Annotated in this window: 136 protein-coding genes and 4 pseudogenes (1 of these 140 only partly in view); 118 read left to right on the top strand and 22 right to left on the bottom strand. The window is 36.2% G+C overall.

Annotated elements, in window-relative coordinates; genetic code table 11:
- The 15 genes and pseudogenes from ACIP9W_RS17790 to ACIP9W_RS17720 form a co-directional block, all read left to right on the top strand.
- Positions 1-179 carry the final stretch of a hypothetical protein gene (locus tag ACIP9W_RS17790; RefSeq protein WP_400792062.1) on the top strand. Its footprint begins 268 nt before the window's first position, so 179 of the gene's 447 nt are visible here — the last part of the coding sequence; the start codon falls outside the window, past its left edge; the stop codon is at positions 177-179.
- An 86-nt stretch (positions 180-265) separates the two neighbouring features.
- Entirely contained in the window at positions 266-574 is a 309-nt protein-coding gene (locus tag ACIP9W_RS17785; protein ID WP_400792059.1) for a hypothetical protein, read from the top strand.
- 104 nt (positions 575-678) lie between these two features.
- Positions 679-1,035 carry a hypothetical protein gene (locus ACIP9W_RS17780; RefSeq protein ID WP_400792056.1) on the top strand — a complete coding sequence of 119 codons (357 nt, stop codon included), beginning with the start codon at positions 679-681 and terminating at the stop codon, positions 1,033-1,035.
- A 127-nt stretch (positions 1,036-1,162) separates the two neighbouring features.
- Positions 1,163-1,324: a tRNA U-34 5-methylaminomethyl-2-thiouridine biosynthesis protein gene (locus ACIP9W_RS17775; protein ID WP_282244068.1), complete on the top strand. Its 162-nt coding sequence runs from the start codon at positions 1,163-1,165 to the stop codon at positions 1,322-1,324.
- A 94-nt stretch (positions 1,325-1,418) separates the two neighbouring features.
- Positions 1,419-1,787, top strand: a complete 369-nt coding sequence (locus tag ACIP9W_RS17770) for a DUF2750 domain-containing protein (protein WP_400792053.1) — start codon at positions 1,419-1,421, stop codon at positions 1,785-1,787.
- A gap of 81 nt (positions 1,788-1,868) precedes the next feature.
- Positions 1,869-2,141, top strand: coding sequence for a CC/Se motif family (seleno)protein (locus ACIP9W_RS17765; protein WP_400792050.1), 273 nt, complete (start codon positions 1,869-1,871; stop codon positions 2,139-2,141).
- 146 nt (positions 2,142-2,287) lie between these two features.
- Entirely contained in the window at positions 2,288-2,773 is a 486-nt protein-coding gene (locus ACIP9W_RS17760) for a peptide ABC transporter substrate-binding protein (protein WP_400792047.1), read from the top strand.
- Positions 2,774-3,286: 513 nt separating this feature from the next.
- Positions 3,287-3,724 (top strand): DUF4279 domain-containing protein, encoded by a 438-nt coding sequence (locus ACIP9W_RS17755; protein ID WP_400792044.1) that lies wholly within the window; start codon positions 3,287-3,289, stop codon positions 3,722-3,724.
- A 465-nt stretch (positions 3,725-4,189) separates the two neighbouring features.
- Positions 4,190-4,702: a zinc ribbon domain-containing protein gene (locus ACIP9W_RS17750; protein WP_400792041.1), complete on the top strand. Its 513-nt coding sequence runs from the start codon at positions 4,190-4,192 to the stop codon at positions 4,700-4,702.
- A gap of 109 nt (positions 4,703-4,811) precedes the next feature.
- A pseudogene (locus ACIP9W_RS17745) lies at positions 4,812-5,418 on the top strand (zinc dependent phospholipase C family protein).
- Between the two features lie 123 nt (positions 5,419-5,541).
- Positions 5,542-5,967 (top strand): hypothetical protein, encoded by a 426-nt coding sequence (locus ACIP9W_RS17740; protein ID WP_400792038.1) that lies wholly within the window; start codon positions 5,542-5,544, stop codon positions 5,965-5,967.
- Positions 5,968-6,024: 57 nt separating this feature from the next.
- Positions 6,025-6,468, top strand: coding sequence for a hypothetical protein (locus ACIP9W_RS17735; protein WP_400792035.1), 444 nt, complete (start codon positions 6,025-6,027; stop codon positions 6,466-6,468).
- A gap of 133 nt (positions 6,469-6,601) precedes the next feature.
- The gene (locus ACIP9W_RS17730) at positions 6,602-6,949 is read left to right on the top strand and encodes a VOC family protein (RefSeq protein ID WP_400792032.1); all 348 of its coding nucleotides are present in this window, start codon (positions 6,602-6,604) and stop codon (positions 6,947-6,949) included.
- A gap of 335 nt (positions 6,950-7,284) precedes the next feature.
- Positions 7,285-7,497: a hypothetical protein gene (locus ACIP9W_RS17725; protein WP_400792029.1), complete on the top strand. Its 213-nt coding sequence runs from the start codon at positions 7,285-7,287 to the stop codon at positions 7,495-7,497.
- A gap of 64 nt (positions 7,498-7,561) precedes the next feature.
- On the top strand, positions 7,562-7,888 hold the full coding sequence (locus ACIP9W_RS17720; RefSeq protein ID WP_400792026.1) for an AAA family ATPase: 327 nt from the start codon (positions 7,562-7,564) through the stop codon (positions 7,886-7,888).
- A 368-nt stretch (positions 7,889-8,256) separates the two neighbouring features.
- On the opposite strand, the gene cyoE is transcribed toward ACIP9W_RS17720, so the two are convergent.
- On the bottom strand, positions 8,257-9,153 hold the full coding sequence (cyoE, locus tag ACIP9W_RS17715; protein WP_400792023.1) for a heme o synthase: 897 nt from the start codon (positions 9,151-9,153) through the stop codon (positions 8,257-8,259).
- Between the two features lie 276 nt (positions 9,154-9,429).
- Here cyoE and ACIP9W_RS17710 point away from each other — a divergent pair, with 276 nt between their 5' ends.
- From ACIP9W_RS17710 to ACIP9W_RS17690, 5 genes and pseudogenes are all read left to right on the top strand, one after another.
- Positions 9,430-9,636, top strand: a complete 207-nt coding sequence (locus tag ACIP9W_RS17710; protein WP_400792020.1) for a hypothetical protein — start codon at positions 9,430-9,432, stop codon at positions 9,634-9,636.
- 91 nt (positions 9,637-9,727) lie between these two features.
- Positions 9,728-9,901 carry a hypothetical protein gene (locus ACIP9W_RS17705; RefSeq protein WP_400792017.1) on the top strand — a complete coding sequence of 58 codons (174 nt, stop codon included), beginning with the start codon at positions 9,728-9,730 and terminating at the stop codon, positions 9,899-9,901.
- Between the two features lie 80 nt (positions 9,902-9,981).
- A pseudogene (locus ACIP9W_RS17700) lies at positions 9,982-10,155 on the top strand (stage II sporulation protein P); the annotation flags it as partial.
- A 160-nt stretch (positions 10,156-10,315) separates the two neighbouring features.
- Positions 10,316-10,819, top strand: a complete 504-nt coding sequence (locus ACIP9W_RS17695; RefSeq protein WP_400792014.1) for a DUF2798 domain-containing protein — start codon at positions 10,316-10,318, stop codon at positions 10,817-10,819.
- 182 nt (positions 10,820-11,001) lie between these two features.
- The gene (locus tag ACIP9W_RS17690; RefSeq protein WP_400792011.1) at positions 11,002-11,940 is read left to right on the top strand and encodes an alpha/beta fold hydrolase; all 939 of its coding nucleotides are present in this window, start codon (positions 11,002-11,004) and stop codon (positions 11,938-11,940) included.
- A gap of 661 nt (positions 11,941-12,601) precedes the next feature.
- Here the strand turns inward: ACIP9W_RS17690 and ACIP9W_RS17685 are convergent.
- Positions 12,602-13,018: an RDD family protein gene (locus ACIP9W_RS17685; RefSeq protein WP_400792008.1), complete on the bottom strand. Its 417-nt coding sequence runs from the start codon at positions 13,016-13,018 to the stop codon at positions 12,602-12,604.
- Positions 13,019-13,156: 138 nt separating this feature from the next.
- Here ACIP9W_RS17685 and ACIP9W_RS17680 point away from each other — a divergent pair, with 138 nt between their 5' ends.
- From ACIP9W_RS17680 to ACIP9W_RS17665, 4 genes are all read left to right on the top strand, one after another.
- The gene (locus tag ACIP9W_RS17680) at positions 13,157-13,432 is read left to right on the top strand and encodes a YjdJ family protein (protein ID WP_400792006.1); all 276 of its coding nucleotides are present in this window, start codon (positions 13,157-13,159) and stop codon (positions 13,430-13,432) included.
- 243 nt (positions 13,433-13,675) lie between these two features.
- Positions 13,676-14,281 carry a hypothetical protein gene (locus ACIP9W_RS17675; RefSeq protein ID WP_400792004.1) on the top strand — a complete coding sequence of 202 codons (606 nt, stop codon included), beginning with the start codon at positions 13,676-13,678 and terminating at the stop codon, positions 14,279-14,281.
- A 154-nt stretch (positions 14,282-14,435) separates the two neighbouring features.
- Complete coding sequence (locus ACIP9W_RS17670; protein WP_400792002.1) at positions 14,436-16,244, top strand: M3 family oligoendopeptidase; 1,809 nt, start codon at positions 14,436-14,438, stop codon at positions 16,242-16,244.
- A 137-nt stretch (positions 16,245-16,381) separates the two neighbouring features.
- Entirely contained in the window at positions 16,382-16,717 is a 336-nt protein-coding gene (locus tag ACIP9W_RS17665) for a hypothetical protein (RefSeq protein WP_400791999.1), read from the top strand.
- A 270-nt stretch (positions 16,718-16,987) separates the two neighbouring features.
- On the opposite strand, the gene ACIP9W_RS17660 is transcribed toward ACIP9W_RS17665, so the two are convergent.
- Positions 16,988-17,170 carry a hypothetical protein gene (locus tag ACIP9W_RS17660; protein ID WP_400791996.1) on the bottom strand — a complete coding sequence of 61 codons (183 nt, stop codon included), beginning with the start codon at positions 17,168-17,170 and terminating at the stop codon, positions 16,988-16,990.
- A 295-nt stretch (positions 17,171-17,465) separates the two neighbouring features.
- Between ACIP9W_RS17660 and ACIP9W_RS17655 the strand changes: the two genes are divergently transcribed.
- The 5 genes from ACIP9W_RS17655 (at position 17,466) to ACIP9W_RS17635 (ending at position 19,916) form a co-directional block, all read left to right on the top strand.
- Positions 17,466-17,768, top strand: coding sequence for a hypothetical protein (locus tag ACIP9W_RS17655; protein WP_400791993.1), 303 nt, complete (start codon positions 17,466-17,468; stop codon positions 17,766-17,768).
- A 410-nt stretch (positions 17,769-18,178) separates the two neighbouring features.
- Positions 18,179-18,799: a histidine phosphatase family protein gene (locus ACIP9W_RS17650; protein WP_400791990.1), complete on the top strand. Its 621-nt coding sequence runs from the start codon at positions 18,179-18,181 to the stop codon at positions 18,797-18,799.
- A gap of 2 nt (positions 18,800-18,801) precedes the next feature.
- Positions 18,802-19,245, top strand: a complete 444-nt coding sequence (locus ACIP9W_RS17645) for an NUDIX domain-containing protein (protein ID WP_400792120.1) — start codon at positions 18,802-18,804, stop codon at positions 19,243-19,245.
- 26 nt (positions 19,246-19,271) lie between these two features.
- Positions 19,272-19,571 carry a hypothetical protein gene (locus ACIP9W_RS17640; RefSeq protein WP_400791988.1) on the top strand — a complete coding sequence of 100 codons (300 nt, stop codon included), beginning with the start codon at positions 19,272-19,274 and terminating at the stop codon, positions 19,569-19,571.
- A gap of 165 nt (positions 19,572-19,736) precedes the next feature.
- Entirely contained in the window at positions 19,737-19,916 is a 180-nt protein-coding gene (locus tag ACIP9W_RS17635) for a hypothetical protein (protein WP_400791985.1), read from the top strand.
- Positions 19,917-20,113: 197 nt separating this feature from the next.
- Here ACIP9W_RS17635 and ACIP9W_RS17630 read toward each other — a convergent pair whose 3' ends face one another.
- Positions 20,114-20,371 (bottom strand): hypothetical protein, encoded by a 258-nt coding sequence (locus ACIP9W_RS17630; RefSeq protein ID WP_400791982.1) that lies wholly within the window; start codon positions 20,369-20,371, stop codon positions 20,114-20,116.
- Positions 20,372-20,583: 212 nt separating this feature from the next.
- On the opposite strand from ACIP9W_RS17630, the gene ACIP9W_RS17625 reads away from it, so the two are divergent.
- Complete coding sequence (locus ACIP9W_RS17625; RefSeq protein WP_400791979.1) at positions 20,584-21,051, top strand: hypothetical protein; 468 nt, start codon at positions 20,584-20,586, stop codon at positions 21,049-21,051.
- A 170-nt stretch (positions 21,052-21,221) separates the two neighbouring features.
- Here the strand turns inward: ACIP9W_RS17625 and ACIP9W_RS17620 are convergent, their stop codons facing one another.
- Positions 21,222-21,851 (bottom strand): LysE family translocator, encoded by a 630-nt coding sequence (locus ACIP9W_RS17620; protein WP_400791977.1) that lies wholly within the window; start codon positions 21,849-21,851, stop codon positions 21,222-21,224.
- 172 nt (positions 21,852-22,023) lie between these two features.
- Here ACIP9W_RS17620 and ACIP9W_RS17615 point away from each other — a divergent pair, with 172 nt between their 5' ends.
- The 4 genes from ACIP9W_RS17615 (at position 22,024) to ACIP9W_RS17600 (ending at position 24,836) form a co-directional block, all read left to right on the top strand.
- Complete coding sequence (locus ACIP9W_RS17615; RefSeq protein ID WP_282244039.1) at positions 22,024-22,155, top strand: hypothetical protein; 132 nt, start codon at positions 22,024-22,026, stop codon at positions 22,153-22,155.
- A gap of 709 nt (positions 22,156-22,864) precedes the next feature.
- Positions 22,865-23,347, top strand: a complete 483-nt coding sequence (locus ACIP9W_RS17610; RefSeq protein WP_400791975.1) for a DUF2975 domain-containing protein — start codon at positions 22,865-22,867, stop codon at positions 23,345-23,347.
- An 11-nt stretch (positions 23,348-23,358) separates the two neighbouring features.
- Positions 23,359-23,574 (top strand): helix-turn-helix domain-containing protein, encoded by a 216-nt coding sequence (locus ACIP9W_RS17605; protein ID WP_400791973.1) that lies wholly within the window; start codon positions 23,359-23,361, stop codon positions 23,572-23,574.
- A gap of 17 nt (positions 23,575-23,591) precedes the next feature.
- Positions 23,592-24,836: a DUF4153 domain-containing protein gene (locus ACIP9W_RS17600; protein ID WP_400791971.1), complete on the top strand. Its 1,245-nt coding sequence runs from the start codon at positions 23,592-23,594 to the stop codon at positions 24,834-24,836.
- Between the two features lie 223 nt (positions 24,837-25,059).
- On the opposite strand, the gene ACIP9W_RS17595 is transcribed toward ACIP9W_RS17600, so the two are convergent.
- Positions 25,060-26,061 carry a DUF2268 domain-containing putative Zn-dependent protease gene (locus ACIP9W_RS17595; protein WP_400791969.1) on the bottom strand — a complete coding sequence of 334 codons (1,002 nt, stop codon included), beginning with the start codon at positions 26,059-26,061 and terminating at the stop codon, positions 25,060-25,062.
- A 242-nt stretch (positions 26,062-26,303) separates the two neighbouring features.
- On the opposite strand from ACIP9W_RS17595, the gene ACIP9W_RS17590 reads away from it, so the two are divergent.
- The 7 genes from ACIP9W_RS17590 (at position 26,304) to ACIP9W_RS17560 (ending at position 30,095) form a co-directional block, all read left to right on the top strand.
- Positions 26,304-26,588 (top strand): hypothetical protein, encoded by a 285-nt coding sequence (locus ACIP9W_RS17590; RefSeq protein ID WP_400791967.1) that lies wholly within the window; start codon positions 26,304-26,306, stop codon positions 26,586-26,588.
- A gap of 144 nt (positions 26,589-26,732) precedes the next feature.
- The gene (locus ACIP9W_RS17585) at positions 26,733-26,960 is read left to right on the top strand and encodes a hypothetical protein (RefSeq protein ID WP_400791964.1); all 228 of its coding nucleotides are present in this window, start codon (positions 26,733-26,735) and stop codon (positions 26,958-26,960) included.
- A gap of 156 nt (positions 26,961-27,116) precedes the next feature.
- On the top strand, positions 27,117-27,866 hold the full coding sequence (locus ACIP9W_RS17580) for a hypothetical protein (RefSeq protein ID WP_400791962.1): 750 nt from the start codon (positions 27,117-27,119) through the stop codon (positions 27,864-27,866).
- A 77-nt stretch (positions 27,867-27,943) separates the two neighbouring features.
- Positions 27,944-28,300, top strand: coding sequence for a hypothetical protein (locus ACIP9W_RS17575; RefSeq protein ID WP_400791960.1), 357 nt, complete (start codon positions 27,944-27,946; stop codon positions 28,298-28,300).
- A 184-nt stretch (positions 28,301-28,484) separates the two neighbouring features.
- On the top strand, positions 28,485-28,925 hold the full coding sequence (locus ACIP9W_RS17570) for an SRPBCC family protein (RefSeq protein WP_400791958.1): 441 nt from the start codon (positions 28,485-28,487) through the stop codon (positions 28,923-28,925).
- 190 nt (positions 28,926-29,115) lie between these two features.
- A complete protein-coding gene (locus ACIP9W_RS17565) occupies positions 29,116-29,592 on the top strand; it encodes a hypothetical protein (RefSeq protein ID WP_400791956.1) in 477 nt (158 codons plus the stop codon).
- Between the two features lie 86 nt (positions 29,593-29,678).
- Positions 29,679-30,095: a DUF4304 domain-containing protein gene (locus ACIP9W_RS17560; RefSeq protein ID WP_400791954.1), complete on the top strand. Its 417-nt coding sequence runs from the start codon at positions 29,679-29,681 to the stop codon at positions 30,093-30,095.
- Between the two features lie 92 nt (positions 30,096-30,187).
- On the opposite strand, the gene ACIP9W_RS17555 is transcribed toward ACIP9W_RS17560, so the two are convergent.
- Positions 30,188-31,618 carry an aldehyde dehydrogenase family protein gene (locus ACIP9W_RS17555; RefSeq protein WP_400791952.1) on the bottom strand — a complete coding sequence of 477 codons (1,431 nt, stop codon included), beginning with the start codon at positions 31,616-31,618 and terminating at the stop codon, positions 30,188-30,190.
- Positions 31,619-31,806: 188 nt separating this feature from the next.
- Between ACIP9W_RS17555 and ACIP9W_RS17550 the strand changes: the two genes are divergently transcribed.
- From ACIP9W_RS17550 to ACIP9W_RS17535, 4 genes are all read left to right on the top strand, one after another.
- Positions 31,807-32,373 carry a DUF4256 domain-containing protein gene (locus ACIP9W_RS17550; RefSeq protein WP_400791950.1) on the top strand — a complete coding sequence of 189 codons (567 nt, stop codon included), beginning with the start codon at positions 31,807-31,809 and terminating at the stop codon, positions 32,371-32,373.
- A gap of 302 nt (positions 32,374-32,675) precedes the next feature.
- Positions 32,676-33,881: a cytochrome c biogenesis protein CcsA gene (gene ccsA / locus ACIP9W_RS17545; RefSeq protein WP_400791949.1), complete on the top strand. Its 1,206-nt coding sequence runs from the start codon at positions 32,676-32,678 to the stop codon at positions 33,879-33,881.
- A gap of 78 nt (positions 33,882-33,959) precedes the next feature.
- Positions 33,960-34,589: a CPBP family intramembrane glutamic endopeptidase gene (locus tag ACIP9W_RS17540; RefSeq protein ID WP_400791947.1), complete on the top strand. Its 630-nt coding sequence runs from the start codon at positions 33,960-33,962 to the stop codon at positions 34,587-34,589.
- Between the two features lie 192 nt (positions 34,590-34,781).
- Complete coding sequence (locus tag ACIP9W_RS17535; protein WP_400791945.1) at positions 34,782-35,258, top strand: GNAT family N-acetyltransferase; 477 nt, start codon at positions 34,782-34,784, stop codon at positions 35,256-35,258.
- A gap of 867 nt (positions 35,259-36,125) precedes the next feature.
- Here the strand turns inward: ACIP9W_RS17535 and ACIP9W_RS17530 are convergent.
- Entirely contained in the window at positions 36,126-36,443 is a 318-nt protein-coding gene (locus ACIP9W_RS17530; protein ID WP_400791943.1) for a hypothetical protein, read from the bottom strand.
- A gap of 140 nt (positions 36,444-36,583) precedes the next feature.
- On the opposite strand from ACIP9W_RS17530, the gene ACIP9W_RS17525 reads away from it, so the two are divergent.
- The gene (locus ACIP9W_RS17525; RefSeq protein ID WP_400791941.1) at positions 36,584-37,969 is read left to right on the top strand and encodes a DHA2 family efflux MFS transporter permease subunit; all 1,386 of its coding nucleotides are present in this window, start codon (positions 36,584-36,586) and stop codon (positions 37,967-37,969) included.
- A 164-nt stretch (positions 37,970-38,133) separates the two neighbouring features.
- Here the strand turns inward: ACIP9W_RS17525 and ACIP9W_RS17520 are convergent, their stop codons facing one another.
- A complete protein-coding gene (locus ACIP9W_RS17520; protein WP_400791939.1) occupies positions 38,134-38,538 on the bottom strand; it encodes a hypothetical protein in 405 nt (134 codons plus the stop codon).
- A 225-nt stretch (positions 38,539-38,763) separates the two neighbouring features.
- On the opposite strand from ACIP9W_RS17520, the gene ACIP9W_RS17515 reads away from it, so the two are divergent.
- The 5 genes from ACIP9W_RS17515 (at position 38,764) to ACIP9W_RS17495 (ending at position 43,875) form a co-directional block, all read left to right on the top strand.
- Positions 38,764-39,393: a lysozyme inhibitor LprI family protein gene (locus tag ACIP9W_RS17515; RefSeq protein ID WP_400791937.1), complete on the top strand. Its 630-nt coding sequence runs from the start codon at positions 38,764-38,766 to the stop codon at positions 39,391-39,393.
- 108 nt (positions 39,394-39,501) lie between these two features.
- Positions 39,502-39,942 carry a cell wall hydrolase gene (locus ACIP9W_RS17510; RefSeq protein WP_400791936.1) on the top strand — a complete coding sequence of 147 codons (441 nt, stop codon included), beginning with the start codon at positions 39,502-39,504 and terminating at the stop codon, positions 39,940-39,942.
- A gap of 201 nt (positions 39,943-40,143) precedes the next feature.
- Positions 40,144-40,368, top strand: coding sequence for a hypothetical protein (locus ACIP9W_RS17505; protein WP_400791935.1), 225 nt, complete (start codon positions 40,144-40,146; stop codon positions 40,366-40,368).
- 236 nt (positions 40,369-40,604) lie between these two features.
- On the top strand, positions 40,605-42,929 hold the full coding sequence (gene helD, locus ACIP9W_RS17500) for an RNA polymerase recycling motor HelD (RefSeq protein ID WP_400791934.1): 2,325 nt from the start codon (positions 40,605-40,607) through the stop codon (positions 42,927-42,929).
- Positions 42,930-43,281: 352 nt separating this feature from the next.
- The gene (locus ACIP9W_RS17495) at positions 43,282-43,875 is read left to right on the top strand and encodes a YdeI/OmpD-associated family protein (protein ID WP_400791931.1); all 594 of its coding nucleotides are present in this window, start codon (positions 43,282-43,284) and stop codon (positions 43,873-43,875) included.
- A gap of 36 nt (positions 43,876-43,911) precedes the next feature.
- Here the strand turns inward: ACIP9W_RS17495 and ACIP9W_RS17490 are convergent, their stop codons facing one another.
- Entirely contained in the window at positions 43,912-44,328 is a 417-nt protein-coding gene (locus ACIP9W_RS17490; RefSeq protein WP_400791929.1) for a DUF1284 domain-containing protein, read from the bottom strand.
- 199 nt (positions 44,329-44,527) lie between these two features.
- Between ACIP9W_RS17490 and ACIP9W_RS17485 the strand changes: the two genes are divergently transcribed.
- The 5 genes from ACIP9W_RS17485 (at position 44,528) to ACIP9W_RS17465 (ending at position 48,692) form a co-directional block, all read left to right on the top strand.
- Positions 44,528-45,505, top strand: coding sequence for a M23 family metallopeptidase (locus ACIP9W_RS17485; protein ID WP_400791928.1), 978 nt, complete (start codon positions 44,528-44,530; stop codon positions 45,503-45,505).
- A 34-nt stretch (positions 45,506-45,539) separates the two neighbouring features.
- Positions 45,540-46,112: a hypothetical protein gene (locus ACIP9W_RS17480; protein WP_400791926.1), complete on the top strand. Its 573-nt coding sequence runs from the start codon at positions 45,540-45,542 to the stop codon at positions 46,110-46,112.
- 97 nt (positions 46,113-46,209) lie between these two features.
- A complete protein-coding gene (locus tag ACIP9W_RS17475; protein ID WP_400791924.1) occupies positions 46,210-47,073 on the top strand; it encodes a S16 family serine protease in 864 nt (287 codons plus the stop codon).
- Between the two features lie 34 nt (positions 47,074-47,107).
- Positions 47,108-47,521 carry a VOC family protein gene (locus tag ACIP9W_RS17470; protein ID WP_400791922.1) on the top strand — a complete coding sequence of 138 codons (414 nt, stop codon included), beginning with the start codon at positions 47,108-47,110 and terminating at the stop codon, positions 47,519-47,521.
- 115 nt (positions 47,522-47,636) lie between these two features.
- The gene (locus ACIP9W_RS17465; protein WP_400791920.1) at positions 47,637-48,692 is read left to right on the top strand and encodes a nitric oxide synthase oxygenase; all 1,056 of its coding nucleotides are present in this window, start codon (positions 47,637-47,639) and stop codon (positions 48,690-48,692) included.
- A gap of 40 nt (positions 48,693-48,732) precedes the next feature.
- On the opposite strand, the gene ACIP9W_RS17460 is transcribed toward ACIP9W_RS17465, so the two are convergent.
- Positions 48,733-49,935 (bottom strand): CynX/NimT family MFS transporter, encoded by a 1,203-nt coding sequence (locus tag ACIP9W_RS17460; RefSeq protein ID WP_400791918.1) that lies wholly within the window; start codon positions 49,933-49,935, stop codon positions 48,733-48,735.
- Between the two features lie 189 nt (positions 49,936-50,124).
- On the opposite strand from ACIP9W_RS17460, the gene ACIP9W_RS17455 reads away from it, so the two are divergent.
- From ACIP9W_RS17455 to ACIP9W_RS17440, 4 genes are read left to right on the top strand one after another with little or no spacing between them, the layout of a single operon-like run.
- Positions 50,125-50,919 (top strand): ABC transporter ATP-binding protein, encoded by a 795-nt coding sequence (locus ACIP9W_RS17455; protein ID WP_400791916.1) that lies wholly within the window; start codon positions 50,125-50,127, stop codon positions 50,917-50,919.
- Positions 50,912-52,555 (top strand): hypothetical protein, encoded by a 1,644-nt coding sequence (locus ACIP9W_RS17450; RefSeq protein ID WP_400791913.1) that lies wholly within the window; start codon positions 50,912-50,914, stop codon positions 52,553-52,555. Before ACIP9W_RS17455 ends, ACIP9W_RS17450 begins: the two co-directional genes overlap by 8 nt.
- Complete coding sequence (locus ACIP9W_RS17445; RefSeq protein WP_400791910.1) at positions 52,552-53,121, top strand: nucleotidyltransferase family protein; 570 nt, start codon at positions 52,552-52,554, stop codon at positions 53,119-53,121. Before ACIP9W_RS17450 ends, ACIP9W_RS17445 begins: the two co-directional genes overlap by 4 nt.
- Positions 53,122-53,131: 10 nt before the next feature.
- The gene (locus ACIP9W_RS17440) at positions 53,132-53,719 is read left to right on the top strand and encodes a hypothetical protein (RefSeq protein WP_400791908.1); all 588 of its coding nucleotides are present in this window, start codon (positions 53,132-53,134) and stop codon (positions 53,717-53,719) included.
- A 46-nt stretch (positions 53,720-53,765) separates the two neighbouring features.
- Here ACIP9W_RS17440 and ACIP9W_RS17435 read toward each other — a convergent pair whose 3' ends face one another.
- Positions 53,766-54,464, bottom strand: a complete 699-nt coding sequence (locus ACIP9W_RS17435) for a glucosamine-6-phosphate deaminase (protein ID WP_400791906.1) — start codon at positions 54,462-54,464, stop codon at positions 53,766-53,768.
- A gap of 139 nt (positions 54,465-54,603) precedes the next feature.
- On the opposite strand from ACIP9W_RS17435, the gene cotE reads away from it, so the two are divergent.
- From cotE to glnA, 18 genes and pseudogenes are all read left to right on the top strand, one after another.
- Positions 54,604-55,146 carry an outer spore coat protein CotE gene (gene cotE / locus ACIP9W_RS17430; RefSeq protein ID WP_400791904.1) on the top strand — a complete coding sequence of 181 codons (543 nt, stop codon included), beginning with the start codon at positions 54,604-54,606 and terminating at the stop codon, positions 55,144-55,146.
- Between the two features lie 514 nt (positions 55,147-55,660).
- Positions 55,661-58,225, top strand: coding sequence for a DNA mismatch repair protein MutS (mutS, locus tag ACIP9W_RS17425; protein ID WP_400791901.1), 2,565 nt, complete (start codon positions 55,661-55,663; stop codon positions 58,223-58,225).
- Positions 58,226-58,242: 17 nt separating this feature from the next.
- Positions 58,243-60,048, top strand: coding sequence for a DNA mismatch repair endonuclease MutL (gene mutL, locus ACIP9W_RS17420; protein WP_400791898.1), 1,806 nt, complete (start codon positions 58,243-58,245; stop codon positions 60,046-60,048).
- Positions 60,049-60,059: 11 nt separating this feature from the next.
- Positions 60,060-61,571, top strand: coding sequence for a glycerol kinase GlpK (gene glpK / locus ACIP9W_RS17415; RefSeq protein WP_400791895.1), 1,512 nt, complete (start codon positions 60,060-60,062; stop codon positions 61,569-61,571).
- Positions 61,572-63,224 (top strand): glycerol-3-phosphate dehydrogenase/oxidase, encoded by a 1,653-nt coding sequence (locus tag ACIP9W_RS17410; RefSeq protein ID WP_400791893.1) that lies wholly within the window; start codon positions 61,572-61,574, stop codon positions 63,222-63,224.
- A 20-nt stretch (positions 63,225-63,244) separates the two neighbouring features.
- Positions 63,245-64,141, top strand: a complete 897-nt coding sequence (locus tag ACIP9W_RS17405) for an alpha/beta fold hydrolase (RefSeq protein ID WP_400791891.1) — start codon at positions 63,245-63,247, stop codon at positions 64,139-64,141.
- The gene (miaA, locus tag ACIP9W_RS17400; protein ID WP_400791889.1) at positions 64,134-65,051 is read left to right on the top strand and encodes a tRNA (adenosine(37)-N6)-dimethylallyltransferase MiaA; all 918 of its coding nucleotides are present in this window, start codon (positions 64,134-64,136) and stop codon (positions 65,049-65,051) included. The genes ACIP9W_RS17405 and miaA overlap by 8 nt, the downstream gene beginning before the upstream one ends.
- A gap of 66 nt (positions 65,052-65,117) precedes the next feature.
- Positions 65,118-65,339, top strand: coding sequence for an RNA chaperone Hfq (hfq, locus tag ACIP9W_RS17395; protein ID WP_142537315.1), 222 nt, complete (start codon positions 65,118-65,120; stop codon positions 65,337-65,339).
- Between the two features lie 76 nt (positions 65,340-65,415).
- Positions 65,416-65,715 (top strand): rhodanese-like domain-containing protein, encoded by a 300-nt coding sequence (locus tag ACIP9W_RS17390; RefSeq protein WP_400791886.1) that lies wholly within the window; start codon positions 65,416-65,418, stop codon positions 65,713-65,715.
- 83 nt (positions 65,716-65,798) lie between these two features.
- The gene (locus ACIP9W_RS17385) at positions 65,799-67,046 is read left to right on the top strand and encodes a methionine gamma-lyase family protein (RefSeq protein ID WP_400791884.1); all 1,248 of its coding nucleotides are present in this window, start codon (positions 65,799-65,801) and stop codon (positions 67,044-67,046) included.
- A 411-nt stretch (positions 67,047-67,457) separates the two neighbouring features.
- A complete protein-coding gene (locus tag ACIP9W_RS17380; protein ID WP_400791882.1) occupies positions 67,458-68,030 on the top strand; it encodes a TetR/AcrR family transcriptional regulator in 573 nt (190 codons plus the stop codon).
- Between the two features lie 20 nt (positions 68,031-68,050).
- Positions 68,051-69,145 carry an S-methyl thiohydantoin desulfurase family protein gene (locus ACIP9W_RS17375; protein ID WP_400791879.1) on the top strand — a complete coding sequence of 365 codons (1,095 nt, stop codon included), beginning with the start codon at positions 68,051-68,053 and terminating at the stop codon, positions 69,143-69,145.
- A gap of 2 nt (positions 69,146-69,147) precedes the next feature.
- Positions 69,148-70,704 carry a hydantoinase/oxoprolinase N-terminal domain-containing protein gene (locus tag ACIP9W_RS17370; protein WP_400791877.1) on the top strand — a complete coding sequence of 519 codons (1,557 nt, stop codon included), beginning with the start codon at positions 69,148-69,150 and terminating at the stop codon, positions 70,702-70,704.
- 17 nt (positions 70,705-70,721) lie between these two features.
- Positions 70,722-71,441 (top strand): aspartate/glutamate racemase family protein, encoded by a 720-nt coding sequence (locus ACIP9W_RS17365; RefSeq protein WP_400791875.1) that lies wholly within the window; start codon positions 70,722-70,724, stop codon positions 71,439-71,441.
- A gap of 17 nt (positions 71,442-71,458) precedes the next feature.
- Positions 71,459-72,760 carry a purine-cytosine permease family protein gene (locus tag ACIP9W_RS17360; protein ID WP_400791873.1) on the top strand — a complete coding sequence of 434 codons (1,302 nt, stop codon included), beginning with the start codon at positions 71,459-71,461 and terminating at the stop codon, positions 72,758-72,760.
- Between the two features lie 144 nt (positions 72,761-72,904).
- Positions 72,905-73,159, top strand: a pseudogene (locus tag ACIP9W_RS17355) (methionine gamma-lyase family protein); the annotation flags it as partial.
- Positions 73,160-73,756: 597 nt separating this feature from the next.
- A complete protein-coding gene (locus tag ACIP9W_RS17350; RefSeq protein ID WP_282243985.1) occupies positions 73,757-74,140 on the top strand; it encodes a MerR family transcriptional regulator in 384 nt (127 codons plus the stop codon).
- Positions 74,141-74,180: 40 nt separating this feature from the next.
- Positions 74,181-75,515: a type I glutamate--ammonia ligase gene (glnA, locus tag ACIP9W_RS17345; RefSeq protein ID WP_400791870.1), complete on the top strand. Its 1,335-nt coding sequence runs from the start codon at positions 74,181-74,183 to the stop codon at positions 75,513-75,515.
- 120 nt (positions 75,516-75,635) lie between these two features.
- On the opposite strand, the gene ACIP9W_RS17340 is transcribed toward glnA, so the two are convergent.
- Complete coding sequence (locus ACIP9W_RS17340; protein WP_400791868.1) at positions 75,636-75,899, bottom strand: excalibur calcium-binding domain-containing protein; 264 nt, start codon at positions 75,897-75,899, stop codon at positions 75,636-75,638.
- Between the two features lie 466 nt (positions 75,900-76,365).
- Between ACIP9W_RS17340 and ACIP9W_RS17335 the strand changes: the two genes are divergently transcribed.
- The 9 genes from ACIP9W_RS17335 (at position 76,366) to ACIP9W_RS17295 (ending at position 81,872) form a co-directional block, all read left to right on the top strand.
- The gene (locus ACIP9W_RS17335) at positions 76,366-76,611 is read left to right on the top strand and encodes a hypothetical protein (protein ID WP_400791866.1); all 246 of its coding nucleotides are present in this window, start codon (positions 76,366-76,368) and stop codon (positions 76,609-76,611) included.
- On the top strand, positions 76,569-77,153 hold the full coding sequence (locus ACIP9W_RS17330; protein ID WP_400791864.1) for a conserved phage C-terminal domain-containing protein: 585 nt from the start codon (positions 76,569-76,571) through the stop codon (positions 77,151-77,153). The genes ACIP9W_RS17335 and ACIP9W_RS17330 overlap by 43 nt, the downstream gene beginning before the upstream one ends.
- Entirely contained in the window at positions 77,095-77,922 is an 828-nt protein-coding gene (locus tag ACIP9W_RS17325) for a P-loop NTPase family protein (protein ID WP_400791861.1), read from the top strand. The genes ACIP9W_RS17330 and ACIP9W_RS17325 overlap by 59 nt, the downstream gene beginning before the upstream one ends.
- Positions 77,923-77,942: 20 nt before the next feature.
- Positions 77,943-78,122 carry a hypothetical protein gene (locus ACIP9W_RS17320; protein WP_400791859.1) on the top strand — a complete coding sequence of 60 codons (180 nt, stop codon included), beginning with the start codon at positions 77,943-77,945 and terminating at the stop codon, positions 78,120-78,122.
- Positions 78,123-78,193: 71 nt separating this feature from the next.
- Positions 78,194-78,994: a peptidoglycan DD-metalloendopeptidase family protein gene (locus ACIP9W_RS17315; RefSeq protein ID WP_400791857.1), complete on the top strand. Its 801-nt coding sequence runs from the start codon at positions 78,194-78,196 to the stop codon at positions 78,992-78,994.
- Positions 78,995-79,187: 193 nt separating this feature from the next.
- The gene (locus tag ACIP9W_RS17310) at positions 79,188-80,000 is read left to right on the top strand and encodes a substrate-binding periplasmic protein (protein WP_400791854.1); all 813 of its coding nucleotides are present in this window, start codon (positions 79,188-79,190) and stop codon (positions 79,998-80,000) included.
- Between the two features lie 17 nt (positions 80,001-80,017).
- Positions 80,018-80,659, top strand: a complete 642-nt coding sequence (locus ACIP9W_RS17305; protein WP_400791852.1) for an amino acid ABC transporter permease — start codon at positions 80,018-80,020, stop codon at positions 80,657-80,659.
- Between the two features lie 12 nt (positions 80,660-80,671).
- Positions 80,672-81,418, top strand: a complete 747-nt coding sequence (locus tag ACIP9W_RS17300; protein ID WP_400791850.1) for an amino acid ABC transporter ATP-binding protein — start codon at positions 80,672-80,674, stop codon at positions 81,416-81,418.
- A gap of 19 nt (positions 81,419-81,437) precedes the next feature.
- The gene (locus ACIP9W_RS17295) at positions 81,438-81,872 is read left to right on the top strand and encodes an OsmC family protein (RefSeq protein WP_400791848.1); all 435 of its coding nucleotides are present in this window, start codon (positions 81,438-81,440) and stop codon (positions 81,870-81,872) included.
- 146 nt (positions 81,873-82,018) lie between these two features.
- On the opposite strand, the gene lexA is transcribed toward ACIP9W_RS17295, so the two are convergent.
- Positions 82,019-82,630 (bottom strand): transcriptional repressor LexA, encoded by a 612-nt coding sequence (gene lexA / locus ACIP9W_RS17290; protein WP_282243972.1) that lies wholly within the window; start codon positions 82,628-82,630, stop codon positions 82,019-82,021.
- A gap of 173 nt (positions 82,631-82,803) precedes the next feature.
- Between lexA and yneA the strand changes: the two genes are divergently transcribed.
- From yneA to ACIP9W_RS17265, 5 genes are all read left to right on the top strand, one after another.
- On the top strand, positions 82,804-83,121 hold the full coding sequence (gene yneA, locus ACIP9W_RS17285; protein WP_142537271.1) for a cell division suppressor protein YneA: 318 nt from the start codon (positions 82,804-82,806) through the stop codon (positions 83,119-83,121).
- Complete coding sequence (locus ACIP9W_RS17280) at positions 83,118-83,765, top strand: YneB family resolvase-like protein (RefSeq protein ID WP_400791841.1); 648 nt, start codon at positions 83,118-83,120, stop codon at positions 83,763-83,765. The genes yneA and ACIP9W_RS17280 overlap by 4 nt, the downstream gene beginning before the upstream one ends.
- Positions 83,766-83,830: 65 nt before the next feature.
- Positions 83,831-84,064, top strand: a complete 234-nt coding sequence (locus ACIP9W_RS17275) for a DUF896 domain-containing protein (protein ID WP_400791838.1) — start codon at positions 83,831-83,833, stop codon at positions 84,062-84,064.
- A gap of 88 nt (positions 84,065-84,152) precedes the next feature.
- Positions 84,153-86,153 (top strand): transketolase, encoded by a 2,001-nt coding sequence (gene tkt, locus ACIP9W_RS17270; protein WP_400791836.1) that lies wholly within the window; start codon positions 84,153-84,155, stop codon positions 86,151-86,153.
- Between the two features lie 228 nt (positions 86,154-86,381).
- On the top strand, positions 86,382-86,603 hold the full coding sequence (locus ACIP9W_RS17265) for a YneF family protein (protein ID WP_142537267.1): 222 nt from the start codon (positions 86,382-86,384) through the stop codon (positions 86,601-86,603).
- A 23-nt stretch (positions 86,604-86,626) separates the two neighbouring features.
- Here ACIP9W_RS17265 and ACIP9W_RS17260 read toward each other — a convergent pair whose 3' ends face one another.
- Positions 86,627-87,556 carry an alpha/beta hydrolase gene (locus ACIP9W_RS17260; RefSeq protein WP_400791834.1) on the bottom strand — a complete coding sequence of 310 codons (930 nt, stop codon included), beginning with the start codon at positions 87,554-87,556 and terminating at the stop codon, positions 86,627-86,629.
- Between the two features lie 396 nt (positions 87,557-87,952).
- Here ACIP9W_RS17260 and ACIP9W_RS17255 point away from each other — a divergent pair, with 396 nt between their 5' ends.
- Positions 87,953-89,134 carry an acetyl-CoA C-acetyltransferase gene (locus tag ACIP9W_RS17255; protein WP_400791831.1) on the top strand — a complete coding sequence of 394 codons (1,182 nt, stop codon included), beginning with the start codon at positions 87,953-87,955 and terminating at the stop codon, positions 89,132-89,134.
- A gap of 18 nt (positions 89,135-89,152) precedes the next feature.
- Positions 89,153-89,404: a YqkE family protein gene (locus ACIP9W_RS17250; RefSeq protein ID WP_400791829.1), complete on the top strand. Its 252-nt coding sequence runs from the start codon at positions 89,153-89,155 to the stop codon at positions 89,402-89,404.
- Between the two features lie 77 nt (positions 89,405-89,481).
- On the opposite strand, the gene ACIP9W_RS17245 is transcribed toward ACIP9W_RS17250, so the two are convergent.
- Positions 89,482-89,799, bottom strand: coding sequence for a hypothetical protein (locus ACIP9W_RS17245; protein WP_400791827.1), 318 nt, complete (start codon positions 89,797-89,799; stop codon positions 89,482-89,484).
- On the bottom strand, positions 89,787-90,173 hold the full coding sequence (locus ACIP9W_RS17240) for a hypothetical protein (RefSeq protein ID WP_400791825.1): 387 nt from the start codon (positions 90,171-90,173) through the stop codon (positions 89,787-89,789). The genes ACIP9W_RS17245 and ACIP9W_RS17240 overlap by 13 nt, the downstream gene beginning before the upstream one ends.
- A gap of 135 nt (positions 90,174-90,308) precedes the next feature.
- Between ACIP9W_RS17240 and ACIP9W_RS17235 the strand changes: the two are divergent.
- Both ACIP9W_RS17235 and ACIP9W_RS17230 read left to right on the top strand, forming a co-directional pair.
- Positions 90,309-90,428: pseudogene (locus ACIP9W_RS17235) on the top strand (YqkE family protein); the annotation flags it as partial.
- Between the two features lie 189 nt (positions 90,429-90,617).
- The gene (locus ACIP9W_RS17230) at positions 90,618-92,741 is read left to right on the top strand and encodes an ATP-dependent Clp protease ATP-binding subunit (protein WP_400791822.1); all 2,124 of its coding nucleotides are present in this window, start codon (positions 90,618-90,620) and stop codon (positions 92,739-92,741) included.
- Positions 92,742-92,777: 36 nt separating this feature from the next.
- Here ACIP9W_RS17230 and ACIP9W_RS17225 read toward each other — a convergent pair whose 3' ends face one another.
- Positions 92,778-93,125 (bottom strand): type II toxin-antitoxin system PemK/MazF family toxin, encoded by a 348-nt coding sequence (locus ACIP9W_RS17225; protein ID WP_400791820.1) that lies wholly within the window; start codon positions 93,123-93,125, stop codon positions 92,778-92,780.
- A complete protein-coding gene (locus tag ACIP9W_RS17220) occupies positions 93,122-93,361 on the bottom strand; it encodes an AbrB/MazE/SpoVT family DNA-binding domain-containing protein (protein WP_400791818.1) in 240 nt (79 codons plus the stop codon). Before ACIP9W_RS17220 ends, ACIP9W_RS17225 begins: the two co-directional genes overlap by 4 nt.
- Before the next feature lie 161 nt (positions 93,362-93,522).
- On the opposite strand from ACIP9W_RS17220, the gene ACIP9W_RS17215 reads away from it, so the two are divergent.
- Genes ACIP9W_RS17215 through ACIP9W_RS17205 form a run of 3 tightly spaced genes read left to right on the top strand, consistent with a single transcriptional unit; the run spans position 93,523 to position 95,107 of the window.
- Positions 93,523-93,921 carry a DUF4181 domain-containing protein gene (locus ACIP9W_RS17215; protein ID WP_400791816.1) on the top strand — a complete coding sequence of 133 codons (399 nt, stop codon included), beginning with the start codon at positions 93,523-93,525 and terminating at the stop codon, positions 93,919-93,921.
- Positions 93,922-93,945: 24 nt separating this feature from the next.
- The gene (locus ACIP9W_RS17210; RefSeq protein ID WP_400791814.1) at positions 93,946-94,620 is read left to right on the top strand and encodes an HAD family hydrolase; all 675 of its coding nucleotides are present in this window, start codon (positions 93,946-93,948) and stop codon (positions 94,618-94,620) included.
- Between the two features lie 55 nt (positions 94,621-94,675).
- A complete protein-coding gene (locus ACIP9W_RS17205) occupies positions 94,676-95,107 on the top strand; it encodes a hypothetical protein (protein ID WP_400791811.1) in 432 nt (143 codons plus the stop codon).
- Positions 95,108-95,278: 171 nt separating this feature from the next.
- Here the strand turns inward: ACIP9W_RS17205 and ACIP9W_RS17200 are convergent, their stop codons facing one another.
- Positions 95,279-96,181, bottom strand: coding sequence for an aldo/keto reductase (locus tag ACIP9W_RS17200; protein ID WP_400791809.1), 903 nt, complete (start codon positions 96,179-96,181; stop codon positions 95,279-95,281).
- A 69-nt stretch (positions 96,182-96,250) separates the two neighbouring features.
- On the opposite strand from ACIP9W_RS17200, the gene ACIP9W_RS17195 reads away from it, so the two are divergent.
- From ACIP9W_RS17195 to xerD, 4 genes are all read left to right on the top strand, one after another.
- Complete coding sequence (locus ACIP9W_RS17195) at positions 96,251-96,793, top strand: NUDIX hydrolase (RefSeq protein WP_400791807.1); 543 nt, start codon at positions 96,251-96,253, stop codon at positions 96,791-96,793.
- Positions 96,794-96,849: 56 nt separating this feature from the next.
- Entirely contained in the window at positions 96,850-97,317 is a 468-nt protein-coding gene (locus ACIP9W_RS17190; protein WP_142537258.1) for a hypothetical protein, read from the top strand.
- An 86-nt stretch (positions 97,318-97,403) separates the two neighbouring features.
- On the top strand, positions 97,404-97,844 hold the full coding sequence (fur, locus tag ACIP9W_RS17185) for a ferric iron uptake transcriptional regulator (protein WP_142537257.1): 441 nt from the start codon (positions 97,404-97,406) through the stop codon (positions 97,842-97,844).
- Positions 97,845-97,895: 51 nt separating this feature from the next.
- Complete coding sequence (gene xerD, locus ACIP9W_RS17180) at positions 97,896-98,798, top strand: site-specific tyrosine recombinase XerD (protein ID WP_282243951.1); 903 nt, start codon at positions 97,896-97,898, stop codon at positions 98,796-98,798.
- 36 nt (positions 98,799-98,834) lie between these two features.
- Here xerD and ACIP9W_RS17175 read toward each other — a convergent pair whose 3' ends face one another.
- Positions 98,835-99,452 (bottom strand): transmembrane-type terpene cyclase, encoded by a 618-nt coding sequence (locus ACIP9W_RS17175; protein WP_400791803.1) that lies wholly within the window; start codon positions 99,450-99,452, stop codon positions 98,835-98,837.
- A 443-nt stretch (positions 99,453-99,895) separates the two neighbouring features.
- On the opposite strand from ACIP9W_RS17175, the gene ACIP9W_RS17170 reads away from it, so the two are divergent.
- The 12 genes from ACIP9W_RS17170 (at position 99,896) to ACIP9W_RS17115 (ending at position 111,300) form a co-directional block, all read left to right on the top strand.
- Positions 99,896-100,513 carry a TVP38/TMEM64 family protein gene (locus tag ACIP9W_RS17170; protein WP_400791801.1) on the top strand — a complete coding sequence of 206 codons (618 nt, stop codon included), beginning with the start codon at positions 99,896-99,898 and terminating at the stop codon, positions 100,511-100,513.
- Between the two features lie 23 nt (positions 100,514-100,536).
- A complete protein-coding gene (locus tag ACIP9W_RS17165; protein WP_400791798.1) occupies positions 100,537-101,538 on the top strand; it encodes an LTA glycolipid anchor biosynthesis glycosyltransferase, IagA/BgsA family in 1,002 nt (333 codons plus the stop codon).
- A 97-nt stretch (positions 101,539-101,635) separates the two neighbouring features.
- A complete protein-coding gene (locus tag ACIP9W_RS17160; protein ID WP_400791796.1) occupies positions 101,636-102,814 on the top strand; it encodes a glycosyltransferase family 4 protein in 1,179 nt (392 codons plus the stop codon).
- A 221-nt stretch (positions 102,815-103,035) separates the two neighbouring features.
- Positions 103,036-104,214, top strand: coding sequence for a phosphopentomutase (gene deoB / locus ACIP9W_RS17155; protein WP_400791793.1), 1,179 nt, complete (start codon positions 103,036-103,038; stop codon positions 104,212-104,214).
- Positions 104,215-104,234: 20 nt separating this feature from the next.
- On the top strand, positions 104,235-105,524 hold the full coding sequence (locus tag ACIP9W_RS17150) for a thymidine phosphorylase (RefSeq protein WP_400791790.1): 1,290 nt from the start codon (positions 104,235-104,237) through the stop codon (positions 105,522-105,524).
- Between the two features lie 219 nt (positions 105,525-105,743).
- Positions 105,744-105,965 (top strand): hypothetical protein, encoded by a 222-nt coding sequence (locus tag ACIP9W_RS17145; protein WP_400791788.1) that lies wholly within the window; start codon positions 105,744-105,746, stop codon positions 105,963-105,965.
- Between the two features lie 352 nt (positions 105,966-106,317).
- On the top strand, positions 106,318-106,674 hold the full coding sequence (locus tag ACIP9W_RS17140) for an STAS domain-containing protein (protein ID WP_142537252.1): 357 nt from the start codon (positions 106,318-106,320) through the stop codon (positions 106,672-106,674).
- Positions 106,664-107,110, top strand: coding sequence for an anti-sigma F factor (gene spoIIAB / locus ACIP9W_RS17135; protein WP_142537251.1), 447 nt, complete (start codon positions 106,664-106,666; stop codon positions 107,108-107,110). Before ACIP9W_RS17140 ends, spoIIAB begins: the two co-directional genes overlap by 11 nt.
- Complete coding sequence (locus ACIP9W_RS17130; RefSeq protein WP_373287579.1) at positions 107,110-107,898, top strand: SigF/SigG family RNA polymerase sporulation sigma factor; 789 nt, start codon at positions 107,110-107,112, stop codon at positions 107,896-107,898. The genes spoIIAB and ACIP9W_RS17130 overlap by 1 nt, the downstream gene beginning before the upstream one ends.
- A gap of 26 nt (positions 107,899-107,924) precedes the next feature.
- A complete protein-coding gene (locus tag ACIP9W_RS17125) occupies positions 107,925-109,343 on the top strand; it encodes a spore germination protein (RefSeq protein WP_400792118.1) in 1,419 nt (472 codons plus the stop codon).
- Between the two features lie 69 nt (positions 109,344-109,412).
- Entirely contained in the window at positions 109,413-110,729 is a 1,317-nt protein-coding gene (lysA, locus tag ACIP9W_RS17120) for a diaminopimelate decarboxylase (protein WP_400791784.1), read from the top strand.
- A 211-nt stretch (positions 110,730-110,940) separates the two neighbouring features.
- A complete protein-coding gene (locus ACIP9W_RS17115; RefSeq protein WP_142537249.1) occupies positions 110,941-111,300 on the top strand; it encodes a GNAT family N-acetyltransferase in 360 nt (119 codons plus the stop codon).
- Positions 111,301-111,403: 103 nt separating this feature from the next.
- Here the strand turns inward: ACIP9W_RS17115 and ACIP9W_RS17110 are convergent, their stop codons facing one another.
- A complete protein-coding gene (locus tag ACIP9W_RS17110) occupies positions 111,404-111,943 on the bottom strand; it encodes a DUF309 domain-containing protein (RefSeq protein WP_400791781.1) in 540 nt (179 codons plus the stop codon).
- 45 nt (positions 111,944-111,988) lie between these two features.
- Between ACIP9W_RS17110 and ACIP9W_RS17105 the strand changes: the two genes are divergently transcribed.
- From ACIP9W_RS17105 to ACIP9W_RS17095, 3 genes are read left to right on the top strand one after another with little or no spacing between them, the layout of a single operon-like run.
- Positions 111,989-112,768, top strand: a complete 780-nt coding sequence (locus ACIP9W_RS17105) for a segregation/condensation protein A (RefSeq protein WP_400791778.1) — start codon at positions 111,989-111,991, stop codon at positions 112,766-112,768.
- The gene (scpB, locus tag ACIP9W_RS17100) at positions 112,740-113,327 is read left to right on the top strand and encodes an SMC-Scp complex subunit ScpB (RefSeq protein WP_400791776.1); all 588 of its coding nucleotides are present in this window, start codon (positions 112,740-112,742) and stop codon (positions 113,325-113,327) included. Before ACIP9W_RS17105 ends, scpB begins: the two co-directional genes overlap by 29 nt.
- On the top strand, positions 113,317-114,339 hold the full coding sequence (locus ACIP9W_RS17095; protein ID WP_400791774.1) for a D-alanyl-D-alanine carboxypeptidase family protein: 1,023 nt from the start codon (positions 113,317-113,319) through the stop codon (positions 114,337-114,339). Before scpB ends, ACIP9W_RS17095 begins: the two co-directional genes overlap by 11 nt.
- The last annotated feature ends 198 nt before the right edge of the window (positions 114,340-114,537 follow it).

Genomic DNA, 114,537 nt, shown 5'->3' with positions numbered 1-114,537 from the left:
TCTATGGCTTTATATTTTTATCAAGTGACCTATTTTCTAACTATGAGAACTATTGGCTAGGAGAAGGGAAAATAAATTTCATTGCTGGAATTATGACTTCATTCTTCTTTTGGGCAGTGGATGAGGTTCTAAGACGTAATCGACCAAAAAAAAAACATCTCCTAAATAAATATAAGTAAAGGAAATGACAGTGTAAAAAAATACTTTTTAAATCGGGTTCGCTGTATTACTAACTGCGTGTTGATCAGATGATGCTTCAAACGAAGTGGAAGCGATTACAGATACCAATACTAAACTAGAAGTTGAATTGGTAGAACCTGATGAAAAGTCATTTTTATTGGAATGGCGTTCGGATGCCATGGACAGAGGAAGTCATGATTATGATACCTCGGCTCATAGTGAATTGGTCGTGAACCTTGCTTATCGGGATATAGATCGCGGAGATGTGATTTTCTATAAAACACCTGCTGCTGTCTATGAGCGTTACCCTGAATCGCCTGAAGACTATAATATGGATCCCGTAGAGTTAAAAGAAAATACAATTTTTGTTTTAGTGGGGGAGAGGGACGGATAGTAGAGATTTTGGAGTGTGGCCAATGGAAGAAGTTGAAAGTGAAGTTTTAGGTTATAAAAAATAGTACAAAACCAACAAACAAGCTCATTTTTGGAGGTATCCATGTGAATATGCTTGACCGAAAACTATTTGCAGCATTTTTCTCTTCCATAATTGGTTATTTCATTGTGCCAATATTTTTTCATAATGTTTCTGATTCATATTTTATTAAAGGATTGGCAGTGAGCATTATAACAGTTCCTGTTCTTTTTATAATTGGTGTTCTTTCTTCGTTAGCAATTGAATTATTTAGCTCAAATAAGAATATCGGTTTGTCTTATTTAAAGCATCTAGGATGTGCCTTAGTTTGTGCTTTCATTTTCTCTTTAACAGCTTTTGATCTTTTAGTCACCGCATTACTTATTTCATTTGCTTATGCAACCATCTTCTTCATAATAGATAGACTATTCATTAGGTTTTAGGAGGAGAGTAAGCAGAAATAAGCTCTTCTTTCTAGCTAGCAAAGCTTTTTATTGGCAAGACGGACTGGTTTTGAATGTTTGCCGGATTCAGCAATTTATCCTTTTAGCAAATTGAGGAGGTAGGAAAGTGAAATATCTATTTTATTTAATATTGGGTTCTTTGGTGGGCTGGTTTATATGGGGAATTTTTACGAAGGATTTTTCTGCAGATGGATATAGCTTGCTTTTAACAGGACTTATTTTAGGATTTTTAATCGGCAGACGCAACCCAAAAGAAGAAACAGAATAACTCCATGACCTCTACAAGTAATGGTGTGTTTTATAGAATAAGAACAATGAATGCTAATGCAGTAGACAAAAATAATTGTTTATGAGGTATTTAAATGAGTCAATCATCAGCCCAATATCATGCTTTTATAAGGGAAGTATTAGACTATCGAAAAGTATGGACAATAAAAGATGAGCAAGGCTTTCCCTCTTTCACAAATTATAATGGCGAAACGGTAATGCCGTTCTGGTCATTAAAAACTAGAGCCGAAAAAATTCTAAGAAATGTACCTGAATATCGTAATTTTCAAGGACATGAAATCACATTAAATGATTTTCTTAACAAATGGTTAATTGGTCTCGAAGCAGATAGATTATATGCTGGAGTTAATTGGAGTGGAAAAACAGCAACAGGTTACGATATTACACCAAAAGACCTGAGGAAACGTATTATATCTGAAGGAGAAAAAGACGCAACTTATTAAGCTAACGGATACTTTAATTCAAGAAGGAGTTTAGTCTTTTTTCTAATTGAAATAAAAAATAGGTGAAAGAGAGTGATCTTGATGCATGTAGAGTTAGATACAAAAGTGAAAAATTGGCTTCAGTCAAAAGGTGATCATATTACAGTAAAATCTATTCAAGTTAATGGTTGCTGTGCTCCTCCTATCCAAGATTTAATGACTCATCTAGGCAAGCCAAAAGATTCGCATAAATATCAAGAAATTAAGGTGGACAATTTATCTGTTTTTGTTGAAAAACATCTTTCAACAAATGAAAAAATGACATTGAAACTTACGGGAATCGGCATATTTAAAACGATTACGGCCAAGGTTTAATTGTTCTTCAGCTAACGAATGCTTTACTTTCAGAAGGAGTAAAGCTTTTTTTATTAATGAAATAATGGGGCAGTTTATTACAAGAACAAGTTTATATGAAACGGAATAATAATTAAAACCGTCTATTCAGTAAAGGAGGGGGAATTTTGAAGACTAACCATTTTAGTATTCTTCTTGTTCTAGCGCTAATGCTTTCTGCTTGTAATATCGGAATTGAGCCAAGGGAGAATTTAGGGGAAATATATAGTGTTGCACTGGACTCCATAATGGAGCAGGATGAAGCATTAAGCAGTGATATGGAATATATAGCTATTGATATGAGTAATTTCGAAAACTCTAATGAAAATGATAAAGAAGAAATCTTAAGTTACTTTAAGGAAAAATATAAAGTGGAAGTAATGGCCGCTACACTTGAACAAATAAAAGAAAAAGGACTATATAATTCAGATACGATGAGTTTGGATGGCGTGCTTCTTAGAATAGAAAAATTTGATATTAAGTTCAACAAGGAAATCTTTTTTGAGGGTTCCAAGTACCGTTCGGGTTTAGGAGCAGTTGGAGTAAAAGGGAAAGTTCATTATAAGGACAATAAATGGGAAACCAATAAAGTGAAAATGACTTGGATTAGTTAATTGTAGTTGTGCTAACTGTTGCTTAACTTCATTGCTTGGCGAGTATCCCGCCCTTGGCTAGGAACTTACATCATCGTATTAGAAAGAAATGAGTTATTGTTTATTTATAAATATAAATTTCTATAAAATGGTATTGTGGAGGGGTGTTTCAAATAAAAACTAAGTTTTTATGGGATGGTCAGGGAAATGGTAAAGTTCTTTCGTGGCACGATGGTAAAGAGGATGTGGTCATCGATTTAATGATACCATTTACTAATGGGAGAGGAGAATGACTATACCATCAAAGAATTGCGTTCACAGTGAATAATGTTTCGAGCAGATCTGTATTCAAACATCTCGTGCTTGATTTAGTGAGGGTCATCATTTAGATGTGCTATTTTATTAACTTAAACTTCTTAATCTTCCACTTAACTGGGCTCTTCGAATGATTAACGACTTGATATTACTGCATTATTGGCTGTGTTTATAATACTTTAAATAATAAGATAATACTCAAAATTGCAGGAGGTATACATGGAGAGAACATCGCTATATGCATATATAATATTTACAGGAAATGATGATTTTCCATTAGATGTCGTCACGGAAAGGCTTGGTGTGCAACCTACAAAAACTTGGAAAGTAGGAGAACGCGCAGTACCTAACCATCCAATAAATCATTTTTTACGTTCATATACTGCTTGGCATTTTGAAATAGAAACCAAAGAGACACCTAATACTGATGAAGTACTACGTCCCCTTTTGGAAGTATTCGAATCAAAGACAGATATCATCAATCAATTAAAAGAAGAACTTAATCTAAACGTACATCTAGAATTAGTTATACAGATTTACAACGGATTTACTCCCGGATTAGTGATTTATCCAGAATTTAGCAGGTTTGCTGCAGAAATAAATGCGTTTTTAGACGTTGATATGTATGTTTATCCTTTTAATGAAACAGATGAGTAACTAGAGAATTTGAATTGTAATGCTAAGTAAGGAACCCTTTATTGTAAACAATCAAAGTAAGCAGGAATTTTAAAAAAGCTTGAGTATGCTTGTTCTTATGCAAAGGAAGGTAATAAAGCAATTTATTTAGATTGTTGGGCAGGAAATGAAAAGTTAAAAAGTTTCTATCGGCATAATGGTTTTGAGTATCAAGGTGATTTTCCTGAAGAAAATTATTTCATTAGCATTTTTAAATACAAATAAAGGATTCTTAGCATTTACAAGAATAGTTAAGGGAGCGGAGTGGTTGAAGAAGTACATAAAAAAAGACCAATAAACGAAAAAATCTTAATTTTTATGTGGTATCAATTTCTATAACAATATTTTAATAGGTTAAGTTAAGATGATACAAAAATTCCTACTTGAAACTTAAAGAATCATATAAACATATGCAATTAAGAGTTATTAAAAAGGAGGATAGTAATAATGGGCCAAGAAAAGTTTATAACTGAGCAACACAGAAAAACACGTTCAATCTTCCGTTTTCTGGGACCTTTAATTCTAATGGTAGGGGTATCTATGATGCTTGTGGCTTTCATAGATTTTTTTACATTAGAAGGATTTGAGGAACCTAAATATTTTTGGCTATTTTTTGTAGCTATCCCGCTTCTATTTATAGGATTTGTACTATCGGGTTTAGGTTTTGGTGGTTCTATTGCGAAGTATCAAAGCAGAGAATATGCTCCGGTAGCAAAGGATACATTTAACTATTTGGCCAAAGAAACTACTTCCCGAATGAAAGAAATTTCTAATGCACTACAGTTGAAAAGTGCCTCGACAGATACTTTTGCATGTCCGCACTGTAATCAGCAAAACGCTGTTAACGCAAAGTTTTGTAATGAATGTGGAGAAAAAATAGGTCGGATTTGTAGTAGTTGCAAACAAGTAAATTCAAATGATGCTAATTTTTGTGATGAATGTGGCACTTCATTAACATAGTATTTTGCACATACTAATTGTATTTAGAATCAATTTTCTTTTACAAAAAGGCAGATGAATTACGAAGGACAGACAAATAGCACAGTAATTACAAAAGGGTGAGTGGGTATTGGGTTCAAGGATAATGCACTTAGTTATAGCTAATAGAATTGCAGAGAGTCTAAATATAGAAGATCGTCCAACTTTTTTACTTGGCGGCATTGCAGCAGATGCTGTTAACACTAAAGACATATCCCATTTTTTTAAAGGTGAGGCACATGATTATTCAAGAAGCGTGGATTATAAGATTTTTGCATAAATATAGTTCTCATGTAGAAAATCCATATATTTTAGGATATTTTTCGCATTTAATTGCTGATGATATATGGCTGAAAGGTTTCTATCTACCTTGGTTGAAAAACAGGATGGAAGAAAATAAAGAAATACTGAATCTTTACCATAATGATTTCCGATTACTGAACGGAAAATTGTTGGAATATTACGGTTTCAAGAATGATTTGAAAGTAGCACTAAGTAATTTACCTGCAATCTTGGACTTGGAAGAGGTTAAGTCGGAAGATGTTGATAAGTTTATCCCTTATGTATTAGGCGATATGGAATATGACAAGGAAGTAGTGAATGAAAAACTTGATGTTTTTACTTTAGATCAAATAATTGGTTACGTAGAGACATCTGTTGATATGGGGTTATTACATATTAAACCTTTACTGACTTAATACCTTTTAAAAGTGTTTTTAAGATTAACTGGTGGCTGGTTTGATTGTAAAAAATACTTGTTTAGGTTTTATTCTATGAAATAGTTTTTCTTCAATAAATGGATGACCAACGAGGGGAGAAGCATGAAAAAATCTAAAAAAGTATTCGTTATTGGAACAGCATTACTATTAATTCTGATAGCGATAATAAGTATTCAACTATCAAATAACTTACAAATAGAAGATGCCTTGTCCGGTGAGTTTTTTAGCGGTGTAACAAAACTAAGAATAGAGAAAATCGATCATTTAAATTTTACAGAGTTACATACGACGAAAGAAGATCAAAAAGAAATTCAAGTATTAATAAAAGAATTGAATTTAAAAAGAACAGGTGAATCTTATTCTCCACTTGATGCACAATATAGGATTGTATCAACATCGAATAAAGAAGACGAAATGTATCTGTTCGTTGAAGAACATGTAATTGTATTTCCACAAAGAAGTAGTAAAGGATATAAAATTAAGCATGATGGTGATTTAATGAAAGCAATGGATATGATTTTGCGTTAAATGGAGGTAGGGGAAATATGCTAAGACAGTAATTGTTGCATAAATAAAGCTAGAAAGGTGATTTTATTGATACTCCCCAAAGGCATTACAGGATTTATAGATAATATGGAGGAAAAGATAGACGGACACCAATTCCAAAAAATTTGTTATGAAGTAATGAGAGAGGCTAAAGGAGAAATTCTTAAGTTTGAGGGTCCTCTCTATCCGCATAATTACTTTAAAGTTCATATTCGGCTGAAGGGAGATTTATTTTATATCCTTATAAATGAATACTACCCCTATCTTGCCTTCACTAATAAATGGGAAAATATTATGATAGATTTTACGGATTTGCCAGCATTAACGAAAGGCTTCGGAGAATATTATACTGTCCTTACAAAAAAGGAATTAGATTTACCATTCTCCAATAAAGGGCATGATTTAGAGGAAGTTGAGTTGAGACAAGCAGCCTATTGGAAACCCCGTACAATCGGTGGAGTAATTTTCAACTGTTGGGATTAAGAATCACATCTTACATTCAGTTCTGCAACTTGAGCATTGTACGTTACAAGACAGTGCAATAAGGAGGATATTAGGAACTGATATCGAATTAATAGTTGAATAAAAAATTATAGATAGACAGGAGCTTGAGACGATGATAAAAGGTTTCGGAGGAATATTTTGGAGAACGAGAAATCTTGAAGCTGTGAAAAAATGGTATAGTGAAGTGTTGCAAATTGAAATAGATAATTGGAATGGAACTATTATAAAACCTGAACCAGGAAACGAAACAATCTTTTCTTTTTTTACCGAAGATGATGCTTATTTTCCAGCAGAACAGCAAGTGATGTTGAATTTTGAAGTACAGAATATAGACGAGGCTATTGAGCATCTTGAAAAAATTGGTGTACCTCTTGAAAAGGAAAAAGAGATTAGTGAATATGGAAAATTTGTTTGGATTAAAGATCCTGAAGGACGACTGATTGAACTTTGGGAGAGATAACGGACTGTAAACAAAGGAAAATGCTCAGAGAAAAATTCTGAGCATTTTTTATATCATATTTTTAATTCGACAATAGAGGAATTCCTCTGATGATTATCCTCCAAAATTACATCCTCTTGTTACTTCCTGTGCAGTATCTCTGAAAAAAATTAGCATTCATAAATGAATGTAAAGTTCGGTTGATATTTGATTACTCAGTTTCGCTTGGTAAGGTGTTTAAAAACAGTATATAAAGTTATTAGTTTTAATTTTTATCTGAATATTGGAACTTATAGCAAATTGAAACGTATTAAAGTTATATAAGGTGTTTGGTATTTATAATCGAGGTGTTATCTATGAGTGAACGATTTGATTTAAGTTTTAAAAATAAAGAAGTAAGAGTCTATCTTTATTTGGCTATTCCAACGTTTATCTTAGGAAGTATCTTAATATTTTATAGTGAAAAAAATTATCAATTTATCCCTTTATTAGTGTTTTGGACGATTTTTAATATATGGCGTTTTGTTCACCGGAGGAAACAGAAAAAAGAAAGAAAAAACTCCTCATAAGCTTAAGAAGGGCTTCGTGGTTACAACATTGCAATAAATTATTACATATAAAAAGGTGGAAACAATGAATAAAATTTATATTATCTCGGGACCTGCAGGAGTTGGAAAGTCAACAACTGCAAAGAGTCTTGCTGAACAGTTTGTTCAAAGTGCATATATTGAAGGGGATTCAATTAATCATATGGTTGTGGGTGGATACCTTCCACCTTGGAAAAGTGAAGAATCCCTTGCGTTAGTTTGGGAAAATATAGCTGATTTAAGTATCAATTTTGTAAAGGCGAATAAGAATGTAATCATTGATTACGTTGCTTTTCCAGAGGAAGTAGAAAAACTTTCTCAAAGGATTATTGCTGAGGTTCAAAATGTAGAAATTCGATATGTTATTTTATAGGTTGATAAAGAGGAACTGTTAAGAAGGGATACTTTAAGGATAAAAGAACATCAGATGGGTGAGAGATGTTTGGAATTGGTGCATGAATTTGAAAGTAAAAGAATAGATAAGTGCTTTTTCTATGATACAAACTCCTTACATCCAGTGGATTTAGGGGAAATCCTTCTTCATATCAAAGAAAACCCTTCATTCAAATATTGATCAATTATTCAAAAAAGGTTCGACGACCTATATTTGCCCAAAACTTTAAGAGGATTTAGGGGTTTCAGTGAGAGGGGAGGAACACAATCTACCCCAAGGTAGAGAGGTTCTCTTCTTCTCAACTAGTTAAACAAACTCACCACTTCGTTCATCTATTTTACCTGTCATTAAAATGCTTGTAAAATTAGGCCGATTGTGGAGTAAATAATTACCGTAAAGTAAATAACCATCATATGCACTAAGGAAAATATAAACATTTTATTGGACCAGTCTTTCATATCCATTTTCCGCGTGCCGAATAAGCTTAAGCCCAACCAAAATAGACCCAAAACGAGCGAAACCAAAGTGAGACCTAAACTTAACGGCAAAAATAAAAAGCTAGATAGCACTAATAAAATTAAATAGAAATTAGTTTGGATATAGGTCCGTTTTCGATCTTTTACAACAGGAAGCATCGGAATTTTTGCTGCAGCATAATCATCTTTCTTACGAATAGCAATCGCATAAAAGTGAGGCATCTGCCAAATGACCATTATTAAAAATAATGCCCAGCACGCAGGATGCCAAATATCTGGAGCAACTGCTGCCCAACCGATTAAAGGCGGCATTGCACCGGAGATACTTCCAACTTCCGTATTCCAAACGGTATGACGTTTTGTCCACATGGTATAAGGGACTACGTAGAAAAATACCCCTAAAAATCCAAGGAAAGAAGCTAACGGAGAAGCTAGATACAATAATATTAAACCAACTACTAATAACAAGATTGCGACTATTAAAACTTTCTTAATCGATATGGCACCTGTAACAGTCGGGCGAACTTTTGTACGGGCCATTATGGCATCAATATCCCGATCGTAAATGTTATTGAACGAACCAGCCGCTGCAATAACCGCTGCAGTCCCTAAAAATGCAAAAATTATATTCCAAATATTATCTACAAAACTGTATTGATACGTATACAAAGCAAGCATTAATCCTGCGACCATCGGAATTAGATTTGACTTAATGATCCCTGTTTTAACTACTTGCGCCCATAATGTCTTTTGCGATTGCTTATTCATTATATTTTATAGCTCCTTATTAATACACTTAAACTAATATAACCTAATTGATTATCGAAATTCCATTATATCATTCTTATATGACAATCACTTTTGAACATTTTAAGTCTATTGCTGCATAAGTAATAAAATGGCAGCCTTCCAACATTTAAAATTTCATAAGTGAGCACTCAAACAAGGATAAGGCAACACATTTAAAAGAGAATATATTGAGGTATTTACACCATTCTAACTAGACAGTTATTATGTCATTTTAGTTATAGGACGGTGCTCCTTTTGAATTTCTTCAAAAAAATTTCTTGTTTGTTCGTTATTTTTTTGGCTATTGTCAATTTGAATAGTTATGAAATACACGCTGCAGATAATGAAACAACACTTAAAGAAGCAATAAATAGCGGATTTCAACTTGCCCAAGAATGGAATGTAAATGCAGCACTTACAAGCGTAAATAGTGTAGATGAAACGATGGGTGGCTCAAGGTGAGAAGCAGGGAAACGCTTTAATTGGTTTGTACAATTTATGGCTTAAGGTATAGATGAGCATTTACTAATTGATATCTCAAAAGAAAGTTAACGTGTTTAAATCGTTCAAGCAATCTCCGGTTCCTACAATTCAATACGATGAGATCAAATTGGATAGCTTGGATGTTCTCCAACTAGCTAAAGATAAAAATGGGCTTAAACAAGGAAAAGGTTGGGCAACAGTATATCATTTTACATTGGATAACATTGATGGCACAACTATGTAAGCCTCGAAAAGATAGTACGATTATGCTTAATGGAAAAGAGCATACGAAGGTAGCTATGTCCCGTTTCAAGTAAAAACCATAAAGCAAATCTAGCATTTGCTGAACTAATCCATAACAAGATGGAACAAAAATATCCCGGTTTATCAGAGGGAATTATTCTTAAAAATAGTGGAATAAAAAATACATTAGAAGAAGAGTATAGAACAGCAGATATTCTATCGGAAATTATTAAGGAGGTAATGGAAGAAAAGTAAGCTTTCCAGTTTCCAATATATTAGAATCTTTTCTTTGTTTTAGAATTTGTTATAATAATTAAATCAGTATGTAGAGATATTGGTATTAGTTTTACTGAACCAAAAATATATGTCGCATGATACGTCTACCATCTGAAATTTTAATTTCGGAGGGAAAAATATGTATAAAGAAGATCGACTGCCACAAAATGCAAAAGAAGGTTTAGTGTTTTTATTGCTGATTTCCATCATTTCAGTAAATACGATTGCACCGATTATTATGGGCATGGAACGTGGTTTCAGTAAAGAAAATTATTTAGAAACACTCAAGATTATTCCCTTTATGTGGATAGTTGTTGTATTGTTAGTAAGATTGGTTGCCAGACCGATAGTGGGTAAAGTGATGCCAAGATTCGTAGGACATTCTGATGGTTTTAATGCCAGAATATTATTGAATACTTTACTGAATGTTACAGTCTTATCTATCTTCCTTACAATTATTGGAACTTGGGTTGGTACGAGACAAATAGGTCTAGAACCATTTCAGAACTTCTTTTTCAGCTGGTTTAGAAATTTTGGTATAGCATTTTGGATTGAGTTGTTGATTGCGCAGCCAATAGCAAGATTTGCCATGAAAAAAATACATGCAAGACAAACTGCACGAGCAAATAGTGTCGAACTGTAAAACAATGATTGTGTTTTGAGAATATAAAGTGTTTTTTTAGTCGATTGGTTTGGATAAAATCAATCGGCTTTTTAGTACCCACATCAAACCAACACATTGATAGTTATAGATACTTAAGCTAATTTGCTTGAAGAATGTACAATTTCTCTTAAAGAAGTAGTTTAGTTAAATACAAGTAAAGGGTGAGTAATATTCGTGAAATTTTAACAATTAATCATAAGAAGATGGAGATTCTTCAAAAGGGGAAAAATGGTACACCTATAATTATCCTCACGGGGATGGGGTGTTCATTTGATGAGTGGTATGATGTGATAGAGCCGTTAAGCAATTCTAATCGTGTTGTATTGTTTCATAGACCTGGACTTGGTGAGAGTGAAATTCTAAACGAAGACCGTAATACACAGGCGATCGTAAACGAATTAAATGAGTTGTTATTTCAACTCGAAATATATGAATCTGTATTAATAGTTGGTCATTCATATGGCGGTTTATGCGTTCAGCACTTTGTGAAAGAACATCCTAAAAAGGTAGCAGGAGTAGTATTAGTAGATTCAACTTCTGTGAATTTAAAGGTTTTAGACAAGTTGGATACACCAGTATTAAATGAAGACTCGAGTGACGAAATTTGGATGGAAAATTGTCGTGCTTATTCTCAAATGAATGAAGAAAAATTACGCGAAATAATTAAACCTACTCTTACAAATAAGCAAAAATTACTTCCATTTGATATTCAACAACGATTATTAGATTTTCAGGTAAACCCTTCATTATATAAAGCAATGCATTCTGAAATTAGCAATTGGAAAAAGGATGCAGATACTATAAAGAACTTAGGAGAATTTCCTAATGTACCTTTAATTGTAATAGGTCGTGATAAAGAACATAGTATTATGCTGGGAATAGAAGATGGTTTACCAGAATCGGAGATAAAGATTTTTGAAGAAAAATGGCAAGAATTAATTATGAGCCAAGGGAAACTTTCTGAAAACAGTAGATTAATAATAGCACACGGGGCAAGTCATTCTATTCATATTGATAGACCGGACATTATTATTGAATCAATAACTTGCTTGATTAAAAATGATTCCTCATTGGACTATAGAAGCTGTTTAGATCAATAAGCAACTTTAATGATTTTTTGAAAATTTTTTCTTAAAAGGGAAAAAGTTCACTTAAACTAATAAAGTATATTATTCAACAAGCAAGAAATTAAGGATAGTTCTAGAATTAAATAATGAAAGTAATAAATAGGCGGTGAAGAGATGAAAGCGCTATTGATACAGGTAAATATATTATTTTTTTTAGAATGATAGTGAGGAGAGATTTCAAACGGTATAAACCGAGAGGTATAGTTTATTACACCACAGCTGAGTGTCTACTAATGATCCTTTCAGAGCGGATGAAATTCAAGCTGTAGGCAGTTTTAGCTTTACTAGAGAAAATGACGCGACTACATTATTAAGTGTCATCTCTAATAATGAGGAAGTTGTTTACATAGAGGCTGGTGTAGTTCCTTATGGGGAAAGAAAACCAGTGATAAAAAGGGGGGAGTATCTCTTTTTTATTTTCATATAGCGAACTTAAATGCAACTGCCTTTAATCAAGATGGAAAAGCCTATTATTATTACGGTCTTCTCCAAAACGTCAGTCAGATCCATATACCTTAAGATTGAAAGTGGCATAAGATTCAGTTAAGAATGCTGAACGGCTTAGGCATCTAATTTAGCATTAAAACGCGTATGATAAGTTAGTTGAAGAAGAAAAGATAATGAAATTATAAAATTATTTTTTCTCCACATAGGTACCGCCAATGATATCATGAATTGCTCTCTTATCTTTTAGAAGTACAACCATAAATATACTTGCAATTCCTGACATTCCAAAAGTAGCCAAGGCAAGGATATGTTTACCTATTACTTCTCTTAAAAACATATTAAAAATAGTTACGTTTTTATCATTTTTATAACGCTTAATTTTAATGTTACATATCCTTTTTCCGATAACATATCCGCTCCAAAGTACAGGTGTCATCGTTAAGTAAGAAATATAAAGTAATCTCCAAGTCAATTCACTGGTCGGATTAATAGGGTATACCTTGTAGATGAAGTAAATAAATACTCCACAAATTGTAGATATAAAGAAATAATCTATAATAAAAGCAGCTACCCTTATAAAAAAGCCCGCTGGATCTCTACTCATTTATTATTCCCCCTAGTTTAATTAATTGGACAAGAACTTTATTCCCACGAAACTTAAAAAAATATTTAATTTGGTTGTTTCAATTCAATATTGTATGTTTACTAAGAAAATGTAAGAACTGCTTGAGGAGGAAGAAAGTTGTTTAAATATGTATTGCAACTCATCGTTGGAATCTTTACTTTATTGTTGTCAACATTAATAGCCAGGTATGAAGGTAGTGCTATAAGCTATGATTCTTTGGAATGGGGGTATTCAACACCATTTACCAAATTATTTAATATTGAAATTACAAGAGGTAGTGATATTAGTCAACTAGATTATTTTGTTTATGCAGCGAAATTTCAACCACTTTTTCCTACTATTATGATGGTTAGCGTACTCTACATATTGAGTATAGTTGGTTTTTATCTCTAATAAGAAATAAACCAAAATTGTCAATTGGTTTTTGGGGATTAATCGGTTGTATCATACTATTACTTAGTGGCTTTATTAATAATTCTTCAACAATAGGTGGCAGAATTTTTTTCTGGATTGCAATAGTGAGTGGTCTTATAAATATTGCTGTCGCGTTTATCGTGTGTTTTAGAAGATTCAAAGATAGGGTTATTGTACACACAAACTAAATTTTAATATTACGCAAAGCAAGGATTTGATTGAATGTTTAAAGAAGGATTTCCAAATTATTTAAGAGATGATGTGTCTATAACAGTTGGCATGATTCTCCATGAAAATTTTGATCATACCAAGATTGATGTGTCAGAGGAAAATATTCAATATTATCAAGATAATACTTTAATTAGGTTTCCTTATCGCATCTACTATAGTGAGATTTCAGATGAGGCTATCGACAATTTAAGTACCCGGCAAAAAATGATTTTGCATTGTATTTATTCCAGAAGTTGTGATGGATTTGTTCGTCAAAAGCATATGCATTACTTGCTACAGATGGATTATGAGGATTGGGCTATTCCTTATATTGTGAAAATTTGTGATGAATATGTTGTAGAAATAGTAGAAATGACTTATGACTTGTTAAAAGTACAGGATATAGAACGGATTAAGAGATTTTGTCTTGAAAATATTGAATCGTTTTGCAAAAGTTATAACAGAATGATTAGCTATTGGAAGGAGTATTACCAAGACAGATATCATAATTTCCATAAGTATATAGGTAGGAAGTTATTTAGAGAGTGTTTTGGCTATTCTAAATCATTGGAAAACAGTAAGGATGAGATTGTGAAACAAGTTAACAAATTTCTTTAGTCAAGTATTGTGATGTAAGTTAACGCGGTACAACCTTTGTTTTCGAAAATACTTTCTGAATATTCTTTCTGAGTGCCCCCTAATATTCAACTATATGGTATAGTGGGAATGTATGTTCTGTGAAAGTGTTATATATAACTCAGGGAGGTAAAAGATGGAGAAAACGGGGTATCAAAAAAATTGGAATTTGGATGAGATTTTTCAGGGGGGAAGCAAATCTGATGAATTTTTAATTCATTTAAAGCGATTAGAAATACTTGTACAAGATTTACAACGATGTGTTAACTCATTCACTACACCATTAGCAACAAATGAAGCAGCTAACTTGTTAAAAATAGTAGAAGATATTGGAGAATTTCGTATCCACTTGTCACAGGCAAATTCATTTATCACTTGTCTTTTTGCAGAAAATACAAAAGATCAAGAAGTTGCATCACTACGAGGTAAAGTAGCTCAATTAGTTTCTCGTTTTGAGAAAGAAATATCTAAAGTGAAAAAGGTACTAGCAAATACAAAGCAGGATATATGGGAAGGTTTAATAGAAGCCAAAGAATTAGAGGATTATAGATTTATATTAAATGAGTGGCGTGAAAATACAGTTATGCATTTAGCAGATGAAGAGCAAAATCTAATAGCTGATTTAATGGCTGATGGATATCATGCTTGGGGTCATTTTTACACTGCATTAGTTGGTAGTATTAACGTAAAAGTTCAAGTGGAAGGAGAAGAAAAAAATCTGTCAGTAGGACAAGCAATTAACTTACGTTCTCACCCTAATGAAGAAGTACGAAAGGAATCTCATCATGCTTTAGAATCTATATGGAAAGAAAAAGAAGAGTTATTTGCGAAAATATTAAATCATATTGCTGGCTTCCGTTTACAAGTATATAAAAAGTCTGGAGTAAAAAGCGTTTTAGAAGTGCCTTTAAAAGAGAACAGATTGAAGGAAGAAACAATGAATGCTATGTGGTCAGTGGTTAGTAAATACAAAAAGCCCTTCTCCAATTACTTGAATCGAAAAGCAGAAATGATGGGTAATTCGAGCATGAAAGCTTATAACTTTTGGGCACCCATTAATAATAGTGTGAAAAAGATAGGATATGACGAAGCGGCTGAACTAATTATAAACCATTTTACTCAGTTTGGACCTGAATTAGAAGCTTTCGTTAAGCAGGCTTTTCACGAAGCTTGGATCGAAGCTGAAGACCGCGCTAATAAATCCGCAGTTCCGTTTTGTGCTGGTTTTCCACTTACAGGAGAATCAAGAGTTTTTATGACATTTGGGGGTACTTTATTAAATGTGTTAACGCTTGTTCATGAATTGGGTCATGCTTTCCATAACTATGCGATGAAGTCTGTTAATGGGTTGAATAAAAGTTATCCCATGAGTATGGCTGAAACTGCTTCAACCTTTTCAGAAATGATTATTTTTGATGCCGCACTGAAAAAGGCAAAGTCGAAAGAAGAGAAATTGATTATATTAGATGAAAAATTAAAACGTAGTGTCATGAACTTTATGAACATTCATTCGAGATTTTTATTTGAGCAGAGGTTTTATGAAGAACGTAAAGAAGGCATTGTCTCATCAAGTCGTCTAAATCAGTTAATGGAAGATGCAATATATGAATCATATAATGGATCACTAGAGCAACCTTCCAATTACTCTTGGGTGTGGACCCCTCATTATTATATGACGAAATCTCCTTTTTATAATTTTCCATATACTTTTGGGTACTTATTTGCTTTAAGTATCTTTGCGAAGGCAAAGGAGAAAGGAAAAGAGTTTGAAAAAGATTATCTGAACTTACTTCGAGACTCAGGAAGCATGATTGCAGAGGATTTAGTGATGAAACATTTAGGGGAAGACATTACTTCAGAGGAATTCTGGGAAAAAGGTATGGCATTATGTGTGAAAGATGCGGAGGAATATATGAAATTGACTTCTTCCAATGCTACTGAATAAGATAGGGGTGCTTTACTTCAAGAGGGGGTAAAGCTTTTTATCTTTTTGGATTTAAGCAGCAAGCTAATGCATTAAACAAATTATGTGAAAAGGGGATTTCTTGTTGATTTATCGCGTAAGAAAGGAGAGGTAAAGGGATGAAAAAAAGAAGGAGTCCTATAAAGTGGATTACGTTTATTGGCATAGGAATAGTACTTCTCGTTGTGGCAGGGTTTTGTATCTGGGACTCGAATGAAAAATCTAAGGAAATTCAGCAAATCGAGTTGAAATTAGGTTTTGAGGTTAAAGTACTGGATAGACAATCACATGGCACATTGAAGGCGCCAACAAGAACGTATCTCGTGAAACGGTTAGATGATAAGCAAAGCGATTTACAATACCGATTATACTTGAATGAAGAGGACAAGATTGAACAATGGGCTAAGGTTAAAAACGGCAAGACAATTAGAATATATAGAGAGGAAGAGGAATAATAAATTAAGAAATTGTTAAGCAGGGCTATCGTGCCGTCTTAGTAAAACAGAATAGCTTGGGGACAACTTTTCTAAACTAATGCGGCAAGTAGTTTAATAAAGTACTTTATTATATTAAAAGTAGTTAGAAAATACCCTTTGAAAACCTGCATTGGATATGAATTGTAGCAATCATTTTTCATTCAATGGACTACTGATCTGTTGTGGATTGAGGATATAACTTACTGTGATTTTATTTCTAGGACAAAAAAAGTGTGACGTTTGCGTCATCTACTGTGGCATGTTCATCGTATTTACAGCTTGGTTTGTTGCTACATCAACCTTTACTCGTCCGTCGTTTTGATTGGCAGGACCTCTTTTTGCCTCAGTGAAGCTTTTGCGAACCAAATAATCGTATACTACTCCGAAAACGGTTACTAATATTGATATTCCGAGAATAATGAGAACGAACAAAACATCCACCGCCTTTTAGATTGTTTCTTGCTTTCATTGTATACTACTTTGCTGAATATTCAAATATTAGAAACAAATATCTTTTTGTTCCTAAATAGAATAAGAGAAATCAATTTCTTCCAAATCGCGATATAATTCCTAGAACAACTTTCACACTCAAAGAAGAGTGAATTAAAAGTAGCTCTATTTTTTTATGGTTCTGTGCTGAATATTGGAACTTTTTTTCTCTTGGGAACGTATTAAAGAGATGTATAAGGAAGTTTTTTATTGGGAGTGAAGGGTAGGAGGAGTAAATATGGCATTTGCTGATTTTGTTTTCAATTTTTTGCAGTTATTTACACTCTTAGCAGTATTAACATTGTTATTTGCATTCCTATTTAAAGACAAAAAGATACTAGTTTATTTAGTTTTTAATTTGATTTTACTAATAATGATAAACTATTTTGTAATTACTCAGAAAGATTTTATGTTTGAGCATTTCCCTAAACAGGCATATGGCATGCTGCTACTGCTTTTACTTATGTACATCAACTTTTTTAGAAGTGTGTATTCATTTATAAAAATAAAGAAATCCGAAAGACCTATGGCAGGTAAATGAGATGAACTGGTATGAAATTTGAAACGGAGTAATTTTTGAATAAATTCGCAAGAGAACAATTGCAACAACAGAATTACCTGATTCTAAAAAGTCATTTGAATTTTACTCAACAAATGGTGGAGCAGCTACTTCTATTAGTATAGTTGGAAAAGTAATTGGTCCACATTAGTTTCATATTACTTTCTACTTTGATGAACCTGTGCACAAGGTAGAAGTGGTTTGAGTAAATAACCACATTGTTACAATCAACAAGCACACATTGAACTTGAATAAAGGGGGAGACTTTTTCGAATTGAAACTCTTTTTACTAAGGGTGCTTTGCCGGCCGAACTACCCATCAAGAAACTATTCGACATTGATATGCATTTGCTCTACTAGGGTTAAAAATAACATGAAAGTGGGGTAATTAGTTGTTAACTTTATATATTACTAGACATGGTGAGACTGTATGGAATACGCAAAAGAAAATGCAAGGATGGTGCGATTCGCAACTGACTGAGAATGGGATAAGTAATGCTTTATCTTTAGGAGGCAGGCTTAAAGAAATACACTTTGATGCAATTTATACAAGTCCAAGTAGAAGAACTGTATCAACGGCTTACTTGATTAAAGGAGAAAGAGAGATTCCTATCATATCCGAAGATAATTTAAGAGAAATTAATATGGGGGAGTGGGAGGGTCAAACTTTTTCTGCCCTAGAAGATAAGTATCCCGAAGAATTTTACTCATTTTGGCATACTCCCCATCTATATAAATCAATAAATGGTGAAAGTTTTGATGAGCTTAAAAAGAGAGTATTGCAAGCTATTAATTCTATTCAAGAGAAAAATAGGGAAGGAAATGTTCTCATCGTTTCTCATTCTATTGTTATCAAAACATTATTGGCTTTCTTCAAAGACTATCCTTTAGAAAAGCTATGGGAACCACCTTATATCAAAGATACAAGTCTAACGATCGTCGAGGTAAACGGTAAAGAAAGTAACATCGTCCTAGAGGGTGATTTATCCCATCGACAAATAGGAGAGTGCTAGAAATGCTCAGACGGGCTGTCGGTGCAGTTGTTTTTCAGGGGAATAAATTTTTAATTGTACATAAGTCGAATATAAATACCTTAGAGGGAAAACGGAATATCAAAGGGGAGTGGGACTTCATAAAAGGTGGAGTAGAAGAAACAGATAAGGGGCTATATCACGCACTGTTGCGGGAATTGCAAGAAGAGACGGGATCAACAGACTATAAAATCATAAAAGAATTTCCTGAAAAAATCCGCTTTGAATTTCCGGATGAACTTAAAGTCAAACTCGGATACGCTAAACAGGAAACAACTATGTTTCTAGTTGAATTTTTAGGAGATATAGACTCGCTTAATCCAAAGGATGATGAAATTAGCAGCATAAAATTTATGGATAAAGATGATGTATTAGATATACTTACTCACCAGGATACGAAGGATTTTTTTAGGCGCTTGTTTGTTTAGTACAGCTGGGAAGGGGAGGAGATTTAATGAATAACCATTATTATAATATTGTCGTGCATGTTGTCAATTTGATCCTATTGGGTGCTATCGGTATTTTAGCGTTTTTCTCTGTAGTAAATATTAGCCCCCCAGTCCATGACCCCATCTCTGACATATTTAAATTCGGTCTTTTTGGTTTTCTGCTCGTCATGTGGGCAGTTAATTACTGGTTCCAATACAAGAAGCAAAAATGGATTCTACCAATAGGTGGAACCATCCTTTACATCGCCATCGCTTTGTTTGTCATGGGGGTTATTATGCCATTCCTACGCGAATTTGTTGAATAAGTTGTGCTCATTGGCTATCCTTGTATTATCGCATTTATAATATTATTAATGTTTCATTTCTCTTCTGAATTTAAGACGAAAAATAGTATTTATCGATGAATACAAGTCATTTTTTCAAATCGAACTAACGCAGCAATTTAGTGAAATAAAAGGTGGTTTTAAACAATGAATAAAAAAAACATTTTATTAAATATTACAGGTTCACTAGTATGTTTTATCCTATTTTGTGTAGGTATGTTGTATGCGGAACAAGTGCCTTTATTAATTTTAGTAGGAATTGTAGGTCTAAGTGGCTTTTCTTACTTTGTTTCTCGAATTGTAACGGTAATGATTGCTAATCCATAAGTAATATTCTTAATCGAGTAACGAGGGCTTGTACAATGTGATTAAGTGTGGTATTAAAGTGTAATGATATTAAACTAAAGGGAAAAAAGAGTGGAGCATATGCTTATTTCAGCATGTCGAAAATCAAATTAATGGACCGTTCACATGTTAAGAAGAGCATAAAAAAGAGTCGCAAAAATTTGCGACCTTTAATTAATCTATTCTTTTATGGTATCCACAAGTTGTTTTGCATCTAACATTGACATACCCTTTTCTTCTCTCAGATACTTTATAGTTTTTATATCACCTAAAGATTTCAATTTTTCACTTGCGACGGCAATTAATTCATCATTGTTTTCATTAGGAAGCGATTTTTGGTTCTCTTCCCTTAAAACGTTGATTTCCTTGTATTGACCAAAAATTACAATTAGAAATGCCACGTTTAAAATCAAGGATGCAATTAAACCCAAATCCATTTTACAAAAACCTCCTATCACTATGCTGAATATTTCATGGTACTTTGCATTTACAAATTCTCCTATATATTTTATCAGAAATTCATTAAGGTTTCAAAAGTAATAAAAGCAACAAAGTTTACAAAAACAACCTTTCTTAATGAATTAAAGTCACAGTTTGGTTCAACAAGAAGTGGTAAAATAACTAAAAATTATGTATGGGAATTGATTGTATGAAGAGGTACAGTACTAATGAGGTTTTGGATAAAGTATTTTTCAATGATGGAAGTCTAAGGGATATTTATGTTCTAAATGTGGATTTAGGCGATTGGCAAATGTTTTATGAGTGGATTTATTTATCTGGTTGGGGAATCAAGTTATATAAAGATGGATTAGAAACAGTGAATGAAATAAAAAATGTCGACAAATTGTTTGAAGGTAAAGAGTTCCATAGCATCTTATTATCTATCGATATTAAAGGTGCTGCTTTGATAAATTGCCATTTCTTTTCAAAAGATGAAATGGAATTTGATGTTAATCCAATAGAAATTAAAGGCTTATATGAAGCTAATGCTGTATTTGAATTTATGAGTAAGCTATCAAGCATTCTTGGTAAAGAAATCTTTCTAACTGAAGAGAACAAACCTGAACATCCTCTGGTCACGATAAAATCAGATGGTACGCTGACTATCCATATTTAATAAATATGCTTGTTCAACTAACGGTACAGGTTAGTGGAGTAAACATTTTTAGCTTTGTTTAACAATCGGATAGATTGTTTAGTAGAGCCAATAGATAACATCGTTTTTAATTTTATAGAAGAAGTTATTTTTCTATAACAAAAAAGACGCCTGTTTTGACGTCTCTTTCTTTATTGCTGTTTCGCAGACATTAACTTAAAACCTAAACCTATGAATACAAGACCAGAAACTTTATTCATAATTGTGTGGAGTAGCTTGCTGTCTTTGACACTCTTGGTTGCAAATGAAGTAAAGTAAGACACGCTAATATACCAAATTAAGACAACTAAAGAGAAGGTTGTCCCTAAAATAAGGAATGGTAATGCACTTTGATTGCTGTTGGCAGAAACAAACTGAGGTAAAAATGATAGGTAGAACAAGATATTTTTAGGATTTGATACATTTGTAATCACACCTTGCCAGTAATCCTTTTTCCGTGATCCTTTAGATACTTGTTTTAATTCTAGTCCCTTGCTTTTTTGGAATAGTGCCTTTCCACCTATATAAATTAGGTATAGACCACCGACTATTTTAAGCGCAGTAAATAAGACTATAGATTGTGATAATAATAGAGACAAACCAATAGTTGATAAAATTGTGTGTACAAAAGCACCTGTTGCAATACCTGCTGAAGAAGCAATGCCACTTGCACGTCCATTTGAAATGCTTCTACTCAACACAAACATTGCATCAATTCCTGGAACAACAATGAAAATTAATGTTGTAATGAGAAATAAACCAAAATCATGTATTCCGAACAAAATTGAACATCTCCTCTAGAAAGCGTAGAGAAATTATAACAGACGAAAAATTATATGTAAATTTGTTAAACAATAATTAAAGTTTTACACTTAATGAACTTAAGCAACAGTTTAGTTGAACAAGAGTATTGGTTTTTATGCTGTATTTTAGAGGGAGTGAGGGGAATAAAAAATGGAGTTTATTATAACAGTGGGTGTTATTGTAATAGCTATAACTTGCTTATCTATTGAAGTGAAGATAAGAAAAACAAGTGAGCAAAATAAACAAATAATTGAATTGTTAAAAAGATTGAACGAAAAGTAAAATACTACTTATTCCTTGTTAAACTAAGGGGTGCTTTACGTAGGGCTGCCGAGACAGTTCGTTTTTCTTATTTCATTAACGAAGTGAAGGGGATTTAAATGGTATTTGGAATATCGGTGATGATTATAGGGTTTAGCCACCTGATGAAAAGTGAATTTTTTTTGTCTCGAAAAACAAGAGTTCTTTTAGGCGAGATAAAGTTTCAATCTTATCAGAAAGGTTTAGTTTTTCCTTATTTGTTTTTAGGAACGTTAATGATTTGTATGAGTATAGTGGAGAACTTGAAAATTCTCCAAACATCGATATTCATCACTATATATATTATTTTAGGCATTATTCCTTTTATACTGTTGATTGCAAATAATAAAAAAAACACTGGTCGATATTGGTTTTGGGTAAACGAATTTAAGTAAAGTAGTTATGTACTAGGTCCTTTAGTAATTTAGACGATCATTTCCGATGGTCTATTTTTTGTCCAAAATTTCGAGTAGAACTATCATAGAAATTCATTGCAAATGTTACAGGTTAGTTGTACAAGTTATAAAATTTAATGCTTTAAAGTTATCGAGTATTTCTTTGAATGAGGAATACTTTTTATTTTGCTTAAAAAATATACAATAAAAATATTATATAAATGAATAAAAAGATATTGTAAAACGATAAATTTTGTATTAAAATCAAATAAGAAAAAATAAGTGAGGTGCTTTTTATGGAAAAGGTAACAACGTTGTTTTTAAAAATAGCTGTTATTCTTTTAGGACTCCCAGTTCTTGCTCTGTGCATCTTTTTGGTGCCTGAGATGGCTAATCTTGCAGCAAAATTGCTTCCAGAGTTTGCTTTTATAAAATATCTCGTTTACATCGTTTTTGATATGTCGGCTATACCTTTTTACATTGCTTTGTATCAGGCCTTTAAACTCTTACGCTATATTGACCAAAATAAAGCTTTCTCCGATTTATCTGTAAATGCTTTAAAGAAAATCAAATACTGTGCCATCACAATTAGTATTTTGCATGTGCTGGTTTGGCCGCTCTTCTATATCTTTGCGGAAGTAGACGATGCACCAGGAGTTGTCTTTGTCGGATTGGTTGTTCCTTTTGCATCGATGGTTATCGCAGTATTTGCGGCTGTTCTCCAAAAACTTTTACTAGAAGCAATCAATATGAAATCAGAAAATGATTTAACGGTCTGAGGTGATTAACAATGGCAATTATTATCAATATTGATGTAATGATAGCAAAAAGGAAAATGAGCGTAACGGAACTTTCGGAGAAGGTTGGAATAACAATGGCGAACCTTTCTATATTGAAAAACGGAAAGGCAAAAGCGATTCGATTATCTACTTTAGAGGCAATTTGTAAGGCTTTAGAATGCCAGCCAGGAGATATTTTAGAATACAAAAGTGACGAAGACAGTTAAAAAGGGGAGGTATAACTATGGACATTAACAATTTGATAATTGAAAATATTGCTAATCCTCAGGAGCTGGAGAGAATGTATAGAACAGATCCAAAAACTTTTAAAAAGTCATTCTCACAGGCATGGGAACTAAATCCTGATTCCCAGGTTCTTGGTGTTTGGTATCAAAGATTGCATTTCAAGGAGATGGTAAATAACGAAAAATCCTCCATGCTTCAAAAAGGATTCCTATTCATGGGCATTTTAGCCATTCTCGCTGGGATTAGCACTCGAATCATTTTCCATTTTGTAGAACAGGAAGCAATTGCTCCAATTAACCTGGCTTTTGGTATAATTCCCTTTATCGCTGCCTACTTTGTTTACAATAACGCTCCGAAAAAAAGTGTTATTTATTCCCTTGTAGCTTTGTTCCTAATTTCCGGGATTTATCTTAATATGTTGCCATTGAATTATAAAGACAGTATTATCCTTGCTTATTTGCACCTTCCTATATTCCTATGGGTATTGGTAGGGCTTGCATTTACAGGAAATGAATATGCAAAAGGCAGTGCAAGGTTAGCCTATATTAAATTTAATTTGGAATATGGTATTCTCTACGCCAGCATGGCAGTTAGCGGAATGGTACTAGCAGCTTTAACCATGCAGTTATTTAGCTTTGTTGGGTTGGATATTGAAGACTTCTATTTTAGCAACGTCGTTTTATTTGGTGCTGCCGCTCTCGCAATTGTGGCTGCATACCTAGTATCCATGAATCTTAAACTTGCTAAGAATATTACACCATATATAGCTAAAATTTTTAGTCCTCTTGTCCTCGTCACATTGTTGGTCTATCTTATAACTGTTATATGGGTCGGAAAAAATCCATTCTTGGACCGTAATTTCCTGATAGCCTTCAACGGAATACTCCTTGGTGTATTGGCTGTTACTATATTTTCCATCATCGAGAAAGACTCAGACAAGAAAAAGAGCATTTCAGATTATATAAATGTAGCCTTAATTGTTCTTGCGCTTATCATTGACAGTGTGGCTTTGTCAGCCATCGTGTTCAGGCTATCTTCTTATGGGATTACGCCTAATAGAATTGCTGTTTTAGGAGTAAACATACTAATATGGGCAAATCTAATCTGGATTATGCTCTCCTATATCCGTTTTCTTCAAAACAAATCTGGACCTTCCACTATCCAAAACGCTATCACTAAGTATTTGCCGATCTACGGACTTTGGGCAGCTTTCGTAATATTTACTTTTCCTATCATTTTTTAAACGGATAGGCTTTGTTAATGTAACCAAGGCCGATATTATGCAACTTTTTATACAGAGTTGCATAATATCGGTTTTTTTATACGCGATTATTGAATAAGCTTCACGTTTCTTCTTCAACTATAGGGGCAGTTTAGTGGAAGAAGGGTATCAGAAATAAACAAAAGAATCCACTTCTAACATGTAGAAAGAAATCATAAATCATTGGAGAACATTGATAGAGAATCTATTGGTAATTAGCTAAATAATTTCCTTCTTCAAATATTTCCTTTGGACTTTTGGAAGTCCATTCTTCCACTGTCAAATTGGGATGCAAATTTAAATAAGATCTAATCATTTTATAACCTTCACTATAACCATAGTAGTCAGGTAAACCCTTAGTGCCGCCTAGTATAAACTCATTTGTACCACTACTTTCAAGATATGTTTCAATTTGTCTCCAATGTTCTTGGTTAAAACTTTCGTCAAGCACAACTTCAACACTATTTGTATCAGGATACATTAATGTTTCAAACATCACGGCCTGCCCTTCCATGATTAAATTGTCTAAAACGGTAAAAAAATAATCCTCTGAATAATGCATTTCAGTCCAAACACTATGATGATATTCATGTGAAATACCTGATTTAGTATAATTATCGAACTCACTTGATTTAAAGAAATTATTTAGCTCACTGAGAAAGACTGTAATTTTCCCAGTACCTAATGTGATCATGTCAGATGGAAATCTTTTATTTTCAGGAAACACACATACTGTCGTTTTTTTATCTGAGGAAAGCATATCTGAGGATTTAACAAGAGATTCCTCAAATAACTTATTCATATGATCTATTTCCAGTGATTCAATTTTTTCCTTGATATGATTAAAATCATTTTCTGACGGTGTCCATTCAAAGACACTAAATTTATCATATTCGGCATCTTTAAAACAAGCATCATATATAGGCTCGATAACCACCTGTTTATATAATTGATGTGGTGATTCATTTGGATTATCCTTTTTAGTTTCAAAATATTTTTCATATAACATGTAAGCATGAATTATATTAAATTCTTGGCCTGTATTGGGATTTTTAAAAGTATAGGAGATATTTTGTTTTTCATTTTGAGATGGTTCATTCTCTATAATTATGTTCTCGTCAGTTTGTTTAGTTTGCTTACAGGCTGATAAAATAAGTATTAATAGAAGCATACAAAATGAAATTAAAACTTTATTAGCGATATTCATTAACTTCAACTCCCTTTTCCATATGTTCCTATTTCTTATACATTTCATTTTGTCTGAAAGTTTCATTAATTTAATTTTTATTTTTAGACTAACACGGCAGATTTGTTCAATATGAAATCACAAAAGGAAGAGCATTTACTATACAATAAGATTTAACGTATTAAAGTCTTATTAGAGTAATGAATTGAGTTGATGCACATTAGAATTACACGATATAAATTAAAATATATGGAGGCATAGTTATGTGGATAATATTTGGGGTTATCGCAATAGTAGCAACTATTATAAATCTCTACATGTATAAAGTAGGAAAGGATTATAAGCTTGCTATGGCGATAGGATTATCTTTTACAGCATTAACACTTTGTTCAGAATACAGTCTTGTATCTGGGTGGGTAACAGTGGAAGATTGGTCAGCTTTAATGGATGTAGTACCTGGTATGGAAAGGGCATTATGGTTTTTGACAATTGTTTCTATCTTACTAAATATAGCACCTATACTTTTAGAGCTTAAAGGTAAGAAATAAATATCTATAGTCACATCATTTATATAATATGCAATTATTCTATAAGTCTTTATTTCTTACTAAAGAGCAGGTAAATGGAAGAGTAATAGGACTAGATTGTTGTATTCACAAATGAGAGAAAATAAACAAAAAGGATGATTATTTATGCTTTGGATTGCAACACAAGATGATAAAAGTTTGATAAACGCAAAAGAGATTACAGTAAATGGAAAGAAAATAGAAGGAGTAATTGGTAGTGCTGCAGTTCACTGGAGTAAAATTTTAGGGAAGTACGAATCAAATGAGAGAGCATTAGAAATTCTAAGTGAAATTTTTACAAAGATTGAAGAAAGCAATGGTTTTTCTGTGACATACACTATGCCTAAAAAGTAAGTAGCAACCTGAATAATAATCGATTGCGATTGTGGAGTAAACGTCGCTTTTTCTCTTAAACTGACAGGCACTTCACTTCAAGAAGGGGTAAAATTTTTAAAAAATTGTATTAACGCGGCGGGTTATTTCATTTTTAAACGAAGGGGAGATAACTTAATGAGACAAGTATATGCTTTTGAAAAGAAAGAGGAATATGAGAAGTATCAAGATATTATATATAGATTTGGTAAGAAGCTAAATGCGTACCAAAAAATACTTGAGGATCATTATTCTTTGACAGAACTACCAAAAGGTATTTTATGGACTACCGAAGAATTAGCAACTAAGGTTTTTTCCGATATACCAATACCAGCTTACACTAATAAAGATTTAATTTATATGTCACCAGATCTAGAAACTTGGCGGAAAATTCTTGTAAGACAATTGGACGGAAAAGCACTTCCTAATGTACAAAAATTTTATGAAAGCTACTCTGAAAATCAGGTATTTATAATATTAGCACACGAACTTACTCACCATTCTGATTTATTTTTAGATGAATTTGATGATGAAAGAGAAGATAGTATATGGTTCGAGGAAGGAATGTGTTTTTATCTACCTCGAAAGATATTATTAAGTGAGAAGGAATTCAATGAAATAACAAATGCAGAAGCCGAGTTGTTTGAAGCTTTCAAGAACAAATATGGAAATCATTCTTTAGATAACTTTGGCAGCAGTTCATACCTGGGTAGCTTATCAAGTATTATGTTTGATTATTGGCGAAGTTATCTTTCTATAAAGTATTTAGTAGAAGTACGGGCGAATAATAATGTGAAGGAGGTTTTTGATACCTATCATAGATGGCATAAAGAAGGTAGAAAAGTGCCATTAACGGAGTACTTTGAATTGGATCCCTTATTAAACTAACGGATGTTTTAGATGAAGAGGAACAGAAATTTAGTATTGACTGGAACTATATTCATGTAAAAGGAGGTAACGACAAGTTGAAACTAATTTGTAAAGCATGTAATTTAGAGATTTCTGAACCATTATCGGAATTGAAGGACCTGAACTTGATTAATGAAAAGGATGGTCAAGATTATATTCCGAGAGGATTTTATCTAATTCAGGAGGAGACAGCTTACAATCTATTAAAAGGTTCGATCATTATAAACATCAAAGATTTAATCAATTCAAATCGCCATTCAGATATAAGTAGATTAAATGGTTGTTGTGGACTTGACGGCTGTGATGGAATGAACAGGGTCTGCCTCCATGATCACGAAATTGGTACAGAATACTCTGATTGTTGGACGTATCATAAGGTTATATTAAATCCTGAAATAGTAAGCCTTGTTTAAGTTTTAGATTTTTATTCGTTATTCTTCAACAGATTCTTATAGTGCAATTTTTAATAGGAATTATATTTTTTATGCTTTTTACCGAAGATCAATCCTGTATAATGAGAGATGTAAGCTTATGCTTACTAATTATTTCATAGAAATGTATAATTACAATTTTGACGTAGTGAAAGTGGGGATCATCATGGCAACAGGAACACATACAGTAGAAATTCCAGTAGATGTACAAGCAGTTTGGGATTATGTCAGTGATCTTGAAAAATGGGCAACGACAGTACCAGCCTATAAAGAACATGAAATTATTAATGATAAGCAATCTATTTGGACATTTGAAGGTAACGTGAAAGGTATTAAGAAAACCATACAGGCACAGGTTGACATCACTGAATGGAATGAACCTTCCAATATTATGTTTGAACTAAAAGGATTAACAGACAACTTTAAAGGAAGCGGTCACTTTACTGCTACTGATCTTAACGGAAAAACTGAAATGACTTGTACAGTGGAAGTTCATGCAGGCGGATTATCTGGCGCAATGTTAACGCCAATTATTAAATGGGCTGTTCCAAAAGTAGCATCTCGTTTAACTGAATCAATCGCACGTAAAATTGCAGTATTCTCCTAAGTTAAGGAGGGTGGGTTCTTTATTTTGGTGATACCGCCGAAGGAACCAATGTAATAATCAAGAGATTATCTAGAAGGTTAATAATTAACGGAAAAAGAGGCTGTTTTAAATGAACGGTCTCTTTTTCGTCTTTTCATTCACATACTTAAAAATCAGATGTAGTAAAGGACATATGTGAAAGGGTAGTCATATGAAAAAGAAAACAAAAATTTGGATTTTCATTCCGCTTTTCTTGGTAGGTCTTGTTATTGTTAACCGCGATTATATTTCTCAATCTATTGAGTGGAAATTGAACTGGGGATTTGAGGTCCCTAGACCAAGTAAGATGGAGACAGTATTTACTAATAGAAATGGGTTTCCAAGTGAGGGAGAAACTTTTTTGGTTCTTCATTATAGGTCTCTGGAAAATAAATTAAAGGAAAAAGACGGTTGGACAGCCATTAATGAAAAATCCCATGATACAGTTTTAACTCTCCTTCAAAGCTTTCAAAAAAATGTGACTGAAATAAACAATACGCAGAATTATGAAAGTTTATTTCAAGAGTATCCAGTCAGTTATAATAAAAATGATAAATACTTTTATCATTTAGAGGAAGATAATAGCTACATACTTGCAATTTCAAATACAAAAGAACGAAAACTGTATGTTATGGAGTGGATTCAATAGTTGAACTAAAAAATCTTAAGAAGAGTTGCATTTTTGCAAACCTGACAGTTGAATTTAATTAATATTAACAAAGGAAGAATAAATGAATGTCAATAAATAAACGAAAAATGATGGATAATGCCTTGAAAAAAATCTTGGTACCTGTTTTAAGAAAACTGGAATTTAAAGGATCATTCCCTCACTTTAGACGATTGAATGAAAACAATATTGATTTAATTACTTTTCAATTCAACAGATGGGGAGGTTCATTCATAGTTGAATTGGCGACTTGTTCGACAGATGGGGTAACAATGTATTTTGGTGAACAAGTCCCTCCTAACAAAGTTACAGCACATTGTATAAACAAACGATTTAGGTTAGGGGCACAATCGGAAGAGGTGGATGGGATATGGTTTGATTTTGAGAATGCAAAAACAGAAGAGGATTTTGAAAAAGTTGCTTTTAGAGTTTTAGCTTTATTGAATGTAACAGACCGATTATGGATTTCTAATTTATTTAGTTAACAGATGCTAAGCTTTACAAGAATCCTTTCATTCTTAGTCAGAACACACTAGAAAAAGCTGCCCAAACACTTCTTGGACAGCTTAACTTCTATTTATTTAGAAGGCATTCCCATAATCGCTTTTGGTTCCAGAAATTCTTCGATTCCATAATTTCCCCATTCTCGACCAATCCCAGATTGCTTAAAGCCGCCAAAGGGAGCGGATATATCTGATTTACTATTATTGATTCTTATTTGTCCTGCTCGAATGCTGGAAGCAACTTTTTTCAGTTCTTCTTTATTATTTCCAACTATATATCCGGCAAGGCCGTAAACGGTATCGTTGGCAATTTCAATTGCTTCATCCAGATCTTTATATGTGATAACAGACATGACAGGTCCAAAGATTTCCTCCTGTGCAATCGTCATATCATTTTGCACATTCGTGAAAACGGTTATTTTGGAAAAGAATCCTTTATCGATTCCATCTGGTCTACCAGGACCGCCGATAGCAAGGGTGGCTCCTTCTTCTTCTCCTTTTTGGATGTAGGATTGAACGGTTTTCCACTGATCTTCGGATACTTGAGGACCGGTAAATGTATTTTTGTCCTGTGGATCTCCAACAGGGAACTCGGCCACTAATTCTTTCATTGCTTGGATGAATTCATCATGCATTTCTTCCGGTACGATTACTCGTGTAGCAGCTGCGCAAACTTGACCGGTATTTGTTGCGATTTGAGTTAAAGCTGTTCTTGCTGCTTCTTTCACCTCTGCATCCTTTAAAATAACTAAAGGAGATTTTCCTCCAAGTTCTAGTGAAACGTTTTTAATATCCTCTGCAGCATTTTTCATTATACTGCTTCCGACTGCTCCTGAACCAGTAAAGGATACAAAATCGATATCTGGATGAGAGCTAATGGCCTCTCCAACGACGGAACCTGAACCATTGACAAGATTAAAGACACCTTTAGGGACGCCAACCTTGTCAAAAATCTCCGCGATGATCATAGCTGCAAATGGTGTTTGAGATGCAGGTTTCACCACTAAGGTGCTGCCAGCTGCCAATGCGCTCGCTAGCTTCGTAGAAATCTGATTGGTAGGGAAATTCCATGGCGTGATCAGTCCAGAGACGCCAATTGGTTCCTTTACAATATAAGAGTTGTCCCTTTCCTCTGTGAACTGGAAAGTTTTTAATTCCTCTGCAGCCTGCTTAAAGTGGGCAAGTCCCATTTGATAATGAATTTGCTCCGACTTTGTTATGGGGGCTCCTAGCTCTTCAGTCATTATCTTGACCAAATCATCTTTGCGATTTTCATATTCTTTCGCAATATCCTCTAGAAGTTTTACCCGATCGTCCACTGACATTTGAGAAAAGGAAGGAAAAGCCTCTTTTGCTGCTTGAACCGCCCGATTGACATCTTCTTCCGTTCCACTGCTAATCTTTCCAATCACTTCTTCTGTTGCCGGGTTTATCACTTCTATTGTGTCCGAACCTGTAGAATCCACCCACTGACCATTAATATAGTGTTTTGTATGATTAAGCATATGCAAACTCCTTTTCATTTGACTTATATGAAAATATTCCCTTTTAGAATATGGCTAAACATATGGATAACAAGAATTTTAAGGATTATGAGATTTAGATTGATGGACACAAGCTGAATTAGTTATTAAAATTGAACTAACGAGAGGATTTCTATATATGGAGTCGCAATACCAAGGAGGAAACGAATATGTCAAACGGAAACAAAGTGTTATCACTAGAACAACGTGAAGAACTTCTCAGTTCATTAAAATTACGTTTTGAAAAAAACATGCACCGTCATCAAGACCTAGAATGGAATGATGTACAAGCTAAGCTCGAAGCTAATCCTGAAAAATTATGGTCCCTTCATGAAATGGAAGTGACTGAAGGCGAACCGGATGTTGTTGGCTATGATGAAAAAACGGGAGAATACCTTTTTTATGATTGTTCCGCGGAGAGTCCAAAAGGTCGCAGAAGTATTTGTTATGACCGAGAGGCACTGGAGTCAAGGAAAAAACACAAACCAGAAAACAGCGCTATTGATATGGCAAATGAAATGGGCATCGAAATGTTAACGGAAGAGCAGTATCGAGAGCTACAGGAACTGGAAAGCTTCGATAAGAAAACGTCAAGCTGGGTGCAAATGCCTGCTAACATTAGAAAACTCGGCGGGGCAATCTTTTGTGATTGGCGCTATGATACAGTTTTTGTTTATCATAATGGAGCAGATTCCTATTATGCTGCAAGGGGTTTCCGTGGTTCGTTAAGGGTGTAAGTTTTGTATAGTTAATGGAGAGTTTTATTTTATTCTTCTATAATAGAGCGCAATCGTAATAGGCCATTTCGATGGTCTATTTTTATGCTTAAAACCTCACGAGAGTTTGGTGTTACAAGATGTAATGTTTTTTTGAAAAAAGTGTCTTATATTAAAAGTATAAATTTAAATTGTCACAATTTTGACCAAATTAATCTATTCATCTATCCAATTCATAGAAAATAATGGTTGGATAAGATATATTATACACAACAGGTTTGATTAATTTGAAAATATAAAATTTTAAAAAGAGGAGAGTATAGATGACTTTTAATTCTTTCATATCAATTAGTAGCATGTCTTTATATTTTTCATTTGTTATTTACTTAATTGCCATTATTCCTTTTGGTTTAGCAGTAAAATCTACGAAAAAGGGAGCTTTAAGGCTAGCTTTGACATTAACAGGCATTGGTTTTGTAGCACAATTAAACTATTTTATATTAAGATGGATTGCTTCAGGACATGCTCCCGTTAGTAATCTTTATGAGTTTTTAACCTTTTTTGGAATGATGTTAATCGGGATTTTTTTTGTTATTTTTTTTATTTATCGTCAGGCAGTTGTGGGTTTGTTTTTATTGCCAATTTCAATACTAATCATTGCTTATGCAAGTATGTTTTCAAAGGAAGTTACTCCCTTAATACCTGCATTACAAAGTAATTGGCTCACTATCCATGTATTAACTGTTGCTATTGCAAGTGCAATACTTTCCCTTTCATTTGTAACAGGATTAATTTATCTATTAAAAAAAATAGATCCCAATTCAAATAATATAAGGGTATTCTTTTTAGAATTTGTATTATATCTACTGGTTGTGGTTATTGGTTTTATTGCTATTACTACTACTTTTAGAACAATTGACTATAGTGTAAGTTATGAGTACGAAAATAAAGATGGACAAATACAATTATATCATTATCATATTCCTGCTATTGTCGTTCCTGCAAACTCAACCACAGTTAGACCGATTGACAAAGGTCGAAACAGTTATGAAGAGGCTGATCTGTACCCTGGACTACTGGAGATTCCGGTTAAGATTGAGGCGTCAAAGTTGAATACAATTATTTGGTCATTCTTAACAGGAACAACTTTATATGTATTGTTGCGTATAGTTACACGAAAAAAAGTGGCTCAACTATTAAGACCGTTAACCAATAAGGTAAATCTTTCCTTGATGGATGAGATTTCGTATAGAGTAATTCTCATAGGTTTTCCTTTATTTGCACTAGGTGGTCTTTTCTTTGCTATGATTTGGGCACATCTTGCATGGGGGCGTTTTTGGGGTTGGGATCCAAAAGAGGTTTGGGCTCTCATAACATTCCTATTCTATACAGCTTTTCTCCACTTTCGAATTAGTAAGGGGTGGGAGGGAGAGAGGACTGCTTGGTTAGCTATTGTTGGTTTTGGAACAATTGTTTTTAATCAAGTTTTTGTTAATTTAGTTATTGCTGGATTACATTCATATGCTTGATAACTATGAAAGCTTTGTTTAACTTAAGTTGAGGCTTATTTCAAAAAAAATCTTCAATTACTAAAGATGAGGCGATTTATGAAAAAAAATTACAGATATGCATTATTGATTTACTTTTGCCCACTGCTCTTTTTAGATTTAATGGTTCATTTTTTCAATATCAGTTACCGATTACTTGAGATTTTAAGTTACATAATCTTTCCTCTACTATTAATTACAATTTCTTATCTTTTGAAAGAAGATTTAAAAATAAAAGTATTTGAAAAAGATAAGTATACAGTAAAAAAAACTATATCAGTGATTTGTCTTAGTTATTTTATGGCCCTTGCTGGGATAATTATTATCACACTTGTAAAATCTTTGGTTGTCACTGCAAATGGAAATATTACGACTAGTGATATAAATACTTCTCCTTTTATGATTATTCCAATAGTTATTTTCGGACCTTTAGTAGAAGAACTGGTTTTCAGAAGGATTATATTTCACGTTTTATCGGTAAAATTTAATTTATTTATGAGTATAATATTAACGTCCTTACTTTTCTCTAGTTGGCATTTGTCTCTAATTAGTTTTCCCGAACTGTTTTGGCTATCAATTGTTTTATCTTATAGTTATTATCTTACCAATAGATTATTAGCACCAATTATTCTTCATATTGTTTGGAATTTATCACCTTTTATTTTCCAATGCATTGGGAGTTTTTTATAGGATTTTCCATTCTACTTAAAAAAGTTTAAATTCAATAGCTTCAGGTGATGATAACTCATTATTGTTCAATAGTCGTGTTTGCCTCAGTATTTGTAACATTAGCTGGTTGTGTAAATGTGCTTATGGAGCATTACTACCACACTGTTAAAAACACGTAACCAGTAATCTAGATAATTAAGGGAGAGGCTCTGCTTGATTAGTCTCAGAAAAATTACATTGGAAAACCGCCGTGCCATTTTTAACCTGGAAGTTTCAGAAGAGCAAAGACGCTTTGTCGCGTCTAATCTGTCAAGTGTGGCTTCGTGTTATGTGCTTGAAACAAACGGGGGATATCCATTTCCGTTTGCCATTTATGCGGATGAGCAGCCGGTCGGTTTCGTTATGATAACTTATGGAATCACCGGATACGAACTTCCGTCAATCGCAGATGACAGCTATTGTATCTTGCGACTGATGATTGACAAGCGGTACCAGAACCGGGGTTGCGGTAGGGAAGCCATGATAAAAATCTTGGAATTTATACGCACCTTTCCAGCCGGACCTGCACGTTACTGTTGGATCCCATATAGTACCGATAACTTTGCTGCCAAAAAGCTTTATGATAGCTTCGGTTTTTGTGACAACGGAGAGATCTGCGATAACGAGCCGATAACCGTATTGCGACTATAGTTTATTGCTCCCTAAGAAAGGGGAACCGTTGGACACAAGCTAAAAAGTTATACTTAAATTAACAAACAGTTAAAACAAGAAGAAAACAGGTTAAATAGAGTGTAATTTATCAGAGATTGGATAATGGTATGGGAAAGAAAATATGAATATTTATTAGTTTAGTTCTGACGGTATGTCTTGTGTGGTGGATAAGCAAACCAAACAATAACACTACCGTTATTTATCATTTTCCTGAAGGTTTCAAATGAAATAAACATTGCAGAATTTCCTATAGGTAGGTACACTTCGAATGGTAATTCGTTATCTGAAAGTATGACAAGAACGCTTGATCCGAATTAAGAACATTATTATTGACGTAGTTGTGTAATTCAAGTAACTCTCTCTTTACTTCAAAAAGAGTTTTCTTTTCACTGAACTGTATTTAAGGATATGCGAATAGTAAAAAAGAGGAGGTAGAAAAAGCCAAATTTCTCGATATTAAATGAGAAGTTAGGCTTTTTTTTACGGCGATATAACCAAGTTCGATGAATCTGGGGATAATACAAGATTAGCTATTCTTCTGTAATTGTATTCGACCAAATGGTAGCATGCCATGGTATAAATAGTAAGAAGGAATGATAATCAATGCCAGAACTTTTAGCGAAAAAAATTAAGCTCGATACATAAGGTTAATTTGCTCTGCGATATAGACGGAATCTAAGTGTAAGCCATCTTTTAACCACCACATAATAATGCCGATAATTGAGGCAGTTTTAATGTCTGGATCTACGATAGCTTTTCTTCCTATATTATTTGATTGACTTCTTCTGGTTACGATTAAATCCTTCATCAACATTAGTAAATGTTTTTCGACCTCTTCAAACTGGACTAAAGTAGGTGATTTCTTTGTTCTAGGAGATAATCCAATAGCTGTATCAAGTGCTCTTTTCTATTCCTATCAAAAATGGAAGTTAAATTTTCTATTTTGTCTGTTAGCCCTTGTAAGATGTCATGAGTTAAATGTTCCTTTAACTCATTAATATTTTGATAGTGTAAATAGAAGGTGGTACGGTTCAATTTAGCCCTTTGCGTTAATTTATGAATAGAGATTTGATGTAGCGAGTTACCCTCTTGCAATAGTGTTAGTAAAGCTTCTTTAAGCATTTCCTGTGTGCGAATGGCGCGAGGATCTTCTTTAATAGTCATGAAAATCATCCCTTTATCGTATGGATTTGTCTCTTAATCGACAGAAATGACCCGATTGTAGATGGTTGTTTTTATACTTCTGCTATTATATTTTCTAGACAGTTTGTCGACAATCTATATTATAGGGGAAGGAATTTTATATGCAAAATGAAATAGCGAGTAGTACCAAAAAGTTGCTGCTCATCATCATGATAACGGGAACCTTTTTTTCTACATTAAATCAAACATTGTTAAACGTGGCATTTAGTGATTTAATGATAGTTTTTCATGTAAATACGGCAACGATTCAATGGTTAGCTACAGGCTTTATGCTTGTAAATGGTGTGTTAGTACCTATTACTGCTTTCTTAATGAAACGTTTTTCGACAAGGCAGTTATTTATCAGCTCCATGTTATTTTTACTAATCGGTTCTTTAATTGCCGCATGTGCAAATAATTTCGGCGTACTATTAACAGGTAGAATGATTCAAGCAGTAGGTGCTGGAATCATCATTCCGTTAATGATGACTGTAATTGTTTATCTATATCCTGCGGAAAAACGCGGCGCGATTATGGGGAACATTGGCTTTGCTATTATATTTGCACCAGCCATTGCACCAACATTAGCAGGATTTATATTAGAGTATTTATCCTGGCGATGGTTATTTATCATCATGATCCCATTCATCGCAGCAATTATCATGCTAGCAAGTAAATATCTAGTTAATGCCTCGGAAACGTCCAAAGTAAAGCTCGATATAGTCAGTGTGATCTATTCTACTGTTGGCTTTGGATTTCTTCTTTTTGGCTTTAGTAGTGCAGGCAGCCGAGGATGGGATGATTTATTTGTCCTAACATCCATTGTTGTCGGTTTGCTTGTAACCATCATGTTCTGTCATAGACAAATGAAGTCTACTGAACCTTTATTGAATTTAAATGTTTTCAAATTTAACACATTTACAATGACCACGGTAGTTAATATCGCCATTACCATTCTAATGTATGCCGACTTAATATTACTGCCGATTTATTTGCAGGATGGAAGAGGGTTTACAGCGCTAGAAGCGGGATTGTTATTATTACCAGGTGCTATTATCAATGCCATGCTGTCCCCGGTAACTGGTAAGCTTTTCGATAAATTTGGTGCAAAACCATTATTCATACTAGGCACAAGTTTAATCGCGATATCGATGCTTGCAGTAATTGACTTGTCACCAGAAACAACAACAATATATATTTTGGTTCGTACAATTTTATTGCGTATAGGCTTGGCATTTATAACAATGCCGTTAAACACAGCTGCTTTAAATGCACTACCAAGGGAATTAGCCTCTCATGGCTCGTCTATTAACAACACAATTCGCCAACTAGCTGGCGCAATTGGTACAGCCGTTATCATGACGATATATACGATCCAATTATCGAATGTTTCTTTAGAGTCTAAGATAGGTTATATTAGTGGCGCGAGTAACACGTATTTCTATATGTTTGTTATCTCTGTAATAGCATTCATCATTACATGGTTCACGCCAAAAAAGACAAGTTAGAGTAGGTACGATAGTAGTGAATGTTTTATAGGGATAAATAAAAGACTTAAATCCTTTTATAATTGGATTTAAGTCTTTTTATTTATCTTGAAAAAAATTAAAGGTACAAGTAAGAAGCATACTCTGTAAAAGAAGTGCTTTGAATCTAATGTCATAGATGGATTTTATTTGGGATTTTCTTGTGTGAAGTATTCTACACCTTGTAAATCTTTGATTATACGCTTTCCTATTTTTTCGAACTCTAAAGAAATAGTATCATCAAGAGTTACATAGTATTTTGAACCTTTTGTTTCAATCTTTCCTTCCTTATAAACTTTATTTAAATATTTGTCAGCTTTGGTATTCTCTTTAATAAGGACATTATCAATACTGCTTTTTTTAGTCTTTTCATCCAATCGAAGAGTACCGCTAACCATTATTCCTTCTTCGACTAAAACGATAATCTGGCCTTTATTATTTTTGAATCCGGAATCTTCAAAGTCTAATACATTTGCTTTTAGTGTATCCTCATTATTTATACAAGCTGTCAAAAGGAAAGTTGTTAAAAGTAATAAAATTATTTTTTTCATTTCATCCCTCCTCTATAAAAATGTTTGAATTTTCAATTACCTTGTATACGTATGAATACTTAAATGGTTTCAAACAGTTGTTGGGATTGTTATAAGTAGAATCATAGTCAGTTATAAAAGATATGATCGGATGGAAAAATTTTCTGAAATATGGAACCTCCATTCATCTCGAACGTTTTAAAGTTTGGGAGCAGGTAAAACAGAAAATAAAAGGGAGGCTTTAAATTGAAGAATAATAGAAAAATATTAATAGTAATGTTTACTTTAGTATTCACACTATTAGCTGGTTGTGTTAATGCTTCTGATGAATCAAGTGACGAATCGAACGAGAACTCTACTCCGAGTACTGAAGAGAATTCGGCAACCAAGGATTCAACAGATAAAACAGAAAGTTCTTCTGAGGGAGCTGGCAACACGGAACTAAATAATCAAGCAGATACATCTACAAAGACAAATGATGGACAACCTTTAGAATCCAGTAATAGTGACAGCGAAATCACTATAAGTAATAAGGATGACTATCTTAAGAAGCTTAATGAGATGGAAGAAGCGGATAGATATTCAGAAGCTGGAACAACCACGATAGAGTTGGTAGAACAAGAGGCGGAGAGATATAAAAAATGGGATGCGGAATTGAACAAAATTTACGGGGTGTTGAAAGAACAACTAAGTGCCGAACAGATGGATAAATTAAGAGATGATCAACGGGACTGGATTAAATATAGAGATGAGGCTGCTAAAGAAGCATCATTAAAGTATGAGGGTGGTTCCATGGAAGGATTGGAATATGTGGCTACGCAAGCGGGTCTTACAAGAGAAAGATGTTATCTGTTAGTTGCTAAATATATGAAGTAATGATTCAAAGCTTTGGCAGTTCCCTTGTCTGCCGGTAAATGGGGTCTTATTTATTAACGATGACAACAATCGCCGCTCTTTATCATACTATATGCTTGAGGTGATTAAATGCCAAGAATAAAATACAAAAGTTCAGACGTTGACTTAGTGGCACGGATGATGAGAGCGGAAGCCGAAGGGGAAGGGCAGCAAGGCATGTTATATGTTGGAAATGTAATTGTTAATCGCGTTTTAGCCGAATGTATAGACTTTAGTGATTTAAGATCCATCGAAGATGTTATTTATCATGTGCAGGGCGGAAATTATTCTTTTGAAGCTGTGCAGAAAGGTAATTTGTTTTATGAAAGAGCTAGAGGTGTCGAAAAAAAATTAGCTAAACAGGTTTTAGATTATTGGAGAGATCACCCAGCAAAATATGCTCTATGGTATTTTAATCCCTATGGCCCTTGCCCTCCAACCTGGTACGATCAACCTTTTACTGGTCAATTTAAGCAACATTGTTTTTATGAACCAGCACCAGGAACATGTGATAGTGTTTATAGAGGCTAGTGAGTTTAACAAATACGGTGATTTTAGGATTTTTGTGGTGGAACTTTTACCATTACGAATGAACTAAAAAGGGAACTCCTGTTTTAGCGGGTGTGCCCTTTTTGTCATACCACCATTTAAGATAAATAGTAAGGCTGTATACTGGAACTATTTGAAAATTCAAACGTAAATTAATTACTGATTTTTGAGGAGATGCTGATAATGGCGGATATAATTATGGGTTTTATTTTAATGATTCCCATTTATGGGGTGTTGATCTGGAGTTATTTTTGTCCGAAAGAAAGTATGCTATGGGGAAAACGGTGGATGTATAAAGAAGAGCCGGAAATTTCGACAGGTGCTATTCGATATGTAAAATTTGCTTCATTAGCCAGCATTATTATTATGACATTTATTTTTATAATATTAATATTTACCCAAACATAACCGGTTGTGCCAAATGAGTAAAAAAACAACAAATAGAAAGGTGGCAAATTCTCCATTAGAAAAGAATCTGCCACCTTATATATTTGTAAATATAGATTGATAATAATAAAAAAACATGGTAAAGTTGAATAGAAACACATTTTTTGTTCGTTACTTTATATTTTCCCTACTATAAGTATAACGCATAATTTTTTTCTCGTCAACCCCTAATTTTATTGGATAAAGGAGTGCTTGATATGAATACGAAACTTAGCCAAGAGCAAGATCGATTAGACAGCGTAATGGAGGTCATTACGGAACAAATGGAGAAGCTGCAAGAAGAAACTGACACGCACCGTAAAGAAGTGGTTAGTTTTCGCAAGCATTTTTGGGATGACGTCAAGGTTAATGTGGATACGTTCGATGATTATTTGGAGACGATTATTAGCTTAAGACAGCAGGCTCAGAACCTTTCCGTCAGCCAAAGCACACATAGGCAAGCGTCCAATAAACTGTCCGCACTTCAGCGTATACAGAAGATACCTTATTTTGGCCGTATCGATTTCACAGAGGATGGGACTTCCGAAGCTGAAAGAATTTATATAGGTACTGCTACCCTAATGGATTCAAGTGGAGAGGACTTTCTGATCTATGACTGGCGCGCTCCCATATCGAGCATTTATTATAATTACTCACCAGGACCAGCTGAATACACTACGCCCGGAGGACTCATCGGCGGTATGTTGGAGCAAAAATGGCAATATATTATCCGTGGTGGTGTTGTGGAATCCATGTTCGATACGAGTCTTACAATCGGGGACGAGATTTTACAGCAGGTACTTGGTAAAAGCACGGATAAACATATGCATATTATAGTCTCTACTATTCAACAGGAGCAAAACCGGATCATCCGGCATGATCATGGTCGACTGCTCATCGTTCAAGGCTCGGCAGGCAGTGGCAAGACATCAGCTGCTCTTCAGCGGATTGCTTATTTACTATATAAATATCGAGATAAATTGAAAGCGGATCAAATCATTTTATTTTCACCTAATTCGATGTTTAACAGCTATGTCTCCAATGTATTGCCGGAACTTGGGGAGGAGAATATGCAGCAGGTCACATTCCAAGAATACTTGAATCACCGGTTAAGCGATAAATTTCAAGTAGAGGGTCCTTATAAACAATTGGAATATGTGTTGACTGCAACCGATCAGCCTTTATACCAAGTTAGAACAGCGAGCATCCGTTTCAAAGCTTCCGTTCGTTTTTTTGAGGCAATCAAAACATACCGAGAATCACTTGAGGCAGCTGGATTGCTATTCAAAGGGATTACATTTAGAGGGGAATCGATTGTCACTGCCAAGCAAATCAATGAACGGTTTTACAGAAAGGACACCTCTCTTCGTTTTCATAACAGAATCGAAAAGTTAACGGAATGGCTAAATAGACAGGTCGAAGAAGCGATGAGGCGCGAGCGAAATAAGGCTTGGGTGCAGGAAGAAATTGAGTTACTCAGTGAAGATGACTACCAAAAGGCTTATAACTACTTACGGAAGAAACGTGGTTTTAGAGGAGAATCCGCTGACGATTACGAGATGGAACCGGAAGCCCTAGCCCAATTGATCGTTCGACAGAAATTTAAATCGATACGAAAAGGGATTCAAATGCTCCACTTCATAGACATCAAGGGAATATACAAACAGCTGTTCACCAACTTGACGTGGATGAAGGGAGAAACACCGGAAGAATGGGATGGTATTTGCCAACTGACTTTGAATATGCTAGATGAGGGTAAGCTGTTGTACGAGGATGCTACTCCATTTTTACTTTTAAAAGAGTTGATACAAGGCTTTCAAACGAATACCACCATTAAACATGTCCTTATAGACGAAGCGCAAGACTATTCTCCGTTTCAATTTGAATTTTTGAAACGATTATTTCCTTCTGCAAAAATGACGGTACTTGGTGACTTTAACCAGGCGATATTCGCTCATGCAAGTGAAACGATAGATTTTGAGACACTCACGAACTTATACGGACCGAATGAAACGAATACAATTAATCTGACACGCAGTTACAGATCCACTCGACCAATCGTTGAAATAACACGACGACTTGTGCCTAACGGGCAACAGATTGTCGCTTTCGATCGCGAAGGCGAAGTACCTGTATTGACTCAATTGACTAATAGGGAAGAGCTACATCGTCAGATCGTTTCTAAAGTATCCAGTTTGCAAAATCAAGAGTTTAGTACAATCGCTATTATATGTAAATCCGCTGAGGAAAGCGCCGCTGCATACAAGGCTTTACGTGATATCGATGAAATAAAACTTGTGAAAAGTAACTCCATGGAGTATGAACAAGGAGTTGTAGTGATACCTGCCTATTTAGCCAAAGGGATTGAATTCGATGCCGTTATCATCTATGACGCTTCAGCTGAAGTGTACGACAATGAGAGCTTACGCAGATTGTTTTACACAGCCTGCACCCGTGCGATGCATTACTTGCAGCTATACAGTGTGGGAGAGCCAAGTCCGTTACTGCTAGATATTGATTCGGAGTATTTGGTTCGAAGCTAGGGATCGCTAGTTGCTCTTTAGTGATGCTTAGAAAAGATGATCTTTGGTGATTTTCTTTTCTAGGCGTATATTTTATAGTGGATAAGCAAAATGGAGGTACGGAATTATATGGAATTTATATATTTACTAGCAGTACCATTTTTTTCGGTATTATGGTTTCTGAATTTAGTCCAGCTTTTAGAAAAACTAAAACAGGGAAAAGATATACATAACCAAAAAGTGCTAGGATGTGTATGGAGCGTTGGATTAACTTTTTCGATGATCGTTGTAATAATCTCTTTTATATAGGCGCTTCTTATGTTACTAGTTAACTTATAGTGAAAATCGTAAAATTACTAGAGGGTGGTCCTGAATGTCAAATAGTACAATGAATCCTAAAGTAGATGAATTCATAGGTAAATCAAATAAGTGGAAGAAAGAATATGAACAGTTAAGAAGTATTGTCCTAGACTGTGGGCTGACAGAGGAATTTAAGTGGATGCATCCTTGTTACACATTGGAGAATAAAAATATCCTGTTAATACATGGGTTTAAAGAATATTGTGCAGTCCTGTTTCATAAAGGGGCATTATTAAAGGACACCCAAGGAATTTTAATTCAGCAAACGGAGAATGTACAAGCGGCCCGTCAGATTCGATTTACGAATATGGAAGAAATAATTGAAATGGATGCCATCTTGAAGAAATATATTAAGGAAGCTATTGAAGTGGAACAAGCTGGTTTGGAGGTGAACTTAAAGAAACATACAGAATTTATCATTCCAGATGAGCTTCAACATAAATTCGAGGAAATTGGAGACTTAAAATCAGCTTTCGAAGCTTTGACACCAGGTCGGCAAAGAGCCTACATTCTTTATTTTTCAGAAGCGAAACAATCTAAAACTCGAACTGCAAGGGTTGAAAAATACACAAAGAAAATTCTAGATGGAAAAGGTTTAAAGGATTAGTCCATTTTAAATTAGGCTGAATAGAAAGGGGAGGGGTTAATTTATTTTTCTTAACCCTTTCCCTTCTTTAATTGCTTTGATTCCTTCTTCACAAACTCCATATGAACGCCAGGAACATGTTTCGCATACAATCTGTATGTCGGCGGGAACGATGTAGTTGCGAATATGTGATTCAATATCCTCCCATCTCAGAACTTGTCCTGTTGTAAGCCCTATTTTTTCTAAAATAGCAGTATCTCTTTTGTAAATATCATCGTTTTGGCAGTGGTATTCCGCTGATTTTGGGTATTTTTCACACAAGTAATCGGGACCATTTACAATATTGATCATTGTTTTCGGATTGTCTCTCAATGTTTCATGAAGAGCTGTCATATTTTCCACATATTCTTTGGAATACCCCATTCCACGATAACCCAAAAGGCAAAAAAGATGATGACCTCTTAGTGTATACATAACTTCCCCCCTAATCATATAGATACAATCGATGAAATATATATGTTAACCACGGTAGTATATTAAGTTAACTTATATTATATTACTCATCATATCATATTACTTCTGATCAATTAGATTTTTTCTTTGAAACTTTCCAACTATAATTTCGTATTAATCGTTAAGAAGGTTTTTGTGGATTTCTTAGGAGGTTTTTCAAATGTATGGTAGTTTAGCCGATCCCGAGGATTTTGGAACTATATTTCTAAACGAAGACTATGAGAATATTTATTATTGCACTTCAATTGATTTTCAAAAACTAATTTCTTTAGAACAATTTGTTGAACTAGCCTCTACGTTTAATGGAGGAGTTAATTATTATCAAATTGAATTTAATCTCCCTTTCCAAGATATGACCCATTACATTTGGGTAGATGATCAAAAAGAAAAGGCGATATCTGTATTTTTTGATGAGAAAAAGAGGATTCAACGCTTATATTTAAAACCATTTATTACATATGAACAGAGTGATAATCGATTTACAGTCAACTTGTACACAATGCCGGTAAAAGGCGAATGGTTTGTGTTTTGGGGTGGAGCAAATGAATTTATTAATTATCATTATCCATACGAAAGTCAGCGTTATGCTTATGACCTTGTCAAAGTGCAGGATGGTTTGTCTTACAGAAATACACAAACTGGGAATAATAACTTCTATGCGTTTGGTGAAGATATAGTAGCCCCGGGAGATGGGAAAATTGTAAAAGTAGTGGATGGACTAAAAGATAATATCCCCGGTGAAATGGATACGAATAATCCAGCAGGTAACTATGTGGTGATAGAGCACGCCAATAAAGAATTTAGTATGATTGCCCATTTCAAACAGAATTCTATTTTAGTGAAAGTGGGAGTGGTCGTGACAGAGGGGCAGCTGATTGGGAAATGCGGTAACTCAGGTAATTCATCTGAACCTCATATTCATTTTCAAGTAATGGATTCACCTGATTTTGAAAATGGTAACTCGATTCGTATCCGGTTTAAAGATGGAAATGAGCCAATCCAAGGGGATACAGTAGTAAATCCACTAGATTATAAAGATCCCTTTGATGAGAAATTGAATAAAATGGATAACTCATTGACGATGATCGATTTCATTCTTTTGATTCCGAGAACGATCGCACAGTTTTTTAAGAATTAAGGGCTAGCATTAATAATTAGCTGGAGGTGAAAAATTGATTAAGAAAGATTGGGCACTAGGTATATTAGCCATCAGTGGCTTTGTGTATATATCGGTTTTTTTGGGACTTGCTTTATTCATCACTTTCTTTTATTCCACCTATAGCTTATTAAGTCTTTCGGCAGTTCTATTGCCATTAATTTTACTTCTAGTAGTATTATTTGTTCTTTGGAAACGTAGTTATTTGTCGAATGAGCGAAAAGGTAATTTTCTTTTACTTGTTACTGCAATTCTGTGTTTTATTCCAGCTCTTATTTTAGTAGGTATGTTAGGGAAAAATGAAGAAAAGTTAAACTTTACGATAGAAAAATGGGTGAATCAACCGGATGACCGAGTGTATTTTGTCTATGATTTTTTAGATGAATATGAAATGGTGGGTAAGTCAAAAGAAGACATTCAAAAACTTTTAGGAGCACCAGATGAAGATTATTTTTACACTACAACTGAAAGTGTGATTTCTTATTTTCTTGGACCTGAGGTAGGGTGGATTAGTATGGATGGCACGTACTTAGTCATTTGGTTTGATGATGAAAACAAAGCGGTAGATTATCAGGTAGAAACACATTGATTTTGAGCGATTAAATTGAAAAGATAGCTAGATAATAGTTTTACAAAAAGAAAGGGGAGAAGAAATCATTATTAATAGAAGCAGTATAGCTTACGTTGTGACTGGTTTGTTTTCATTTCTTTATTACTCTCTATTATTAATCCTACATCTCCAAGATTTAATCGGTGGAGTTACATTTCTATTTTTCCTATTGCTGAGCTTACTTATCTTATTAATCACTCGCATTGTGCTTCGGAAAAAAAGTTATAAACGAAAAATTACTGTTGCTGCTTGGATGATTCTTTTGTTGTTTTGTTTTGAATTTCTGCTTATTTTTTATGAGGGTTATACGCATCGGGTTTCCTTTTATGTCGAGCCGGAAACTGTGTACGTAAATTCAGGAATATATTTGATAGGTGTAAATAAGATAGATTTTGAGAATATGGAGAGTAAAAAATCAGTAGAGGAACTTTTAAATAAACAAAATGCGGAATATTTGGATATTCACGAAATTACGAATCGAGAACTTTATGGAAGTAAAAATCGAAAATTATTAGAGTTGCTAAATCTCAGAAAGAATAGTGGAGAACGATTACGAGAAAATGTATATCAATACTTAGGACATGAAGATCCATATTTAAACAAGTTTATCAATCGGGATCATACAGATTCGAATAGTGCAGAGTTAGGTCTAGCGCTAACTGGACTCTTTATCGAAGGGGACTTTCAAAATAATTTAAATTTTGCGGTTACTGGGTCAATTAACAAAACAGGAGATGTACTGAAGGTAAGTGGCATCAAAGAAAAAATACACATCGCTGAAATTTCGGGTTTTTCCTATATGATCATACCGAGCGAAAATGCGGAGGAAGCAGCAAAAATTCAACAGGAGCATCACAAGGAAATTCAAATTTTTGATGTTTCTCATATAGATGAAGCAATTCAACTGATTAATGAGTTGAACGATAAATATATTCAATAACAACATTACTTTTATTTTGGAAAGAGGGATAGCAATGGGTGAGAATTTATTAAGAGTAGGAACTATTTATATTCCAGTAACTAATGTTAAAAGTGCGTCAGAATGGTATGTGAACAAATTAGGAGCAGAGTTGAGCTATCAAGACGAGGACAAAGCCATTCTGAACTTCGCCAATCAAAGTTTTTTTCTGGTGAAGTCAAATGATAATCAAAGCTCTAATTTTGTTGATATGAACGGAGAGGAACGATTCTCCATGACGTTTGAAGTGAATGGATTGCTTGCATTAGAGAATATACACAAAGACTTTATAGATAAACAGATTCAAGTTGGAGAAATAGAAAACAGAGGACATGCAGGTAGGAATTTTGTTTTCTATGATTTAGATGGAAACAAATTTGATGTGTGGAGTGAACTAAGCCCCATATTCAAAGAAAAATATCTTACTTGAGAAACAAGTAAACCTAGTCCTGTCATAAATCCCTCACAACTTCCGATGGATTGGCACTTGTATGTGGCGCATCGTTTCTTCTATGATGGAGGAAGACAGCAGGAGGGATTTTGACATGCTCAATGAAGCGAAAAATTTTATCCAAACGTATTATGAGGAAACGGGTCGATCGGAGCAAGAACTGGAGGCTCGTTTAATAGAAGTAGAACAACAAATTTTAACACAGGGTTCCTATGAACAAACACTAGATGAGCTCTCATACGGAGCTAAAATGGCTTGGCGCAATAGCAATAAATGCATTGGTCGACTCTTTTGGCAAAGCTTGCATGTGCTAGATAAAAGAGATTTACATACAGAGGAGTCCATTTTTGAAGCGCTTCTTGCGCATATAGAATACGCAACGAACAATGGCAGAATTCGTCCAACTATTACGGTATTTTCTGCTCATGATATTCGCATATGGAATCATCAATTAATCCGTTATGCAGGTTACGAAACAGAGAATGGCATAATTGGAGATCCTGATTCCGTAAAGTTTACAAGAGTTTGTGAGAATCTCGGGTGGAGAGGAAATAATGGACCATTTGATGTGCTGCCTCTTATTATTCAACTAAAAGACAATCCACCAAAACTATTTGAGATACCAAAAACATCTGTTCTAGAAGTTCCTATTCGACATCCAGAATTCAACTGGTTTGCGGATTTGGGGCTGAAATGGTATGCCGTTCCGATGATTTCAAGTATGAAGCTGGAAGTAGGCGGAATTACTTATGTGGCCGCTCCCTTTAACGGTTGGTATATGGGAACTGAAATTGGGGCACGTAATCTAGCGGATGACAATCGCTATAATATGCTGCCGACCATTGCGGAATCTATGGGATTGAATACGAGATCCAACGCATCTTTATGGAAAGACCGAGCATTAGTAGAATTGAATGCAGCTGTTTTATATTCGTATAAAGAAGATGGGGTGAGTATCGTTGATCACCATACTGCAGCACAGCAATTTAAGCGCTTTGAGGCAAATGAAATCGAAGCAGGACGGGATGTAACAGGTAACTGGAGCTGGCTAATTCCTCCGTTATCTCCCGCTACGACTCATATTTTTCATAAACCTTATCCAAATGAAAAGAAAACGCCCAATTATTTTTACCAAAAAGACCCTTATTAAAAAAGAGGAATCAGCTAACGCAAAAGCTGATTCCTCTTTTTTATTCAACTCTTGAAACAAATCCTTCTTTTCCAGCATGCATCCCAGAAACAAATAACAATATCGTAGCCACCATAAACAAAATAATAGGCACAGACCAACTTGCCGTCACATCGTGTAAATAACCGAATAGTACGGGACCAATTGCTGCGAGCAGATAGCCGAACGATTGCGCTGTTCCTGATAGTTCTGCTGCTTCCATCGGGGTATGTGTGCGAAGGGAGAACAACATCATCGCCAAACTAAAGGAGGAGCCTCCAGCTAAACCAAGGAATATCATCCATAAGACGGTAAAAGAAGCATTTCCATATAGAAGCCCTCCAAAACCGATCAAATAGAGCACTGTAAATAATGCCACTAATAATCGTTGATCCTTCATACGTCCCGCAAGAATTGGTGTGATAAACGTTAGCGGTAATTGTGCAAATTGCATGAGCGATAACATCCAACCGGCCTTATCCGCACTTATTCCTTGGGATTGAAGGATTTCAGGAAGCCACGCTGCAGTCGTATAAAAAATAAGCGATTGCAGTCCCATACAAAGCGTAACCGTCCATGTTATTGGATTGTATAAAATAGATTTTGACCTAGAAGAGGCAAGGGACTCCGTTTTCTCCGCTATTCTTTTGGAATTTTTTATTTGTGGCAACCAAATGAGCGCAGCGATAACGGATAATATTGCCCAACAGCCAAGAGCCCCTTGCCAACCAAGTGTTGTATTCTCAGCTATTGGGTAACTAATACCTGCTCCAATGCTCGCAGAGAAGTTCATCGATAATGTAAAAGTCGCTGTCATTAAACCCACTTGTAATGGAAACTTTAGCTTGATCAGACTCGGTAATAATACATTGCCAAATGCAATGGAAGTGCCTATTAAAGCTGTACCGATTAGCAGTAAAGGCGTGTTTCCTAAAGACCGGACGATAATTCCGAAAGCTAATAAAAGGATGGAGAAGAATAAAGTTAACTCAATCCCGAAACGTCTAGCTATCTTAGGGGCAACCGGTGAAATAATCGCAAACGCAATCAGTGGGATTGTTGTGATAAAACCTGCTAATACATTGGAAATAGCTAGCCCGTCTTTAATATAAGCAATAATAGGTCCTACGGAAGTAAGCGGAGACCGAAGTGTTGTTGCGATGAAAATAATACCTAATATAAGCAATAGAATGGCCGTTTTATTCTTTTCATTCCTCGTTTGCAAATGTATTAGCTCCTTCTTTCGTATTTTTCTTTAGCCTATCACTTTCAGAAAGCAAGATTCAATAACCGGGAGAATATAATTTTAGTAGTTTGAATATTCTTTTCCTTTATCTAATATTTTAGTAGTATAATTAACAGTATATAGGAAAAATGGTAAGTATATAACGAATGAAATGATGGGAGTTTTTAGATGAATAAAGAAAAGGTTTTATCCTTAAGTAATGTAACCATGCGTTTTGGTGCTAAACAAGTATTAAACGGAATCAATCTAGAAGTGTATCAGGGTCAAATCATCGGATATATTGGACCAAATGGTGCGGGAAAAAGCACCACCGTTAAAATTATGCTTGGATTAATAGAGGGTTACCAGGGGAAAATTGAAATCTTCGGGGAAGATATTGGGAAAGGAGACGTTGCATATAAACGGAAAATCGGCTATGTTCCAGAAACTGCGGAGCTTTATGATAATCTTTCAGCAAGCGAGTATTTAACCTTTACGGGGGAGCTATATGGTTTAACTACAAAAGAAGCGGAAAGTAAAGCCTATCAATTGATGAAAGAATTTGGTTTAGAGCAGGTATTCCATCAGCGACTGTCTTCTTTTTCGAAAGGAATGAGGCAAAAAGTTCTGATCATTTCTAGCTTATTGCATGATCCAGATCTATTATTTTTTGATGAACCGCTGAGCGGCTTGGATGCAAATAGTGTCATGATTATTAAAGAAATTCTCGATCAGCTAGCAGCGCGTGGAAAGACGATTTTTTATTCCTCTCATATTATGGACGTCGTCGAGAAAATAAGTAACCGAATTATTTTGCTTGTAGAAGGAAGAGTAGTGGCAGATGGTACATTTGAGGAATTACAAGCACAAAGCAAAGAAGGAACATTAGAAGCTATTTTCAACCAAATCACAGGATTCTCAGAGCATAAAGAGATTGCAGAAAATTTTGTGGAAATTGTAAGTGGAGGAAATGGTCATGGATGATTTTACCTCGCTTCGTGTTTTGGATCGCTTTAAATGGCTATTTCAAAAATTACATATAGACTATGCAGTAATGCGTAAAATTTTGCAGTTAAAGCTAACGATGGATGGCAGACGTATGCCTACTGTTTTTAATGGTTCTCGGGTGAAAAAGGAAGGAAATCAGTTCAAAAAATCTTTGTGGATGTACGGTTTTTATGGCTTATTATTATTGACTCCGTTTTTATTTTTCAGTGATCAATTTATTTTCTTTATGAGTATTTTGTTTAGTGTTTTGATGTTTATTGTGATGACGTCCATGGTGTCTGACTTTTCTGCTGTCCTGCTTGATATTCGAGATAAGAGCATTCTTCACTCGAAACCGATCAGCCCTCGGACATTGAATGCTGCAAAAGTGGTACATATACTCATCTACATGTTTATGTTAACGGGTTCGTTTGTCGTGATTCCACTCATCGTGAGTATTTTTAAGCATGGAATTGTATTTGCCATTCTATTTCTCTTGGATATTATACTGATTAGTTGTTTAGTAGTTGTGTTGACTGCATTTGTTTATTTATTCATCTTACGTTTTTTTAGTGGAGAAAAGCTAAAGGACATGATTAATTATGTCCAAATTATTTTGTCTGTAGCAATCATGGTTAGCTATCAGCTGGTTGCTCGAGTGTTTGAAATCGTCAATTTTGATATTACCTACACTTTTGCCTGGTGGCATTTTTTCTTACCGCCATTATGGTATAGTGCGACATTTGAATTAATTTTAAATAGCAATTTTTCGAGTCCTATCATTATTTTTTCAGGGTTGGCTATATTAGGACCATTTGTATCCATCCTGTTATATATTCGCCTAATGCCCGCTTTTGAACGAAATTTAGCCAAATTATTAAGTGATTCTAAAAGAAATAGGAAGAAATGGCTTGGGGTCCATCGGTTTTGGGCAAGGGTATTATGTAGGTCCAAAGAGGAGCGTACGTTTTACTTGTTTGCTTCTTTAATGATGAAGCAAGAACGTGAGCTTAAGCTGAAAGTCTATCCACAGATTGGTTTTGCGCTCATTATTCCGTTTGTATTTATTTATAATAATTTTCGCAGTAGTTCCTTTGAGGAAATGAGTAATGGAAATATGTTTTTGGTCATTTATTTTGCATTATCGATGCTTCCAACCATCGTTCCTATGCTCAAATTTTCTGAGAAATATAAAGCACAGTGGATTTATGGGGTTGCGCCTATCCACAGTAAGTTTTCCATTTATAGTGGAACGTTGAAAGCTTGTCTGATCCAGTATTTTATACCAGTCTATTTATTGCTAAGTGTCTTGTTTATATGGATTTTCTCTATTCGTATTATAGATGATTTAATCGTAGTACTACTTACAGCGATTGCGGTGACCCTTATTTCCTATCGATTATTTGATGCAGAAGATTATCCGTTTTCTCAATCCCATGAATTTATGCAGGAAATGAGCACATTTAAAGTATTGGCTGGCGTATTAGTCGTTGGGGTGTTTGTGCTTGTTCATCTAATTTTTACGAAAATTCCGTTTGGTTTACTTATCTATATAGTACTGTTAGCTATTGGTATTTTAATAGGTTGGAAAAAAGTATTCCCAAGAAGGATGAAAGTAGGGTCTAGCAGTTGAATATTCCGAATGAAGAAGAGTTGATTAGAATAATTGAAGAAGACGAGTGGATGATGTCCTTATTAAGAGCTACGAAAGTATTAAACCTACCGGATTGGTGGATTTGTGCTGGCTTTGTAAGATCTAAAATATGGGATATACTGCATGGTTTTGAAGAACGGACTCCACTAACAGATATAGATGTTATCTATTTTGATCCAACCAATAGTAACGAGGATGAAGAAAAAAAGCTAGAAGAACATTTAAGGAATCTGGTGCCAAATATCCCTTGGTCTGTAAAAAATCAAGCAAGGATGCATGTGATAAATGGATTTCCACCTTATACAACTGCGACAGAAGGTATAGCCAATTTTCCGGAGACGGCAACGGCTTTAGGGCTGAAATTAGACGATCAAGATAAAGTGATCTTAACCGCTCCGCACGGGATAACGGACGTTGTTCATCTACAAGTAAAACCTACGCCGCTTTTTTTGACTACTGAGGAGTTAAATGCTGTATATAAAGGACGCGTGCAGAAAAAGGATTGGAAGAAGACTTGGTCTATGTTGGAAATTTTTCGAAGTTAGGGGAGACTATATGAAGAAAGTGTTGTTAGGTTTTGTTGTTTTGCTTTTACTATTTCTAGGAGCCTGTACCAATAAAACAACCTTAAACAATGCTTTAACTGAGGTTCAGCTAACAGATAGAGAAAAATTTTTGCCTTCCTCAACCAGTGAACAGTCATTTGTATTCGATTTTCAGGCAGATAAAAAATACAAACAAATATCCGTATGGGTGGATCAGTATGCATTAGGAAAATTAGTAGGAGAAAAGATCAATCGGTTAACGATGGATATCGAAGAAAAAGGGAAACTTATTTTTACTGCTGCGCAAAATGTGGGAGAAGAAAAGGTGAAATTCAATATAGGTGTTCAGTCAAAGAGTGCTAGTGGAAGTAATAGCATAACCCTGCTAGAGAAAATGACTAGCCAAAGCACATGGGGCAGCAACCCATCAGAAGAAATACCGATTGACGGGATTATAGTTTTAGCATCTATTAGTAGCTCGAATGGACATAGCATGAGCTCGCTTTCTCCAGCGTTTTATACGGATTTCGATAATCACTTAGGTGAGATTGCCGATTATGATGTAGTGTATGTATTGAAAACTGAATTTCTAGAGTAGTAGACACAAATAAAGGACTTCCTGCTGACATAGGAAGTCCTTTCGTTTATTTAATATCCGTAATAATCGTCACATGCGGATGTTTTTTCAAAATCGTGATTGGCCATTCTTCCGTAATGGTATCCCCGAGTAAGGCTTCGATCGCAGGGCGTTTCTTTTCTCCAAATGCCAATAAAATGATTTTTTTCGCCTTCATAATAGAAGCAATCCCCATCGTAAAAGCAGTGTTTGGAATTTCCTCTTCATCCCCAAAGTATTGACTGTTAACGCCAAGCGTTGAATCTGTCAAATTCGCAACATGCGTTATCGAATCAAAAGAAGTACCTGGTTCATTAAATGCAATATGTCCATTTTCTCCGACACCTAAAAACTGAATATCTAATGGGTGCTCATTTAATTGGTTTTCATAACGGGCGCATTCTGCCTCTAAATCAAGCGCTTTTCCGTTTGGAATATTCGTTTCTTTAAATGGTTTGTGCCCAAATAAATGCTCTTGCATAAAATAAGCATAGCTATTGATATTTGTTGGCTCTAAACCTATATATTCATCTAAATTAAACGCAATAACTTCGGAAAAGTCCAAAGATGATTCTGTTAGTCTCTTATAAATAGGAATCATTGTGCTCCCAGTTGCTAAGCCTAATACGTGCAAAGTGTTCGCTTTTAAATCTTTTTCAAGCTTTTCTTGCACGATTGTAGCAGCCTCTTGTTGATCGGCTACATGAATTACTTCAAAAAACGCCATTGTATAACCTCACTCTTCCTTTATTATCCTATAATTGTATGCTGATTCTATTAAAAGGTCAATGAATTATCAAAAGCGAATGAACCGATTGGGCATAATGCGCATATGATGTTATGACTTGAATACAAGGAGGAAAAACATGAAACACATGCGACAAATTGTAACGAAAGCGGTAGTAGCTAAAGGGAAAAAAAGAACGGAATCTCGTGAAATCCTTTGTCCGCCAAATACTCCATCTAGCATATTAGGATGCTGGGTAATCAATCATTCTTGCCAATCCAAAAAGTACGGTAGATACGTAGAAGTAACGGGGAAATTTGACATAAACGTATGGTATGCACATCATGATCATTCAAAAACGTCTGTTTTTACAGAAACAATTCAATATAAAGACCGCATTAAATTACATTTCCGTGACAGAGATTCGACTGGAGAAGAAGTGCATCTTCGTGTTCTTCAACAACCAAATTGTACAGAAGCGATCATTATTGAAAAAGGTACGAAATTCCAAGTGACAGTAGAACGCGAGCTACTTGCAGAAGTAGTGGGAGAAACGACTATCTACATCCAAGTGCAAGAAGATGAGGTAGAAGAAGAATGGGTATTCGGTGAAGAAAGCTCTTCTGTTGCAGCGGTACCTGCTAACTTGCCTAGTGAATCCGAAGATTCTTCATCACTTTAACAAGCCGGTAAGAAATTCCGGCTTTTTTTTATTTGAGAAAATAACCAGGTGACTACTATTTTTGGAGATGGTTGCTTTGGCTTGTAATTTAGTCGCTCAAGGGAGAGAAATGGTTGCTTTCATAGCAATTTGGTTGATCTCATGGCAGAATTCGTTGCTTTCACGGAACATTCTGTTGCTCATCGCCATTTACTGGAAACGCACTTACCTAAAATATAGCTTTCTTGAGATGTAACCGTGCAATCGTCGGCTCTAATCGCGCATAAATCATCGCTACCCGAGCAAAGCCGCTGTTGGCGAGCAATGACTGTCTTTAATCGAGCAATCGTCAGCTCTAATCGCGCATAAATGGTCGTTAACCGAGCAAAGCCGCTGCTGGCGAGCAATGATTGTCGTTAACCGAGCAATCGTCGTCCCCAACTGGAGATTTGGCCAATATTCATTAGGAGAAGCGCTCAGTCCTTTGATTTGTTATAATAAAATAGAAAGTTTTTTGTAGAGAGAAGGGCAATTGATGACAACAGTTACACCAATGATGCAACAATATATAAAAATAAAAGATGAATATATAGATGCTTTTTTATTTTTTCGATTAGGAGACTTTTACGAACTGTTTAATGATGATGCGATTAAAGCAGCGGCTATTTTGGAAATTACCCTGACTAGCCGAAAAGATGGCATCCCAATGTGTGGCGTGCCTCATCATTCTGCACAGGGCTATATTGAAACCCTTATTAGCAAAGGGCATAAGGTAGCTATTTGTGAGCAAGTCGAAGATCCAAAACAGGCAAAGGGCGTAGTAAAAAGAGAAGTAGTTCAATTAATCACGCCTGGTACGATTATTGAAGGGAAAGGCATGCAGCACAAGACGAACTATTTTATCGCTTCAGCAGATGTAGTTTCTCCAAATGAAGTGTCTTTTTCGTATTTAGATGTTTCAACAGGGGACGGATTTACAACAATCCTTCATGGGGATGAAAAAGAAGTCGTACAAGAAATTCTAGCTATTCAAGCAAAAGAATTGATCGTGAGTGAACAGATGTACGTACTCATCAATGATTTATCTGCGATTCACGACTTTACTTTATCTATTGAAAAAGACGAATCGAATGAACAATCGATTGAAAAATATGTACCTAATCATCCACCGGAAACACATCGCACAGTCAAACGATTACTACAGTACATTCAAAAAACGCAAATGCGTTCCCTTTTACATATTCAACCCTTTACCTTTTTGCGTAGAGATTCCTTTTTAGCAATTGACTATCATTCCAAACGAAATTTAGAGCTTATATCTTCTATTCGAAATGCAGATCAAAAAGGGACTTTGCTATGGTTGCTGGACGAAACCGTTACGGCAATGGGGGGACGAAAGCTAAAGCAATGGATTCACCAGCCACTTGCGGATAAATATGCAATTGAAAACCGTTTGGCGATTGTCACAAGCTTTCTAGAAGACTTTATGTTACGAGAAGAAATAAAAGAAGCGTTTAAAGAAGTATATGATTTAGAACGATTAGTGGGAAGAATCGGGTTTGGAAGTGCAGGAGGGAGAGACCTTGCACAGCTTAGACAGTCTTTATCTAAAATTCCTTCTATTAAAGAGCAATTAGTGCAAGCAGACAAAAAAGCATTAAACGATCTTGGACAGGCGATAGAGGATTGTCAGGATATTTGGAGTAAATTAGAAGAGGCGATCCATGAAAATCCGCCGATTTCCGTAAAAGACGGCGGCGTCCTAAAAGATGGCTATAACGAACGATTAGATCAGCTTAGAGATGCTTCTGTGAATGGGAAAAGATGGATTGCAGAATTAGAACAAAAAGAGCGAGAACTAACTGGTGCAAAAAACTTGAAAATAGGCTATAACCGCATATTCGGCTATTATATTGAGCTGACGAAATCGAATATTCAGTTTGCGGATGAAGCACGATATGTACGCAAACAAACACTGGCAAATGCGGAACGCTATATTACAGATGAGTTAAAAGAAAAAGAATCACTCATTCTTTCGGCAGAAGAAGAAAGTTTGGTACTAGAATATGATTTATTTACCCAATTAAGAGAAGAGATTAAAGCATATATTCCTCGAGTACAGAAGCTAGCCAAACAAATTAGTGAGTTAGACGTGTATATTTCTTTTGCACAAGTAGCTGAAAAATATCGTTTGACGAAACCGACATTTCACGATACGAATGCGATGATTATTAAAGAGGGAAGACATCCGGTCGTGGAGAAAATGATGAACAATCAATTATATGTGCCAAATGATTGTCTCTTAACGGAAGAGGAAAATATGCTGCTAATTACAGGGCCTAATATGTCGGGTAAAAGTACGTTTATGCGACAAATTGCCATTACCGTTATTATGGCTCAAATTGGCTGCTACGTGCCGGCGGAATCAGCAGAATTACCGATCGTTGATAAAATCTTCACGCGAATCGGAGCGGCAGATGATTTAGCTGGTGGACAGAGTACATTTATGATTGAGATGATGGAATCTCAGCATGCGATTATGAATGCAACTAGTAGGAGTTTACTTCTTTTTGATGAAATTGGGCGCGGAACATCGACTTATGACGGGATGAGTCTAGCGCAGGCAATGATGGAATATATTCATGATCATATTGGGGCGAATACGTTATTTTCCACCCATTATCATGAGTTAACCGATTTAGAAAAAACGTTAGCAAAACTGCGTAATGTGCATGTAGCAGCAACCGAAAAAGATGGGAAAGTCGTGTTTCTGCACAAATTAAAAAATGGCCCAGCTGATAAAAGCTATGGAATCCATGTAGCAGAACTGGCACAATTACCGGAAGAAATTATTGAGCGTGCGAGAGAAATATTGGATACCTTCGAGCAGCAAGAGAAAAAAGAATCAACCGCTGCTCCTGCAGTTCAAGAACAACAATTATCGTTCTTTGATGAACAACCGGTAAAGCAAACGAAAACGCAAGTAGTAAATAGTTCATCAGAAAAAGTAATGAAGAAGCTGAAAAAGATCAATATTTCCGGAACAACGCCACTTGCTGCATTGCAAATACTATACGAGCTGCAAAGTGAGTTAGACTAAAAAAGTAGGTGAAGAAAATGGGACAAATCATCGTAATGGAAGAGCTACTTTCCAATAAAATAGCAGCAGGGGAAGTAGTAGAACGTCCCGCTTCTGTTGTAAAAGAATTAGTGGAAAATGCAATCGACGCAGAAAGCACATCGATTGAAATCATATTAGAAGAAGCAGGGCTTGCGAAAATTCAAGTAACGGATAACGGAAAAGGAATGGATGAAGTGGATGCTGTTCAATCCTTTTCCAGACATGCGACGTCTAAAATTACGACGGAGCATGATTTGTTTCGCATTAGATCATTAGGTTTTCGCGGGGAAGCACTTGCCAGTATTGCATCTGTGTCCAAAATAAGTTTATGGACATCGGACGGAGAAAATGTTGGAACGAAAGTGGAACTAGAAGGTGGGCGAATCATTTCTTGTACACCAGCCCCTATTCGCCGTGGAACAGATATTGCAGTTACGCAATTATTTTTTAATACACCAGCACGGTTGAAATATTTGAAAACGATTCAAACGGAACTTGGTCATTCGATCGATTTGATCAACCGATTAGCACTTAGTTATCCGCACATAGCTTTTAAGCTTATCCATAATGCCCAAACGATTATCCAAACAAGTGGAAGAGGAGATTTAAGACAAGTACTCGCTTCTATATATGGAGTGACGAATGTAAAGAAAATGGTTCCATTTGAAAAGGAATCATCCGATTTTCAAATTTCAGGATTTGCGACGATGCCTGAAATTACACGAGCTTCTAAAAACTATATAACGATTTTAGTGAATGGTCGCTGGGTTAAGCATTACGGGTTGAATAATGCGATTGTAGATGCATACCATACACTACTTCCGATTGGCAGATATCCGATTGTTGTATTGAATATTGAAACGGATCCTATGCTTACAGATGTGAACGTCCATCCGGCGAAGCACCAAATAAGGCTTAGTAAAGAAAAAGAGTTAATGGAGCTTGTTCGTCAAACGATTCGTTCAGTCATTCACCGGGTGCAACAGCCACCGAAAATTATAGAAAAGCCAGAAGTGAAAAAGCAGCAGAGCGTGCAATTCGATTTCTTTAAACCATATAGACCTCCTGAAGAACCGGTTGCTCAGGTAACAGAAGAGCCGGCGGAGCAACCAATGATTATTCATGAAGCGCAAACTCCATTACCTGAAGAGCAGTCACCAGTGGTTGAACCTTACGTAGAAGAGGCTTATATAGAAGAAGTTGTGGCAGAAAAACAGCCTTTTCCTGATTTACATGTTGTAGGACAAATTCATGGAACATATATTGTTGCGCAAAGCGATGATGGCTTTTATTTAATCGATCAGCACGCAGCGCAGGAACGGATAAAATATGAATTTTATAAAGAAAAAGTGGGAGAAGTAAACGCTGGAGAACGACAAGCTTTATTGCTACCTCTTACATTCCATTATTCATTAGACGAGGCCTACCGAATTAAAGAATCCATCCAGGCACTTCAAGATGTGGGGATATTTTTAGAGGAGTTTGGTTCCTCCAGCTTTGTCGTCAGAGAGCATCCAACATGGTTTCCGGCAGGACATGAAACGAAGATTATCGAAAACTTAATCGAACAGGTATTAACGAACCGAAAAACAGACATTAAAAAGCTTCGCGAGGAAGCCGCTATTATGATGAGCTGTAAATTATCGATCAAAGCAAATCATTATTTAACGATGCATGATATGGAACAGCTGTTACAAAGCTTGAAAGCTGCACAGCACCCACTCACATGTCCGCACGGCCGGCCTGTTATTGTACATTTTTCAACGTATGAAGTGGAGAAGATGTTTAAACGAGTCATGTAGGAGGGAATCAGATGGAAAAATTTATTTTGTCGATTGATCAAGGTACTACAAGCTCGCGCGCCATATTGTTTGATCAGCAAGGTAATATTGTGCACACCGCCCAAAAGGAATTTACACAATATTTTCCGAAACCGGGATGGGTGGAACATGATGCACAGGAAATTTGGGGATCTGTTTTGTCGGTCATTGCAGGGGTTTTGACCGAAAGTGGGAACCAACCAGAAAACGTGCATGCAATTGGTATTACAAACCAGCGGGAAACAACGGTCGTTTGGAACAAAAAAACGGGAAGGCCGATCTATCATGCGATCGTTTGGCAATCAAGACAAACGCAAAGTATCATCGATGAGTTAAAAAAAGAAAAGCTCGATACCTTTTTCAAGGATAAAACAGGGCTGATGCTAGACCCTTACTTTTCTGCTACAAAAGTAAAATGGATTTTAGATCATGTGGACGGAGCAAGAGAGCAAGCAGAGGCAGGAGAACTGCTTTTTGGGACGATTGATACGTGGTTAATTTGGAAACTTTCAAACGGAAGTACGCATGTGACGGATTATTCGAATGCGTCGAGGACTATGCTCTATAACATTTATGAACAGCAGTGGGATCAAGAAATTTGCGATAAATTAAATATCCCGATGAGTATGCTTCCAAACGTTGCTTCTTCTTCTGAAGTTTATACGCAAACGGATCCTTCCGTATTTTTCGGAAAAGCGATAGATATCGCAGGAGCAGCGGGGGATCAGCAAGCTGCCTTATTTGGCCAATGCTGTTTTGACAAGGGAATGGCCAAAAACACGTATGGTACTGGTTGCTTTATGCTGCTCAATACAGGGGAAGAAGCAGTTAAGTCTCCATCTGGGCTACTCACAACGATTGCATGGGGTCTAAATGGCAAAGTGACTTATGCTTTAGAAGGTAGTGTATTTGTTGCTGGTTCTGCCATTCAATGGCTTAGAGACGGGCTTCGTATGGTGAAAAAAGCAGCGGACTCCGAAGACTATGCAAAAAGAGTAGAATCGACAGATGGTGTGTATATTGTTCCAGCTTTTGTTGGGCTTGGTACGCCTTATTGGGACTCGGATGCAAGAGGAGCGATTTTTGGACTTTCTCGGGGGACGACAAAAGAGCATTTCATTCGCGCGACACTGGAATCTTTAGCATATCAATCGAAGGATGTACTCCATACGATGGAACAAGATTCCGGCGTGGATGTAGAAGTGCTTCGGGTGGATGGAGGAGCCGTGGGCAATGAATTCCTCATGCAATTTCAAAGTGATCTTCTTGACTTACCAGTAGAACTAGCAAAGTTAAATGAAACAACTGCACTTGGCGCAGCCTTTTTAGCAGGGTTAGCTACTGGGTTTTGGAAAGATGAGCAGGCACTTTCCGATATGCGTGAAAGCCAGAAATTGTACGAACCAAAAATGGATGAACAAATGCGCAATCGGTTATACAAAGGTTGGAAAAAAGCAGTGGAAGCAACAAGAGTATTCAAACTTTCAGATGAAGAGGTGGATTAAGTGAAATCTTCTGTGGAACGAGAACAAATTTTGCACACATTAAATTTTTATGAATTCGATGTATTAGTCATCGGAGGAGGTATTACGGGAGCGGGCATCGCATTAGATGCGGTGACTCGTGGTATGTCCGTTGCATTAGTCGAAATGCAGGATTTTGCTGCGGGAACTTCGAGTAGATCGACGAAGCTTGTACATGGTGGACTTCGCTATTTAAAGCAGTTTGATGTGAAAGTAGTAGCAGAGGTTGGGAAAGAACGAGAAATCGTGTATGAAAATGCTGTGCATGTGACCGAACCAGAATGGATGTTGTTACCGTTTCATAAAAAAGGAACATTTGGACCACTTAGCACATCTGCAGGATTAAAAGTGTATGATTTTCTAGCTGGTGTCAAAAAAGAAGAGCGACGTCATATGCTGACTCCGGAGCAAACGCTGGAAAAAGAACCGCTTATTAAAAGTAAAGATTTACTAGGTGGCGGCTACTATGTAGAATATCGAACAGACGATGCGAGACTAACGATTGAAGTGCTGAAAAAAGCAATTGAAAAAGGGGCCGTTTGCCTTAATTACGCGAAAGCAAAATCTTTCTTATATGATGATCAAAACAAAATCAATGGGGCAGAAATTGTAGATGTACTAAAAAACAAGCGCATTCATATTCACGCGAAAAAAGTGGTGAATGCAACAGGTCCTTGGGTCGACGCAGTTCGATCACTTGATGCGATTGATAATAAGAAAAAGTTAAAGCTAACAAAAGGTGTCCATATCGTCTTGGATCAATCTGTTTTTCCTTTAAGGCAGGCAGTTTATTTTGATGCTCCAGATAAACGCATGATTTTTGCGATTCCGCGTGACGGGAAAACATATGTCGGTACAACGGATACTTTTTTTGAAGGGAATATCGAACATCCTACTGCAACGGATGAAGATGTGGACTATTTAGTAAATGCTGTTCATCATATGTTTCCGCTTGTAAATGTTTTGAAAAGACAAGTGGAATCTACTTGGGCTGGTGTTCGTCCGCTCATTTATGAGGATGGGAAAAATCCTTCTGAAATTTCTAGGAAAGATGAAATTTGGCGGTCTGAGGCCGGATTATTTACAATAGCTGGTGGCAAATTGACGGGTTATCGTAAAATGGCGGAAACCATCGTTAATGCTATTTCCAAAGAGTTGGGCGATGAACAATATGGTCCCTGTGTCACTAAGCATGTTCCTCTATCGGGTGGGGACCTCGGAGGAGCGGACCAGTTGGAAGCTTTTATTGCAACGAAAGCGCAATTAGCTCCTTCGTATGGTTTATCGATAGCTGAAGGAAAAAGCTTAGCGAAATTTTATGGAACGAATGTAGACCGGGTATTCCACTATGCGCATATACTGTCGACCATTCCAACGGAGCTGCCATTAAGTCTTCTTGCGCAAGTCTATTATGCGGTTCATGAAGAGATGGCCTATACTCCTGCTGACTTTTTAGTAAGAAGAACGGGAATGCTTTATTTTAAAATCGATCAATATAAAATGTATAAAGAGGGTATATTGAACGTGATGGCGCAATTGTTACAGTATAGTGAGCAAGAAAAGACTTTTTATCAAAAACAATTGGACGCATTATTAATGGAAGCTACTATAAATGAAAGCAGGGCTGCTCTCTGAAAACGATTCTAGAAGGTCAGATGTCTGATGGTCACTTGGTTCATATTGTCAAATATATGCCGGAAGAGACTCCGGTCCTGCATGTGCATCTTTTGCACGGGATGGCAGAGCATATAGAACGCTATGGGGAATTTGCACAATTTTTAGTGGGAAAAGGCTTTATCGTTAGTGGACACGATCATCGTGGGCATGGAAAAACAGCTGAAAAAAATGGGCAACTAGGCTTTTTAGCAGATCAAGATGGTTTTGAACGAATCGTAGAAGACGTACGAGAAGTTTTAGTGCATGTGCGAGAAGATATCGGAGACGTGCCGCTTGTTTTATTTGGTCATAGTATGGGGTCCTTTGTTGCGAGAAGATATATGCAAAAGTATAGTGAATCTCTAGCTAAGGTTATCCTCAGTGGCACGGCATTTGATCCTGGAATCATGGGAGATATTGGGACTGTCATCGGAAAGCTTGCGTCCAAAAAGAAAACACCACAAGCAGAAAGCCCTTTGCTTAACAAGCTTTCCTTTGGTGGGTTCAATAAACAATTTCAAGATGCTCAAACAGATTTCGATTGGTTGAGTTCGGATGCAAATGAAGTGAAAAAGTATATCGATGATCCAAATTGCGGTTTTATCCCTTCAAATCAATTTTATATCGATCTATTTCATGGATTAAAAATCGTTCATCATAAAAGTGAACTCAAGAACATAAGAAAAGATTTACCTATACTATTAATTAGCGGTCTAGAAGACCCGGTCGGTAAATCTGGTAAAGATATTTTTAAAGTAGCGAAAGGTATGACGAATGTAGGAATGGAAAATGTAACAGTTCAATTAATAGAAAATGCACGACATGAAATTTTAAACGAAGTAAATAAAAATGACACGTATCAATTTATCCAAAACTGGATGTTAAAAGATGTCTGAGAAACCTGTAGTACTAGCAATTGTAGGACCTACAGCGGTAGGGAAAACTGCTCTAAGTATTGAGCTTGCAAAAACGTTTAATGGAGAAATCATTAACGGTGATTCTATGCAAATCTACCGCGAGCTCTCTATTGGAACAGCTAAGATTACGGAAGAGGAGATGGAAGGAGTTCCCCATCATTTATTGGACATAAAGGATCCAACAGAAAGTTTCTCGGTAGCGGAATATCAAAAAATCGTGCGAGAGAAAATAGAAGAAATTGCTAGCCGAGGGAAACTGCCGATAATCGTTGGGGGAACTGGGCTCTATATCCAATCAGTCTTATATGATTTTCGTTTTACAGAGCAGCCTAAAATAGTCGTAAGCTTACAAAAAGAATTAGAAAAGCTCCCACCAGATGAACTATTTAATCGATTACGTAAGTTAGACCCAGAGGCAGCTAGTGAAATTCATCCGAATAATATACAACGAGTGATTCGCGCGATCGAACGAGTAGAGCTTAGCGGAAAGCAGAAAAAAGAAATAGAACAAGACCATGGGCAGGAAAAAGTATATCCCCATTATATAATCGGTCTGACTACCGATCGTGAAGTTCTGTACGACCGGATAAATAAACGGGTAGAGTTGATGGTGGAAAAAGGTTTATTAGAAGAAGTAAAAAAACTCCATGAGCAAGGGATCCGTGGAGTTCAATCGATTCAAGCGATCGGTTATAAAGAAATTTATGCTTACTTGGATGGATTCCTCACACTAAAAGAGGCATTGGATAATTTAAAGCAAAACTCTAGAAGGTACGCAAAACGCCAGTTAACTTATTTCCGTAACAAAATGGACATCCATTGGTATGATCCATTTGTGGATGGTAAAAAGATTATAAAAGAAATTACCGATTTCTTGCAGGATAATTAAGAAATAAGGCGAATAGTAGATGTGGAGAGTACTTAATTATGTAAAATGCACAATGGGGGAATTGGAATGAAACCTATGAATATTCAAGACAATTATTTGAATCAATTAAGAAAAAACAATATTTTTGTTACTGTATTTTTATTAAACGGCTTCCAACTAAAAGGGTTAGTGAAGTCTTATGATAATTTTACCGTTCTTTTTGAGTCAGATGGAAAGCAACAATTAATATACAAGCATGCTATTTCGACATTTGCTCCTTCTAAGCCTGTACCGCTTACGGAAGAATAAGCCGGGTAAATTGACAGACAAGCTGGTTACTATTATGATTTTAAAGGAATAGACATCAGAAGGGCAGATTAAAAAAATGAATGTAATTACAACGGAACAACTTTTAGAAAAAATAGACGCTGGCGAAACAGTAAGCGTCATTGATGTACGTGAAAGCGAAGAAGTAGCAACTGGTATCATTCCAGGTGCAAAACATATCGCGCTAGGTCAAATCGAAACGAGAATGGATCAACTGGACAAATCCGTACCTCATTATATCGTCTGCAAAGCTGGTGGCCGCAGTGCAATGGCTTGCGAGATTCTCGAGGAAAACGGTTTTACAGTAACAAACGTTGCAGGTGGCATGCTAGATTGGGAAGGCGAGCTACAGTTTTAACTAACTTTACTTCAGCGAAGGCTAATTTCATTTAGTTGAGATTAGTCTTTTCTATTTGTCATTTAAATCAAGGAGCGAAACAGATGAATTTTACGACAACATTATCACCAGAAGTTTTAGATATTGCAAAAAGAGCGGAAGCAAAAATTGCGAGCTACCATAAAGAAGTAGAAAATATTGCATTCTTCAATCAACAAAAAGTAATCCATGCATTTAAAACGCATCAAGTAAGTGATCACCACTTTAACCCATCTACTGGCTACGGCTATGACGACGAGGGACGTGATACGTTAGAAAAAGTGTATGCGACCACGCTTGGTGCAGAAGCTGCACTTGTACGTCCGCAAATTATTTCGGGTACGCATGCCATTTCGATTAGTTTGTTTGGCGTGCTTAGACCGAATGATGAGTTGTTGTACATAACTGGAAAGCCCTATGATACACTTCAATCGATTGTGAGTGGAGGAGAAGAAGATACTGGTTCACTTGCCGATTTTGGTATTTCGTATCAGCATGTTGACTTGCTGGAATCAGGTGCGATCGATTGGGAAATGGTTGAAAAAACGGTCAAAGCAAATACAAAAGTAATTGCGATCCAACGTTCAAAAGGGTATGCAGTGCGACCTTCATTTACGGTGGAGCAAATAAAAGAAATGGTTCAAAAGATAAGAGCGATAAAAGAAGATGCCATTATTTTCGTGGACAATTGCTACGGTGAGTTTGTGGAAGAATTGGAACCGACCAATGTTGGGGTAGATCTAATGGCGGGTTCTTTGATCAAAAATCCTGGTGGTGGTATTGCGAAAACGGGTGGCTACATTGCAGGAAAAGCTGAGCTTGTAACGAAGTGTGCGTATCGTATGACTTCACCGGGAATTGGAGCAGAGGCTGGAGCTTCTCTAAATACCTTGATGGATATGTACCAAGGATTTTTCCTAGCTCCGCATATTGTTTCGCAAGCGGTAAAGGGAGCCATTTTTACGTCTGCAGTATTAGAAGAAGTGGGTATGACGACAGAACCCCATTATTCGCAAAAAAGAACAGACCTCATACAATCGGTATCGTTCCAAACGGCCGAGCAAATGATTCAGTTTTGCAAAGCAATTCAAATGCATTCGCCGGTTAATGCACAATTTGCGCCAGAACCTGCCTATATGCCAGGTTACGAGGATGATGTAATTATGGCGGCGGGTACATTCATTCAAGGATCTAGTATGGAGTTAACGGCAGATGGACCAATCCGTCCACCGTATACGGCTTTTATCCAAGGTGGTTTGACGTACGAACATGTGAAATATGCTATTTTAGGAGCAGTGCAGTCATTACGGTAAATTTAGAAATAAAAGAAGTGTAGGAAGTGACTTGGTCATTTTCTGCGCTTTTTTATTACCTTTTATCATTTATTGAGGAGATTGTAGGGGAGTTACTAGTTTGTTTAAAAACTGGTTCCCTATAAAGATGATTCCATTATAAAGAAATATATGGGAGGCCATAGCCTTTTAATTTTCATGGCAGTAATCGTTAAGGCAGTTTTTTGCTGTTTTAACTGTAGTGCAGAATCTATTACCTTGTACTACTTGAGAATGCAGAAAGATAAAAAAGTTGATGTAATTGATTCAACAACGGCGTTCTCAATTGTATAACAAACATACTAATTAAAATTTTCAAAACATATTGAAAGATGAAACAAAATGTTTTATTATATTACCTAACGAACATTAGGTAGGTGGTGAGATTACAAATTGACAAAAAAGAAACTAATTGAAGCTGCTTTGACCATTTATGCAGAAGAAGGATATAAAGGGACCACGATGAAAAAGATAGCCGATGCCGTTGGAATTAAAGCATCCTCTATTTATTTTTTTTATCCAAATAAAGAAGCGTTATTAGAAGAAGTATTTCAACAGATATTGGCAAATCATCAAAAGGAATTGCATCGAATTTTCGAGAAAACAAAGGGATTACCTGTCCGCAGTGGTTTACAACAGTTATTAAGAAGCGTCGCTTATTTTCATCGAAAAGATGTAGTAAATACAAAAGCCTTTGTACAATTAACTTCCGATTTTGCAGACTTCAAAAATGAATTTTCAAAATACTTGAATGAATTTGAAAGTTGGTTGTTACAAAATTATTTTAACGAACTATCAAACGAATTTCCGAATGCAACGCACGTAGAAATCAAGCAATGTGCACATCAAATTGAACTGATTGCAAATGGGCTTTTTTGGTCAACAATCGTCTATTCTGACGAGGTGTTTGAAAAACAAGTTCAAGCTGCTGAAAAATTATTACTGGCGCTTATCAATCAATTATAAAAAGGAGAGAACGAGTCATTATGAGATTATTAGGAAAAGAAGAGATTGAAAATATTGCTATTGGTGCTGCGCTCCTTGGTACTGGAGGGGGAGGAGATCCGTACATCGGCAAACTAATGGCTTTACAAGCAATCGAAGAATATGGACCTATTCGCCTCATTTCGATTGATGAAGTGCCGGATGGTGCATTAATCGTCCCTTCTGCTATGATGGGCGCACCTACAGTAATGGTAGAAAAAATACCAAATGGTGATGAAGCGGAGGCTGCTTTTAAAGCATTGGAAAACTATATTGGGCAGGAAATTTATGCAACGATGCCCATTGAAGCTGGTGGTGTGAATTCATTATTACCGCTTGCATTGGCAGCAAAACTTGGCTTACCGGTAATTGATGCGGATGGAATGGGACGAGCTTTTCCTGAATTACAGATGGTGACATTTTATTTAAATGGCATATCCGCATCTCCGATGGTTTTAGCGGACGAAAAAGGAAACAATCTGGTTATGAATACCATTAATAATAATTGGGCGGAACGGATTGCACGCAGTGCCACAGTAGATATGGGCGGCTCTGTCATGCTAGCAATTTATCCGATGACAAAAGAAGAAGTAAAAGAAAGTGCCATATTAGAAAGTTTGACACTGGAAGAACAAATTGGCGCTGCAATACGCAAAGCCAAAGAGCATGAAGCGAATCCAATAGATGCTGTATTGCAATTATTAAATGGTTTTGAACTGTTTAAAGGGAAGATTAGCGATATTAATCGTGTAACTGTTGATGGTTTTGCAAAAGGGCAAGCGAAAGTACAGGGCTTAGATGCTTATACCGATCAAGAGTGTATGCTTCACTTCCAAAATGAACACCTTTTAGCAACTAAGGGCGAGGAAACGCTATGTGTTACACCAGACTTAATTGCTGTGCTAGACACAGATACTGGTATTCCGATTACTACGGAAGGCATTCGCTATGGAGCGCGCTGCACAGTTATTGGTATACCTGCAAATGAAAAATGGCGTACAGAAAAAGGGTTGGCAACAGTCGGACCAACCTATTTTGGATATGAAGTGCCTTATGTGGAAGTTGAAAAATTACAAGCGAAGAAGGAGTTATCGTAATTATGGAAATTTATCGGATAGGAATCGACGTTGGCGGTACTCATACGGATGCTGTCATTTTGGATGCTTCAAATAATGTGATCGCAGAGGCAAAAGAGCCTACAACTGCAGATACATCAACTGGTATATTCAATGCATTAAAAAAAGTAGTTTCAAATTCTAACGTTGATAAAAGTCAAATTAAGTATGCGATGCTAGGTACGACTCATTGTACAAACGCGATCGTTGAACGAAAAAGATTAAACAAAGTCGCTTCGATTCGCATAGGTGCGCCTGCTACATTAGCCATTAAACCACTGGTTGGTGTACCTGAGGATTTAAAAAATATTATCGGTAAGCATCTTTATATCGTTGAAGGTGGTCACGAATTCGATGGTAGGGAAATTACCCCACTAAATGAAGATAAAATAAGATCCATTTGTAGGGAATTAAATGGGAAAGTAGATTCGATTGCAGTTGTTTCTGTATTCTCACCGATTTCAAAAGCACATGAAGAACGTGTCAGTGAAATTATTCAAGAAGAACTCGGTTCAGATATAGCAATTTCGCTTTCGTCAGAAATTGGAAACGTAGGGTTAATCGAGCGTGAGAATGCTACGATTTTAAACGCAGCGATTGTGGATGTTGCGAAAATCACTGCCCAAAGCTTTGTTGATGCACTTGAAAACGAAGGAATTCAAGCAACTGTATTTTTTGGACAAAATGATGGCACATTAATGTCGGTTGAATACACCGTGAAATACCCGATTTTAACAATTGCTTGCGGTCCGACAAATAGCATTCGAGGCGCCTCATACTTGTCGAAAAAAGCAGATGCTCTCGTGATCGATGTCGGTGGAACAACGACGGATATCGGTGTACTAGCTAACGGATTTCCTCGCCAATCTTCTCTTGCTGTAGACGTCGGCGGCGTTCGCACCAATTTCCGGATGCCGGATATTTTATCGATGGGATTAGGAGGCGGTACAATTATAAAATTGCAGGATAACGGCGAATTTACAATTGGTCCCAAAAGTGTCGGTCATCGTTTATATAAAGAAGGCTTAGCTTTCGGCGGCAATACGTTAACAACAACAGATGTTATTATCGCTTTAGGAAAAGCTAAGATCGGAAATCCTGAGTTAGTAGCACATTTAGATCAAAGTTTATTAGAAAAAATATATGCAGAAATGACGTTTATGGTAGAAGAGTCTATCGATAAAATGAAAACTAGTGCAGATGACATACCCGTTGTTTTAGTAGGCGGTGGCAGTATATTATTCCCATCTGCTTTAAAAGGGGCAAGTGAAGTCATTAAACCTGCTAATTTCGGCGTTGCAAATGCAATTGGATCTGCAATTTCTCAAGTGAGTGCAGAAATCGAAAAAATCTTCAAAATGGATGATTTAGGGAGGGAACAGACGTTAGATTTAGCTAAATCGCTTGCATATGACGAAGCGGTAAAAGCTGGGGCTGACAAAGAAAAATTAAATGTGGTTGATATCCAAGAAGTTCCACTTGCCTACATGGCGGGGAATGCTACAAAAGTACGGGTGAAAGTTGCTGGGGATTTAATCTAAATTAATAGGGGGCATAGATGATGAAAGTTAAAGTAATCTTACCAATCACTTCGGATATTTTTAACGAGGAAGTTTTGCAAGAATTTTCTTTTTACGCATCAGCTGGAACTGAAATAAGCATGACGAACTTATCCACCGGTCCCGCATCAATCGAAAGCGAATACGATGAAGCGCTTTGTTTGCCAAACTTTTTAGAGAAAGCAATTGAAGCAGAAAAAGAGGGGTATGATGCCATTATTAGTGATTGTTTCGCTGATCCTGGCGTTAAAGCGGCTCGGGAGGTACTTGATATTCCTGTGATTGGTCCAGGTGAATCCTCTATGCTTTATGCCAGTTCATTAGCCAGTTCTTTTTCGGTCGTTACTGTATTGCCTAATGTTATTTCAATGATTCGTAATGTTAGCAAGTTAGCTGGTTTAGATAGCAAACTTGCATCCGTTCGATATGTTTCAATTCCAGTGCTAGAGGTGCAAGACAAAGAACGTTTGGTGGATGCTCTCTATTCCGAAATGATCAAAGCAATCGAAGAAGATCAGGCGCACGCTTTAGTATTAGGATGCACAGGTTTCCTAGGTGTTGCAAGCGAATTGCAAGAACGTCTAAGTGCTTCCGGGTATGATGTACCTGTTATCGATCCTGCTTTTGCTTCACTTCAAATGGCGGAATCACTTGTAAATATGAAAGTCAAACAAAGCCGTTTAACCTATATGACACCACCATCAAAAGTACGTATTTAATTTAAAGGGGGACTAATATGAGCGCAGCAAAAAATGCTATCGGTGATGATTACTCATTATCACGTGTGCCACAATCCGCACGAAAATCTTTATGGAGCATTACGATCATTCGAGTTGGGGCATTTGCCACAATCTCACAATTTATTTTAGGGGCTACGATGGGATATGGCATGACATTTACGGATGCGCTCATTGCCACTTTTTTTGGTAGCATCATACTTCAAGTTGTTGGATTCCTTTTGGGCTACATCGGTGTTAGGGAAGGGCTATCAACGAGTTTATTGACGCGTTGGGCGGGCTTCGGAAAACATGGAGGTACGATTTTTAGTATTATAATAGCAATTTCCTGTATCGGTTGGTTCGGTGTCCAAAATACGATTTTTGCCAGTGGGTTAGTAGAAGCATCTAACGGCAAATTACCGTTAATACCCGCTATGTTCCTTACTGGTTTAAGTGTAACTTTCTTAGTTATTTTTGGGTTTAAATTGCTTAGCATTACAGCTGCAATTGCAGTGCCTGCTTTTTTACTTGCCGTATCGGCAGGGGTATTTTCTGTCTTTCATGAGACTTCTTTATCCGAGCTCTTTTCAGCAGCTCCAGCGGGTGAGCCGCTATCAATTGGGGTAGCTTCTACAATGATTGCGGGCGGTTTTATCGTAGGGGCAATCATTACGCCTGATATTAGTCGTTTTGCTAGAAGTGGAAAAGATGTGTTCTGGATGACTACAATTGGCTTAATTATAGGAGAACTAGGTATCAATATGATAGCAGTTTTACTAGCATTAGCTGCAAGAACAAATGACGTTGTCAGTATTATGGTTCAAGCATCAGGGATTATTGCCGCATTAGTCGTTGTTTTTTCTACTATTAAAATTAATAATGTCAATTTATACGCTGCATCTCTAAGTGTTACATCCATTTTTGATTCTGTCTTTAATGTACGGTTAGGTCGTGCGAAAGTTACTCTTGTCATTGGAATAATCGGTACAGTGTTATCTGCAATCGGGATTTTAAATTATTTTATCGATTTCCTAGTAGTACTTGGTGTGTTAGTTCCTCCGGTTGCGGGAATTATAATTATAGACTACTTCATTCTTAAAACGAGTCGTCAAGTATTAGATGAATCCAGAGAACGTGGCGAGTTACCAAGTGTTGCCGGTAGATTAAGTCCTATTACGATCATTGCTTGGGCAGGCGGATTTTTAGTGGGCTATTTTGTAACGTGGGGCATTCCATCTTTGAATGCACTATTCGTTAGCGGCGTTATATATTACATTGGAGGACTGGTTGTACGTACTAGAAGTGTGGCTATCTCGTAGGATAGTTGTAGAATTGCATGCTAGAATTATATTGATGCGTCCTTAAGTTAGAAAAAAGTGGGGGTTATATCGTGGGTAAAATTGACTTTGTTACAATGTGCATAATGATAGAACCCCATTGCACAAAAAGAACTAATCTTATTTGAACAAATGATTCAGTTTTGCAAAGCGATTCAAATGCATTCGCCAGTTAATGTGCAATTTGCGCCTGAACCTGCTTATATGCCGGATTATGAGGAAGATGTCATTATGGCCGCGGGTACAGTCATTCAAGGATCTAGTATGGAGTTAACTGCAGATGGACCAATCCGTCCTCCGTATACGGCCTTTATCCAAGGTGGCTTGACGTATGAGCATGTGAAATATGCTATTTTAGGAGCAGTGCAGTCTTTAAGGTAAATATAGGAAGCGTGGAAAATGAGTTGATCATTTTTCACGTTTTTTAATTTTCAGTCTTGTTTTGTGAGGCTTCTCATGGGGAAGTATGGAACGGGGGGCTTTGTTAAACTACATAGGATATAGATTTTTTAGAAAGAGTGGGGAGTAAAATACAGCTTGGTTAACTAAATCTCATTAAATGGCTAAGGGCAACTAGACGGTCTTAGAAAGCAACCAAATCAGTGTTGAAAGCAATCAATTCAGCATGAGAGCAACCAAATTGCTGGTGAAAGCAACCAATTGTTAAAATAGTGATTTTTGTTGAAAGGTATACATCATATCCGTTTAGCTAAAATAAATACGTATCAATGGAGTAATTCCAATAAGAGGATAAGGGCAACCAACTAGTCATCCAAAGCAACCAGTTAGATTCGAAAAGCAACCAATTTGGCATGAGAGCAACCAATTTTGAGTAGAAAGATATTGGTAGACGACTCTTTCTATGGGAAAGTGATTTCTTGTGTGAAACAAAAAATCATGTTACTTTTCCTGACATGATGTTGACATGTTAGCTAACATGACATATACTATTCATATATCCAGCTAGGAGGTGCAGCGATGGAAAAGGAATGGAGACGTTCCATGCCACTGCTATCTATGAATATTGTCATGCAGTTAACTGGCTTAACAGCTAGACAAATTCGATATTATGAAGAACATGAACTTGTTCAGCCTGCACGAACAGAAGGAAAGCAACGCATGTTCTCTTTAGATGATATCGATACATTATTGGAAATAAAAGACATGCTAGCAACAGGTGTGAATATTGCCGGGATTAAACAAATCTTCGAAATGAAAAACAATCCAGCATTAAAAAACGATGCAAAACAAGTAATTACAGATGCACAACTTCGTGCAATTGTAAAAGAAGAAATGCAGATAGCTCAAAGACATCAACGGGCATCTTTACGGCAAGGAGATCTGTCTCGCTTCTTTCGATAGAACGGGGTTTGATTATAAAATAATTTAGGAGAGTGAAAAAATGAGCAAGTACACAAAAGAAGATATTAAAAAGTTCGTCAAGGAACATGAGGTGAATTTTATTCGTCTTCAGTTTACAGACATACTAGGTACGATTAAAAACGTTGAAATTCCAGTGAGTCAGCTCGATAAAGCTCTCGACAATAAAATGATGTTCGACGGATCTTCTATTGAAGGATTCGTACGAATTGAAGAGTCAGATATGTATTTAGTTCCGGATTTGAATTCATGGGTTGTATTCCCTTGGATAACTGGAAAAGGGAAAGTAGCTCGTCTAATCTGTGACGTTAATAAAGCGGATGGCACTCCATTTGCAGGAGATCCACGTAATAACTTAAAACGAGTATTAAAAGAAATGGAAGAATTAGGATTCACAAGCTTTAACTTAGGACCGGAGCCTGAATTTTTCTTATTTAAATTAGATGCACAAGGCGAACCAACTTTAGAATTAAATGACCACGGTGGTTACTTCGATTTAGCGCCAGTCGATCTTGGAGAAAACTGCCGCCGCGATATCGTACTTGAGCTAGAGGAAATGGGCTTTGAAATTGAAGCATCTCACCATGAAGTAGCTCCTGGACAACACGAAATTGACTTCAAATATGCAGATGCGGTAACAGCATGTGATAATATTCAAACGTTTAAACTAGTAGTTAAAACAATCGCTCGTAAACATGGTTTACATGCGACATTCATGCCAAAACCATTATTCGGCGTAAACGGTTCTGGAATGCACTTTAACGTTTCATTATTCAACGGGAAAGAAAATGCATTTTACGATGAATCAACAGAAAGCAAAATGAGCGAAACAGCGATGCAATTTATGGCAGGTGTATTAGAGCATGTACAACATTTTACTGCTATCACAAACCCAACTGTAAACTCATACAAACGTTTAGTTCCTGGTTACGAAGCACCTTGTTATGTTGCTTGGTCAGGTCAAAACAGAAGCCCACTAGTTCGAATTCCTTCTTCTCGTGGATTAAGTACACGTATTGAAGTTCGTTCTGTAGATCCAGCAGCGAACCCATACCTAGCGATGGCTGTAATTTTACAAGCTGGTCTAGATGGCATTAAACAAAAAATGACGCCACCACCAGCAGTTGACCGTAATATTTACGTGATGACTGAAGAAGAACGTATCGAAAACGGTATTCATAACTTACCACCAACTCTTCATGAAGCGGTATTAGAACTTGGAAAAAGTGAAGTAATCCGCGGAGCACTAGGTGAGCATATTTATGCAAACTTCGTAGAAGCGAAAGAGATTGAATGGGATATGTTTAGAACGACTGTACATCCTTGGGAACGTGAACAATATTTGAAGATGTATTAATAGAAAAGCGTTGGGGCTCTATGGCTCCAACGCTTTTTCTTTTTCTCTAAAAACAGCCGATATCTAACTGATGGTGATGAAAAAAACTACATTTATTACTGATAACGACTAATATAAGATTTATCTTTCACAAGCAATCCCATCTTTATCACGATCACTTTTTACGTTGGCATCATAAATTTCTTTTGATACAAAAGGTGCATATTTAGTTTTGCCACCTTTGTTTTTTACGTTAGCCGCTTTTGCTACTCCACCTTTATAAACTTTATTCAATTCTGTACAGTTGCTAAATGCTTTTCCTGCAGCATCTGCCGGAGTGGGGGAGATAGCTGAACTGCTAAGTATCAATGTAGCGGTTAAAGCAAACGATAAAGTTCTTTTCATAGTATTTCCTCCTAATAATATTCCTCAATTTTCTTCCTATTTAAAAATATATGTAAATAGAAAAGATTTTAGTGCGACTATCCACCTGTTATGGTTTTGCGCACATATACCTACTTGAGATTTTAACATAAAATGACTTAATTGAAATACACAAAATAAATTAGGTAATTAGAATTATCACAAATTATAATGTTTTTTACGTCTCATAATTAAGAATTGGTTTGTGCCAAGTGCTTTTGCTGGCTTTAATGTTCAACCGTATTTATTTATGGGTTGCTTGGAGTAATGGCATTAAGTACGTTTATAGGATAAACATTAATGTTTTATCAATAAAACTTAAAAATGAATAATATATAAAAAGGCTTTAGGTCAGTGTGAACTTGAACTAAAGCCTTTTTATTTTTCTATTTTTATGTATCCAATTTCACCAAACCAACCTATCTACCTAATGAAAGGAGAATTGGTGATGAGTAGATTTAATAAACTTCAGTATATCTTAGCGCGATCAAGTGTACAAAATGGCATTGTTTCGATTCCTAAATTGTATATTGAAATTACTGGTGATATGGCAGAGTCTTTGTTGTTAAATCAGATTGTTTTTTATGCGGACAAAGCTAAAAGATCGGATGGATTTTTTTATAAATCGTATAAAGATTGGTACAGGGAAGTATGTTTAACGAACGGCAAGTTCGTTATGCTACGAATAAATTAGTAGAAAAAGGCTTAATCGAAACAAAGCTTTTTAGAGCAGGTGGGTCTCCAACGGTACATTACCGGCTTCACATTGACAATTTTGTCAAATGGTTTGTGACAAACTGTCCTAATGGAACATTTCAAAATGTAGAAATGGAACCTGACAATTTGTCAAAATCATTAACAGATATAACTTCAGATATTACAACAGATAATAAAAAAATAATAAAAAAAGAGCAAGCGGTTATTCCGTTTTTAATAATCATCGATTATTTGAACAGCAAAGCAAAAACAAATTTTAAAGCAAGCTCGAAAACTACCCAAGCTAAAATCACAGCGCGATGGAATGAAGGATATCGCCTCGACGACTTTACTCATGTGATAGACGTGAAAGTGAACGAGTGGCTGAATCATCCTAAATGGAGCAAGTTTCTACGTCCAGATACGCTTTTTGGAACGAAATTTGAAAACTATCGAAATCAAAAGAAAGTGGTGGACGAGCATGCAGCAAATAGGCAACGTGCTGAAGACTTTCGACAAGAGAATGATTTACCGTTCTGAAGCATGCCCGATTCATTCGGTTCAACTTTTGGAATTTGAAGGCGAAGCCAAGTGTCCGAAGTGTTTTACAAACCATGAAAATAAAGCATTGGAAAATAAAATAAATACACAATTCGCTAATTTAAAAAGTCTTTCTCTCGAACGAAAAAGCTTATTGTCTGATCGAACCTTACTAGATGCAACGCTTGAAAATTATACAGTTCATGCGCAAACAGAAGCCTACTTTAATAAGCAAATGGTAATAGAATGTGTGGATCGCTTAGAAAATGGACAAGTATTCAACATTATTTTCCAAGGTAAGGCTGGTGCCGGCAAGAGTCATTTGGCTTATGCTATCCTTCGAGCTTTGAACACTCGGAAGATAAAAAGTATAGGTGACGATGAGCCGGTTCAGAAATCTTGTGCATTTATCAGTTTTGAACTGATGCTTCGTAAAGTAAGAGAATCCTATAAAAAACCAGAATTGATACTAAATGAGTTCTATTTTTTGAGGCTAATCGAACAGATAGATTTCCTAGTTATTGATGATCTTGGTGCTGAATCAGGAGCGATTGACACTGAGAAGACTGCTACGGACTTTGTTCATAAATTTCTATATGCCTTATCCACCAGCCGACAAGATAAAGTAACAATCTACACGACTAATTTAACAAGCAATTCTTTGATGGCGCTTTATGATAAAAAGCTTATATCCCGCTTTTTTAAGAAGCCGAAGTTTATAGTTTTTAAAGAGACGAAGGATTATCGAATTGGAGATATTCCATTTTAAATGAGTCGGAGGTTTGAATAATGGCTAATTGGATTCCTGGACCAGGATATTATATTGTGCAACCAGTTGGACCTATTAACAAAGAAGGAAATGAGAGGATTTTAGAAGAGGTAAAGCGAAAACTAGAAGAAGCAGAGAAACTTTTTGCGATAGAGCTTTCTTATAAATTTATTATCAAAACTAATGATAATAGACTATAAAAATATATTATTTCTGCATTTACTAATAAAGGGAACATTGATTCTACTAAACGATAGAAAGGAGAAATGTCATGTTTATTAGACCGTGCGAAGGAAGAATCACTTCGAGGTTCAGCCCACTTCGAAAAAATCCGGTTACTGGAGAATGGAAAGCACATAAAGGTGTAGATTTTGGTAGTGATGGAAGTCCCATCATAATAGCTTCTGAAAAAGGCACTGTAAAACGAGCTGAGGTGATTGATGGATATGGAAATGCGATCATCCTTACACATATTGTGAATGGCAATAGGTACGAAACATTGTATGCGCATTTGAAAACGATTACCGTAAAACCGGGACAAATCGTCAATCAAGGTCAACAAATTGGAGTTAAAGGCAGCACTGGTAATAGTACAGGAGTGCATTTACATTTTGAATTGCATATTCCTAATTATGCACCAGGCCAACCAAATGCCGTAAATCCCTTACACTATATAGTGGATCCAGAAGTGGCAGAGCTACAGAAAATGTTCGTAATGATTGGCTATCAATTGAATGTGGATGGAATAGAAGGTCCAGTAACGGAAGCAGTTATTAAAAGCTTCCAACAATCAAACAACTTAACGGCAGACGGAATAGTAGGAACTAACACGTTAGCTGCACTGAATAATGCAGTTGAATTGAAAAAGGAGGAATTACGTATGGCTGAGTCACAGCTAACAGCAGGACAGGAAGCAATTCGTCAAGAAGCGATGAGATTGAAAATTACAGATGGCAAAGATCCCCTTAAAAGTGTTAATCAGTTTTATACATGGGCGGTTGCGGTACCGATCGCACAAAAAGTCGAGGAGCTAGAAAAGCGAATTGCGGAATTAGAGAAAAAAATGCAGTAATAAAGAAGTTGTTGGATTAGTTTTGTAGAGACTTATCCAACAACTTCTTTATTTTTTGTATACATGTTAATTTTCGTCATATTGTACCTGCTTTTGGGGAATAATAAGAAAAAGTTTGGTTTTGGTTGATTAGTGGTACTAGTGATGAAAAAGCTGAAAAAATGGTTATAGGCAATATAAGGAGGAAATATTGATGAAAAAAAGTAAAGTGTTATGGAGTTTAGTAGCTGCAGTAGTTTTGCTGTTAGCAGCATGTGGTAATAATGCTAATAAGGAAAATGACAAAAACTCATTACAAGCAATTCAGGATAAAGGGGAAATAACAGTAGGGATAATGGGTACATATGCGCCTTATAATTTCCGAAATAAGGAGCAAGGATTTGATGGATTTGATGTAGATATCGCAAAAGAATTAGCGAAGCGACTAGGTGTTGAAGCAAAATTTGTTGCGCAGGAATTTTCAGGTTTAATCCCTGGGTTGCAAAAGGGTAAATTTGATATGTTAGTTAGTCAGGTGACGATTACAGAAGATCGACAAAAACAATTAGATTTTACAGATCCTTATATTACAAATGATGTAAAAGTTATTGTGAAGGAAGATAATACTTCTGTTCAATCAGTAGATGATTTTAAAGGCAAAAAGATTGCAGTTGGTTTAGGAACGAATGATGAAGCATTCCTGCGTAATGAGTTGATGAAACAAGTTGGTGAATTCCAAATCAACACATACGACGATGTGATCACAACGCTTAAAGATTTAGACGCTGGACGAGTGGACGCAACGATCAATAATGCCTATGCATTAAAACCAATTGTTGAAGAAAATGGATTTCAAGTAAAAGCGGTCGGTGCACCGATTAAATCGGATCAAGCTGCAGTAGCTGTTAAAAAAGGGAATACAGAGTTAGTAGCTGCCTTAAATAAAGCATTAGCCGAGATGAAAGAAGACGGAACGTATAAAGAAATTTTCGTTAAGTGGTTTGATGAAGAACCGAAAGCCGAGTAAGAAAAGAGGTTGTGTACATGGATATGATCATAGATAATATACCCTTTTTATTAAAGGGAGCGTATTATACTTTATTAATAACGGTGGTATCTATGTTTTTCGGTTTAATAATCGGTTTGATCACAGCGATTGCACGTTTAAAGGGCAATCGCTTCTTTCGTAATGTAGCGAGAGGGTATGTATCGATTATTCGGGGAACACCACCATTAGTTCAAATTTTTATCGTGTATTTTGGGCTTGTCGATTTTGGGATAGAGCTAGGTTCATTGACAGCTGCTTATATTGCATTAAGTATTAATATTGGTGCTTATGTATCGGAGGCATTTCGAGGAGCGATCCAAGCGGTGCCTGCCGGGCAAACAGAAGCGGCTCTTGCGACTGGGATGACAGAGGCACAGGCTATTCGCCGTATCGTTATTCCACAAGCGATACGTATCGCGATACCACCACTCGGGAATACATTTGTTGGGATGCTGAAGGAGACTTCTTTAGTTTCTGTGATTGCAGTTACGGAGCTTATGCGCTCAGCCCAATTATTAATCGCACAGTATTATGTAAATATGCCGTTTTATTTAACGATTGCTTTAATGTATTGGATCATGAGTACGGTATTTACATTTATATTAAGTAGATTAGAAAAACAATTATCCGTTTATTAAGGGGGGACAGTCTTGATACAGATAAGTGATTTATCGAAAAGCTTCGATCAACAGGAAGTGTTAAAAAATATTTCGCTGACGATTCCCGCTCATCAAGTAGTCGCGGTTATTGGACCGAGTGGTTCAGGAAAGAGTACGTTTTTGCGGTGTATCAATGGATTAGAGAAGATTACTGGCGGGGCAATTTCTGTTAATAATCATCAACTATTTGCAAAGGATTCGAGAAAAGTACAACAAAAAACAATTCATGCCATCCGTCAAGATACTGGTATGGTTTTCCAACAATTTAACTTATATCCTCATAAAACGGTGATTGAAAATGTAATGGAAGCATTGATCGTCGTGAAAAAGCAATCGAAGGAACAAGCGAAAGCAATCGCTTCAAAAGTTTTGAAACAGGTCGGCTTGCAGGAAAAAGAGAATGTCTATCCTTCGAAGCTCTCAGGTGGGCAACAGCAGCGTGTAGCAATTGCACGTGCACTGGCCATGGAGCCTAAAATTATGTTGTTTGACGAGCCAACCTCCGCATTAGACCCAGAGCTTGTAGGAGAAGTGTTGAAAGTGATGAAAGAATTGGCTGATGAAGGTATGACAATGGTTATCGTTACGCATGAAATGAGGTTTGCACAAGATGCGGCAGATCGCATATTATTTATGGCGGAAGGTCAAATTGTAGAAGATGCAGAGCCGAAAAAGTTTTTTTTACATCCATCAACAGAAAGAGCCCAAAAGTTTTTAGCAAAAGTAAATGAGTTTTAAAAAAGGAGCATGATAAACAATGGAAGTAAAAGCGATATGGCAGGGTGGACGAGCGTTTGAAGCAAAAGGTGCATCTGGTTATCCAATGGTAATGGATGCAACGGCAAACTACGGGGGAGAAGGAAAGGCTCCGACACCAACGGAAATGTTACTTAGTTCGTTAGCTGGTTGTATTGGAATTGACGTAACGATGATTTTAAAACCACATTTAGAAAAAATCGAATCAATTGAAATCACAGTGGACGGGGCTCGTCGTGAAGAATTACCGACTGCATTTACGGGATATACATTATTATTTGATGTAAAAGGGGATATTGATGCGAAAAAGGTTATTCGTGCTATTAAACTTGGAGAAGAAAAGTATTGCGCAGTTTCTGCTTCGTTAAAAGCGGAAGTAACTTATCGATTAATATTAAATGGAGAAGAAGTAGAAATACAAGCAACAGAAGGATAAAACAAAACCCACTCATCTGATTAAAGATAAGTGGGTTTTTCGATGATTTAAACGAAAATGTCCACTTTTCGTTTAAATATGATATCGGCTCTTTGTCATCATACGGACTTTCATATAATTTGTCAAGTTTACGAGAATTCTATCCCTTATTGGATATTGCGGTATACGCCAACTACTTTACCGAGAATCGATACTTGGTCAACAATAATTGGATCCATAGAAGAATTTTCAGGTTGCAAGCGGAAATATGATTTTTCTTTGAAAAAACGTTTAACCGTAGCTTCGTCCTCTTCTGTCATTGCGACAACTATATCCCCATTATTAGCAGATTGTTGTTGTTTTACGACAACATAATCACCATCTAGTATACCTGCCTCTATCATACTATTTCCCATAATCTCTAACATAAATAAATGATCATCGGCTGTACCGAATGTTTCAGGCAGCGGGAAAAACTCTTCAATATTTTCGACAGCAGTAATTGGTAGACCTGCTGTAACCTTACCTACTAACGGAACATGGACAACACCTTGTTTTTCGGCAATACCATCAAGAATTTCAATTGCGCGTGGTTTCGTCGGGTCTCTTCTAATAAGGCCTTTGCTCTCAAGACGAGCTAAGTGCCCGTGCACAGTAGAACTCGATGCTAGTCCGACTGCTTCGCCTATTTCACGTACGGAGGGTGGATATCCTTTCGTACGAACTTCTTCCTTAATAAAAGCTAAAATGTCCTCTTGTCTTTTCGATGCTTTTTTCAATGAGTTCACCTCTTTTTTGGTCATTTTTCTACTAAATTCTTTCTTACTATAAGTATAACAGTCTCTCATACATTATGCAAACATAGGTTCTAATAAGTGTTGACAAAAACAAATGTTCGTTTTATGATAGGAACATAAATACCGAACAAACATTCTAATTAGGGGGATTTAACGTGAATTGGGTAAAAGAAAACAATTTTATTACATTATTTTTAGGATTATGTGTTGTTTTTATGATGACGCTGATTATCTCTAATACATTATCGACAGAACAACAATCTGAAATTAAAATAGAACATGGCGACTCTTTATGGGAACTTGCAAATAAGTTTGCAACAGACGAACCAAAAGAAGAATGGATAAATAAAGTAATGGTCATGAATAATTTACAAAGCTCTCATATTCGAGTAGGGGAAGTGCTTGTTATTCCGGAGATACAGGAAAATTTCCATTTTGATCATGGCACAGAGATAGCGAGTGATAGTAATTGAAAGCAGTAATATATTGTCGTGTGAGCACGGAAAAAGAAACGCAAGAATCTTCTTTAGCCAGACAAGAAGAGGAACTGATAGAATTTGCACAAGCGCAAGGTTATGAAGTATGTGAAGTGTTTACAGATCAACATAGTGGATATGATATTGAGCGCGAGGGCTTGCTTGATTTACTCGTATACATAAAGGATTTCGATATTAAAGCGGTTTTCGTTCAGGATGAGACTCGAATAGGTCGTGGAAATGGTCGAATGGCAGTGCTTCATTTACTTCAAAAAACTAATACATCTGTCTTTACTTTACAAGATAAAGGTATATTGAATTTAAATGAAATGGATTCTATGCTGTTAGAAATTTTAGCACTGGTGGAGGAATATCAACGGAAGCTTCATAATGCGAAAATCAAGCGGGGAATGAAACGAGCTGTTTCTAAAGGATTTCGACCTGAGAAAAACTTAAAGGTAAAAGGAAATCCGGAAGGAAGAGAACGAATTGATGCACCTGTAAATGAAATTGTAAGGCTGCGAAATGCTGGGCTAACGTACGAAGAGATAGCTTCCACGTTAAAAGGATTAGGCTTTGAAATAAGTAAGGCAACTGTTCATCGCAGATATATTGAATTTATGGAGACAGAGGAAGTGTAAAGACTTGCACTCTGTCTCTTTTTTACTTACCTTTATAAGAGATACAAAAGGAAAGGATGATATATATGTTAAGTAAACAAAAACTAGCACGCATTGGCGAGCTCTCCAAAAAATCTAAAACAACTGGATTATCCATAGAAGAAGCAAAAGAACAAAGCGCTCTAAGAAAAGAATATTTAGAAACGTTCCGATCTACTATGAGAGATACTATTGAAAGTGTGAAAGTAATCGATCCTGCTGGAAATGATGTTACTCCTGCAAAAGTACAACAAGCCAAAAAAGGTAAGTTTCTGAATTAATTAATCATTTCAGAAACCATTGATAATAGATGCATTGTTGTCTAAACTAGAGCTATAGTTAAAAATTTTGTTCGAGAGGATGTCATTCATGTCATTACAGTCAGATTTACTTGCAATTAATACAATTCGTACCTTATCTATTGATGCAATCGATAAAGCGAATTCAGGCCATCCAGGTCTTCCAATGGGAGCTGCACCAATGGCTTATACATTATGGACAAAGCACTTACGTCACAACCCTAATAATCCAAACTGGTTTAATCGTGACCGTTTTGTTTTATCCGCAGGTCATGGTTCCATGCTTCTTTATAGTCTACTTCACCTTGGTGGGTACGACTTACCGATGGAAGAGATAAAAAACTTCAGACAGTGGGGCTCTAAAACTCCAGGACATCCAGAGTTTGGTCATACTGTAGGTGTAGAAGCAACAACTGGTCCTCTTGGACAAGGTATTGGAATGGCAGTAGGTATGGCTATGGCAGAAGCTCATTTAGCAGCTACGTACAACAAAGAAGACCATGCTATTGTAGATCATTACACATATGCGCTTTGCGGAGATGGCGATTTAATGGAAGGTGTCGCAGCAGAGGCGATTTCACTTGCAGGGCATTTACAATTAGATAAGCTAATCGTTTTATATGATAGCAATGATATTTCTCTTGATGGAGATTTGCACAAATCTTTCTCTGAGAAAGTGGAGAAACGATTTGATTCTTACGGATGGAATTATATTTTAGTGGAAGACGGAAACGATATCGCTGAAATTTCCGCTGCAATCGAAAAAGCGAAAGCACAAAATGATAAACCAACCCTTATTGAAGTGAAAACAGTTATCGGTTTTGGTTCTCCAAATAGAGCTGGTAAATCGGATGCACATGGTATGCCACTTGGAAAAGATGAAACAGCTTTAGCAAAAGCGGCATATGAATGGTTATTCGAAGGTGACTTCCATGTACCAGAAGAAGTATATGAGACTTTTAAAGAAGCTTCTCAGCGTCAAGGAGTAAACGAAGAAAATGCTTGGAATGAACGATTTAGCTCATATGAAGCATCATTTCCAGAGCTTGCTACTACATTTAAACAAGCAATCAGTGGAGAGCTTCCGGAGAATTTTGCGTCTGCAATGAAAACTTATGAAGAAGGTTCATCCCATGCGACTCGTTCTGCTTCTGGAGATGCAATTAATGCGATTGCTCAAAATCTCCCTTCATTCTTTGGAGGAAGTGCAGATTTAGCAGGCTCAAATAAAACAACGATGAAAAATGCTGGAGATTTTGCTGCAGAGAATTATGCAGGCAAAAACATTTGGTTTGGCGTGCGTGAATTCGCGATGGGTGCTGCTTTAAACGGTATGGCACTTCATGGTGGCTTAAACGTATTCGGTGGTACATTCTTCGTATTTAGTGATTATGTAAGACCTGCGATTCGTTTATCCGCTCTTATGGGATTACCAGTATCTTATGTGTTCACACATGATAGTATTGCCGTTGGAGAAGACGGTCCTACACATGAACCGATCGAGCATTTAGCTTCGTTACGTGCAATGCCAGGTTTGTCAGTCGTTCGTCCTGCTGATGCAAACGAAACAGCGGAAGCATGGAAACTTGCTGTATCTGCGAAAGATCATCCGACAGTACTTGTGTTATCTCGTCAAAACTTGCCGACGCTAAAAGGTTCTGTAGAACAAGCAAGTGAGGGTGTTGCTAAAGGTGCTTATGTCATCTCACCAAATGAAAATGCGGAAGCAATTCTACTTGCTACAGGTTCAGAGGTTAGTCTAGCTGTAGAAGCGCAGACAGCGCTTGCTGCTGAAGGCATTCAAGTTTCAGTTGTTTCAATGCCATCATGGGATTTATTTGAGAAACAAGATGCAGCCTATAAACAATCTGTTTTGCCATCTCATTTAACGAAACGATTAGCAATTGAAATGGGATCATCTCTTGGCTGGCACCGTTATGTTGGCTTTGAAGGAGACGTCATTGCAATTGATCAATTTGGTGCTAGTGCTCCAGGGGAAATTGTGATGAAAGAGTATGGTTTCTCTGTAGAAAATGTTGTTGCGAAAATGAAAAACTTACTACAAAAATAAAGCGAAACTTCAATCAGTGGGAGGTACTTCATTCCCGCTGTCTTGAAATGAGAGTATAACTGCCCGTTAATGCGGGATAAGAAATGTATAAAAGCAGTTCGAATACTTGTCGTTAATAGTATTCGAATTGCTTTTTTCTTTAATTTATATAGAATGCACAGGGAATATATAGTATAATTTTCAGTGGTGTCTTGTACACGTAGACAAGAACGTAAAGGAGGAGAAAATATGCAAACTTGGATATGGATTATTATTGTAATCGTTGCGTTAATCGCTGGTGCGGCAATCGGTTTCTTTGCAGCACGTCAATATATGATGAAATACTTAAAAGAAAACCCACCTATCAATGAACAAATGCTTCGAATGATGATGGCACAGATGGGACGTAAGCCTTCTGAAAAACAAGTAAAACAAATGATGAACCAAATGAATAAAATGCAAAACAAATAAAAGCACTCTTCAATGAGTGCTTTTTACTTATTCAGTAGCTTGTTTTCTAATAAAAAGTCTGCAACTACTTGCTCATATTCTTCACTATTTTCATTAAATGATTTTGCATGCAATCCAATATCAAACAGCTTTAATGATTTAGGTCCTTTTTTCTGTTCAAATAATTCCTCGGTCATTTTTGGCAGTATAAAATCGTCCTGCAAACTATGAATAAATAGCACTGGTTTCTCAATCTTATCTACTACATCAATTGGCGATACGAGATTTAATGTGTAACCATCCCGCATTTTTAAGAATAGATTCGCAAATCGAATGGCAAGTCCTGTGCGAAGGGGAGTTGACTTTTTGATGATGTGTGACACTTGCTCCTCAAAATTAGAAAAAGCACAATCGGAAATATAGAAATCTGCGTCATCTTTTATAGAACCTGCATATAGTAGCATAGTTGCTGCTCCCATTGATTCACCATGAATGCCGATAACCGCATTTTCTCCTGCCCGCTCTCGGACTACTTCTACAATAGACTGCAGATCGATCTTTTCATAAAAACCAAAGCTTGTTGTTTTCCCACCAGAATCTCCATGTCTTCGATGGTCATAGACAACGCTGTTGAAGCCTAGTCGTTCAAACATCCGTACAAAACGAAGGGAATTTATTTTGTTTTCGGTTACTCCATGACAAATAATAACGTAGTTTTTTGTTTCTAATGGCTCTACAAAGATAGCCTTTAAGGAATACCCATTTATTGACTCGATCCACTGCTCTGTTTTGTTCACTGCACGAAACCAAGCCTCATCAAACCGTTTCGATGTAACTTCGCGGTTTAATATGAAGTCATTTTCTTTTTTCTTCATATACATTAACTTGTTCGTAACAAAAAATCCGAAAACAGTGGTGATCGCCGTGACGACACTTGTAAAAATACTCGTCCAAACGATGACTCTTTTTTTCATAGCCTCCACTCCTATTTATTTCGTATTCTCGACAATACTCTTATGTCTTAGCATATTCACAATATCTAAGGTTGTTACATTTTCTGGGTTACCAATAGTAAAAGGACAACTATTTAAATTAATTGCTCGTACGAAATTTTCTTCTTCTAATAATTTTTCCACAATTGATAGTAGTTCATGCATACTTTTTACAGTTGTTTTATGAATATTTTACGTTTCCAGCTGACTCCCAATCTCGATAATTGTCCCCTTCTTTGATAAACTATACATATGTATCCTATCATTCTATTGTAAGAATCGTAGTTAAAACAAGCAACTTTTTAAGAAATTTAGTAGAATAAGAAGGTAGTGGAAATTGGGGAACAAAATATAGGGGAAAATGAGGAGGAAATAAAAGTGACAAACGAAGTAGTTATCGTAAGTGCAGTTAGAACGGCAATTGGTTCATTCCAAGGTGCATTAAAAGATGTACCAGCAACAAAATTAGGTGCCATCGTTATTGAAAAAGCTTTAGAAAAAGCTGGAGTAAGTAAAGATGCTGTAGATGAAGTAATCATGGGGAATGTACTTCAAGCAGGATTAGGACAAAACCCAGCAAGACAAGCTTCTATCCAAGCTGGATTACCTGTAGCTGTGTCGGCACTAACTATTAACAAAGTATGTGGATCAGGTCTAAAAGCAATCCACCTTGCTACACAAGCAATCATTGCAGGAGATGCGGACATAATTGTGGCTGGTGGTATGGAAAACATGAGCCAAGCTCCTTATCTATTGAAAAATGCACGAGATGGTTTCCGTATGGGTGATCAAAAAGTGGTGGACAGCATGATTTCTGACGGCTTATGGTGTGCATTTAATGACTATCATATGGGAATTACAGCGGAAAATTTATGCGATCAATATAGTATTACAAGAGAAGAGCAAGATGCTTTTTCTGCAAGATCACAAGCTCGTGCTGTAAGTGCAATAGAAGAAGGAAAATTTGCGGATGAAATCGTGCCTGTAGAAATTCCACAACGTAAAGGAGATCCAATCATATTTGATACGGATGAATATCCGAAAAAAGGATCTACGGAAGAAAAATTAAGTAAGCTTCGTCCAGCATTTAAAAAAGATGGATCTGTCACTGCAGGAAACGCTTCAGGTATTAATGACGGAGCAGCAGCGGTAGTTGTAATGTCTAAGGCAAAAGCGGAAGAATTAGGGTTAAAACCAATTGCTACAATCGTAGCAAATGCATCTGCTGGGGTAGATCCAAGTATCATGGGAATTGGACCAGTGGAAGCAGTGAAAAAAGTGTTAACTAAATCGCAAATCTCTCTTTCCGATATCGATTTGATCGAAGCAAATGAAGCATTTGCGGCACAATCGATTGCTGTTGATAGAGAATTAGCTTTCAATCATGATAAACTAAATGTAAATGGTGGAGCTATCGCTCTTGGTCATCCAATAGGAGCAAGTGGCGCACGTATTTTCGTTACTTTACTTCATGAAATGGAAAAACAAGATGCGAAAACAGGCCTTGCAACACTATGTATCGGCGGTGGCCAAGGAGTAGCGACAATCGTTAAACGTTAATATAAGAAGGTGAACCAAATGGCAAAGAAAAAACAAAAACAACAAGCAAAACCAGCAGCAAAAAAAGAAGAGGGAAATGGTCTATTCGATCAGCTTTCATCTGATGTACTAGATAAATTAAAAGAAACAAAGAAACAGCTAGTAGCAGAAGAGCAAGCAAAAGAAGAAGAAAGACAAGCTCAGCTCGCTTTTGAAAAAAAGCAAAAAGAAAAAAATAAAACGTTTGAAGAACTACTGGATGAGTATGGATATGGTGGTTCGAAGTTTTAGGCGAATTATAAAAGTTTAGAAATCCAGTAGGTGGATTTCTAAACTTTTTTTGTTGGAGTTGTGTTTATTTAATTATTTTAAATAACATCATCATAAAGAGATGTAGCACTAAATACAATTTCTCCTTTGAGTAGGGAATCCAAATGCCACCACCATTCGTCCATGGACTCTTTAGACATTGAAAAGTCATAGGCTTTATTTGTGTGTTCATAAACTTGTTCTGCATGGCTTAATAATTTTAAATCATAGGCAGCTAACATTCTTTTTTCTTCTTTAGTAAGTGTTAGTTGATGTAATTCGCTTCTAATATGGAATGTTTCAAGCATTTCAAAAGGGCTTGTTTCACAATCAGTGACTCCTTGACCATATAGATTTATTAATGTCATTCGATCCATGAAAAAACCTCCTTAACTGTACCAATATAATTATATCCTTTTTCTTTTGATAAATAACGATCGGATGATTTTGTTGTCATAGCTGTTTCCATACTTCTATCTTCCCCAATGATAATTATCCAATTATTTGCGGAAAAGATAATGTAGCGTTGTGCAAAATGTTCCAAGTGATAAATGTGGACATTACTTTGGATATTTGTAACTATATCAGTAATTAAATTATTATATTCTTCTAGTGTGGATTCTAAGGGGATATCACGCCTAGTGATTCGTTTTTTTAGATGTATTAAGTCTTTTCCGGGTTTCCATTGTGGTCCTTTTTCTTTATAGTCTAGAATGATTTGAATTATAAGTTTTTTGAGGTCGGAATCCAAATGGCAGCCTCCTTAACCATAACTTTTCTATTATTTGCATTATATCATAGGACAGTTCCATTTTTTTCTCTTGATTGAATTAAATGCGAAGATATCCAATTAGCCATTGTAAATTTAGATTTTTCGCCCACAATCGAGAGGGTAGTAGAAGAAGAAAGACAAGCTCAGCTAGCTTTTGAAAAAAAGCAAAAAGAAAAAAATAAAACGTTTGAAGAACTACTGGATGAGTATGGATATGGTGGTTCGAAGTTTTAATAGAAGTACAATTACTGTCCAGAAATCTGTTTATTAGATTTCTGGGCAGTTTTTTTAATAGTTATTATTTCATGTTTGATAATTTATATACCCAAGCAAATTATTTGAAAGTCAAAAAAGGTCAGTGTATACTAAAGTCAAAGGTTAAAGATAGTCAAAGTCAAATGATTATTGGGAGGAATTATATATATGAAATGTCAACATTGTGGAAAAAACGACGCAACGATGAGTTTAAAAGTACAAGTTAATCATCAAGGAATGCAAATGCACCTATGTCATACTTGTTTTCAAGATATTCAATCGCAATTGACTGCAGGGAAAATACCGTCATTTAGTAGTGATGCACAGCAGTTTTTCCAATCTAATGGTGGTCATCAGGCACGAACAAAAACAAGACAGGCAGATAATCATCAAGGCGATAGTTTGTTGGACCAACTTGGTAAAAATCTTTCAAACGATGCTAAGGAAGGCCGAATCGATCCAGTCATCGGCCGTGAACAAGAAGTAAAACGTGTTATTGAGACATTAAATCGAAGAAATAAAAATAATCCTGTCTTAATCGGAGAGCCTGGTGTTGGTAAAACAGCGATCGCCGAGGGACTTGCAGTGAAAATCCACGAAGGCGATGTACCAGTAAAATTAATGAATAAACAAGTGTACTTGCTAGATGTCGCATCCCTAGTAACAAACACTGGTATTCGCGGGCAATTCGAAGAACGCATGAAACAATTGATCCAAGAGCTTCAAACGCGCAAAGACGTAATTCTCTTCATAGATGAAATTCATTTATTAGTAGGAGCAGGTACTGCGGAAGGTTCAAAAATGGATGCCGGGAATATTTTGAAACCAGCTTTAGCACGCGGAGAAATGCAACTAATCGGTGCAACTACATTGAAAGAATATCGTCAAATCGAAAAAGATGCTGCTCTTGAACGTCGCTTCCAACCAATTATTGTGAAGGAACCGACTACTGAAGATGCGATTCATATATTAAATGGTGTTAAGGATCGTTATGAGAACTACCACGGAGTACGCTATTCGGATGAAGCGATAGAAGCTTTTGTTACTTTATCGCAACGTTATATTCAAGATCGATTTTTACCAGACAAAGCAATCGACTTGATGGACGAAGTAGGGGCGCGCTTAAACTTAACCCATACGATAGCGGATTCAGATTCAATCAACAATCGTCTTAACGAAGTAATACAACAAAAAGAACAAGCTGCAGAAAAAGAAGACTACGAGAGAGCAGCAAATTTACGTATGGAGGAAATCCAATTGCGTAAACAGTTAGAGCAAGCAACACAAAATGGAGATACTCCTCAAGTAGAAGTGACGGTTGCAGATATCGAATTAATCGTCGAAGAAAAAACAGGAATTCCTGTGACGAAACTACAAGCAGCAGAGCAAGCAAAAATGAAGGGGATTGCAGAAAGTCTTGGCAAAAAAGTGATTGGCCAAGAAGATGCGGTAAACAAAATTGCCAAAGCTATCCGTCGTAGCCGTGCAGGACTTAAATCGAAAGATCGCCCAATTGGCTCATTCTTATTTGTTGGTCCTACTGGTGTCGGTAAAACGGAGATTACGAAAGTGCTAGCAGAGGAACTATTTGGTTCGCGAGATACGTTGATTCGTCTAGATATGAGTGAATATATGGAGAAACATTCGGTGTCTAAAATTATTGGTTCCCCACCAGGTTATGTAGGCCATGAGGAAGCAGGTCAACTGACAGAACATGTTCGACGTAATCCATATTCCATTTTACTGCTGGATGAAATAGAAAAGGCACATCCAGATGTGCAAAATATGTTCCTGCAAATAATGGAAGATGGTAGATTAACGGATTCACAAGGCCGAACAGTAAGTTTCAAAGATACAGTCATCATTATGACAAGTAACGCTGGAACAGGCGACAAAAAAGTAAGTGTCGGGTTCAATCAAGCAGTACATGAATCTGTTAACATGCTCGAAACGCTAGGGGCTTATTTCAAACCTGAATTTCTTAATCGTTTCGATGCGATCGTTGCATTTAATGAACTAACAGAAGAAAATTTACTTGCGATCGTGGACTTGATGCTAGAAGATTTACAAGAAACGATTGCAGAAAATAATATGGAAATAACCATTTCTTCGGAAGCAAAACATGCATTGGTTAAACTGGGTTACGACAAACGGTTCGGTGCTCGACCACTTCGTAGAGTGATTCAAGACAAAATTGAAGATCCTTTAACAGATCTTATTTTGGAAGAAGAATCTATGGAAAAGGTCTATGTAGACGTTGTGGATGAAGAAATTGTAGTTCAAAAAGCATAATGACAGTTAACATCCCCTGAAATTTTTCAGGGGGTTTTAATTTACTAACGTTTTAATTTTTGCCAAGCATTCTTCGATAACAACTTCTAAATCTTTGTTGCTAGATAGTGTTTCTTTTAATTTTACTGATCTTGCTTTTATATCCATACTTTTAAGTTGATCTGATAATATAACACCAGTAACTGAAGCTGTAGCAGGCATCTTCACTTCATACGCATATCCTTTTTGTTTACTAGTAATAGGACAAACAATAACCAATCCCGTTGCACGATTATATGCTTTTGGTGATATAACAATTGCAGGTCTATATCCCGCCTGTTCGGAACCTTTTTGTGAGTTAAAGTTTAAAGTTACTACGTCTCCTCTTTCCGGAATATAACTCAAATTAATTCGTCTCCCATTGGTTCTCCGCTTTCAATTGAAGAATGTTTGTTTTCATCCGTAATTTGTGAAACTAATTCTTCCAGAGTATATCGAGTTTTAACAGGTTCTAATGTAATCATATTGTCATCTGCATACATATTCATCTCAGTACCTTCTTTGATATTTAGTTTATCTGCAATTGTCTTAGGAATACGGACACCTAAACTGTTTCCCCATTGACTAACTTTAGTAACCATTTGGATCACTCCTTGTTTTTCTTTCATTATAACATTCCTCTCCAGATAAGTATATCCAAGTATATACAACAATAGATTGAATTATGCGATAAAATTGCGTAGTTTTGTGCTAAACTGAAAAATAGATAGAAATAACTACCACTAATGGAAGGGGATTTTAGATGGTATGGATTAAGATTGGTTTGTTTGTAGTTTCTATATTTATATTGATGTATATTTTCAATAAAATTATGACAAAAGTTCTGAAAGTAGATAAGAAAAGTATGTTTTCCAATAGGTATGTAAATGATCTCCATAAAAAAATTGGAGAAATAATAAGTATTACATTTCTAGTAATAATCATAGCTTTCAATATGTGGAAGTTTGAAAATCCTGAATTAGCAAATAGTACTTGGTACTTTTTAGGGGTTATAATGATCTTTTTTGTTTTGGATGCATTAGTACGTGCTTTGATGGAAAGGAAATATGCAACTAATCGTAAGGAGTATATTTATACATTATGTGAAATGTCATTTATGATCATTATTATTTATGGATTTGCGCAAACCTTTTGGGGTTAATTGATTAGGACAGGGGATAGATGTATGATTCAAGCGGTATTATTTGATTTAGATGGAACTTTACTCGACCGAGATGCATCCGTAAAGAAATTTATTGATAATCAATACGATCGATTAAGTAATTATGTAGGGCATATACCTAAAGAGGAGTATATGACTAGATTCATAGTGTTAGATTGTCGAGGATATGTGTGGAAAGATAAAGTGTATCAACAATTAGTGTATGAATACAAATTAGAAATAGATTGGGAGTATTTGCTACAAGATTACATAAGTGAATTTAAGCATCATTGCGTTCCTTTTCCAAATCTTTATAGCATGCTAGAGGAACTGAAAAACCGTAACCTAGTCTTAGGAATGATTACAAATGGATTTGGTCAGTTTCGAATGGATAATATAGTGGCTCTCGGGATTGAAAAGTATTTTGATGAAATTTTAGTATCCGAAACGGAAGGGATTAAGAAACCAGATTCTGCAATTTTTGAAAGGGCATTAGAAAGGTTGAATGTAACTGCTTCACAAAGCGTTTTTGTTGGAGATCATCCCGATAATGATGTGAGGGCTTCGCAAGTTGTAGGAATGAAAGGGATTTGGAAGAAAGATTTTCAATGGGATGATTTTGAAACGGATTTTGTAGTGGATGATTTAGGGGAGCTACCGACTATGATAAAAAACTTGGATTTGATTACTAAAATATGAGGAGTAAAACTTAGAAAGGGAAAATCTAAATTACAAGTTGGAAGGGAGGGTTAGTTTGAAAAAGATTTTATTTATGATTCCGCTTTTTCTTTTATTTGCTTGTAGTAATACGGAGAAATATGAACATGTGAATGTTTATGTAGTTGAGACATGGGGGGAAAATGCTGGCTACAAAAAAGTGAATGATTTAACGAATGTGGAGGAAGGAAAAAATTATATAACAGTAAATACTAGATCGATTGAGGACTTTTATGATAAGGATGGAAATAATAAAAGAACAGAAATAATATCTTCGGATTATACTTCATCCAATATTACTAATGTTGGCCAAGGGGAGGATTTGAAAGAAGTACTCCCAAAACCTTCTACAATTCTTATATCGGAGGATAAGAATGAGCCTTTTAAATTAGACGACATGACGGAGGAAGAAAAGGAACGGGTTAAGAAACATATACTTTCTTATACAAATAATCTATCTAAAAAGTGAAATCGCAAAATACCACCCGCGAATCGCAAGGTAACCTCTCTGAATCGCAAGATATCATGGTCAAATCGCAAGATACCGGCCAAGAATCGCAAAATAGGCTCTCTAAATCGCAAGATCACACCGATAACCACATAAAAACCGCTGAACTCTAAGTTCAGCGGTTTCCTGTCGTTAAGTTCGATGCTCTGTATACACATCTTGTTTCGTTATTTCTCGTGCCTTTAATAAAACATCCTCAGAAACTTCCGTATTGTATGCTTCCACTGTTTCTAGAAGCTGCTCTGTGCTACTTGCACCAATTATCATAGATCCGGTGGCTTTTTGATCGAGGACATGGTGAAGTGCAATTGCATTGATTGGTGCATCCAATGCTTGTAACTGTTCAATGGTTTTTAGCAAATCCTCACTGGAATAGGTCAGATATTCACCTGTTTTATTAGCCCGTTCAAGCCCTTCTGCAGTTAATAATCCTTTTGCTAGCGTGCCTCGAGTAAGTAAGGAAGCTTGGTGTTCCTCAAGTAGTGGCAACCATTCTTCTGGTCTTCTATCTAGTAAACTATATTGCATCATGACAGAAACGGCATTGCTATTCTTTAGAAAGCGATCAATTACATTCGGTCGGATAGAAGAAATGCCATATTCTCGGATAAGGCCTTCTTTTTTAAGCGATTCCATCGTGTCGATTACTTCATCTGCATCGTCTTCCATTGTGCCGCCATGCAATTGGTACACGTCAATATAATCGGTTTGTAGTCGTTTTAAAGATTCGTGGATAGCGGTTGTGATCCATTTTTTCGATGGATCCCATGACCAGCCGTCTCCTGATTCGTCCATGCGATTGCCAACCTTTGTTGCTAAAATGATTTGCTCTCGGTTATTTTTAAGTGCATTCCCTACGATTTTTTCATTTTCACCGTGATTGTATAAATCTGCGGTATCGAAATAATTGATGCCATGATCGAGGGCTACTTGTATTATTAGATCGGCATCTTTTTGATTGGTTGGAAGTGACATACAACCAAAGCCTATTTCCGAAACGAAAATTTTACTATTTCCTAATTGTCTTTTTTGCAATTTGTATCACGTCCTTTTCTTCATGGTACAATGAGAGCAAGACAGTTTCAAATGAAAGGAAATGAAAAAATGAAAAAATTCGAGGAAAAAACTATTCAAACAGAACAAAAGTTTAAAGGCAGAATTATCACTTTACAAGTAGATGACGTAGAATTACCGAATGGTCAAACTGGTAAAAGAGAAATAGTGAAGCATCCAGGAGCAGTCGCCGTTATTGCGATGACAGAAGAAAAAAAGATTATTTTAGTCGAACAATATCGAAAAGCTTTAGAACGTTCCATTATTGAAATACCTGCTGGAAAAATTGAACCCAACGAAGCGCCAGAATTAACGGCTTTGAGGGAGCTAGAAGAAGAGACTGGATATACAACAAACAAGTTGCAATACATTCAATCATTTGCCACATCTCCAGGATTTGCTGACGAAATTATCCATCTTTACTTAGCTGAAAATATTGTGGAACTGGAAGAAAAAGTAGATATGGATGAAGATGAATTTGTCGAATTGATGCATGTTTCAATAGATGAAATGGAATCTATGATTGATAGAAAAGAAATATATGATGCGAAGACTGCTTTTGCATTTCTTTGGGTAAAAAACTACTTAAAGTAGACATCTTTAATCGTGGTACAAGCATATGATGAGAGTAGATAGGGAGGTGTTCCAACTTGAACCAGTCTTATACTATTCTCATTTCACTATGCGTACTCGTTTTTAGCTTTATCGGTGGTTTATATCTCTTTGAAAAAAGCACACCAGAACAGCAGCAATGGATTATTAATCTCCTGGACGCACGTGTTCTATTATTAGAACAACCTACTTTTCTGGAAACTATTTTCCCGCATATCATGATTGCTGTTGTATTCTTTTTGTTTTATCAGCATCGTTATTTGCGCAAGCTCATCTTGATCCTTTGTGCTTTTCGCATTACGTTTTACGGGTTTGCCTCTAGTTACTTGCTCCAAACACAGGAATCTACATTTCCTTATGTGTTTTGGTGGTTCCCATTTCAACTCATCTATTGTTTACTTCTTCTAGCGCTTGCAAACCGGGTCAATGTATTCTCGCTTTCCTTCTATATAATTGTTATTATTATAGAGTTCTTCTTTATACCATTTATATTATTTAATAATTAGTACCTTTTAATAATTATTATTAAGTGAATGTCTTGTAATGAGAATTCATTTTTTGGTATAATGAAAGAAGTTTAGGGGGGCGTCATATGGAAAGCCGTATTGATCGTATTAAAAAACAATTATCTGGTGCGGGCTATAAACTGACGCCGCAGCGAGAATCGACTGTTCGTGTTTTGCTTGAAAACGAAGAAGACCATTTAAGTGCGGAAGATGTATTTTTATTAGTAAGAGAAAAATCACCAGATATTGGACTTGCAACAGTGTATCGAACACTTGAATTATTGAATGAATTGAATGTCGTCGACAAAATTCAATTTGGAGATGGTGTTTCCCGATACGATTTAAGACAAGAAGGGGCAGCACATTTCCATCATCACTTAGTATGTATCGAATGTGGTGCTGTAGATGAAATTCAAGAAGACTTACTAGAAGACGTGGAAGCAATTGTGGAAAATAAATGGAACTTTAAAATAAAAGACCATCGATTAACGTTTCACGGAGTATGTCATCGCTGCCAAGATAAATAACCGAAAAAAGGATAGCATATGCTGTCCTTTTTTTCATAGGGAGGTTCTTTTTTGAAAAACGGATTAGTGCATTTAGAAGATTATATACATTTTTTACGAATGGAACGCCAGCTTGCGGAAAACACATTAGTATCTTATAAAAAAGATTTAGTCGATTACATACAGTCCGTATTGGAAACGCAACAACTACATAATTTAGACCTTGTTGAGCGACAACATATTTTGGTTCACCTACGGAAATTAAAAGAAGAAGGTAAGTCTGCACGCACGATTGCAAGACATATTTCCTCCATCCGATCATTCCATCAGTTTTTACTACGTGAAAAAGTGACAACTAAAGATCCAACAATTCATCTAGAGCTACCTCAAATCGAACAAAAGCTGCCAAATTTTTTATCGGTAGAAGAGCTAACGAAATTATTGGATAGTATCGATTTGTCCAAGCCTCAAGGAGTTCGTGATTTGGCGATGTTTGAGTTGATGTATGCAAGTGGTATGAGGATAAGCGAATGCTTAAATTTAGATTTAGAAGACTTACATTTAACGATGGGTTTTGTCCGAGTATTCGGTAAAGGTGGTAAAGAGCGAATCATCCCGCTTGGCGGTGCGGCAATCCGTGCATGTGAGAGGTATTTAGAGGAAGCAAGACCGAAGTTATTAAAACAAGCGGAACGAACAGATGCTATTTTTATTAGTCAACGAGGTAAGCGATTAACTAGGCAAGGTATTTGGAAGCTGTTAAATAAGCATGTACAAAGTGCAGGCATTCAAAAAGACATTACACCACATGTACTTAGACATTCATTTGCCACCCATCTTATCGAAAATGGGGCGGATTTACGTGCCGTTCAAGAAATGCTCGGACATTCCGATATTTCTACTACACAAATTTACACACATGTAAGCAAAAAACGTTTGAAAGAGGTTTATAAACAGTTTCACCCACGAGCTTGAGAGGAGGGTTTTCCATTTAGGAGAACCCTGACCCTCTTAAGCTCTTTTTTTGTATAACTTCCATAAAAGAACAATATAAATCAAATCAAAAATTAAAGTAGCGACAGAGAGAATGGTAATCAAGTACGTTCTAAAATATAAAAAGAATGCAATAGAAGCTAATAGGGTTCCTAGCATTTTAAAAACTGCGATATAAATGGATTGACCGCAAGAATTACCTCTTTTTAATAATAACGAGATAAACAGTCCGGACATCATTAAATTTTGTGCAAAAGCAGCATATTTTCCTTCCACATCATGAAATTCAAGTGTCATCGCAATAATTATTAGAAAGCTTACTCCTAGTGTCAGAAAAAAAGATAAATAGAAAAACCTTGCTGATATAAATCTTTTAAATTCCTGACGGCCAAAGATTAAAAATTGAATCAGAATAATAATGTCCAGTACGAACCAAATGCTCGTGATTAATCTTTGCGGATCATCAGGTGGATAGATAAATAGGAAGATGAATTCCCATGATATATTTGCACAAATCGCTACCATAGGCATTCCATATTTCTTATCTTGAAATCCACGTTTGATAATGAGTATGTATGTAATGATCCAAAACAGGCCAGTGCCTAATTGTAAAATAAATAGATCTTGATTAAGCATATACATCCCCCATTATTAAAATTCATGATAATATTTCTTCTCTGATATTATATGAGAGGAAATTCATGGTTTATGTCAAAAGAAGTTTATTTTAAAGGGACAAGTCAATCATCAAAATTGTTTGTATGGATATAAATTGGTCGATGGAACCAAAAAAATATAAATAGCATTTACTACATAAAGAGGGGATACCCAATATACACTTCTCCCATTCTCCTGTTTTACAGTTCATTACCTTTTCCCCCATGAATATTAAAGTTCCGTAAATTCTTGCCATAAAACATCATAATACTTTAACAATACTGTGATGCTTTGAGGCACATTCAACGAATATAATGTAAAGATGAGTGAAAGAGCCTCAAGAGAGCTAAGGAACAGAGGCTAAGAGCAACGACTTCGATGCCTTCGTAACGAGCATCATGTTGGCCAGAGGAGGCAGTCCGATGGAAGTGTTAAAAGCTAAAGACCGGAAAAACTTAACTAATCATTTCATGAACTTTTGTACTTGTCTCGGTTTGCTTTCTGTTGGAATTTTTGTTATCCATGGATATATGAATGGGTTATTTACCTCAACAGAGGTATTTAGAGATTATATCGTTAGCTTTGGTATTTGGGCTCCGATTGTATTTATATTGATCCAAATTATTCAAGTGATTATTCCGATATTGCCTGGTGCAATTGGTTGTGTTGCTGGGGTTATTATTTTTGGTCCGTGGTTAGGATTATTATATAACTATATTGGTATTTGCATAGGTTCCATGATCGTTTTTATACTTGCCAAACGATATGGTAGACAGTTTGTGAAGGGTGTTGTACGCGAAAAATCATATGACAAATATATAGAATGGGTCAATAAAGGGAAAAGATTTGAACGAATGTTCGTCTATGCTATATTATTCCCAGTTGCACCAGATGATTTGCTTTGCTATATCGCGGGTTTAACGAAGATGAAGCTGCGCAAATTCATGGTTATCATTTTATTGGGAAAGCCCATACCAATTACAATTTATAGTTTAGGAATGGCAGCGGTAATACAGTATTTGATGGACTTTATGAATTAAAAATTCAAAAGACGAGGTAGCTTATGAAGGTTCTATTGTATGCTAAAAATTTGAAGCTGGTCGAAAAAAGCGGCGTCGGGAGAGCCATCTATCATCAACAGAAAGCTTTAGAAGAAAATAATATTCCTTTTACGATGAATCATCTAGAAGATTTTGATATTGTGCATATTAATACTGTTTTTCCAGTCTCTCTATGGATGAGTAAAGCTGCTAGGGCTAACGGTAAGAAGGTCGTATACCACGCTCATTCTACGGAGGAAGATTTTAAAAACTCTTTCCGTGGCTCCAATTTAGTAGCACCTTTGTTTAAAAAGTGGCTCATGAGATGTTATGACAGCGGAGATTTGATCATCACACCGACAAGTTATTCTAAAAGACTACTAGAAGGTTATGGTTTAAAGAAGCCAATTGTCCATATATCAAATGGAATCGATTTAGACTATTTTTCAAAACGTGAGGAGTATAGCAAACGCTTCAGAGAAAAATATCAATTTAAAAAAACGGATAAAGTAATTGTTTCTGTAGGCCTATTTATTGAGAGAAAAGGGATTGTAGATTTTGTTAAACTTGCAAAAATGCTACCTGAATATACATTTATGTGGTTTGGGTACACGAATTTAAATACAGTATCTAGCAGTGTAAAAAAGGCGGTAGAGACACAATTGCAAAACTTACATTTCCCTGGTTATATAAGTAGAGAAGAGCTTAGAGATGCATATAGTGGAAGTGATTTGTTTTTGTTTCTTACACATGAAGAAACCGAGGGAATTGTTTTGTTGGAAGCGTTGGCTATGAAGCTACCAGTTTTAATTCGAGATATTCCAATTTATGAAGACTGGCTTCGTGATCAGGAGCATGTATACAAAGCTAATATCCTGGAGCAATTTAAACAAATAATAATAGGGATATTGGATAAAGAGATGCCATCTTTAGTAGAAGGCGGTTATGAAGTAGTGGTAGAAAGAGATATTAAAACAATAGGACAGCAACTAGGCAATGAATATAGAAAGCTACTTATGCATTAGTTTGGATGAATTTACAAAAAAGATAAATAGTATTCGATTATGCTTTACATTTCAACTTTATACTTTAGCTATCAGTAAAGAAGAAGGTGTAAGGAAGATGAAAATTGGTCTTTTTTCCGATACATTTTATCCTCAAATCAATGGGGTTGCTAATTCTGTTCTCATACTTAAAGAAAATCTTGAAATGTTTGGCCATGAAGTATACGTTTTTACCACAACTGATCCAAAAGCAAGCAATAATGAGAAAAATGTATATCGAATGCCGAGTATTCCATTTGCAAGTGCAAGACGCTTAGGAATGTTTTACCATCCTCGATTAGTAAGATTTATTAAATCATTAGAGTTGGATATTATTCATACACATACCGAATTTTCGTTAGGCATTTTCGGAAGGGCAATGGCTAGGAAATTTCATATACCTTTGCTACACACGTACCATACGATATATGAGGATTATACGCATTATATTGTAAAGTTTAGAATGCTAGATTTCATAGCAAAAAACACAGCTAGAAAAATAAGTGCTAACTTTTGTAACTCAGTCGATCGAGTGATTGTTCCAACCGAAAAGGTAAGGGATTTATTGTCCGTTTACAATGTAGAACGACCGATATTTGTTGTGCCAACAGGCATTGAGCTTAAAAAATTCGCCAATGTTAATAAAAAATCCGCGACTGTACAAAATTTGCGCACCGATTTAGCAATCGAAGCCGATGACCAAGTGCTACTGTACATCGGAAGAATATCAGAAGAAAAAAATATTGCGGAACTATTGCTATCGTTGAGATCCTATTTAGCCGAAAATGCAAGTGTAAAATTTGTACTTGTCGGTGACGGTCCAGAAAGAAACAATTTAGAAGAACTAACAAAGCAGCTGGGCATCGATAAACAAACGCTCTTTATAGGAGAAAGACCTTGGGATGAAATCGGCATATATTATCAGTTAGGTGATGTTTTTATAAGTGCCTCCCAAAGTGAGACACAAGGACTTACTTATATTGAAGCATTAGCATCTGCGCTACCGGTAGTGGCAAAAGCGGATCGTTGTTTAGACGGGGTATTACAAAACGATGTGAACGGCTATGTTTTTTATGGAGCGGAAGATTTTGTCCAGTTTATCAATCGTATTTTAGATAGTGAAAGAAAAAAAGAATGTTTATCGCTAGGAGCTATCCAGTCAGTTGAAAGATTTTCAGCCACTTATTTTGCAAGGGCAATTGAGGCTATGTACGAAGGTTTACTTGATGAGCATAAGAAATTGTACCATGTCTCGTAATAGGAGATTATATGCGGATTTTTCTAGATGCAAGATGTTCTTAAATATTGTACAGCCAGTCATCCAGTATTTTATTTTACTGGGGGCTGGCTGTTTATTTCGTTTTGTTTTCAACTATTGTTATAATAGGTACACAACAAATAATAAAATAAGTCAGAGGTCTGACCTGTACATTCCTGAAATTTTTGGTAAACTAGAAGAAAATAGTAGGAGGCAAAAAAATGAGCAAATTCAAACGTATTCATGTTATCGTAATGGACTCCGTTGGTATCGGCGAGGCACCTGATGCCGCTGCTTTCGGGGATGTAGGATCACATACTTTAGGACATATTGCAGAGAAAATGAATGGCCTTCACATGCCGGAGATGCAAAAGCTTGGACTTGGCAATATCGACACGATTCAAGGGATTGAACGAGTAGAACATCCAACTGCATATTATGGAAAAATGCAAGAAGCCTCTGTTGGGAAAGATACAATGACAGGACATTGGGAGATTATGGGGCTGAACATTGATAAGCCTTTTAAAGTATACCCAAATGGATTCCCACAAGAACTAATCTCGGCTTTAGAAGAAAAAATAGGTCGAAAAGTAATTGGTAATAAACCAGCGAGTGGTACAGCTATTCTAGATGAACTAGGCGAAGAGCATATGAAAACTGGCGCAATCATCGTTTACACTTCAGCAGATCCAGTTTTACAAATTGCTGCACACGAAGAAATTGTTCCTTTAGAGGAACTTTATCATATTTGTGAAGTGGCAAGAGAATTGACGCTTTCTGAGGAATTTTTAGTCGGTCGAGTGATTGCACGTCCATTTATCGGACAGCCTGGAAATTTTGCTAGAACGTCGAATCGTCATGATTATGCATTAAAACCTTTTGGTCGCACAGCGATGAATGAATTACAGGATGCAGGACTAGATGTTTTAGCAATCGGTAAAATTTATGACATTTTTAATGCAGAAGGAATTACGGCTACTGAACGTACAACGGACAATATGGACGGTATGGATAAATTTATCGTGACATTAGATAAAGATTTTACTGGCATTAGTTTCTTAAATTTAGTAGATTTTGATGCTTCTTTTGGACACCGTCGTGATCCAATCGGATATGGAAAAGCGCTAGAAGAATTCGATGCACGTTTAAAAGAAGTATTGCCTAAGTTAACTGAGGAAGATTTACTTATCATCACTGCGGACCATGGGAATGATCCAACAATGCCAGGTACGGATCATACACGCGAATTTGTTCCGTTAACTGTTTATTCTCCGGCATTAAAAGAAATGAAAGAGCTTCCAATCCGCATGACGTTTGCGGATATTGGTGCAACAATTTCTGAAAACTTTGGAGTTGCTAAAACTGCATTTGGCGAAAGCTTTTTATCTTTATTAAAATAAATGTTAAGGCGGGAAAACACATGAATATGCTTGAATTAATAGATAAGAAAAAACGCAACCATTCACTTACAGAAGAAGAAATAAACTATATGATCACGAAATATACTAAAGATGAGATGCCAGATTATCAAATGAGTTCGATGCTTATGGCAATTCTCATCAATGGAATGGATGAAAATGAGACAGCTTGGTTAACAAAGGCAATGGTAGAATCAGGCGATGTTATTGATCTTTCCAGTATTGAAGGATTTAAAGTGGATAAGCATAGTACAGGTGGGATTGGCGATAAAGTAAGTTTACTTGTTGCGCCTATTTTAGCATCCCTAGATATTCCTATTGCGAAAATGAGTGGTAGAGGGCTTGGAATCACTGGAGGGACAGTGGATAAGTTAGAATCTATTGAAGGCTTTCATGTAGAATTGGAAGCGGATGAATTTATTAAACAAGTAAATGAACATAAAATTGCCATTGTCGGTCAATCGGGTAATTTAACGCCAGCAGATAAAAAATTGTACGCTTTACGTGATGTGACAGGAACAGTCGACAGCATTCCATTAATCGCTTCTTCCATTATGAGTAAGAAAATAGCGAGTGGTGCGGATGGGATCGTACTTGACGTAAAATGTGGTAAAGGCGCATTTATGAAGGATTTAGAACATGCATCCGAGTTGGCTAAAACAATGATTCAAATCGGTGAAAGTTTAGGTAGAAAAGTAGCAGTTGTTATCACTGATATGAACCAGCCGCTTGGTCATAATATCGGGAATAAGCTAGAAGTAGCGGAAGCCTATGATTTCTTAAGTAACTACAAAGAAAGCGAACAAGGCTTGTTAGATGTTACAATAGCGATTTCTTCTAAAATGTATCAACTTGCAACGGATGTGAGTGATGAAGTTGCAGAGCAAAAAGTGTTAGAAACCCTTTCTAATGGTGCGGCACTAGCGAAATTAGAAGAATTTATTACTGCTCAAGGCGGAGATGCTTCGGATGTTCATGCGAAAACTACAAAACATGAGATCGAAGTGAAAGCTGCCAAAGATGGGTACATTAGCTTGATTGACGCGGAATTAATCGGAAAAGCTTCTCTTTTAGTAGGAGCAGGTCGCTTAACAAAAGCGGATGTATTAGATTTCGACGCTGGAGTTAAATTGGTGGCACTTAATGGGCAATCAGTTAAAAAAGGCGATACACTAGCAGTTCTGTATTCTAACAAAGATGCGGTGGAAGAGTCTGTTCGATTGATCGAGGAAGCTTATTCTATAACAGATGCTGAACCAGTGAAAAATCAGTCTATATTGAAAATCATGTAATATTTGTGAGGAAAGCAGCCAAACGTCCAAATTTGGCTGCTTTTTTGTGTGCAGAGGCGCTCTATGCTCGGATAGGGTAATTTAATGATCGTTTAGGGAAGTTATATGCGCGGATACAATAGTCAAATGCTCGATTGAGGAATTAATATAAACATTCGTATGATTATATCTTTATATGTTAAAATGTAGGGAAATATAGTAAGGAAAGAAGGTGGAGTATTGATCAAAACAATATTTGTTGGTTTAGTATCATTTATCCTTGTAAGCAGTCTACTTTTGATGATTGGCTACTTATTTGATATTAATCTGTTCAGGTATAGTTTTTATGAAGAAACTTCAACAGGGTTCGAAGCAGGTGGCTCTGTAATTCCTTTTCTGATTGGTTTAATTTGTAGTTATTTTATCGGCAATTACTATCAAAAGAGACAGCTTGGTTATTAAGGCTGAATGATCTTATGTAAAGCTGCATGATTCAATGTTCGTGTAATAGCGTTTCTTGGGGTTTAGCAATCATTTGTGCTTACATAGTTGGGATGTATGCGCCCCTATGTTTGCACACAACAACCCTATGTACACTCCATATTTACGTAATCAAATAGGCATCTCGTAAAGGTTTATAAAAACTTTTACGAGATGCCTATTTTTTGATTAAAAAATACGAAAGCTTCCCATACTTATAAGGAGCAGCCCTTTGTCGAAAATCGACTAATAAGATATCATTTCTTCTACTTTTGTCAAGCGCAAGGAATAACATCTGTTCATGTAGAATTGCGCTATTAGAGGAGGCGATTTTATGATTCATGAAGTAGAAAGAGTTGGAGAAGAAATTATTATTATTCGATTAAAAGGTGAATTAGATCATCATAGTACGACAGATATTCGCAATGAAATAGTGCCACTGATAAAAAATGGGTCTATTAAAGTATTAGTTTGGAATTTAAAAGATTTAAATTTTATGGATAGTTCAGGCATAGGGCTTATTCTCGGAAGAATGCGTGAGCTTGCGCCAATCGAAGGACAAACCATCATCGTCAATCCTTCACCGACGATGAAGAAAATTTTTCAGTTTGCAGGATTAAGTCCCTACATTTATAACGAATCAGAAATTGAAATTATGTCAAAGTTAGGGGGAATTGTTTATGGACAATGAGATCACACTATCTTTTATAGCAAAAAGTGAGAATGAAGCATTAGCGAGAATGGTAATGTCCAGTTTTATCGCAGCAATTGATCCGACAATCGAGGAGTTATCCGAATTTAAAACAGTTATTTCTGAAGCGGTAACGAATGCCATTGTACATGGATATGAAGAGGATGGAGTAGGAAAAATTGAAATTCATGCACAACGGATAGATAGAGAAATTATTGTATCCATTGTGGATTATGGACGCGGAATTCGAGATGTAAGTCAAGCTCGGGAGCCACTTTTTACAACAAAACCGGAGCAGGAGCGTTCTGGAATGGGGTTCACCATTATGGAAAGCTTCAGCGACGATGTGGAAATATACTCAATTCCTGATAGGGGGACGACTGTAACTATAACGAAGCGATTTGTGCCAATTCAAGAATCTAGCAGGATTGTCTAATGATGAATAATAAGACGACATCGGCTTTATTAACCCAAGAAAAAATGAGAGAACTCATTGCCTTGTCTCAAGCTGGTGATAAACAGGCAAGACAGCAAATGATCGAAGGGAATACTCGGTTAGTTTGGTCAATCGTGCAGCGCTTTGCTTCACGTGGAGCCGACTTAGAGGATTTGTTTCAAATTGGTTGTATCGGCCTGATGAAATCAGTGGATAAATTTGATTTGGCGTATGAAGTAAAGTTTTCTACGTATGCAGTTCCTATGATTATTGGAGAAATTCAGCGGTTTTTAAGAGATGATGGAATGGTGAAGATCAGTCGTTCTATACGGGAGTTAAATTTTAAAATTCGTCATGCAACAGATGATTTTCTGAAAAAGCATGAACGTCAACCAACGATTCTTGAACTAGCAGGTATTTTAGAAGTATCGAGAGAAGAAATTGTCATGGCTACCGATGCATTAAGAGATCCTGCATCCTTACAAGAGCAGTTGTATGAAAATGATAGTGGAGATGCACTTACATTAATGGATCAAATGAAAGATGAACGCTCGGAGAAGTCATTTGACCATATTCCACTGAGAGAGCTAGTGGAAAAATTAGATAAACGAGAACAAATGATTATTTATTTGCGATATTACCTAGACTGTACACAGAGTGACATTGCCGAACGACTCGGTATTTCGCAAGTACAAGTATCACGACTCGAAAAGAAAATATTAAGCCAGCTTAAGTTATGGCTAGTTCCAGCTGGCTTTGAAGAGCAATCAAAAGCAAAAGATAGGTGATTGAAACGAAACCTTTATTTTCAAGTATGTCTGAAGCAGAATCGTACTTAAAAGAAAAATTCGGTGTAAACGAATCGTACGATTTTGGCACTTTGCATACGCATTTGTATGAGTTTCCTGTACTCCTTGTGTATATTAATGGATTAGTGGATGGCATGGTTCTGACAGAGTTACTTACGAATGCGCAGGTTGAAATACAAGAGGGGACAGTCGACGAAAATAATATTATTGAACATTATTTTCCATATTATTCGATTACCCAGTACGATTCTAAAGAGAAATGGCTAGTAGCGTTACTCAGTGGACAAGTAACATTCATCTTAAACAATGGCTCTGTTTATACAATCGATGTCCGGTCCTATCCAGGAAGAAATCCGGAAGAACCGGATAACGAAAAAGTAGTAAGGGGTTCAAGAGATGGATTTACGGAAAATATCGTACAAAATACTGCGCTTATTCGAAGAAGAATTCGGGACCCAGATTTAAAGTTTGAACTACATCAAGTATCAACTTTAGGTCAAACAGACATTGCAATATCGTATATCAAAGGTATTGCCAATGAGGATAATTTAAAGCAAATCAGAGATAGGCTAAGCCAAATAAAGCATGATGGCTTTACAATGACTGATAAAGCACTGGAAGAATGGTTGTTTAAGCAAGGATTCCATCCATTGCCATTTGTGCGATATACGGAAAGGCCAGATATTGCAGCCGCTCATTTGTTGGAAGGGCATATCGTCGTTGTTGTGGATACATCTCCATCTGCTATTATTGTTCCAACAACGATTTTTCACCATTTGCAGCATGCAGAAGAATATCGGCAAGCTCCTTTAATCGGTACACTGGTACGGTGGATTCGTTTGGCAGGTGTTTTGTTAAGCTTATTTTTACTTCCTTTTTGGTATTTGCTTTCGAAGCATCCGGAGTTTTTGCCGAAAGCCCTTGATTTTTTTGGACCGAAAGAAACTGGGGAAATTCCACTCTTTCTGCAAATAATTTTCGCTGATGTGGGGATTGAATTTTTGCGGCTTGCTGCCATTCATACTCCTACTCCATTATCGACAGCGATGGGGATTATTGCGGCATTAGTCATCGGTCAAATGGCGGTAGATGTTGGGTTGTTTGTCCCAGAGGTAATTTTGTATACGGCGATTACAGCGATCTTTACGTTTGCTATTCCTTCGTATGAACTAAGTATTTCAACGAAAATTTTTCGAACATTTATATTAGTCTGTACGGCACTTTTAGGGGCAAATGGATTTTTTATCGCGCTGGTCATCTTGCTTTTCTATGTAGGGTCTTTAAGACCTTTGAATGTGCCTTATTTATGGCCGTTAATGCCATTCTTTCCAAAAGCATTTATGCGAATACTAGTCCGTTTCCCTATGCCAGTAGATGCAAAGCGTCCGTTTATCACTAGATCGTACGATCGCAAGCGGTCATGAATGCCATTGCAATATCCTCTTTTAATGTGGTAAAGTTTCTATAGCGAAAGAGGAAAAGAGGCGATTTAATTGGTGACGGTATCAACACATGCAGTAAATGAAAAAGGACATTTAGTACTAGGTGGAATCGACAGCCTAGAATTAGCAAAAACATATGGAACACCTTTGTTTGTATATGATTTGTCGCTCATAAGAGAACGTGCACGTGCATTTATCCAAACATTCCAAGAACAAAATGTACCTGCGCAAGTTGCTTATGCGAGTAAAGCTTTTTCTAGTGTGGCAATGTATCAAGTAATGAAACAAGAAAATTTGTCACTTGATGTAGTTTCTAGCGGAGAGTTATATACAGCGATTAAAGCCGGTTTTCCAGTAGAACGAATCCATTTCCATGGAAACAATAAAAGTAAAGAAGAATTATTACTAGCTATTGAACATAATATCGGCTGTATCGTTGTAGATAACTTCTATGAAATCGAGTTATTAAAACAACTATCTGCAGAACTAAACCAAAAAGTAAACATTCTTTTACGCGTCACTCCAGGTGTAGAAGCACATACACATGACTATATTACAACTGGACAGCAAGATTCTAAATTTGGTTTCGATTTGATGAATGGACAAGCAGACCTTGCTTTTGGACAAGTGCATCAGGATGATTATATTCAATTGCTTGGCCTTCATTGTCATATTGGGTCTCAAATTTTTGAAACAATCGGATTTAAAGTCGCTGCAGAAAAATTGATCAAAAAAATGATTGAATGGCACCAGGACTATGATTTTGAGTGTACCGTATTAAATTTAGGCGGCGGCTTTGGGATTAGGTATACAAAAGAAGATGCGCCACTTGAACCTTCTGTTTATGTAAAAGAGATGATCATGGTCGTTAAAGGTCTAATTGCTGAAACAGATTTTGCAATGCCTGAAATTTGGATCGAACCAGGCCGTTCGCTTGTTGGGGATGCAGGAACTTCTTTATATACAATTGGTTCCCAAAAAGAAGTACCGGACGTTCGAAACTATTTGGCTGTAGACGGTGGAATGTCGGATAATATTCGTCCTGCCCTATACGGTGCATTATACGATGCAGTAATTGCAAATAAACTGGATGAAAAAGCAGATGAAACGTATACGATTGCTGGTAAATGTTGTGAATCAGGGGATAAGCTGATTGAACATATTACATTACCAAAAGCAGAACCAGGAGATATTTTAGCGATGTTCTGTACCGGTGCTTATGGTTATGCCATGGCAAGTAATTACAATCGCCTAACTAGACCTGCTGTTGTGTTTGTGGAAAATGGAAAGCATCAATTAGCTGTTAGAAGAGAAACACTAGAAGATATTGTTCATCTTGACCTTCCTCTAACGATGGAAAAGGAGTGAAGGTAAGTTGAAAAAAACAAATCGTATGTTATTTCTCATGTTATTAATAATAGGAATTGTATGGGGAGTAATATATTGGATCTTTATAGCACCAAATGCTGATTTGTAATTTGACCAAAAGTCGTGTACGATTATAATGATCATTTTAATCTTATTTTATGAGAGTCTTCCTATTTTCTAGAAGTGATGAAACTAAAAGAGGGTTTTAACTATGTTGCTACGGTATAAAAAAGCATTCGAAAAAATTTCTATGGGTCTTCTATCATTTATGCCTCATGAAAAAGACGTAAAAAAGTTACTAGAAACGATACACATGTATGAAACGAATCCAGATTGGCATTTGTTTTTATGGAAAAAAGGTGAGGATTTAGTAGGATTAGTTGGCGTTCGCATGAATAATACAGATGGAATTATTCAGCATCTTTCCGTCAATCCGTCTCATCGCGGGGAAGGTGTTGGGAAACAAATGCTTCAAAGTCTCCCATCAATTTTACATACATCGTCTATCCAACCAACCGAAGAGATTAAGTCTTTCTTCGAAAAATGCCAAATAGAAAAAGAAGAGGATTGACTTATTTTAAGTCATCTCTTCTTTTTTTCTGTCTAGACTCCGGCGCCTAGCCCCTCGAGGTCAAATGTGAAATAGCTGCGGTGGCTGAGGAGCTGCCTCCTCGCTATTCCCCATTTGCTTGTCGGGGCTGGGACAGGCGCTTGCGCATTTCTTTTTGTCTTTCTCGCTCGATTAGTATTTCCGAACGGTCTCTGAGCATATGCTTATGAGTAAGAAAGTGTAAATCCTCTTCAGCTGTAGTGCCAAGCGCATCAACTAATCTCTCTAGTTGCTCATTCATTAGTTCAATCGTAAATTGCTGAAATGCTTTTTTTTCTTTCATTAAACTAATAGAATGGGTAGTATCTTGCATAAGTTTAGTGTAGTCGATTGTATCGTAATAGGCAGATGGAGAAGTTTCGACGAATCGTTTTATACTTCCATTCATTGTTTTAATCGCTCCCGTAATATTGCCCCTACGCCAGTGGTACATAGATGTGGACAATAGGATGAACGCTGTTAGTGGGTGATTTTTACCGGCTTGCGGAACTTCCTTCCAGTAGTCTTCTAGTAGTTCATGGCACTCAAAATAATCTTTCGTACCATTAAATTCTTTTATAAATTGGACAAAATTAGGATGGAATGTAGGATGCAATGTAATCACCTTTCCTCTATAATGATGTTAAAAACCGATAATAGGTGGAGTAATATGTCTTATGAAGTAAAAACAGAAGCATTTGAAGGACCCCTTGATTTATTATTACATTTAATAAATCGTTTGGAAATAGATATATATGATATTAAAATGGCGGAAATCACAGCACAATATATGGAGCATGTGCATGCAATGAGTGTTTTGGAGCTAAATGAAGTTAGCGAATATTTAGTAATGGCAGCTACACTACTATCTATTAAAAGTAAAATGCTTCTTCCCATCCATCAAGATGATGAGATGGAAGATGATTTTGATATTAATATAAATGACCCAAGGGACGAGTTAGTACTAAAGCTAATAGAATACAAGAAATACAAAGAAGCGGCAGTTAGTTTGCAAGAAATGGAGGAAACTCGTAATCTATTTTACACAAGACCACCAACTGATTTAAGTGAATTGCAAAATAGTAAGCAGCTTGCTTTGTTTGAGCTAGACGTAAATGTATACGACATGCTTGGTGCATTTCAAAAAATGCTACGTAGAAAACAGTTGAATGCACCACTACACACACGAGTAAGTAAACAAGAAATATCGATCAAAGATCAAATGAAAAGTGTTATTTCAACCTTAAAGCAAAACAAAGGTAGGCTATCTTTTTATGAGCTGTTTCCAACAAGGGATAAAACCACGATCGTGACGACATTTTTATCCATTTTAGAGCTTATGAAACGCCAAATTGTGCAAGTAGAGCAAAATAACAATTTTGATGATTTATTTGTTCTTTTGCGAAAGGAAGATTTAGAAAGTGAATTCGAAGACGAAATTGATGAGTAATATTGAAAGTCTATTGTTTGTTAGTGGAGAAGACGGCTTAACGAAAAAACAATTAGCTTTTTTAACAAGTGAAACAGAAGAACAAATTGCCGAAACGCTTGAAGCGATGATGGAGGCATATGAAAAAAGTGAAGACCGAGGAATTGAGATTAAGCAGCTTGCTGGTACTTTCCAATTAGTGACCAAGCAAGGGAATGCAAATAGTATTCAAAGGCTAGTAGAAAACCCTACTACACAATCTCTTTCCCAGGCATCACTCGAAGTATTAGCGATCATTGCATATAAACAACCAATTACAAGAGTAGAAATTGAAGAGATTCGAGGGGTAAAATCAGAACGACCGATACATACGTTATCCTTAAAAGGCCTGGTGAAAGAAGTTGGGCGTGCAGATGGTACAGGGAGAGCTATATTGTATGGAACAACAACGGAATTTCTTCAATACTTTGGATTACAGGATATTCGTGCATTACCTCCGCTTCCAGAAGATATCTCGGTGGATGAGATGGAAGACTCGGACTTGTTCTTAACTAAGTTTCAAGAAACATTTGAAGGATAGAAATAATTTAAAGAGGAGTATTTTTATTTATAAAAAAATAACTTTATTTTTTCTGTTTTTTCTATTTTGGCAAGTAGGTAACGTAGAAGCTTCCTCTTCCTATGCAGTAATTGATGTACAAACGGGGAGATTGTTGGAAGGTAGTAATGAATCCGTAGAATTACCAATAGCAAGTTTGACGAAAGTATGGACGGCCTTAACAGTTTTAGACAATGCTTCTTTAGAGGATGAAATCACCATCTCGCAAGCCGCTGCCACACAAGAAGGTTCCTCTTTATATTTAAAGCCTGGCGAAGTGTGGACAGTAAATTCCTTGTTGCATGGGCTTATGCTCCAATCTGGAAATGATGCTGCGTACGCACTAGCAGAACATGTTGGTGGATCCATAGATGGTTTTACACATCTGATGAATGAAAAATTTCAAGTGGCCGGGTTAAAGAACTCCCATTTTACGAATCCTTCGGGACTCCATAGTGATGACCATTTCGCATCTGCATATGATATGGCAAACATGTTTCGACTAGCGCTTCAAAACGAGCAATTTAAAGAAATTGCCTCAGCGAAAAGCTTTCAACCGAAAGAGCGGAATATTCGTTGGAGTAATAAGCATCGCTTAATACATGATAAAGAAATAGCGATCGCTGGTAAAACAGGATACACGAAAAGAGCAGGAAGAACGCTTGTTACTTATTTCAAAGAAGATGACAAAGAAATTGTAGTCGTAACGTTAAATCACTCCAATGACTGGGCCTATCATACTTCGCTTGCTGAACGCGTATTTGCAAACTACGATTCAGTGAAAGTCGTGAAAAAAGGCAAGTATCGAGTGTTTCAAAAAGAAGTCATTGAAGTGGAAGACGATCAATATCTATTGTTAAGTAAGGAAGAACGAAAAAAACTAAAAAACGTTCTACTAATCCCCCGAAAAACAACAGCAACCAATCCATATTTATGGAATGTAACGATAGACGATCAAATTGCCTTGCGATTTAGTGTGAACAAAATTAAATAAACGGCTTTACTATAAGGGGATGTGACTTTGTCACATCCCCTTATTGTGCGCTTGGCAGCGCTTTTCTCTAACGGGTGAAAGTCCCTAACATGCCGTAGTGGCAGAAGTGTATAGCTGACTGGTAGTGCGGGTATCGCGAGATTCCGTGCGGAGGACTAGAAGGCAAAACCCGGAACAGATGGCATTACCCAGGTTGGC

Source organism: Psychrobacillus sp. NPDC093180 (assembly GCF_044754065.1).
In the GTDB taxonomy this organism is placed as follows: Bacteria; Bacillota; Bacilli; order Bacillales_A; family Planococcaceae; genus Psychrobacillus.
This window is presented reverse-complemented; position numbering and strand designations above follow the sequence as displayed.

Coding starts and splice junctions, on each gene's coding strand:
- ACIP9W_RS17770 (WP_400792053.1), top strand. CDS start 1,419: ATGAGTCAATCATCAGCCCAATATCATGCTTTTATAAGGGAAGTATTA.
- ACIP9W_RS17765 (WP_400792050.1), top strand. CDS start 1,869: ATGCATGTAGAGTTAGATACAAAAGTGAAAAATTGGCTTCAGTCAAAA.
- ACIP9W_RS17755 (WP_400792044.1), top strand. CDS start 3,287: ATGGAGAGAACATCGCTATATGCATATATAATATTTACAGGAAATGAT.
- ACIP9W_RS17750 (WP_400792041.1), top strand. CDS start 4,190: ATGGGCCAAGAAAAGTTTATAACTGAGCAACACAGAAAAACACGTTCA.
- ACIP9W_RS17740 (WP_400792038.1), top strand. CDS start 5,542: ATGAAAAAATCTAAAAAAGTATTCGTTATTGGAACAGCATTACTATTA.
- ACIP9W_RS17730 (WP_400792032.1), top strand. CDS start 6,602: ATGATAAAAGGTTTCGGAGGAATATTTTGGAGAACGAGAAATCTTGAA.
- ACIP9W_RS17725 (WP_400792029.1), top strand. CDS start 7,285: ATGAGTGAACGATTTGATTTAAGTTTTAAAAATAAAGAAGTAAGAGTC.
- ACIP9W_RS17720 (WP_400792026.1), top strand. CDS start 7,562: ATGAATAAAATTTATATTATCTCGGGACCTGCAGGAGTTGGAAAGTCA.
- cyoE (WP_400792023.1), bottom strand. CDS start 9,153: ATGAATAAGCAATCGCAAAAGACATTATGGGCGCAAGTAGTTAAAACA.
- ACIP9W_RS17695 (WP_400792014.1), top strand. CDS start 10,316: ATGTATAAAGAAGATCGACTGCCACAAAATGCAAAAGAAGGTTTAGTG.
- ACIP9W_RS17685 (WP_400792008.1), bottom strand. CDS start 13,018: ATGAGTAGAGATCCAGCGGGCTTTTTTATAAGGGTAGCTGCTTTTATT.
- ACIP9W_RS17675 (WP_400792004.1), top strand. CDS start 13,676: ATGTTTAAAGAAGGATTTCCAAATTATTTAAGAGATGATGTGTCTATA.
- ACIP9W_RS17670 (WP_400792002.1), top strand. CDS start 14,436: ATGGAGAAAACGGGGTATCAAAAAAATTGGAATTTGGATGAGATTTTT.
- ACIP9W_RS17665 (WP_400791999.1), top strand. CDS start 16,382: ATGAAAAAAAGAAGGAGTCCTATAAAGTGGATTACGTTTATTGGCATA.
- ACIP9W_RS17655 (WP_400791993.1), top strand. CDS start 17,466: ATGGCATTTGCTGATTTTGTTTTCAATTTTTTGCAGTTATTTACACTC.
- ACIP9W_RS17645 (WP_400792120.1), top strand. CDS start 18,802: ATGCTCAGACGGGCTGTCGGTGCAGTTGTTTTTCAGGGGAATAAATTT.
- ACIP9W_RS17640 (WP_400791988.1), top strand. CDS start 19,272: ATGAATAACCATTATTATAATATTGTCGTGCATGTTGTCAATTTGATC.
- ACIP9W_RS17635 (WP_400791985.1), top strand. CDS start 19,737: ATGAATAAAAAAAACATTTTATTAAATATTACAGGTTCACTAGTATGT.
- ACIP9W_RS17630 (WP_400791982.1), bottom strand. CDS start 20,371: ATGGATTTGGGTTTAATTGCATCCTTGATTTTAAACGTGGCATTTCTA.
- ACIP9W_RS17625 (WP_400791979.1), top strand. CDS start 20,584: ATGAAGAGGTACAGTACTAATGAGGTTTTGGATAAAGTATTTTTCAAT.
- ACIP9W_RS17615 (WP_282244039.1), top strand. CDS start 22,024: ATGGAGTTTATTATAACAGTGGGTGTTATTGTAATAGCTATAACTTGC.
- ACIP9W_RS17610 (WP_400791975.1), top strand. CDS start 22,865: ATGGAAAAGGTAACAACGTTGTTTTTAAAAATAGCTGTTATTCTTTTA.
- ACIP9W_RS17605 (WP_400791973.1), top strand. CDS start 23,359: ATGGCAATTATTATCAATATTGATGTAATGATAGCAAAAAGGAAAATG.
- ACIP9W_RS17600 (WP_400791971.1), top strand. CDS start 23,592: ATGGACATTAACAATTTGATAATTGAAAATATTGCTAATCCTCAGGAG.
- ACIP9W_RS17595 (WP_400791969.1), bottom strand. CDS start 26,061: ATGAATATCGCTAATAAAGTTTTAATTTCATTTTGTATGCTTCTATTA.
- ACIP9W_RS17590 (WP_400791967.1), top strand. CDS start 26,304: ATGTGGATAATATTTGGGGTTATCGCAATAGTAGCAACTATTATAAAT.
- ACIP9W_RS17585 (WP_400791964.1), top strand. CDS start 26,733: ATGCTTTGGATTGCAACACAAGATGATAAAAGTTTGATAAACGCAAAA.
- ACIP9W_RS17580 (WP_400791962.1), top strand. CDS start 27,117: ATGAGACAAGTATATGCTTTTGAAAAGAAAGAGGAATATGAGAAGTAT.
- ACIP9W_RS17570 (WP_400791958.1), top strand. CDS start 28,485: ATGGCAACAGGAACACATACAGTAGAAATTCCAGTAGATGTACAAGCA.
- ACIP9W_RS17565 (WP_400791956.1), top strand. CDS start 29,116: ATGAAAAAGAAAACAAAAATTTGGATTTTCATTCCGCTTTTCTTGGTA.
- ACIP9W_RS17560 (WP_400791954.1), top strand. CDS start 29,679: ATGTCAATAAATAAACGAAAAATGATGGATAATGCCTTGAAAAAAATC.
- ACIP9W_RS17555 (WP_400791952.1), bottom strand. CDS start 31,618: ATGCTTAATCATACAAAACACTATATTAATGGTCAGTGGGTGGATTCT.
- ACIP9W_RS17550 (WP_400791950.1), top strand. CDS start 31,807: ATGTCAAACGGAAACAAAGTGTTATCACTAGAACAACGTGAAGAACTT.
- ccsA (WP_400791949.1), top strand. CDS start 32,676: ATGACTTTTAATTCTTTCATATCAATTAGTAGCATGTCTTTATATTTT.
- ACIP9W_RS17540 (WP_400791947.1), top strand. CDS start 33,960: ATGAAAAAAAATTACAGATATGCATTATTGATTTACTTTTGCCCACTG.
- ACIP9W_RS17530 (WP_400791943.1), bottom strand. CDS start 36,443: ATGACTATTAAAGAAGATCCTCGCGCCATTCGCACACAGGAAATGCTT.
- ACIP9W_RS17525 (WP_400791941.1), top strand. CDS start 36,584: ATGCAAAATGAAATAGCGAGTAGTACCAAAAAGTTGCTGCTCATCATC.
- ACIP9W_RS17520 (WP_400791939.1), bottom strand. CDS start 38,538: ATGAAAAAAATAATTTTATTACTTTTAACAACTTTCCTTTTGACAGCT.
- ACIP9W_RS17510 (WP_400791936.1), top strand. CDS start 39,502: ATGCCAAGAATAAAATACAAAAGTTCAGACGTTGACTTAGTGGCACGG.
- ACIP9W_RS17505 (WP_400791935.1), top strand. CDS start 40,144: ATGGCGGATATAATTATGGGTTTTATTTTAATGATTCCCATTTATGGG.
- helD (WP_400791934.1), top strand. CDS start 40,605: ATGAATACGAAACTTAGCCAAGAGCAAGATCGATTAGACAGCGTAATG.
- ACIP9W_RS17495 (WP_400791931.1), top strand. CDS start 43,282: ATGTCAAATAGTACAATGAATCCTAAAGTAGATGAATTCATAGGTAAA.
- ACIP9W_RS17490 (WP_400791929.1), bottom strand. CDS start 44,328: ATGTATACACTAAGAGGTCATCATCTTTTTTGCCTTTTGGGTTATCGT.
- ACIP9W_RS17485 (WP_400791928.1), top strand. CDS start 44,528: ATGTATGGTAGTTTAGCCGATCCCGAGGATTTTGGAACTATATTTCTA.
- ACIP9W_RS17470 (WP_400791922.1), top strand. CDS start 47,108: ATGGGTGAGAATTTATTAAGAGTAGGAACTATTTATATTCCAGTAACT.
- ACIP9W_RS17465 (WP_400791920.1), top strand. CDS start 47,637: ATGCTCAATGAAGCGAAAAATTTTATCCAAACGTATTATGAGGAAACG.
- ACIP9W_RS17455 (WP_400791916.1), top strand. CDS start 50,125: ATGAATAAAGAAAAGGTTTTATCCTTAAGTAATGTAACCATGCGTTTT.
- ACIP9W_RS17450 (WP_400791913.1), top strand. CDS start 50,912: ATGGATGATTTTACCTCGCTTCGTGTTTTGGATCGCTTTAAATGGCTA.
- ACIP9W_RS17440 (WP_400791908.1), top strand. CDS start 53,132: ATGAAGAAAGTGTTGTTAGGTTTTGTTGTTTTGCTTTTACTATTTCTA.
- ACIP9W_RS17435 (WP_400791906.1), bottom strand. CDS start 54,464: ATGGCGTTTTTTGAAGTAATTCATGTAGCCGATCAACAAGAGGCTGCT.
- cotE (WP_400791904.1), top strand. CDS start 54,604: ATGAAACACATGCGACAAATTGTAACGAAAGCGGTAGTAGCTAAAGGG.
- mutS (WP_400791901.1), top strand. CDS start 55,661: ATGACAACAGTTACACCAATGATGCAACAATATATAAAAATAAAAGAT.
- mutL (WP_400791898.1), top strand. CDS start 58,243: ATGGGACAAATCATCGTAATGGAAGAGCTACTTTCCAATAAAATAGCA.
- glpK (WP_400791895.1), top strand. CDS start 60,060: ATGGAAAAATTTATTTTGTCGATTGATCAAGGTACTACAAGCTCGCGC.
- ACIP9W_RS17405 (WP_400791891.1), top strand. CDS start 63,245: ATGTCTGATGGTCACTTGGTTCATATTGTCAAATATATGCCGGAAGAG.
- miaA (WP_400791889.1), top strand. CDS start 64,134: ATGTCTGAGAAACCTGTAGTACTAGCAATTGTAGGACCTACAGCGGTA.
- hfq (WP_142537315.1), top strand. CDS start 65,118: ATGAAACCTATGAATATTCAAGACAATTATTTGAATCAATTAAGAAAA.
- ACIP9W_RS17390 (WP_400791886.1), top strand. CDS start 65,416: ATGAATGTAATTACAACGGAACAACTTTTAGAAAAAATAGACGCTGGC.
- ACIP9W_RS17385 (WP_400791884.1), top strand. CDS start 65,799: ATGAATTTTACGACAACATTATCACCAGAAGTTTTAGATATTGCAAAA.
- ACIP9W_RS17375 (WP_400791879.1), top strand. CDS start 68,051: ATGAGATTATTAGGAAAAGAAGAGATTGAAAATATTGCTATTGGTGCT.
- ACIP9W_RS17370 (WP_400791877.1), top strand. CDS start 69,148: ATGGAAATTTATCGGATAGGAATCGACGTTGGCGGTACTCATACGGAT.
- ACIP9W_RS17365 (WP_400791875.1), top strand. CDS start 70,722: ATGATGAAAGTTAAAGTAATCTTACCAATCACTTCGGATATTTTTAAC.
- ACIP9W_RS17360 (WP_400791873.1), top strand. CDS start 71,459: ATGAGCGCAGCAAAAAATGCTATCGGTGATGATTACTCATTATCACGT.
- ACIP9W_RS17350 (WP_282243985.1), top strand. CDS start 73,757: ATGGAAAAGGAATGGAGACGTTCCATGCCACTGCTATCTATGAATATT.
- glnA (WP_400791870.1), top strand. CDS start 74,181: ATGAGCAAGTACACAAAAGAAGATATTAAAAAGTTCGTCAAGGAACAT.
- ACIP9W_RS17340 (WP_400791868.1), bottom strand. CDS start 75,899: ATGAAAAGAACTTTATCGTTTGCTTTAACCGCTACATTGATACTTAGC.
- ACIP9W_RS17335 (WP_400791866.1), top strand. CDS start 76,366: ATGAGTAGATTTAATAAACTTCAGTATATCTTAGCGCGATCAAGTGTA.
- ACIP9W_RS17330 (WP_400791864.1), top strand. CDS start 76,569: ATGTTTAACGAACGGCAAGTTCGTTATGCTACGAATAAATTAGTAGAA.
- ACIP9W_RS17325 (WP_400791861.1), top strand. CDS start 77,095: ATGCAGCAAATAGGCAACGTGCTGAAGACTTTCGACAAGAGAATGATT.
- ACIP9W_RS17320 (WP_400791859.1), top strand. CDS start 77,943: ATGGCTAATTGGATTCCTGGACCAGGATATTATATTGTGCAACCAGTT.
- ACIP9W_RS17315 (WP_400791857.1), top strand. CDS start 78,194: ATGTTTATTAGACCGTGCGAAGGAAGAATCACTTCGAGGTTCAGCCCA.
- ACIP9W_RS17310 (WP_400791854.1), top strand. CDS start 79,188: ATGAAAAAAAGTAAAGTGTTATGGAGTTTAGTAGCTGCAGTAGTTTTG.
- ACIP9W_RS17305 (WP_400791852.1), top strand. CDS start 80,018: ATGGATATGATCATAGATAATATACCCTTTTTATTAAAGGGAGCGTAT.
- ACIP9W_RS17295 (WP_400791848.1), top strand. CDS start 81,438: ATGGAAGTAAAAGCGATATGGCAGGGTGGACGAGCGTTTGAAGCAAAA.
- ACIP9W_RS17275 (WP_400791838.1), top strand. CDS start 83,831: ATGTTAAGTAAACAAAAACTAGCACGCATTGGCGAGCTCTCCAAAAAA.
- tkt (WP_400791836.1), top strand. CDS start 84,153: ATGTCATTACAGTCAGATTTACTTGCAATTAATACAATTCGTACCTTA.
- ACIP9W_RS17265 (WP_142537267.1), top strand. CDS start 86,382: ATGCAAACTTGGATATGGATTATTATTGTAATCGTTGCGTTAATCGCT.
- ACIP9W_RS17260 (WP_400791834.1), bottom strand. CDS start 87,556: ATGAAAAAAAGAGTCATCGTTTGGACGAGTATTTTTACAAGTGTCGTC.
- ACIP9W_RS17250 (WP_400791829.1), top strand. CDS start 89,153: ATGGCAAAGAAAAAACAAAAACAACAAGCAAAACCAGCAGCAAAAAAA.
- ACIP9W_RS17245 (WP_400791827.1), bottom strand. CDS start 89,799: ATGGATCGAATGACATTAATAAATCTATATGGTCAAGGAGTCACTGAT.
- ACIP9W_RS17230 (WP_400791822.1), top strand. CDS start 90,618: ATGAAATGTCAACATTGTGGAAAAAACGACGCAACGATGAGTTTAAAA.
- ACIP9W_RS17220 (WP_400791818.1), bottom strand. CDS start 93,361: ATGGTTACTAAAGTTAGTCAATGGGGAAACAGTTTAGGTGTCCGTATT.
- ACIP9W_RS17215 (WP_400791816.1), top strand. CDS start 93,523: ATGGTATGGATTAAGATTGGTTTGTTTGTAGTTTCTATATTTATATTG.
- ACIP9W_RS17210 (WP_400791814.1), top strand. CDS start 93,946: ATGATTCAAGCGGTATTATTTGATTTAGATGGAACTTTACTCGACCGA.
- ACIP9W_RS17195 (WP_400791807.1), top strand. CDS start 96,251: ATGAAAAAATTCGAGGAAAAAACTATTCAAACAGAACAAAAGTTTAAA.
- fur (WP_142537257.1), top strand. CDS start 97,404: ATGGAAAGCCGTATTGATCGTATTAAAAAACAATTATCTGGTGCGGGC.
- ACIP9W_RS17175 (WP_400791803.1), bottom strand. CDS start 99,452: ATGCTTAATCAAGATCTATTTATTTTACAATTAGGCACTGGCCTGTTT.
- ACIP9W_RS17170 (WP_400791801.1), top strand. CDS start 99,896: ATGGAAGTGTTAAAAGCTAAAGACCGGAAAAACTTAACTAATCATTTC.
- ACIP9W_RS17165 (WP_400791798.1), top strand. CDS start 100,537: ATGAAGGTTCTATTGTATGCTAAAAATTTGAAGCTGGTCGAAAAAAGC.
- ACIP9W_RS17160 (WP_400791796.1), top strand. CDS start 101,636: ATGAAAATTGGTCTTTTTTCCGATACATTTTATCCTCAAATCAATGGG.
- deoB (WP_400791793.1), top strand. CDS start 103,036: ATGAGCAAATTCAAACGTATTCATGTTATCGTAATGGACTCCGTTGGT.
- ACIP9W_RS17150 (WP_400791790.1), top strand. CDS start 104,235: ATGAATATGCTTGAATTAATAGATAAGAAAAAACGCAACCATTCACTT.
- ACIP9W_RS17140 (WP_142537252.1), top strand. CDS start 106,318: ATGATTCATGAAGTAGAAAGAGTTGGAGAAGAAATTATTATTATTCGA.
- spoIIAB (WP_142537251.1), top strand. CDS start 106,664: ATGGACAATGAGATCACACTATCTTTTATAGCAAAAAGTGAGAATGAA.
- ACIP9W_RS17130 (WP_373287579.1), top strand. CDS start 107,110: ATGATGAATAATAAGACGACATCGGCTTTATTAACCCAAGAAAAAATG.
- ACIP9W_RS17125 (WP_400792118.1), top strand. CDS start 107,925: ATGTCTGAAGCAGAATCGTACTTAAAAGAAAAATTCGGTGTAAACGAA.
- ACIP9W_RS17115 (WP_142537249.1), top strand. CDS start 110,941: ATGTTGCTACGGTATAAAAAAGCATTCGAAAAAATTTCTATGGGTCTT.
- ACIP9W_RS17105 (WP_400791778.1), top strand. CDS start 111,989: ATGTCTTATGAAGTAAAAACAGAAGCATTTGAAGGACCCCTTGATTTA.